This is a genomic window from Streptomyces sp. NPDC027189, assembly GCF_055566975.1.
Window position 1 is genome coordinate 113,370 of sequence record NZ_JBVHRI010000009.1, and the last position, 111,489, is coordinate 224,858.

The following is a 111,489-nucleotide window of genomic DNA, read 5'->3' on the forward strand; positions in this document are numbered from 1 at the left end:
GAGATGTACAGCTCGACCACGTTGGCCTGACCACCGAAGTCGTACGACCACACCCGGTCGAGTATCTGCGCCTTGCTGAGCACCCGGCGCGGATTGCGCATCAGGAAGCGCAGCAGCTCGAACTCGGTCGCGGTGAGGTGGATGTTCTCGCCGGCCCGCGACACCTCGTGGCTGTCCTCGTCAAGGGTGAGGTCCCCGACGACCAGCACGGAGTCGGAACGCCGGTCGGCGGCTCCGGAACGGCGGATCAGCCCGCGCAGCCGGGCCACGACCTCTTCGAGGCTGAACGGCTTGGTGACGTAGTCGTCACCGCCGGCCGTGAGCCCGGCGATCCGGTCCTCGACGGCATCCTTCGCGGTCAGGAACAGCACAGGAACGTCAGGCAGCTCACGACGCAGCCGGCCGAGGACGGCCAGCCCGTCCATGTCGGGCAGCATCATGTCGAGAACGACGGCGTCGGGCCGGAACTCGCGGGCGGTCTGCACCGCACCCTGTCCGTCACCCGCGCTGCGGATCTGCCAGCCTTCATAGCGAAGGGCCATGGACAGCAGCTCGGTGATCGACAGCTCGTCGTCCACCACAAGCACTCGGACGGGGCTCCCGTCCGGCCTCAGCAGTTCGGTGCGCCCCTGGGGCGAGGTCGTGGTCATAGCGGACACCTTTGTGGGCGCCGCTGAGAGCATCCTTTCGGGAACCTGTGTTTTTCCTGAGAAACACACAGGCGCCTCTCAGGGAACTCCTTGGAAGATCACGCGGGTGCGATGTCGGGAGCGGCCCCGGAAGCGATCTTGAAGAGGCGCGCGCCGTTCTCGTAGCAGACCGCCCGGAGCCAATCGTCCCCCAGCCCGAGCCGCTCCAGGGCATGCAGCTGGTGGACGTACGGGTACGGGATGTTCGGGAAGTCGGTGCCGAGGAGGACCCGGTCACCGAGGTCGGCGAGCCGGGGGAGCGCCGCGCGCGGGAACGGCGCGAGGCGCTCGCTGAAGTCCGTGAACGCCATCGTCGTATCGAGCCGCACCTCGCCGTACCGCTCGGCGAGGTCGAGGAAGTCCTCGTACTCGGGCATCCCCATGTGCGCGACCACGAGCCGCAGCCGGGGATGCCGGGCGAGTACGTGCGCGATCGGCCCGGGCCCGGTGTGCTTGCCCGGCGAGGGCCCGGACCCGCAGTGGATCACGACGGGGACCCCGGCCTCGGCGAGCAACCCCCACACCGGATCAAGGAGTTGATCCCCCGGGTCGTACGCCCCCACCTGCACATGCGCCTTGAAGACGCGCGCCCCCGAGTCCACCGCCTCCCGCACATACGTCTCGACGCCCGGCTCGGGGAAGAGGGTCGCGGTGTGCAGACAGTCGGGGGTCCGGCGGGCGAAGTCGACGGCCCAGGAGTTGAGCCACTGGGCCATGCCGGCCTTGTGCGGGTAGAGCATGGCCGTGAAGGCCCGCACCCCGAACCCCCTGATCACCGCGAGCCGTTCGTCCTCGTCCGCGCGATAGGCGATCGGCCACTCGACGCCGCCCGTCAGGGGGCCCAGCCCGTCGAAGTAGTCCCACACCTTGCGCAGCACGCGCTCGGGCATGAAGTGCGTGTGCACGTCGACGAGCCCGGGGAGCCCGAGCCGCTCCCAGACCCCCTGGACCTCCGCCGCCTCAGACACGTCCGCCCCGTTCACGTTCGAACCCGTGGCTGCGCTCGACCCTGGCGATGTGCAGGGTGTAGCGCTCATACCACTCGGCGCGACCGCGCTTCTGCGCCGCGCGGTGCTCGGCATGCGCGCTCCACTCCTTGATCGCGTCCTCGTCCCTGAAGTACCCGACTGTGATGGACAACCCGCCCGGCGTACGCGCGTGATCCATGCCCAGGTAGCCCGGGATGTCCTGCACCAGCTCCTCCATCCGCTCGGCGGTCTCGCCGTACCCGCCGTCGTCCTCGGTCCTCACGGAGGTGAACACGGCGGCGTAGTAGGGGGGTTCATGGGCTACGACGGGCGCGACAGGCGCATTGGGGTGATCACTCATGTCGCCACTCTCGGCTCGGGCGCACGAGTCCGTCCAGCCCCTTTCCGAACGGGATCCAAAAGGGATCGAAGTCTTGACCATCCTGGAGACGATTCCCCCTCACTCGGAAAACTCTTCAGAAGGGCTCCTCAGAAGAGCCCGTGCTGCACACCGCTGTCTCTCAACTCCCTTACTGGAACGGAGAGTCCTGGATCCCCGGCGCCGGCTGTGGCTGCGGTCAGCTCCCACCCGGTCATCAGCCGCGTATCGAGTACGACGACTCCACGTCCAGTGCGGAGATGGAGATCGGGCCCGGCGGCGGCGCACAGCTCCCCGCTCACCACGCCGCCGGCGACGAGTTCGCTCACGACGCCCACCGCGGGCGACAGCCCGGCGAGCCCGAACACCTCGGTGTGGTCGACGGGCTCGAACGGCTCACGCCGAAGCGACTCGGGCCAGGCCTCGAGCCGCCCGACACGCGCGTGCAGCTCCGCGATCTCGGCCACCCGCTCGCCGGGCCCCGGCAGGTCGGCCCGCGCGACCCGCTTGTCGGCGTACGGAATCCGGTCCGGCACCTTGAGCGCGGCCCGCAGCAACTCCTCGGCCCGCCGAGCGGCCATCAGCGGCCCCTGCCCCAGCCAGCCGAAGGTGACGGCACCCTGCTCCAGGAGCCGCGCGGACCCCCGCTCGACCGCGGTGATCCCGACCTTCACCATCCCGGGCCCGAACCACGCCAGATACACGTGGTACGGCCGCGGATCATCGGGCATCGTGTCGGCGGCCACGGAGTGCGCCCGGTCCAGCCGCGCGCACTCCTCGCACCGCGCGCCCGTACTCCGCCCCGACACAACGGCCCGCACGGCACACTCATGCCCCCGAGCCCCCACACATGTCCGCACACCCCCGTCCACGACACCGAACGCCACCTGTTTCCCCCAGGCCAGCGGGCTCCCTCGCCCGTCACCCCACACCAATACGGGGCCGTCGACCGACCACCGCAGCCCCGAACATCTCCAGACCCGCCGCACTCCTATGACATTAGGGGGTGGCACTGACAGAGCCTCCGACCAGCGATGTTGCACGCAGCGACCTCCGCTCCGGAAAATAGGCACACGGAAGGTCAACTCTGTGCGATAGCACGCATGTTCACCCGATAGGTGACAGAGGTATCGATTCCACCGCTGACGTGCCGCTGACGAGGAAGAGCGGGGACGAAGAACTCAGCCGACGGACTCGGTCACGGGCTCACCCGCGCCCGACTCGGCGGTCACGCGTACCGGAAGCTCCGCAGGCCGCCCCCGCCCCGCCAGCCGGCAGCCGAGGCACCCGGGGTGACCCTCCCGCGCGGCGAGGTCCTTGACCCGCATGCCCCACTGCCCGACAGGCCGGCGCCCAGGCGGCTTGCCCCAGCCGGCGAGGTGCAGCACCCAGGTGACCAGAGCGCTGATCACCACGACACCCAGCCCTCCCCACACCGCCAGGGCGTTCCCCGCGCAGACGCCAAGCCCGATCCCCGTCACTCCGACGGTGGCGATCCCGAACCCGGTCCACCCCGCGACGGTGTGCCCTTCGTCGTACAGGCTCATATACGGCCCCCTCCCGTGCTGGCGACTAGACTTCTCCCAACCCCTCACTACCTAAGAAATTAAGCACCGAAACCTCTCACGTACTAAGGGAAATCGATGCAGCAGGGCGGCCCACCACGCTCACGCCCCCACCCGCCCGCGACGCCGGCCCAGGTGATCTCCACCATGGACCATCTGATCGCGACGAACATGCGGGCCCAGCAGGAGATGGCTCAGCGGCTGAACCTGAACCTCACCGACCTCATGTGCTTCACCTGCGTCCTGAAGGCGGGCGACAACCTGCTCACCGCCGGGAACCTAGCGGAGCACGCGCGCGTCACGACCGGCGCCGTCACGGGAATCCTCAACCGCCTCGAACGCGCAGGCTACGTCACTCGCCGCCCCGACCCCTCGGACCGCCGCCGCGTCCGCATCGCCGCGCAACCCGCCGCGGTCGCCCGCGTCCTGGCCCTCTACGAGCCCTACTACGCCCGCCTGACCGAACTTTTGGCCGGCTACACCCCCGCCGAAGTCACCGTCCTGCAGGACTGGTTCACCCGCTCGGGCCGGCTGACGAGCGACTACTTGGAAGAGCTGCGCGAGAGAAACCAGGCCTCGGCGAAGACCACGTAGATCTTCACGTAGGCCCACCCGCAGGCCCATCCCCATGGCCTGATGGTCTCGCCTGCTGCCGTACTCCCCTACTGCACAACACGCAAGAGCCCCGTTCCGGAGATCGGAACGGGGCTCTTGACCGTGTGCACTCGGCAGGATTCGAACCTGCAACCTTCTGATCCGTAGTCAGATGCTCTATCCGTTAAGCTACGAGTGCTTGTTTTGTTTTTGTCCCGGTCCCGGGCTTTCGGCCCGCTCGCGGCGACAGGAAGAACATTACATGACTGCCGCCGCCATGTGAAATCCGTTTGCCGCACCCCTTGTGAGCTGGGCAAACGCGCTGAGGCGCCCCGAAACTCCGAAGCCCCGGTCCTAGTGGACCGGGGCTTCGGATCTTGGCGCGGAGGCGGAGGGATTTGAACCCTCGATGGGCTTTGAGGCCCAAACCGCATTAGCAGTGCGGCGCCATAGACCGGACTAGGCGACGCCTCCCGCACAGCCGCTCGCGCGAGCGCGAGTGGTGCGTGCAGATGATGACACAGCCGAGCGTGGTGTCACCAATCGCCCCCTACGGTACTAGGCAGGCGGGCCGCAGAGCAAAGTCCATTGCCGCATCGCAACCGTGCGGGGCGCGCGGCGTTAGTCAGGTCATGCTGCACCGTCTCGTTCTGACCGCCGCCGCGTCCGCCACGGCCGCCCTGTCCGCCGTACCGGCCGCGTCCGCCGCGCCCGCCGGCCCCGTGTCCGCCGTACCAGCCGCGTCCGCCGTACCAGCCGGCCCCGCCGTACCCGCCATCGCGTCGGCCACCGGGCTCGCCACCACCACCCCGTACGGCGAACCGGATCTCCGGAGCCTGACCCGGATGCCCCCACCGGCCTCCGGCGAGGACTCCGGGGACCGGCTGACCGTGACCGTCCACGGCGCGGGAGGCGGTGCGGACGGGACGTACAAACTGCGGTGTCATCCCGACGGCGGCAGTCACCCCGATGTGAGCGGGGCCTGCCAGAAGCTGGACCAGAGCACCACCTGGGGCAAGGACCCCTTCGCTCCGGTGCCACCGGGCACCATGTGCACGATGCTGTACGGCGGTCCGGCCACCGCGCATGTCACGGGGACCTGGGCGGGCCGGCCCGTGGACGCGAGGTTCGACCGCGCGAACGGGTGCGAGATCGCGCGGTGGGACGCGCTGGTGCCACTGCTGCCGGAAACCACGTATGGCGAAGACACGGTGCAGTCACGGCGACCTCATGGTTCCGGGTTGGATTCGAGGGGCGAAATGCACGGTCACAGGTTCTACGTCTCTTCTGCGTCCTTTCCGCGTCACTTCCGCGTGCGACCTCCCTCTCATCCGGCGTCGCGAGCGCAACCACTGCCCGTAGACTCCCTCGCGTGACACGCTGCGGACCGATTGGCAAGATGGCATCCGCGGTCGGCAAGGTGCGGTAACAGGGAGGAAGCGTCTCGTGAGCAGCAGGCCATCCCGAGGCGCTGCTCGCCTCGCAGCCATACTGGACGCGCTGCCCGATGCGTTGGTGCTGGTCAACGCCAATGGGACCGTCGTCAACGCCAACACCATCGCCCTGGAGGCCTTCGAGGCCCCGGGCACGGCTCTGGTGGGCCGGGGGCTGCTCGATCTGCTGCCGCAGTTCGACTCCCGGCTGATCCCCGGATCCATGCGGCGGCCCGACACCATCGACGAGCGCGGGCGGACCAAGCCGACCAGGATGATCGCGCGGCGGACCGACGGCACCGAGTTCCCGGTCGAAGTCACCAGTGCGAATCTGGAGAACGGCCAGCAGGCCTACGACAGCTATGGCCCCACCCCTGACGAGCTGCTCATGCTTGTCGTACGCGATCTGTCGGGCACCGTCGACACCGAGGCCGAACTCGCGCGTTCGCAACGACAGACCGAAATGATTCTGCGCGCCGCGGCCGAGGGCGTGGTCGGGACGGACACGGAGGGGCGGGTCGTCCTCGTCAATCCGGCGGCCGCTCAGATACTCGGTTACCGGGCCAGCGATCTCGGCGGCCAGGATCTGCACGCCCTCATCCTTCACTCGCGCGCGGACGGCGAGCCCTTCGCGTACGAGGAGTCGCCGCTCGCCGACACCCTGCGCTCCGGGCGCAAGCACCGGGTGCGCGGGCAGGTGCTGTGGTCGAAGGCCGGGAACAAGGTGCCGGTCGACCTCACGACCGCGCCGGTGCGGGACGGGGAACAGCTCGTCGGCGCCGTGATGACCTTCACCGACCGGCGGCCGTACGACACCCTCGCCGAGGAGAAGGACGCCGAGGCCACCCGGCATGCCGAGGAGCTCGTACGCATCGCCGACGAGCACGCCGGGGAACTCAAGACGCTGCGCGAGCGGCACGAGGCCGAGCTGGCCGAGCTGAGCGAGCGGCACGAGGAGGAACTCGCGTCCGGCGACGAGCGGTACGCGGCGCTCGGCGAGCGCGAGAAGGACCGGTACGAGGCGCTGACAGCGCGGCACGAGCAGCTGCTCGCCGTGCTCAGCCAGTCCCTGCGGGGGCCCCTCGACCAGCTGCGCGGCGAACTCTCCAAGCTCGCCGCCGACGACGCCGGTCAGCTGTGGCCCGAGGCCAACCAGGTGCTCCACCACCTCGCGGCCGGCTACTCGCGGATCACGACGCTCGTCGACAACGTCCTCGGCTATCAGCGGCTCGACTCCGGGGCCGAGGAGATCTCCCGTACGAAGGTGATGCTCGACGCGGTCGTCGCGGCCGGTGTCGACGGTGCCGTCGAGCTGATCGGGCCCGGACGCGTCCAGTTCGCCGTGCACGCGCCGCCGATCGAGGCCGAGGTCGACCCGGTTCGGCTCGCGAACGCCCTCGCGCATCTCATCGCGGACGTCGCCGGAGTCGACGCGACCGGCAACGCGCCGGTGTCGGCGGGCGGTTACATGGACAACACCGTCGTCGTGGCGGCGGCTCAGCGCGGTGAGGGCGTCCGTATCGAGGTGCGCGGGCCGTACGCCGGGGGAGACCCGGTGCACGAGCCGATCGTGCGCGGGATCGTGCGCGCGCACGGCGGTGTGCTGCAGACGCACGAGGTGCCGGGGATGAGCGGCAGCGCGTTCGTGCTCGAGGTGCCGATCGGGGGCGGGGCCGGGACGGTTCCCGCTCCCGAGAGCTCCCCCGGTACCGAGGTCGCCCTTCCCGAGCAGGCCTCGCACCAGGGCGGTGGCAGGCGGCGGGCCCGGCGGTCCTCCGTGGACGCCTTCCTGGAGAGCGAGGTGGCCGGGGAGTCCGACACCACGGCTGTCGAGACGGGCGGGGACGCTCCCACGGGGCGGCGCCGCCGCCGTGCGGGGGACGGCGAAGTGTCCGTTCCCGCCCAGGCGTCGGGAGTCGAGGGCCCCGGTGACGGCGGAGCCTCCGGTTCCGGAGGCACCGGGCGGCGGCGGGGACGGCCGAGTCCGGCCGAGGATACGGCCCCTGATGTGAGCGGCGGCGTCTCCGAAGGCGCGGTCGTCATGGCGGGCGAGCATGCGGCGGGGACCGCGGCCGTGGGTACGGGGCTCGGCGGGACGGTGCCTCCGCAAGGGGTGCCGGTGCCCTCCGGCCGGCGCGCGCGACGGGACGGCGAACAGCATGCGCTGCCGCCCGCGTTGCCCGCGGCGCCCAGTACGCCCGTCGCACCGGATGCACCGGACGCCAGTGGCTCCGCCGACGCGGGGCAGCCGACCGGGCGGCGCCGGCGTGCGCTGGCCGCCGCGGCCGAGCGTGCCGCCGCGCAGGAGGCGGGCGCCCGTACGGTGTTCGCGCTGCCGCCCGCGGACGCGGACCGCTCACCCCAGTACGCGCAGGCGCAGGGCCAGGTCCAGGTTCAGCAGGCCGACAGCGGTCTCGTCGGGCACGAGCAGGGCGACGACGGCCGCCATGACGCGATGCTGCACGACCCGGCCGACGATCACACTCCGCCGCAGCCGCACCCCGTTTCCACTCCGACGGGACGGCGGCGCGCTCGCCGTGCCCCGGGTACTCCGGGTCAGCCGGATGCCGTGGGGACGCCCGCACAGGGGGTTCCGGCGCAGTCGGTTCCGGCACCGGGGGTACCCGGCCAGACCGTGCCTGCGCAGGGTGTCCCCGCACAGGGCGTCCCGGGTACGGCCGTCGCCGGCCGGCCGGTTCCCGCGCAGACAGGGCAGGCGCCACAGACCACGCCAACACGGCAGACCGCTGCTGCCGCCCAGGCCACCCCGGCCGCCGGCACCCCGGCGCAGCCCCAGCCGCCCACCGCTGCCTCGGTGCCGGTCCCGGCTCCGGCGCCGCAGCCGTGGCCGAACGCGAACACCGCCACCAACGCCAACGACACGTCGGGCGCGGGAACTCCGACCCCCGTACCCCCCGCGGCGGCGTCCGCACAGCCCGGAGCCCCGGCACGGAGCACGGCCCCCGCCGCCGCTCAGCCGACCCCCGCCCCGGGTACCCCGCTCCCCCCTGAGCTCCCGGCGCAGCCGAGGGTCGCGCAGCCCCTGCCCGCCGAGGCCGCGGCCCCCGTCGACCCCAACTCGACGCAGGGACGGGCGATCAGCGTGCGGACGCTCGGCCAGGGCGTCCCGTTCGCCCGCCAGCCCGCTCCGGACCAGCCCGCTCCGCAGGCCCAGCCACAGCCCCAGGCCCCCACGCCTCCGCCGCACCAGACGAACGGCGGCGGCCGTCGCCGCAAGCTCGGTACGCCCCCCGAGCCCGCCGCCGAGCGTTCGGAGACGGCGGCCCGTCCGCACCCGCAGGCCGGACAGGCACCGACGGCCCCCGGGCCCCGGCTGCCCGGAGCCACCGAGGGCGCCGGACGGTCGTACGCCATAGGAGCACCGGACGAGGACGCCGCCGAGGGCCCCGAGCCGCTCGACGGTCCCGGCGGTGCCGTCGAGGTCGCCGACCAGCCGCAGCCGCGGCCCCTGGACGACGAGCTGCCCCCGGAGCCGCTGGACAACCCGCGGCGGCTGCTCGTCTGGCCCGCGCCGGACGTCACGACCCAGCAGGCGCTGAGCGACCGCGGCTACCGGCCCGTCATCGTGCACTCGCGCGAGGAGGTCGACGCACAGATCGCCGCCTTCCCGGCCGCGCTCTTCGTCGACCCGCTGACCGGGCCCATCACGCGCACGGCGCTCCAGTCGCTGCGCCAGGCCGCCGTCGCCGCCGAAGTGCCGGTCCTCGTGACGGCGGGACTCGGCCAGGCGACGCGCGAGGCGGCGTACGGCGCCGACCCCGCCGTACTCCTGAAGGCCCTGGCACCGCGGGACTCCGAGCAGCACCCGCCGCGCGTGCTGCTCATCGAGGAGCACGCGGAGATCGCGCTGGCGCTGACCGCGACACTGGAGCGGCGCGGAATGCAGGTGGCGCGGGCGTCGACCGACGCGGACGCCGTCACGCTGGCCTCGCAGATGCGGCCGAACCTGGTGGTGATGGATCTGATGCAGGTACGGCGCCGGCGCGCCGGCATCGTGGACTGGCTGCGCGCGCACGGCCAGTTGAACCGCACGCCGCTGGTCGTCTACACGGCCGCCGTCGACCACGCCGAACTGCCGCGCCTGGCCGCGGGGGAGACGGTACTGTTCCTCGCCGAGCGCTCGACCAGCGCCGAGGTGCAGGACCGGATCGTCGACCTGTTGGCGCGCATCGGTACGAACTAGTTGGCTTTCATCCGTACGAACTGGTCGACCCGCATCCGCACGAACCGGTCGGGACGCATCGGTACCAACCGGTCGGGACGCATCCGTACGAACTGGTCGACACGCATCCGTACGAACTGGTCGGCGCGCATCGGCGCCAACCAGCCGTACGTCACTACCGGCCTGCCGTACGTCACTTGGCGGTGAGGCGCCGTGCCGCCGCCATGACCGACGCCCGTACCCGCTTCCTGTCCGCGTCCTCGTTGCCGACCAGGATGCGGCGCATCTGCGGTACGACCGTGGACCAGCCCGCGAGCGCGAGCAGCATGAACAGCAGGTCGTTGGCGGGAATCTCGTCGCTGATGACGCCGCGGACCTGCGCGCCGGCGATGGCGGCGGCCTTGCGGGCGTAGTGCTCCTGGCGCTCGGCCTCGTCGGGGAGTTCGGCCGTGCCGTACTCGATGCCCTTTTTCGGCCTGACCGCGAGCGCGGTCGCGCCGCTCGCGGGCGGGTTCGTCGACCGGTTCGGCGCCGCCAAGGTCGTACGGTCCGCGTATCTGCTCGCGGCCGTGTCCGTACCGCTGTTCTGGCTCGGCGGGAGCACGCTGTGGACGCTGTGCGCCGCCGCGATCGTGGTCCACGCCGCCCTGGTGACCAGCCATGTCGCCAACCAGACCCTGGCGTTGACGACGACCTCGACCCCGGCGACCGCGAACACCGCCTATGTGGTCGCGGGTTTCGCGGGCGGCGCACTCGCCTCTGCACTGGCGGGGAGTTCCTTCGCGCAGTGGGGATGGGGTGGCGTGTGCGCGGTGGCCGGGGTGTGGCTGCTGCTGGGGTGGACCATGGCGTCCGTACGGCGGTCGTCGGCGTCCGGACGGCGATGACTTGGGTGCACGTCGGGCGGGGAGCCCTGGGGCGCCCCGCCCGGCGTACCTCTGTGCCGCTGTTGGTGACGGTGTCGGTGTCGGTGTCGGCGTCTGTGACGGTGTTGGCGTCGGTCAGAGCCTCGTCACGTCGAGCTCGCCCTCCGCGTACTGCCTGCGGAGCACCTTCTTGTCGAACTTGCCGACGCTCGTCTTCGGGACCGACTCGATGATCGTCCAGCGCTCGGGCAGCTGCCACTTGGCGATCTTGCCCTCGTCGGCGAGGAAGGCGCGCAGCGACTCGAAGTCGGCGGTGGAGCCCACCTTCAGGACGACGGTGGCCAGCGGCCGCTCGCCCCACTTCTCGTCGGGGACGGCCACGACGGCGGCCTCGGTGACGTCCGGGTGGGACATGAGGGCGTTCTCCAGGTCGACGGACGAGATCCACTCGCCGCCCGACTTGATGACGTCCTTGGCGCGGTCGGTGAGGGTCAGGAAGCCGTCGGCGCTGATCGTGCCGACGTCACCGGTCTTGAGCCAGCCGTCCTCGCTGAACTTGTCGGCGGGGCGCAGTGGTTCGGCGCCCTGGCCACCGTAGTAGGCGCCCGCGATCCAGGGGCCGCGGACTTCCAGCTCGCCCGCGGACTCGCCGTCCCAGGGGAGCCGCTCGCCACCAGGTCCGGTGAGGCGGGCCTCGACGCCGGCCGGGAAGCGGCCCTGCGTCAGCCGGTACCCGAACTCCTCGTCCGTGCCCACGGCATGGGCCGGCGGCCGGGCGATCGTGCCGAGCGGCGACGTCTCGGTCATGCCCCAGGCGTGACAGACCCGCATGCCCAGATCATCGAAGGCCGCCATGAGCGAGGGCGGGCAGGCCGAGCCGCCGATGGTGACCTGGGTGAGGGAGGAGACGTCACGCGGCTTGGCGTGCAGCTCGGCGAGCAGGCCCTGCCAGATGGTGGGGACGGCGGCGGCGTGCGTCGGGCGCTCGCTCTCGATCATCTCGGCGAGCGGCGCGGGCTGCAGGAAACGGTCCGGCATCAGCATGTTGATGCCGGACATGAAGGTCGCGTGCGGCAAACCCCAGGCGTTGACGTGGAACTGCGGGACCACCACGAGGGAGGTGTCGCGGTCGGTGAGTCCCATCGACTGGGCCATGTTGACCTGCATGGAGTGCAGGTAGATCGAACGGTGGGAGTACACCACGCCCTTGGGGTCGCCGGTGGTGCCGGAGGTGTAACACATGGCCGCGGCCTGACGCTCGTCGATCTCCGGCCAGTCGTACGTCGTCGGCTTCCCGGCGAGCAGTTCCTCGTACTCGTGCACCCGCACGGCCGCGCCGTCGAGCAGCGAACGGTCACCGGGGCCCGAGACCACCACGTGCTCCACGGTGGGCAGATGGGGGAGGAGCGGCGCGAGCAGCGGCAGCAACGAGCCGTTCACGATGACCACGCGGTCGGCGGCGTGGTTGACGATGAAGACGAGCTGCTCCGCGGGCAGGCGAAGGTTGAGCGTGTGCAGAACCGCACCCATGGAGGGGATCGCGAAGTACGCCTCCACATGCTCGGCGTTGTTCCACATCAGCGTCGCGACCCGCTCGTCGCCCGTCACACCGAGGTCGTCACGCAGGGCGTGGGCGAGCTGAACGGCGCGCACCCCGGCCTCCCGGAAACTGCGCCGCTGCGGCTCGCCCTCCCCGGTCCAGGTCGTGATCTGCGACGAACCGTGCACGAGCGCCCCGTGCACGAGAAGGCGGGTCACAGTCAGCGGTACGTCCTGCATCGTGCTCAGCACGGCGTCCTCCCGGGGCGACATTGCCTGCGCGGTAGTAATGGGCTGCGCTGATTCTGCGCACATACCACGCGGTATGTCACTAGGCACCGAGATGATCGATCAGCTCAGGAGGTCCCACGGGCTCCGGCCGGCACGGGAGCCGGGCGGGGGTTCGGTAGGAGCCGGGCAGATTTTGCGGTGCGTGGGGCGGGAGGGGCGTGAGCCAGACATGCGTGGAGCGGAAGGGGGCGTGAGCCAGACATGCATGGAGCGGGAGGGGGCGTGAGCCAGACATGCATGGAGCGGGAAGGGGCGTGAGCCAGACATGCATGGAGCGGGAAGGGGCGTGGGCCAGACATGCGTCGAGCGGGAGCCGGGCAGGAGGCGGTGCGACCTACCTCACAGGGATCAGCTCAGGATCCTCACGCAGCTTGCCCAGCGCACGCGAAACGGCCGATTTGACCGTCCCGACCGAGACCCCGAGCACCTCCGCCGTCTGAGCCTCACTCAGGTCCTCGTAATACCGCAGGACGACCATCGCCCGCTGCCGCGCCGGCAACTTCATGATCGCCCGCCACATCGCGTCGTGCAGCGCCTGCTGCTCGGCGGGGTCCGAGGAGGGCAGCCCCTCCGGCTCCGGCAGCTCATCGCACGCGAACTCGTCGACCTTGCGCTTGCGCCACTGCGACGTCCGCGTGTTCAGCAGCGCCCGGCGTACATAGCCGTCCAGCGCCCGGTGGTCCTCGATCCGGTCCCATGCGACATACGTCTTCGTCAGCGCGGTCTGCAGCAGGTCCTCGGCGTCGCTCGGGTTGGCGGTGAGCGACCGGGCGGTACGCAGCAGCACCGGCTGGCGGGCCTTCACGTACGACGCGAACGATGAGTACGGCGCGTACGGAAGGGTCCGCGTCGCGGCGTTCGAAGCGCTGGTGCAGACGGGTGTGGTCATGGCTCCACGCTAGGTTCGCCCCCTACTCTCGCGGATCGGCCGCAGGTCCCGAAGCGATGTCCCCCTCAGGTTGTAGGAGGGGGGTTGCCCCCACCTCCTGAGGGTGGATGAGCAGCGCCTGCACCCTGAGGGTTCATCCCTGAGGGACGACTACCGCGGCAGTACACAGGGGCAGTGGACGGGACCTCGGGACGGTGGGCCGGACCTCGGGACAGTGGGCTGCACCCCGGGCACACTCGGACGCCCTCACCCGTCCGTCCCGAGAATCAACCCCGAGGTAGGAACCCCGGTGCCCGCGGTGACGAGGACGCGGCCGGCCCCCGGTATCTGGTTCACGGACGTGCCCCGGAGCTGTCGTACCGCCTCCGCGATCCCGTTCATCCCGTGCAGATACGCCTCCCCGAGCTGTCCGCCATGTGTGTTGAGCGGAAGCCGCTCCTCGGCGACGAAGTCCGCGGCCTCCCCGGGCTTGCAGAACCCGAACTCCTCCAGCTGCATCAGCACGAACGGTGTGAAGTGGTCGTACAGAATCCCCACGTCGATCTCCGCCGGGGTCAGCCCGGCCGTCCGCCACAGCTGCCGGGCCACCACGCCCATCTCTGGAAGCCCGGTCAGATCATCCCGGTAGAAGCTGGTCATCTGCTCCTGTGCCCGGCCCGCGCCCTGGGCGGCGGCCGTGATCACCGCGGGGGAATGCGGGAGATCGCGGGCCCGCTCCACCGAGGTGACCACCAGCGCCTGGCCGCCGTCCGTCTCCTGACAGCAGTCCAGCAACCGCAGCGGCTCGACGATCCACCGCGAGGCCGCGTGCTCGGCGAGGGTGATCGGTCTGCCGTGGAAGTAGGCCGCAGGGTTCGTCGCCGCGTACTTCCGGTCCGCCACGGCGACATGGCCGAACGCCTCGGGCGTCAGTCCGTACGCGTGCAGATACCGCTGGGCCGCCATGGCCACCCAGGACGCGGGCGTGAGCAGCCCGAACGGCAATGACCAGCCCAGCGCCGCGCCCTCCGCCGACGGCTCCCGCTGCTGCACGCCCGAACCGAATCTCCTGCCCGACCGCTCGTTGAACGCCCGGTAGCAGACCACCACCTCGGCCACCCCGCTCGCCACCGCGAGTGCCGCCTGCTGGACGGTCGCGCAGGCCGCCCCGCCTCCGTAGTGGATCCGCGAGAAGAAGGACAGCTCTCCCATTCCGGCCGCCTGGGCGACGGTGATCTCCGGGCTGGTGTCCATCGTGAACGTGACCATCCCGTCCACGTCCCCCGGCGTCAGCCCGGCGTCGTCGAGCGCGGCCCGCACCGCCTCCACCGCCAGCCGGAGCTCACTGCGCCCGGAGTCCTTGGAGAACTCGGTGGCCCCGATCCCGACGACCGCCGCCCTTCCGCCGAGGCGGTCCCTCGTCCGTACGCTCATCGGGGACCCCCAGACGGAAGAGTGACCGTCACTGTCCCGGTCACATGTCTACCGATGCCGTTCGCCCCGACCACCCGCACCGTCGCCGTGTCGCCCGCGATCTCCTCCACCGAGCCGGTCAACACCATGGTGTCGCCCGGGTAGTTGGGCGCGCCGAGGCGTATGGCCACCTTGCGGAGCACCACGTCCGGTCCGAGGCAGTCGGTGATGTACCTCCCGACCAGGCCGTTGGTGGTCAGGATGTTCATGAAGATGTCGGGTGCACCCTTCTGCCGCGCCAGCTCCGCGTCGTGGTGCACGTCCTGGTAGTCCCGAGACGCGATCGCCCCGGCCACGATCAGCGTGCGCGTGACCTCGATCTGCAGCGGCGGCAGTGCGTCGCCGACCCTCATGTCTGCACCTCCCCGCCTACGATCAACTTCCCCAATTCCTGCAGCACTTCGCTCCCGCACCCCAGATGGGCGTCCAGCTGCCGCCCCCACAGGAAGTGCCGGTGAACGGGGTGCTCCAGGTCGGCCCCCGTCCCGCCGTGCAGATGCTGGCTCGTGTGCACCACTCGCTGTCCCGCCTCGGACGCCCACCACGCGGCGGTCAGGGCGTGCGTCGTGTACGCCAGCCCCTCGTCGCGGCGCCACGCCGCCTCGTATGTCGTCACCCGTATCGCCTCGGTGTCCATGTACGCGTCGGCGGCCCGGAGTTGAACCCCTTGCTTGGCGGCGAGCGGACGTCCGAACTGCTCCCGTGCGTTGGTGTGTTCCACGGCCCGCGCCAGCGACCCCGCACACACCCCGGCCTGCAGCCCCGCGAAGGCGGTGCGCGCGAGGGCGAGGACGTCCTCGTATGCATGCACGTCGTCGTACGCATCCACGGAGGGCTCTTCCCGCCCGACTGACGCACCCACGGAAGCCTCCTTCCACCCGGGCGACGTGCCCACGGGCGCCAGGGAAGCCGCAGGCTCCCGCACGGCCGACGCACCCAGCCGCTCGCCCGGCGTCCCGTCGAGCGTCAGCCGTCCCGCCGACCAGGGCGCCGTCAGCTCCACCGGCTCGCATCCCGCCTCGGCGGTCCGCACCAGCCAGAGCCGGCGCCGGTCGTCCGCGACGAGCACATGGGTGGCGTCCCGCAGCCAGGGCACCACAGGGACGACACCGCTCAGCCGCCCCGCCGCTTCCTCCCGCACAGCCCCCGGATCGGAGATGGCCCCGCTCACCACCACCGTGCCGTCCCCGATCCCCGGCAACAGCCGATCCCGCTGCTCCCGTGAACCGTGCGCGGCCACCGCCAGCAGCCCGTACACACAGCTCGCCGCGAAGGGCACCTGGGCCGTGGTGCGCCCCTGCTCCTCCAGGAGGAGCACCAGGCCGAGGAGTCCTATGTCCGCCACGGCCGCCACGAGTCCGGCCGCGCAGAGCTCCTTCCACAGCTCGGCGTCGCTGCCGGTTCCGGCCGCCGCAAGCCGCTCGTGCGTGGAGAGGTCGCCGAAGATCCGCGCGGCCAGATCGCGGGCAGCCGCCTGCTCCTCGGTCGGCGTGAAGTCCATCTCAGCTCCCCCCACCGTCGATCTCGCCGGCCCGGAAGACCGGCAGCACCAACTCCTCGTCGTACCGCTCGAATTGGAGCCGTACGGGCATCCCGATCCGCACCTTGTCGTACGGCACCCCGACCACATTGCTCACGATCCGCACGCCCTCCGCGAGCTCGATCAGCCCGACCGCGTAGGGAGGGTCGAAGGCCGGGAAGGGCGGGTGGTGCATGACGACGTACGAGTAGACCGCCCCCTCGCCGCTCGCCTCGACCGTGTCCCACTCCAGGCAGCCGCACGCGCCGCACCCCGGCAGCCAGGGAAACCGCAGGCTCCCGCATCCGCCGCACCGCTGGATGAGCAGCTTGTGCTGCCCGACGCCCTCCCAGAACCCGGAGTTGTCCCGGTTGACGACCGGCCGCGGCCGCCTGGCCTCCGGCTTCCTTCGTGCGGGCGCGTACTTGAGGATCCGGAACCGGTGCGTGCCGGCCAGCTCCCCTGCCGCGCGCACATCCATCCGCGTCGTGACGAAGTGGCCCGTCCCCAGCCTGGTCGTCTTGCGCTCGGAAACCGACTCGATCACCGCGTCGAAGGTGATCTCGTCCCCGGGGCGCAGAGGGCGTACGTACTCCTGCTCGCAGTCGGTGGCGACCACCGAGGTGTACCCGGCGTCGTCGAGCAGCCCCAGCAGCTCGTCGTACGCGTCGGAGCGGCCCGCGTGGCCGGAGAGACCGCCCATGGTCCACGCCTGGAGCATGGTGGGCGGCGCTATGGCCTCAGGCCCCGCGTACGCCGGATTCGTGTCGCCCATCGCCTCGCACCAGTGCCGGATCATCGGCTCGCTGACCGGGTCCTTGCCCACGCCCGCGACAGCCGCGGCCTGCCCCTCGTACGTCTTCAACCGCACCACCAGTTCGTCCAATTCGTCGCTCACCGCCGCCCCCTTTTCATCCCGAGCCGCATCGTCGCCACGATCTCCCGCTGCACCTCGCTCACCCCGCCCCCGAACGTGTTGATCTGTGCCGCCCTGTTCATCCGCTCCAGCTCGCCGTCCCCGAACATCCCCGGCGAACCGGAGCGCACCAGCGCGTCCGCTCCCACAATTTCCTGACACATTCGGTACACCGCGACCGCGGATTCGGTTCCCACGACTTTCACGCCGCTCGCGTCGCCCGGCGCCAGTCGACCGGCCCCCACATCGCCCACCAAACGCCAGTTGAGCAGGCGTGATGCCGCCAGCCGGGCATGCACTTCGGCCAGCCGGAATCGCACCCACGGCTCGTCAATCCGCCGCCGCCCAGTCACTGGATCGGGTGTACGCGCCGCCTCCAGCGCGGCCGCGTAGAAGTCCTCAGCCTGCATCCCGATCGCGGCGAGCGCGACCCGCTCGTGGTTGAGCTGGTTGGTGATGAGCCCCCAGCCGCCGTTCTCCTCGCCGACGAGGTTCGCGGCCGGGACGCGGATCCCGTCGTAATACGTGGCCGTGGTCGTCAGCCCGCCCACCGTCTCGATCGGCGTCCACGAGAAGCCGGGCGCGTCCGTGGGCACGAGAAGGATCGAGATGCCCTGGTGCTTGGGCGCATCCGGGTCGGTGCGGCAGGCGAGCCAGATCCAGTCGGCGTTCTGGGCGTTGGAAGTGAAGATCTTCTGCCCGTCGATGAGCCAATCGCCGTCACCCCGGCGATCGCCGTCCCGCACGGCGCGTGTCCGCAGGGAGGCGAGGGCCGTCCCCGCGGAGGGCTCCGAGTACCCGATGGCGAAGACGAGGTCCCCGCTCAGGATGCGCGGAAGGAAGAAGTCCTTCTGCTCCTGGCTCCCGAACTTCATGAGTGTCGGCCCGACGGTGTTCAGCGTGACCATGGACACCGGCGCGCCGGCCCGGTACGCCTCGTCGAAGAACACGAACTGCTCGTCCGCACCGCGCCCCTGGCCTCCGTACGCGACCGGCCAGCCGAGTCCGAGCAGCCCGTCGGCGCCGATGCGGCGCAGCAGGGCGCGCTGCCGTCCGTGGTCGTCTGCGGGCGGCGGGCCTTCGGGCATGAGGTCCCGGAAGTACGTACGGAGCTCGGCGCGCAGCCGCTGCTGGCGCTCGGTGGGGGCGAGGTGCACGGCGGCGGCCCTCCCGGACCTCGTACGAGCAAGGGTTTCTGACTGTCCGTCAGATATCGCGGACTGTCAAGGTCGTCGGAGGCGCCCCATGCCCCTTCACCGCAAGGGCGTCCGCCCGTCTCGCGGACACCCCACAGAGCACAACCCCGCACAGGGGTCTCCGGGCCGATGTGAGCGCATCGGCCCCCGGCTCACCAGAGGTTGGTGAAGTTGACGACGGTGTTCGACTGGTCGATGGCCGTGAAGGCGGAGCCGTTCACCTGGGCCGTGTTGTTCTGGTTCGAGGCACCGGAGCCGACCGCCTGCTGCTGAGTGGTGGAGGAGTTGCCGTAGTTGTCGTTGCCGACCCCGCTGCCGCTGATGGTCGCCACTCCCGCGTTCGATCCGTCGTCCGCGAAGGCGCCGTTGCCCGCCGCCGCGACACCCGTGAAGAGGGCGGCCGCGAGGGGCAGGGCTGCGACGGCGGCGAGAACGCGGGCGGTACGGATGCTTGCCATGTGAATTCCTCCATAACCGGTTGTACGCACCGGCAGTGAACCGGGATGTACGTGAAATACGGCTTGTTCCAAGGCAGTTGGCCGTCCGCCTCGGAGTTGTTCACGACGTCGCGAGTTCAGAGTTGCCCACCGAATCCCCGGCGAACCACCCCGGAAGCCGTGATTCGCCCTCAAGCGTGAGGACATGTCGATAAACCCCCTTCACGCCCACTTCGCTCCCACAAACCCCCTGCTCAGTCCCCGACAGGCGACTCAACCCAGGCGCCGCAAGGGCCGAAGCGTTCCGGCACATTTTCGGCCAATCTCACCTGCCGCCCACCCCGCGCCCTCGCGCGTCCGGTGAGCCCTTCCTTTTTTCGAACACTCGTACGAACATGGAGGCATGGCCACCATCGACCGGCAGGCCACGACCCTGGCCCTGGCCCACGCCCTGTCCGCAGCCGAGCGCGGACTGGCGGTGATCCCGCTGTCCCGAACGAAGCTCCCGGCCCTGCGCTCCCCCCACCGCGACGACCCCGATCCCTCCCCCTGCCACGGCGAATGCGGCCGCTTCGGACATGGTGTGTACGACGCCTCGACCGACCCCCGGCGCATCCGCGAACTCTTCGCCGCCGCCCCCTGGGCCACCGGTTACGGCATCGCCTGCGGACTGCATCCGCACCACCTCATCGGCATCGACCTCGACACCAAATCCGGTACGGACTCCTCGGCGGCCCTGCGCGAACTCGCGCTCCGCCACCTCTTCACGATCCCGGCCACGGTCGTCGTCACGACCCCCAGCGGCGGCCGCCACCTCTGGCTGAGCGGACCGCCGGACGTGGTCGTCCCCAACTCGGCGAGCCGCCTGGCCCCCGGCATCGACATCCGCGGCGCCGGCGGCTACCTCGTCGGCCCCGGCTCACGCACCGAACACGGTGTGTACGCCACGGCTCCCGGCACCGCGCATCTGGCACCGGCGCCCTGCCCGCGCGAACTGCTGCGCCTGCTCATGCCCCCGCCCCGTGCGCACCACCCCACGCCCCCCGCGACCGGCCAACACGGCCAGGGGCTGGTCCAGTTCGTGCTCGCCGCCCACGAGGGCCAGCGCAACACGCGCCTCTTCTGGGCCGCCTGCCGCGCCTACGAGAACGGCATCGGCCCCCAACTGACCGACCCCCTTGTCGAAGCCGCCGTCCAGACGGGCCTCACCGAACGCGAGGCCCGCTCGACGATCGCGTCGGCGGCGAGGATGACGGCCCCGTCGCCCCGCCACCGCGGCTGACCACCCAACGGCCGAGGCCGACGCGGCTCAGTGCCACGCCGGCCTCGGCCGGGACCGTACGTCCGCCCATGGGTCAGCCGGCGAACCGGTGGCCGAAGTTGCCTCCGCCGACGGGTCCGCCCAGGGTGCCCAGGTGGAGGCTGGTGGCACCGGTGCCGGTGACTCCGGCGGCGCCGGTCCTGAGCGTCCAGACCCGACCCTTGTAGTGGTCTTCGCCATTGCCGCCGACGTAGACCTCCGGACCGCCGGTCCGGCCCGCCGGCTTCGACAAGACGATCTACAAACGCAGGAACGAAGTGGAGCGGACGATCAACGCGTTGAAGAACTTCCGGGCCGTGGCCACACGTTTCGACAAACGCGCCTACGTCTTCCACGGGACCGTCACCCTCGCCTCGATCCGGCTCTGGCTCCGCCCATGATCAGCCGGGCAGGCCCTGGGCCTGCCCCGCGAGGGGATGCCTTCACGTCTCGGCGGAACTTACGGTTTGTGGGTTACCCAGAGCAGTTCCGCCGGCCAGCGGTGTGCCCAGTCGGGTGGGTCGGTTTCGTTGTAGCCGTTGGGTGTTCCGAGTTCGGGCCGCGGCTCAATGAGGTCGTCGATGATGAGACCCGCGCCGCGCAGGACCTTGACCCAGTCGCCGTAGGTGAGCTGATAGCTGGTCGCGCCGTCGTCTTCGGCGATGGTGTTCAGCCCGAAGTAATCCTGCTGCAGCGTCGTGGTCACGCGGCTGGCGGCTTCGTCGTAGCAAGCTTCGAACCATGGGCTGGCGACGTTGAACACCAGGCGCCCGCCTCGGCCCAAGACGCGTGCGGCCTGCGGGACGGCCAGGTGCGGGGGCGCCCAGCTGAGCCCACCGAAGTCGCAGAACACCAGGTCGAAGCTGTCGGCGGCGAAGGGGAGTTGTTCGGCGGCGCCTTGCACTAGCGGGTAGCGGGCCGCTCCCATCGCACGGGCCGCTGCGACGAGTTGGGCTTCGGACAGGTCGAGCCCGACCACGGTGGCGCCCTCGGCGGCGAGCGCCCTGGACCACTGGCCGGCGCCGCAGCCGAGTTCGAGGACGCGCTTGCCGGTGACGTCGCCCAGGGCGTGCAGGTGCGCGTCGGGGATGGAGTACATGCCCCACAGCCGGGGTGTGACGCCGATTTGCGGGTCGTGCTTGTGCTGGTAGGCGCTGCTGATCTGGTTCCAGAGCCGCCGGTTGGCGGGGATGCTGTCCACGTGCCGACTCCAGCACTGCCTGCCGGGGGCGGTCAACACGATTAGGGCACTGGCCGGCCCTCGCCTCGGTCCGGCCCTGGCTCGGCCCATGATCCGCCGGACGAGCCCTAGGCGTATGCGGAGGAAGACGAGGTCGGCAACGAGCAGCATCACGCCGATGACCAGCAAGAAGAAAAGTCCCTCGGTCACCGCTCCGATGGTGCCCAGCACGATCGCCACGATGATGAGCTGGAGAAAGAGGGCCATTTGTATCACCTCATATCGCGGCGTTCCTGGCCCGTCTGCGGGTCTTCCGTGGCGACCGGGCGTGTCCGGCCGGTGCCGGTGTCGATGAGGATCTGCTCGGCCGTGGCGGGCTCGGCGCTGACGGCCCGGGCCATCGCGGCGCGTGCCGCGTCGGGAGTCGTGTCCGGTGGGATCACCAGCAGGGAGAAGCGGTCTCGATCGCCTCGGGTGATCAGGACGGTGTCGTCACCGACCGGGAAGGAGTCGATGTGCACGACCCGGTCGTCGATGACCAGTCGTGTCGGTAGTTCTTCCCAGGCACTGGAGTCCAGGCCGACACGGTCGACGGGTCCGAGATGCTCGGTCAGCGCGGTGGTCAGGCTGGGCAGCTCGGCACCGATGTCGCGGGAACGCGGCCACCATGCACCGTCGAGAACTCCCTGACGCGCATATGTGGTCTCCAGCCGCAGGAGGACTGTTCCAGGTTTCACGGCATGGTGAATTGCGTCCGCAGAAGCTTCGCTTCACGCGGGGTGTCGGCGTCGGACATGGCGTGCTCACCCGTCTGCAGGGTTCGGTATGCGCTCGCCGATCGCCCGGGATGACGTCTGGGCGGCTGCCGGTTTCACCGTACTCCGTGTGCCCACGTCCAGGCTCACGCGCGCGCCGCCGATCCAGACCCGAGTTCCCGATGAAATGGCAGGTCACGCGCGGGTTCACCGGACGGTGCCCGGAGTACAGTAGAGAGTACTTCGCGCACCGGCTCCCACGCCGGTGTCGTTTTCGGCGAGCAACAACACCGGGACGTCGAAGACAAGCCCCGGGGACAGGTACGCGCCATGATCGCGACCATCGACCGTATGACTATCAGTGAGCGCGTGACCTCACCAGCGGCCCGCTTGTCTCTGACTCCGGCGGGGTCCGCCCCGGGTCTCCTGGACGGCGCCTGGTGGCCTCGCTCTCGCGATCTTTCCCGTGAACTCCCCGCCCTCATCGACGTGCTGGACGCGCGCTGGGGCCGGATTACGCGTGTCACGGTGAACCCGGCCCACTGGCCCATGATCCCTCACAAGGTGCCCGTGGCGGGGCACACGGTGCACGTGGGCTGGTTCGCCGACGAGCAGGACCCGCACAAGCTGATCCTGCTCTCCTACGCCGCGGGCCGCTGGGACCTGCTGGTGATCCCGCCGGAGACCGGCGCGGCTGCCGCCGCCCGACTGATGGCCGCCGCAGCCACCCCCAACGGGCTCGCCACCGCCAGCGCTCTGATGGCGAACGAGGACACCTCCCGTGAGGCGAAGGAGTTGCTGGACCGAGAAGAGGAGTGGGAGACCGAAGGCGGGCACGCCTCAGCGGCGGCCGAGAACCCGAACCCGCCCGGATCTATGAGCTCCGCCCGAGGGAGGTGAGGACGTGGAGATCGCCATCACCTCGCCGTGGACACCACGCACACGGCAGAATCGACGCGGTCCTGGCTGGCAGCCAGTCAGTCCTCCGTGCAGGACCTCACACAGACGGACGAAATCTGAGGCGAGGACCCTCGTCGGCGCCTGGCACGAGTGGGCGGCAATCATGGCAACACTCCACGAGCGGAAGCACTACCGCGAAGCGATCATGAAGACCCTGTACGAGGCCACCGAAGGTAATCGCCTCCTCGGCGTCACCGGGGCGAAGCTGCACGACGACCTCCAGGTCCCCGAGCAGGATCTGGCCGCCGCCTGCGCATATCTGGTCGGCGAGGGACTCATCACCGTCGACTGGGCCCAAGGAAACACACCCGCGATGGTCACACTGACACATCAGGGAATCCGGCTCATGGAGGCCGAGGAGGAGGAACTCGGCTGACACGGCGCGGGCCCCATCCGGTCAGGGACCGCATTGCAAAAGGGTCTCCTGGGATTGGTGACGGCTCTGGTTCCAATCCCCCGTCGTTTGAACAACCGGTCTGCGAGCGCAGGATTGAGTCCGCCCTTGTCATGTTTATTACCGGGATTTATATAGGCAAATAGGCGATGTCGCCATGTTGCATCCCGCCTCGGGAAAGGGAGTGACTGATGATGCTCATGCGAACCGACCCCTTCCGCGAGTTCGACCGACTCACCCAGCAGCTGCTGGGCGCCGCCGCGAGGCCGTCGGCAATGGCTATGGACGCCTTCCGGGAGGGTGACATCTTCGTGGTCGAACTGGACCTGCCCGGTGTGGACCCCGAGACGATCGACCTGGACGTCGAGCGGAACGTGCTGACGGTCAAGGCCGAACGCCGCCCCAGCGCGAGTGAGAACGCCGAAGTACTGATCGCGGAGCGGCCGACCGGCTCCTTCAGCCGCCAGTTCTTCCTCGGGGAGACCCTGGACACCGAACGCATCGACGCCGCCTACGACGCCGGAGTGCTTCGGCTGCGCATCCCGATCGCCGAACAGGCCAAGCCCCGCAAGATCGCCATCACCGGCGGAAACACCCCTAAGCAGATCCGCGGCTGAGCCCCACTGGGACGGGATTCCGCGTCGGCGATGGGCATTGGAATCTCCCGCGCCTTCGGTGCCGCGCGGGAACGCGTGCCCGGCACCACGAAGTCCGGCTCACGCGGGGTCAAGGTCGAGGTCGGCGAGGTGCAGACAGCCATCGATCTGGAGATCGTCATCGACTACGGCGTCTCGGTCGCGGATGTGGCGCGTGCCGTGCGGGAGAGCGTGATCTCCGCCGTCGAGTGGATGACGGACCTGGAAGTCGTCGAAGTCAACGTCGCGGTCAGCGACGTGAAGCTCCCGGACGAGGAGGAAGAAGAGGAAGAGCAGCCACGGCTGCGGTAACCGGTACTCCACGAGCGGAGGAACTACCGCGAAGCGATCATGAAGTCTCTGTACGAGACCCCGGAAGGCAACCGCCTCCTCGGCGTCACCGAGGCAAAACTGCGCCATGACCTCCACATCCCCGAGCAGGATCTGGCCGCCTGCGCATATCCCACCATGGGCTGCCCGACGGGGAAGCGGGTGCTCGGCGGCTTCACTGTGACCAACGGCAACTTCTTCGACGTTCGCGTGACCGAGAGCGGTCCCAAACCCGACGGGACTGGATGGGTGATCGGCGGGGGCAGCACCGGAGGAGCCCCCGTCGCCGGCGAGTTGTATGTCGTCTGCGCGAACGCGACTACCTGACTCCGTCGACGCCCCCAGCGCAGAGCCCTGGAGCCTGGGAGAGTTCTGGCCCACAGATGGCCCATACGCACTGGCCAAAGATGGGATACGAGCGAGTCAGGGTGAGACAGGCTGAACGCAGAAGGGGTGTCCCTCAGTGAGGGACACCCCTTCTGACCTGCAAGCGGTGGGTGTGGGATTTGAACCCACGGTGACTCGCGCCACGACGGTTTTCAAGAGCGTCGTGATGTCACCGCCCAACCCTTCTCTGACCTGCGCCTCTGGCTTGAGCGGTGTGCCCTTCTAGGGCGTCGGCCCACACATGGCCCATGGAGTCCCGAGTCGAGTGCGTGGCGAGGTTGGACGACCGTCTGCTTTTCGGCTCCGGCTCGGGCTCGCAAGGCACCAAGTCCGCAGTCCACCTCCTAGCCGCACCTGAGACGACAGAGGAGCAGTCGGCGGCGCAGAACTGACCGCCATCCATCCAGCAGCGGGCCGGGGAACAGGGAGTGTTCCCGCGCGTTCACCGACATGGAGCACGAGTGGGCGACGTGGCAGTCCACCGACCCGGACTCGCCGACCGGATCAACGCCTCCTGCATCCTCGTGTACGGCCTGATTCCCGAGGTCAACCAGGGCACCATCGTCCACGCCCCGCTCCCCACGGCCCCCTCAGCCGGGCGGCCGTACGGACAGCGCCGCGTCGGCGTACGGCCGCAGGATCGGCTAGCGGCCTGCCGATATTGGCCGGATTGTGGGAGCTTTTCGGTAGGGGAGCTCTCGGGAGGGAGAATGACGAGTTCTGGATCAGGGGGAGGTTCGACGAGTCCGCCAGCGCCACGGTCGAGGTGGAGGAACCGGATCCATTGGAAGAACGTCGGGACCACGATCGGTGTCCTCGGGATCATCGGCACCCTCGGCTTCACAGGCGTGGCCACGTACTTCCAAGCCCGCGTAGCCCAAGATCAACTACGGCAGGCGAGAAAAGAAAGCCAGGTCGAGGCTCGCCAGCAGGCATCAGAAGTCAGCTTCTGGTCAGCCCCAGAATCAGATAAGCCGAGCCTTCAGTTGTTACATGTGGCCAATAGATCGCCGGATCCGATCTATTCGGTGGAGCTTCGATTTCAGACGCCCGGAAACCCTCCTCGCGAGTGGGAGATGGATGTCGGGGACATCGGGCCGTGCATCGACTTCGTTTATAGATCGGACAGCTTGAAAGATGATGCGCAGGACGTCCCTGTGAAGCTGCCGGCTCGCGCGCTCCTGTCGGTCATGTATTACACGGATCGTGACGGTAGGCAGTGGCTACGCAGCACGAAGCAACTGATCGAGATGGAGCAAACCTGGCCGGAGTTTAGGGCTGTCCTGGAGAAGGCTGACCGGGAGCACGGTCTACCGGAAGCCGTCTCCGTGACAGCCAAGCTGCGCATAGTCGATCACGCGGCGACGTGTGGGTAGAGACGCCAACCACCTGATCAAGGTGCATCGTCCGCGCCCCGCTGCCACGAGTCCCGCAGCCGGGCGGGCAGCACGGCGGCTGGCTGGGCGGTGCAGCATCGGCGTACGGACGCGGCATCGGCTATGACCTGCCGCTATTGGGCCGGGGGGCTTTCGCCATTGGAACGCTGGGGAGGGGCAAATGGCGAGTTCTGGGTCTGGGGGAGGCTCAACGACTCCGCCAGCGGCACAACCAAGCTGGTGGGGCCGGATCAAGAGCGCGGTGACGGCGAACAGCGTCACGCTAACAATCGCAGTGGTTACTGCTGTTGGAGCGATCGTAGGGGTCTGGGCGCAGGCCGTCGCCACGTACTGGAGTCAGCAGACAGCGAAGGATCAGCTGCATCAGTCGCGAGAGGAATCTGAGCGAGAGCTACGCAGCCAAGCCGCGCAAGTCACCTACTGGCAGGACGACATCAGAAGCAACGACGCGGAGGCAGGGCCGATTCATATCGTGAATAGATCACTTGACGCGGTCACTGCCGTCGAGATGAAGGCGCATGGATACACAGGTGACTTCAGCGAAGCCGGAGGGTTTCTGACGGGCATAACGCTCCCGCCGTGTACAGAACTCGTCTTCGACCCGGACAAGTTGCTCTACGTCCACTGGAAAGCGGGCCGTTTCCCCAAGGACCACCTCGTTGGTTGGCGGGTGGATTTCGAGGAGTTCACGGACAGTAGCGGGATCTCGTGGAGGCGTGCCCCCACTAGGCTGCTGAAGATCGAGAAGCCCATTCAGCCCTCGCATCTGACAAGCGTCGGCTACGAGGGCAAACCGGTGTCGAAGCCAGCCGCGCACTGCGGTTCCTCGGAGTAGATGAGGCGCCGCTACGGGCTGATCTCGCGGCATGCAGCCCCTTGCCGACGGAGGGCCACATCAGGAGGCGCAGTGAGTATCCAGTACATCGGCTGTCGCGAGATGAACTCGTTCCCTGAGTAGTCGCCCTTGACGCACACCTCGCCTCGGGTGAGCCAGGAGATGTCGACCTCACCGTAGGCGACGTAGTCCATCTCCGTGCACTTCCTTCAGTAGGGCGGTCCGGCCAGGACGGCACGGGGCAGTCCTGGCCGGACCCGGTTCAGCGGTGCTCGACCCAGTAGACCGCCCACGCAACTAGTCCAGTCGTGGAGGCCTTCACGGCCAGGCGCACGAGTTCGTCACTCGCGGTGTCCAGCAGCCGGCGCGCCCTCATCCGGGCGGGGCTCAGCCGCCTGGTCTGCGGCTTCTCACCGAGAGGCGGGCCATCAAGGTGCTGGTCAGAGTTGCTTTGACAGTGGGAGCCCGTAGGCTCGTTCTCGGTGGGAATCGTGACCTCCTCAGGTCGTCGGTTCTTGCTGTCGAAGTCGGTGGCCTCCTGTTGTGAGCAGGGGGCCGCCGCCGCATTGGCGGCGGCGGCACCAAAAGGCCGCCAAGGAACATTCTGTGGTGCGGGACTGACACTTAGCGGGTCAGCTGGAGCCGTTCGCCTTCTCTGGCTTGTCATTTCTACGGCACACACCTGACAAATGAGATGCCCAACTCCGCTTGAGTGCAGGCAAGTTGCGCCCACGCGTCGTTTCACGTGAAACCTGCTCATCGTCAACCGCGCTGCCGAGAAGCTCAGTTCAGCCGCTCGGCTGAACTGATAGTGGCACGCTCACGGCCTAAGCCAAATCTGGCTGTCCACAGGGCCCTGGGCACAACCTCCGTGCCTCTGGGGATAGTTGACCTCCCGCTGTGAGCGGCAGAGCGAGGTCGCTCGATCGGTAGAGCCCGAGAGGAACAACCTTTTCGGGAACCGCGTGTTTCCTTCTGTCCGTCTGCTGCTGTACCCCATGGGTAGGAGCCCGCCCTCTACTCTCCTCACGAGCAACATCGGAGTTCCAGGTCATGAGCATCCCGCCAACCTCAGCACCCTCTTGGCCGTACTGCGCACACGGCGCGAACCCTGCCACCGACCCCGTCGGCTGTCGCGGTATCCACATCCCCGGCCACACCGCGTGCCTCGCTCACCTGGCCGACCCCGACCGCACCGCCTACCTGACGGGCCTGTCCCCCGGCGCCGACATCGACCATCGCGGTACCTCCTTCACCGAACCACTTCTCAACGCCCTCCTTGACGCCCTGCGGGACCCCACCACTGGAAAACCCCATCTTGGCCCCGCCAAGTTCGGCGGAGCGCACTTCTCCGGCCCCGCCAAGTTCGACGGGGCGCACTTCTCCGGCCCCGCCAAGTTCGGCAGGGCGCAGTTCTCTGGCCCCGCCAAGTTCGACGGGGCGCACTTCTCCGGCCTCGCCGTGTTCGACGGGGCGCAGTTCTCCCACGCCGCCGAGTTCGGCGGGGCGCAGTTCTCCCACGTTGCCAGATTCGACGGGGCGCAGTTCTCCTACGCCGCCTGGTTCGCCGGCGCGCAGTTCTCCGGCAACGCCTTGTTCGTCATGGTGCAGTTCTCCGGCCGCGCCGAGTTCAGCGTGGCGCGGTTCTCCGACGACGCCGTATTCGCCAAGGCGCAGTTCTCCGCCAACGCCGTATTCGACAAGGTGCAGTTCTCCGGCGACGCCTTGTTCTTCGGGGCGCAGTTCGGTGGCGCGTCATCGTTTGGGCCGGTGGTGTGTGCGGGGAGCGTCGTTCTGGCGGGGGCGGTGTTCGCGCTGCCGGTGACGCTGGAGATAGCAGCGCGGGAGGTGGCCTGTGAGCGAACCCAGTGGGACTCAACAGCGACCATCCGCCTGCGCTATGCGGCAGTGGACCTCAGCCACACAGTCCTGACCGCCCCTGTAGCGGTCATCGCCCACCCAACCCCCTTCAGCACCAGCAGCGGCACGCCGGTCGACGAAAGCCTGCTGACAGGACCGGCAGAGGTACGAGTGGCTTCGGTGCAGGGTGTCGACGCCGCCCACCTGGTCCTAACCGACACCGACCTGTCTGGCTGTCTGTTCTCCGGAGCGTTTCACCTCGACCAACTCCGCCTCGAAGGACGCGCCACCCTCGCCCGCACCCCCATCGGCTGGCACCACCGTGGCATATGGCCGGTTCGCTGGAGCCGCCGGCGCACCCTTGCCGAGGAACATCACTGGCGTGCCCAGACCACTGGCCAGCCCATCCTCCCCGCAGGCGCCGTACCGGGGCCCCGGCAGTGGCGTCCGGGCCCACATCACCCCGACCCCGCTCTTACCCCCGACCCCGAGGATGTCGCCGCGCTCTACCGGCAGCTCCGCAAAGCCTTCGAGGACGGCAAGAACGAACCCGGCGCAGCCGACTTCTACTACGGCGAGTGCGAGATGCGCCGCCACGACCGCACCGGCACTCCGAAGGGCGAACGCCGCCTGCTGTGGGCGTACTGGTTGCTATCCGGCTACGGCCTGCGCGCCTTCCGCGCCACCGGCTGGCTACTCGCCGCCATGACCGTAACCGTGCTGCTCCTGATGGGCTTTGGCCTGCCCACCCACGACCCCGACCCCGCCACGACCGGCACCCTTCACGGTCAAAGGATCAGCCTCGCTACCAGCACTCCTGATCCCGCCCTTCACGGCGGATGGCCCCAGCGCATGACCTGGGCGCGCGCGGACAAGGCCACCCGTGTCGCTGTGAACTCGGTGGTCTTCCGTTCATCCGAACAGAACCTCACAACCCGCGGGATCTATATCGAGATGGCCTCCCGTCTCCTCGAACCCACCCTTCTCGTCCTCGCCGCCCTCGCCGTACGCGGACGCATCAAACGCTGAACACTGCTCCGCACTTCAGGGTTCTCGCTCAAGGTTCGATGACATTCACTCAAGATTCGATGTCACAGGACACTCAGAGGTAGGTGGCCACTCGTACAGCTTCCTGGCCACCGGCCCCCTCGCGGTGGACTTGGCGCGGCGGCTGTCCCCTCTCGACGAAGCCGATCTCACCGAGCCCTGACCAGGGCGGCTGAAGCGCTCGAGCAGGTTGGTTCGGCCAGCTCTAGGTCGACCCCATACCGACCTCGAACGTCACAGTCCGGGAGTCTTTAAGTGTCCTCGTCGGCGCCCAAATCGGCCCGCATCGCCGTGTGTACGAGCTTCATGGCGTCGAGGTACTTCTGCATGCGCTCCCCGCCCTGAGTTTGGATGTTCGTGCCTTCAATGACCAGGTCTCGCAGATCCCGAGCGCGCTTGTCGAAGTCCCTCGCCAGTGCCAACACCGGCTGAGGGGCCAGCACTGCGAGCTCGTAACGCGGGGCGTAGCAGGCGGCGTACGCGGTGAACGCTCTGTACCCGCGCTCCTCATCAGTCAAGCCCGCGGCAACGGAGAGGACCCGCAGTTGGGTGCGGGTATCGGCGTGGGCAGCGAGGTAGCGCGCATACACCTCTTGCTTCGTCTTGCGGCGCTCACTGCGGTCTTCCCGGCGTTCTCGGCGTCGCTCGACGAGAAGTGCTGAGCCGAGAGCAATGGCAGCGCCCAGAAGAGTTCCTAAGAGAGGTAGCCACGTCATCTGAGGACGATAGGTGCTGGAGGTAGCGGCGCTCCGGCCTGCAGCTGCACCGGTCAAAGTTCGGCCAGATATCACTGGGCGGAATGGCCGCCCGACCTTGCCTATTGTCCGCTCGCCAGCAGGGTTCAGCCGCGACGAGCGGCACGCGCCCCGGAAGCCGACAACGCCAACGGCATGCGCTGATCCTGGCCCACAGATGGCCCATACGCACTGGTCAACGCTGGGATACGGGCGAGAAGGGGTGAGACAACCTGAACGCGAAAGGGGTGCTCCGGTTCTCGGAGCACCCCCTCTGACCAGCACCGACGCTGACCTGCAAGCGGTGGGTGTGGGATTTGAACCCACGGTGACTCGCGCCACGACGGTTTTCAAGACCGTTCCCTTAGGCCGCTCGGGCAACCCACCCCGCGCCGCCCACGATCGTCGGCGGCGCGGGGACAAGACTAACCGGTCAGCTGTCGCCCTTGCGCTCTCCCAGGGTGACGTCCACGGTGTGGGTCTTGCCGTCGCGCGTGTAGGTGAGCTTGACGGTGTCGCCCGGCTGGTGGGTCCAGATCTCGCCGATCAGGGTCGGGCCGCTGTCGATCACCTGGTCGTCGAGCTTGGTGATGACGTCGCCGGGCTTGAGGCCGGCCTTGTCCGCGGGCCCGTTCGGGGTGACCGCGTCCGAGCCGCTCGCGCCCTGCTCGGTGATCTTCGCGCCGCCGGTGCCCTCTTCGAGGGAGACCGACGCGCCGATCACCGGGTAGACCGGCTCGCCCGTCTTGATCAGCTGCTGGGCCACGTGCTTGGCCTGGTTGATCGGGATCGCGAAGCCGAGGCCGATGGAGCCGGACTGGCTGGTGCCGCCGAGGCCGCCGCTGCTCGACGACTGAATCGCCGAGTTAATGCCGATGACAGCGCCCTGCGCGTCAAGGAGCGGGCCACCGGAGTTGCCCGGGTTGATCGAGGCGTCCGTCTGCAGGGCGCTCATGTACGAGGCCTTGCTGCTGGCGCTGCCGTCGCTGGAGGCCACCGGGCGGTTCTTGGCGCTGATGATGCCCGTGGTCACCGTGTTGGAGAGACCGAAGGGCGCGCCGATCGCGATGGTGGAGTCACCGACGGCCACCTTGTCGGAGTCGCCGAGGGCCAGCGGCTTCAGATCCGACGGGGCGTTCTTGAGCTTGATGACCGCGACGTCGTAGCCCTGCGCGTGGCCGACCACCTCGGCGTTGTACTTCTTGCCGTTGGGGAAGGTAGCGGTGAGCTTGCCGCCGTCGACCGCGTCCGCCACGACGTGGTTGTTGGTGAGGATGTGGCCCTGGGTGTCGAACACGAAGCCGGTGCCGGTGCCGCCCTCGCCGTTGGTGCTCTCGGCCTCGATGGTGACCGTGCTCGGCAGCGCCTTGGCGGCCACGTTCGCGACCGTGCCCGAGGCGCGCTTCACGTCGCCGCTGCTGCTCGGGGCGGAAACCGTCGTCGAGTCGGTGGAGTTGTTGTCGTTGTTCTTGGCCAGCGAGTAGCCGATGCCGCCGCCGACACCACCCGCGACCAGCGCGGCCACCAGGATCGCGGCGACCAGGCCGCCGCGCCCCTTCTTCGGCTTCGGCGCGGGCTGCTGGTAGGAGGAACCCCAGCCGCCGGCCCCCGAGCCGCCGCCGTCCGCGTACGACGGAACGGCGGGCGGCGGAGGCGGCCAGCCCGCCTCCGCGGCGGAGCCGGGGGCTCCGGTGCCCTGTCCGTGCGGGTCGGCGCCCTGTCCGGCCCCGACGGACGCGTACGCCGGCTGCTCCGCGAGCGCCGGTGCCTGCCCCGGCGCGCCGGGGGCGCTCGGAGGCACCGCCGGGATCGGGGCGGTCGGTGCGCCCCCCTCGGGCGCAACGTTCTGCGCGGAAGCAGCGGGAGTGTCCACCGGCACAGGAGGTGCGGACGGGGCCGGGGGTACTGCAGTGCCCTCGTTCTCGGTGCTCACAGCTCTTCTCCTCGATCCACGGCTGTTGCTCTCGGTCGCACTCGGTCACGCTCACTCACGCTTGTCGACGGTCCGGCGCGATGCAGCTGTGCATGTGCTTTTGTACGCCGTCAGCTTTTCCCACCGGACGTCAGAGCACCATAAGCGGTGGCTGTGGGTCCAGGGCCATCCTTTATAACGGACGCTTCCGGCGAAACGGCCACATTCCTGGTGTCTCCGACCTCACGTCCGCCCCGCGACGGTGGCACCATGACGCGGTGACCCTCGCACGACAGCACCAGATTCAGGTCGTCGCCCACCGGGGTGCCTCCGAAGAGGCCCCCGAGCACACTCTGGCCGCGTACAAGAAGGCAATCGAGGACGGTGCGGACGCCCTCGAGTGCGATGTACGTCTGACCGCGGACGGCCATCTCGTCTGTGTTCACGACCGCCGTGTCAACCGTACGTCCAACGGCCGCGGAGCGGTCTCGGCCCTGGAGCTGGCCGAGCTCGCCGCGCTGGACTTCGGCTCCTGGAAGAACCGCGACGAGTCCCCCGACTGGGAGTACGGTCCCGGGGACCCGAAGGACACCTCGGTCCTCACCCTGGAGCGGCTGCTCGAACTCGTCGCCGATGCGGGGCGCCACGTCGAGCTGGCCATCGAGACGAAGCACCCGACCCGCTGGGCGGGCCAGGTCGAGGAGCGGCTGCTGCACCTGCTGAAGCGTTTCGGCCTGGACGCCCCGGAGTCCGCGTCCGAGTCGCCCGTACGCGTCATGAGCTTCTCGGCGCGCTCGCTGCACCGCGTCCGCGCCGCGTCCCCGACCTTGCCCACGGTCTATCTGCTGCAGTTCATCTCACCCCGGTTGCGCGACGGACGGCTGCCGGCGGGTGTCCGGATCGCGGGCCCGTCGATGCGGATCGTACGCAATCACCCCGCTTACATCGAACGGCTGAAACGAGCCGGACACCAGGTGCACGTCTGGACCGTGAACGAGCCCGAGGACGTCGATCTCTGCGTTGAGCTGGGCATCGACGCCATCATCACCAACCGCCCGCGCGCGGTGCTGCGCCAGCTGGGCCGCTGACTTCGGGAGCACCGCTTCCAGAGAGCCGCCTTCGGAACCCCGGAATCCGCCGCCGAATCCAGGCCACACAATTACAGGGAGTGCACCGGCGCGTCCGTTCCGTATTCGATCGTTACGAGTGCGTCAGCAGACGTGGATTGGCCGGTTTCCGGTCCAGTCCTAAGGGGCATCCACACCGTGGCGTGGGGCAAAGGAGGTCTCGGGGGTGGCGTTGGTGGTGGCACAGGAGGTGCCCACGTCGTCGAGCATGGCCGTGCCCCACGGCCCTGCGGGCGTGGGGAAAGCAAGACATCGGATGCGTGATCAGCTGCGCTCCGGTGGCGTGGCGGAATCGGTCATCGACGATGCCGTACTGATCCTTTCCGAACTGCTCAGCAACGCGTGCAGGCACGGCAGGCCCCTGGGCGACGCCCTGGCCGGCGACGGCGACGTGCGGGCCGCGTGGCGCGTCGATCCGTCCGGAAGACTCACCGTCGAGGTGACGGACGGCGGTGGTCCGACGCGCCCGGTTCCGGCCACGCCCTCGGTCACCGCGCACGGCGGCCGCGGGCTGAACATCATCACGGCACTGGCCAAGGACTGGGGCGTGCGGGACGACACCCGCGGCGAGGTCACGGTGTGGGTCGTCGTCCAGGAAGACATGGGCGACACGGCAGCCGCGCGTCGCCGTGACGATTTCGCTACGCGCGTCGCGTCACCGACCGTGTCGGCGATACCCGACCTGGACTTCGCGGACGCCTTCGACGACCTGGACTGAACCCGACCGCGCCGCACCGAGCGGGCTCGACTCGCCACGACACCGACCTCGACCGACGCGTCCGTTCCGGGACGACTCGGTGCGTTGTCCACAGGGTCCCGTCGGCTCCCGGATGAACGGCTAGGCTCGCGCCCGTACGAGACGAGCCGTGATCGGGAGACACCCACGATGGCCAAGAAGCGACCCCAGACGAAGGCCAAGCAGCCGCAGCTGACGGACGGCGGCGAGATCCCGGTTGTCGGCGCTCGCGAGCCCTGCCCCTGCGGCAGTGGCCGCCGCTACAAGGCCTGTCACGGCCGAGCGGCCGCGCACGCCGTGACCGAGCTGGTGCACCGCCCCTTCGAGGGCCTGCCCGGCGAGGGCGACTGGGTCGCGCTGCGCGAGCTGGTGCCCGCCGCGACCGTCGAGCTGAAGCTCAAGGAGAAGCTCCCCGAGGGCGTCCCCTCCGTCACACTCGCCACCGTCCTGCCGATGGCATGGCCCGCGCTGCGCCGCGACGACGGCTCGGTCCTGCTCGGCCTGCAGAACGACACGGCGTCCGGTGACATCAGCCGCGACCTGGCCGACACGCTCCAGCGCGCGCTCACCGCGCAGCCCGGCACTCCGGTCGAGGGCCGGCGCGCCCCGGCCGACGGTCCGCGGCTGCAGGACCTGCTCGACCCCGAAGGCGCGTTCGAGCCAGTTGTGCACGCGGGCTTCGAATTCTGGGTCCCGGACGCGGAGAACGCGACCCCGGAGGTGACCGCCTCCCTGGAGCGGGCCAACGCCGCCGCCATCCCGACCGTAAAGCTCTCCGGGGTCGACGCCGCCTACTGGTGCGAGACCCCCGACAAGAACCACCTCCGCTGGGTCATGCCCTACCCGGAGGAGCAGCTTCTGGACGCGCTGGCGCGGCTGCACGCGGCCGGTCGCTCGAGCCTCGGGGAGGACACCCGGCTGGTCGGCTCCTTCCGTGCGCACGGGCTCACGGTGCCGGTCTGGGACCTGCCGACGGGCGTCACGGCGGACGACATCGAGAAGCCGGCGGCCGAGTTCGCCGAGCGCCTCGCCACCGCTCTGGCCACGGACGCACCGCTCACCGCGGACGAGCGCCGCGCGCGCGGCGGCCTCACCAACCGACAGGTGACGCTCAGCTGACTCACAGACGGGGGGAACTGACCGGCCGGTCAGCCGGTCAGGACCTCACAAACGGGTGACTCCTGTCACAACTCCCCGTTGCGACAGGTAAATCCGTGTCCGAATAGCCGAGATCGAATTTGCGAACCGCCGATCTCTTGTTACCGTTCGAGTAGCCCGGTTGCTGGTGCATCCCCCGTCGCCAGCAACCGGGTCTTTCCATGTGCGCCATCCCCTGCGACGTCAACGGCCTTGCTACAGGCCCGAGTTGCTCCCCGAGCGCAGCAACAGTGGCCCGTGGGCCCCGGTGCCTTTCGCGAACTCCGAGACCGCCGTGTAGGCCCCCACATCGCCCGTCGTCCGCTCCCTGGGCGTCTCGCACACCCCGGGATCGTCCTCAGCCCCCACCGCACAGTTGATCTGCACCGTGCGGCCACCGGGTCCCATGAGGCTCAGTACGGACCTCAGCTCGTCGCCGGTCGCGTTGCGGTAGTAGGTGCGCGCCCAGGTCTCCTCACCCTGCGTGAGGACACAGGTCTGCGCCTCGATGCCGTCGGGCGAGGAGAGTTCGGGTCCGCACCCGGCGGCGGTGGCTAGGCCGAGACCGAGCAGCAGAGGGGAGCGCGCGGGTTCGGGAATCTGCGGTCGGTCATCGGCACGCGCGGACCTGCGTACGCCTCCGGGGTCCGCGTCGCCCACGGGGTCGGCGGACGCCACGGCCAGCGGCAGGGCGACGATGAACGCCACGACGCCTGCCAGCGCCACCAGGCGAACTCTTCGGGGGTCTGGGGGGCACCCCCTGGAATGACGCAGCATAGGGCGGACGATAACGAGCGGGAGCGGGCGTTCGGTTCGCCGCGCCCGACACCCCTACAACTCGGGTGCGCTCACACCCGTACGAGTGAGGGCCTCCACCACGGCGTCCACCACGGCCTCGACATCGGGCACCCAGGGGGCGGCCGAGCCGGGCAACGGAGCACGCTCCCAGCGGATCTGTCCCTGGCCGGTCTCGGACGGCGGCAGCGCGATGTAGCCGCCCTCGCCGTGGAAGCGGAGGGAACCGGGAACGAAGTCCTTGGCGTAGAGCAGCTCGCCGAGCTGCTCCATGGAGTAGGGCGCGACGAGGATCGACCAGCGCGTGGGGGACGCGACGACCGGGCCGAGGCGCATGCCCTTGCGGTCGAGGGCGTCGAGGGCGCGGGCCGCCGCGAGGGCGGGCAGGCTCACCGCGCAGGGGGCCCTGCCGCCGGTTGCCAGCACTACGGGTGCCGATGGTCGGTTGGTCCACCACCAGCGCACCATGCGCTCGTCTGTGGTGGCCGCGAGGAGACCGGGGTCGAAGGGATGGGCGCCGGGCACCGTGCACTCCGGGTCGGGGCATCCGCATCGGGCGCGCCCCTGCGGGTCCGCCGCCACGCCCGGGAGCACGGGCCACCGCCATTCGGCCGCGAAGGTCAGGGCCGCGCCGAGCACCTCAGGCCTCCCGTTGTTTCGCCTGGACAGGAGCCTGCGTCGCCTTCCGAGGATCTCGCGCATGAGCGCTCGTTCCTTTCCGTTGCACGCCTGGCAACACCGAGGACCACATCACACCATGTGTCGATCACTTCACTGTGCGTACCTGCTGGCGCATCACACCCCTGCTGGAGGCAAGGGGAACCCCTCTGGGTCGAGCGTTTGGCTGCGTCCGCGTCCATACTGCGTCTGTCTAAAGCATGGGCATGGCGTGGGGTGGCGGCGCCTGGCGTTTTACTGTCGCGCGTATTTCTTGCCGCCTCCGCCACGGGAGGATGGGGCACGGTCGTCGGTGGTTAAGACGCCCGGGTCCATTGCCAGGTTCCGGGCTGATCTCAACCACCCCTGGCCTTCTCCGAGTACGTACCCATCACGACCGCTGTGACGCTCCGTCGAACTAGGCCAGTCGACCTCAATAAGCCGTTGCCCGAGTCAGTTTTAAGCCAACTTTGCTTTCCCGCAAGGGTTACCGACGGTCTCACGGACACCAGGAATCCCAGCAGGACAATGCTGGACATCCCCTCACGAGTGCGTGTACATGTGGAGACACTGCTAGCGGCGCAGAACGACATGGGGGTTTGCGATGCTATTGAGCAATACGCACCGGTCGGAAAGCCGGACGCCATGAACGCCCCTCACCTTCCGAAAGTGGCTGGAATCGATTCAACGGTTCCCTCGCCAGCACACACTGTCGCGCCGACGCCTGCAGTCACGGGTGCCTGTTCGGCCACCTCTGCCACCGGCGCCGGAGCCGTTCTGCAAGATCGCCTCGCCGGCTGGGTCTCGGATCTCACCACACTCCACGAGCTCACCGAACGCCTGGCGCGCACCGCGACACTGAGCGACGCGCTGCAGGAACTGCTGCGCGCCGGAGCCGCCCTCGTCGGCGCCCGGCGCGGCCTCGTCGTCATGGAACCCGGCGACGGACTCGGCCCCGACACCACGATCGGCCTCGGCCTCGGCCGGGCGGATCTCGGCCACATCGAGACCGTGCCGCGCAGCTCCATGTCGTACGGGAAGATCCTGGACGGACTGCCGGGCGGCGAGGGCGAGATCGCCCAGCCGGATCTCTTCTCCGAGGACGGCCTCGACCCCCGCCACCGCGAGGTGGCCGCCCGGCTCGGCTACGCCGCGAGCTACGCACTCCCCCTGGCCACCGAGGCGGCCGGCCGACTGGGCGCCGCCGTTTGGCTCTACGACGAGCCCGCCGAACCGGTCGAGCGCCAGCGCCATCTCATCGGCCTCTACGCCCGGTACGCGACCGAGCACTTGGCACGGCTGGTGGAACTGGAGCGCACGCGCGCGTGCATGACGACGATCTCCGAGGAGCTGCTCCCCCCACGGCTTCCCCGGGTTTCCGGCGTCCAGCTCGCCGCACGGCACCGCACGGGGCCGCGCGGCGGCGGCGACTGGTACGACGCGCTGCCGCTGCCCGACGCCGCGCTCGGCCTCGCGGTCGGCTCGGTCACCGGGTCCGGGCCCAGCGCGGTCGCCGCGATGGGCCGGCTGAGGGCGTCCCTGAGGGCGTACGCCGTGATGGAGGGCGAGGACCCCGTCGCCGTCCTGTCCGATCTCGAACTGCTGCTTCGGCTGACCGAGCCCGCCCGCTCCGCGACCGCCCTCTTCGCGTACTGCGAGCCCGCGCTGCGCAAGCTCACGCTGGCCGGTGCCGGGCACAGCCCGCCGCTGGTGATCGGCGCGCGTCGCACGGAGTTCGTGGAGACCTCCCTGTCGGCCCCTCTGGGGATGCTCGCCTGCTGGGAGGCGCCGAGCGTCGAGCTGACCGCCGGGCCCGGCGAGACCGTGCTGCTCTACACCGACGGCCTGCTGCACCGCACCGGTGACCCCATGGACCGCGCCTTCGCCCGGCTGCACGCGGCGGCGGCGAGCGTCCCCCGGGCGCTGCGCGAGGACCCCGGCGCGATCGCCGATCACGTCCTTCGGAGTGTGCTGCCGGACGGGCTCGACGAGGCCGACAGCGAGGAGGACGTCGTACTCCTGGCGGCGCGATTCGAGTGAGCCGTACGTAACAGGTCTTCCGGCCCTGGGCCCCCTTCAGTGCGACCGTACGATGGTGGGGGTCCAGAGTCGTATCAAGGAGGCAGACCGTGTCGGAGGCGCTCAACCCGGAGACCCCGGAAGCCGTACTCGACGACGCCGCTGACGAAGCGGGCGAAGAGGAGCCGATCAAGCAGCGCAAGAACGGCCTGTACCCGGGCGTGTCCGACGAGCTGGCCGAGAACATGAAGTCCGGCTGGGCCGACACGGAGCTGCGCGGCCTGGAGCCGATCGCACAGGCCGAGTACACCGCCGCCCGCCGCGCCGCGCTCTCCGCGCGTTTCCCGGGCGAGCGCCTGGTGATCCCCGCGGGCAACCTGAAGACCCGCTCGAACGACACGGAGTACCCCTTCCGCGCCTCGGTCGAGTACGCGTACCTCACCGGCAACCTGACCGAGGACGGCGTCCTGGTCCTGGAGCCGACCACTTCCCCGGATGGGAATGGCAGCCACAAGGCGACGATCTACCTGCTGCCGCGCTCCGACCGCGAGAACGGCGAGTTCTGGCTGTCCGGCCAGGGTGAGCTGTGGGTCGGCCGCCGCCACTCCCTCGCCGAGGCCGAGCAGCTGTACGGCATCCCGGCCTCGGACGTGCGTGAGCTGGCCGACAAGCTGAAGGAAGCCACCGGTCCGGTGCGTGTCGTGCGCGGCTACGACGCCGGTATCGAGGCGGCCCTGACCGACAAGGTGACCGCCGAGCGCGACGAGGAGCTGCGGGTCTTCCTCTCCGAGGCGCGGCTGGTCAAGGACGAGTTCGAAGCCGGCGAACTGCAGAAGGCCGTCGACTCGACCGTGCGCGGCTTCGAGGACGTCGTACGCGTCCTCGACAAGGCCGAGGCGACCAGCGAGCGCTACATCGAGGGCACCTTCTTCCTGCGCGCACGGGTGGAGGGCAACGACATCGGCTACGGCTCGATCTGCGCCGCGGGGCCGCACGCCTGCACCCTGCACTGGGTGCGCAACGACGGCCCGGTCCGCTCCGGCGACCTGCTGCTGCTCGACGCGGGCGTCGAGACGCACACGCTCTACACCGCCGACGTCACGCGCACGCTGCCGATCAACGGCACGTACACGGAGATCCAGAAGAAGATCTACGACGCCGTGTACGAGGCCCAGGAGGCCGGTATCGCGGCCGTGCAGCCGGGCGCCAAGTACCGCGACTTCCACGACGCGGCGCAGCACGTGCTGGCCGAGAAGCTCGTCGAGTGGGGTCTGGTCGAGGGTCCGGTCGAGCGCGTCCTGGAGCTGGGCCTGCAGCGCCGCTGGACCCTGCACGGCACCGGCCACATGCTCGGCATGGACGTCCACGACTGCGCCGCCGCGCGGACCGAGACGTATGTCGAGGGCACACTGGAGCCGGGCATGTGCCTGACCGTCGAGCCGGGCCTGTACTTCCAGGCGGACGATCTGACGGTGCCGGAGGAGTACCGGGGCGTCGGCGTCCGCATCGAGGACGACATTCTGGTCACCGAGGACGGCAACCGGAACCTGTCGGCGGGGCTCCCGCGCCGCTCCGACGAGGTCGAGGCGTGGATGGCATCCCTGAAGGGCTGACATAGTGCCCCGCGAGGGCTGATACGAGACTGCTGGCCGGGTGCCCTTCTGGGTACCCGGCCATTGGTGTGTCCAGGGGGTTTCCGGTGGCCCCCGGGTTTTTGGTGTGCCTAGGGGGGCGGCTTTTCGTGGACGACTTCTGGTCCGGCGTCGGCGTGGACCTGCATCTGGAACCGGAGGCCGCGGCGGGGCGCAGGGCCGGGCTCGAGCGCGCCCTGCGGGACGCCGTGCGGGACGGACGGCTCGCTCCGGGCACCCGACTGCCCGCGACCCGGCGGCTCGCGGCCGAGCTGGGCGTCTCGCGCGGGACGGCGAAGGGGGCGTACGACCAGCTGATCGCCGAGGGGTATTTGACGGCGCGGCAGGGTTCGGGCACCGAGGTCGCCCGGTTGCCGGCCACTTCTTTGGAGGCGCCGGGCGGGCGGGCACGCACGCGTGCACCGCGTTTCGATCTGCGCCCCGGCAGCCCGGACGTCGGTACGTTCCCGGCGGCGGCCTGGCTGCGGTCCCTGCGCCGCGCGATCGCGACGGCACCCTCCCTGGCGTACGACTACGGGGATCCGCGCGGCCGGATCGAGCTGCGGACTGCCCTGTCGGGCTACCTGGGGCGGGCACGGGGGGTGATCGCGCCGCCCGAGCGGATCGTCATCACCTCGGGGTACGTACAGGGGCTCGCGCTCCTCACGCGGGTGCTGGACGGCGGGACGGTCGCCATGGAGGACCCGGGGCTGCCGTTCCACCGGGATGTGGTGCGCAAGAGCGGCGGAGCCGTGGTGCCGCTGCCGGTCGACGAACGCGGCGCCTGTGCGGGCGAGTTGGGTGCCGTTCACGCGGACGCGGTCGTCGTCACGCCGGCACACCAGTACCCGACCGGTGTGACCCTGCACCCCGAGCGGCGGCGGGCACTCACCGACTGGGCACGCGCGCGTGCCGGGCTGATCGTCGAGGACGACTACGACGGGGAGTTCCGCTACGACCGGCAGCCGGTCGGCGCCCTCCAGGGCATGGCGCCGGGCCATGTCGCGTACCTGGGCACGGCCTCCAAGACGCTCGGGCCTGCGCTGCGCCTCGGCTGGATGGTGCTGCCGCCGCACCTGGTCGACGCGGTCGCCGACATCAAACTGCACAGCGACCATCACACCGAGTCCATCGGCCAGTTGGCGCTCGCCGAGATGATCGGCAGCCACGCGTACGACCGCCATGTGCGCGCGTGCCGGCTGCGGTACCGGCGGCGCCGGGACCAGCTCCTGGGTCGGCTGGGGGCACGCAGGAGCATACGGGGGATCGCCGCCGGGCTGCACGCGTTGGTGGAGGTGGCGGACGAGGCGGAGGTACTGGCGCGGGCGGAGGAGGAGGGGCTCGCGGTCGGGCATCTCGGGGACCACTGGCACGCGCCCGGTGAGGGGCGGTCGCAGGGACTGGTCGTGGGGTACGGGACGCCTCGGGAGCGGCTGTATCCCGAGGCGTTGGAGGTGTTGGGGCGGGTGCTGGACGGGGTGTGAGCCCGGGCCGGAGCTGACGGATGTCATGGGACGACCATGAATTGGGCCATGAAAAGACGTGAGGAATGGGCCTGTTGAGCGATCCACCCGGCTCGTAGCGTCGGAGACATGACGAATCCGGCAGCACTTCCCACGTCGCGCCGCCTTGTTCCGCCCGCCGGCCCGCAGCGCGTCCTCGCCCTCGCTCAGCTGGGCAACTCGGTAGGGGACGGCGCCTATTACGTGACGTCCGCTCTGTACTTCACGCATGTCGTGGGGCTCGCCCCCGCGCGCGTGGGGCTCGGGCTGACCGTCGCGTGGGCGGTCGGCTCGCTGGTGGGGGTGCCGCTGGGCCGGCTCGCCGACCGGCACGGGCCGCGTGGCACGGCCGTGCTGCTGGCGCTGGCCACCGCGGCAGCGGTGGCGTCCTTCCTGATCGTCCGTGGCTTCGTCCCCTTCGTCCTCGCGGCGTGCGCGTACGCGTCCGCTCAGTCGGGACTCGCGGCGGCCCGGCAGGCACTGCTCGCGGGGCTGGTGCCGGCCGGGGAGCGGACCGGGCTGCTCGCCCATCTCCAGTCGACGCTCAACGCCGGTCTGGCGGTGGGCGCGGGCCTCGGCGGGCTCGCGCTGCACGCCGGGACGCGGGCCGCGTATCTCGGGGTGTTCGCGCTGGACGCGGTGAGCTTCCTGCTGTGCGCGACGCTGCTGTTGCGGCTGCCGTCGGTGCCGGCCGTCGTACCCGTGGCCGTCCACCGGGGGCAAGGACTCGGCGTCCTGCGCGACCGCCCGTACGTGCTGGTCACGTTCCTCAACACCGTTCTGCTGCTGCGGATGCCGCTGCTGAGCCTCGGCATCCCGCTCTGGATCACCGAGCGCACCGAGGCCCCCGCCTGGCTGGTCTCCGCGCTGTTCGTGCTCAACACGGGTGCGGTGATGGCCTTCCAGGTACGGATGGCCCGCGGTGTCACGGGCCTCGCGACCGCCACGCGCGCGATACGCCGATCCGGGCGCGTCATGCTGGCGTCCTGCGCGGTCTTCGCCCTGTCGTCCGGCGCCTCCCCGCTCGTCGCCGCCGGGATCCTCGTGGCGGGCGCGGTCCTCCAAGTCGTCGCCGAGATGCAGCAGTCCGCGGGCTCCTGGCAACTGGCCTTCGACCTCGCCCCGTCCGACCGCATGGGCGAATACCAGGGCTTCTTCGGCACCGGCGTCACCGTGGCCCGCACCATGGGCCCACTCGTCCTGACGACCCTGCTGGTGAGCTGGGGGACTCCGGGGTGGCTGCTGCTGGGAGGCTTGATGGTGGGGGCTTCGTATGGGATGGGCCCGGCGACGAGGTGGGCTGCCACGAAGCGCGTCGGCGAACGGTCGTACATAGCGGGGGGAAATAGTGCCGTTGGCACGGCAGCCCAACCCGTCGTCCCAGCCGCGGGCATGCGTGCCGCCAGGGGCGGCAACCCACCCGCTCCATCTGCCAGGTAATCGTGCGGCAAGAGACGGCAGCCCACCCGTCGTCCCAGCTGCGGGCAATCGTGCCGCTGGGGCGGCACGGGTGGGCGCAGCGGCACACTGTCAGCGCCGGCAAGCGCACCACCCCGAGCTCAGCACAGGCGCCGGGCTCCCCTCTCAGGCAGCCCGCACCGAAGAGTTGACCACCACCGGCAACGAGTCCACGAACAGCGCCCCGGCAAGAAGCGCCCCGCTCCCGCGCGGGCTCCACGCGCGCGCGTGGAGGTCGTCGTCAAAGGCGGACAGCGCTTCGCGACCCGCCTCCGAGAAGGTCCCGCCCGCTTCCAGCACCCCACGGGCACCCGCCTGGACATGGCGGAGCCCAAGGGGCCCGGCGGTGTACAGCAACTCCGTGTCCTGGAGGGTGGACATGACGGTGAGAAGGGCGTCGAGCCGCGCGTACGGTTCGGGCGCACCGGCCGTGCGGGCCGCGCTGAGCGCGTCCAACGCCCGCCGCACGTGGGGGAATCCCGCTCGCGCTTCCCCGCGCGCGCCCGCGGCACCGTACTTCGCCGACACGGACGACCCCCGGGAGGGCCGCCGCGGCGCCCGCCGGTCGGCGTGCGCCGCGATCCGCTTGGCGGCCGCGGCGACATCGTTCCCCCTGGCACGGGGGTTCAGGGCCGCGCCCGCGACCAGGAGCCCGAGGGCCCACAGCGCGCCGCGGTGGCCGCCGCCCGCCAGGGCCACCGAGTGCTCGGTGGACCGGCCGATCGCACCCAGCTCGGCACGGAGTTCGGGCGTGGGGTGACCGGTGCGGCGGGCGGCGGCCGCCATGGCCGCGAGGCCGGGCGCCAGCACCTTGGCCGACCAGCGCAGGGAGCAGTGGTCCTGGCGGGTGGTCCGGGCGCCGAGATCGCGCGGGTCGGGCAGTCCGGGCTTGGGGGCCAGCTCCAGCTGCCACGTCAGCGCGGCCACGGCGGCCTGCGCCAGCGTCTCGTCCTCGCGGCTGCTCATCGGCGTACCTTACGAGGACGCCGAGGCGGACGGGGAGGCAGTGTCGCTCGGGGCGTCGCTCGGCGGCGTACCGGTCGAGGCGCCGCTCGGAGCGCCGCTCGGCGGCGTGCCGCCACCGCCGCTGCCCGCGCCGGTGTTCTCCGCGTCCGGGTCGATGCCGAGGGTGATGAACCCCTTGTAGCCCTTGGACGGGTCCTTCTTGTGCACCGCCTTGAGCGCGAGCAGACCGCTGGCGGCGCCACCGTCGTCGTACACCATGTCGTCGGCGAGCCTGGTGTAGCTGCCGGTGTGCTGGGAGTAGGGCTCCAGCGCGAAGACCTCCTCGGCGATGTCGTCGTCGAAGAAGAGCTGGCCGGTGTAGTTGACCTTGCCGCCCTCGTAGGTGCCGTCCTCCTTCTCGCCGCCGGTGTGCACCTTGACGTGGATGTGGCAGGTGCGCGGGGTGTACCAGCCGGGGAAGATCGTCTCGAACTTGACGACCCCGTTGGCGTTGGCGATCTGGTAACCGCGCAGGTAGGTCTGGTCGTTGGCGGTGGAACCGTCCTCGCTCTCGGCGGGCGCGGAGCCGCCGGGGTTGGCGGTGGTGTAGCCGGAGTAGTAGCCCCAGGCGTCGCAGTGCCAGATCTCCACGGCGGCGCCGGGGACCGGGTCGCAGGAGTCGGTGGTGTCCTGAACGGTGATGCGCAGCGTCAGTGGAACGCCGCTCTTGCCCTCGGTGATGTCCTTCCGCACCAGGGCGCCGTCCAGGTAGTACGGCCCCTCGGTGACGCTGGACATCAGCACACAGGTGCCGCTGCCCGAGCTCGCCGAGGCGGTGGCCTCCGCGTCGGTCGTGGTCGTCTCGTCGGCGAACGCCGCCTGGTATCCGGCGACCGCGAGCCCTCCGGCGGCGACCGTGCCTCCGGTCACCGCGATGGCGCGGCGCCGGGTGATCGACTTGTCTTTGTGGCTTCCCGTCATGCCGGGAAAATTAGGAACGTCAGCCCTCAAAGAGATGGGGGTGCCCTGTGATTGACCTATGGACTCTGAGAAAGCTGAAGTAGGCGGGAGAGCGCTCGAGGGTCTGTTCTAGAACTCCAAGCCGTTCGACAGCAGCGGCAGATGACGTTCGTACAGCTCCGCGAGGTCCTCCGTGCCGCCGCCCTCGACCCAGTGCCGTACGAGGGTCGTGAAGACGGCGATGATCGCCGCGGCCGCGCACTTCACGTCGAGGTCCGAGGCGTTCCGGCCGCTGCGCTCCGCGATGATCGCGGCGATCTCCTGCTCGCTGCGCTCCTGTTCACCGACCGAGCGGGCCCGGATCGCGGGGTCCGTGAAGGTGATCCGGGTGCGCAGCAGCAGTTCCTCGCGGTCCTGGTCCAGCATCCGCCCCAGGGGGCCCCTCAGGGCCTGCAGGATCGCGTCGACGATCGGTTCGTCGGCCGGGCGGGCGCGCAGTGCCTCGGCGAGCGCGGGGTCGTACTCGTCCTGGATGACCACGTCCTCCTTGGTGGGGAAGTACCGGAAGAACGTGCTCGGGGAGATCTCGGCCGCCTCCGCGATCTGGTCGACCGTGGTCGCCTCGTACCCGTGTTCGGCGAACAGGCGGTACGCCTCGCGCCGGACGCGGTCGCGGGTCTTCTGCTTCTTGCGCTCCCGCAGACCGAGGGGCGCGGCCGAGGTCTCCTGCGTCGTCATGCCATGCTCTCCTGCTTCGTCATGCCATCGATTCTGCGTGCTCGGGCGCGGCCTCGGCCACCTTCCGGGACGCCGTCGACCGGCTCGGCAGATAGATCGCGGCGAGTACGGCGGCCAGCAGGGAGATGATCCCGCAGGCCGTCAGGACCAGGTTCATGCCATGTACGAAGGCCTCGTGGGCGCTGACCGCGAGACCTGTGTCGTGCAGTTGCCGGGCGACTTCATCCGCGCCGGACACCGAGTCGCGGGCCGCGTCGGCCGCGGGTGCCGGGAGGCCGTCGGTGGTGAGCCGGGCCAGGTAGCCGTAGCCGAGCAGGCTGCCGAGGCCGGCCACGCCGAGGACGCCGCCGAGCTGCTGGACGGTCTCCAGAAGGCTGGTCCCCTGCCCGGTGCTGCCGTGCGGCAGCGAGCCCATCACCAGGCTGGTGGCGGGCACGACTGCGAGGCCGAAGCCCAGTCCCGTGAGAGAGAGCCAGAGGGCGGTGAAGCCGTAACCGCTGGAAAGGTCCGTGGTCGCCCCGAGGAAGACGCCGCCCGCGAGGACGGCCATGCCGAGCGGGACGACGGTGCGGGCGCCGAGCCGGGGCACGAGCGCCTCACTCGCCGTGGCGGCGGCCATCAACCCGCCGATCAGGGGAAGTACGCGGATGCCGGTGCCGAAGGAGTCGTGGCCGAGCACGGCCTGCAGGTACTGCGGGACGACGAACAGGATGCCCATCACGGCGAAGTTGACGAAGACCGCGATCAACGTGCCCCACAGGAAGCGGCGGTCGGTGAACAGCCTCAGGTCGACGAGCGGGTGCGGGTGGCGCCGCTCGCGCACCACGAACCCGGCGAGCAGGGCGGCCGCGGCGACGAGGGTGGCGAGGACGGCCGGGTCGGTCCAGCCGTCGCGCGGGATCAGGATCGTTCCGTAGACGAGTGCGGTGATGCCGAGGGCGCTCAGTACGGTGCCGAGGGCGTCGAACGGTCCGGCGGCGCGCTCCCTGTCGGCGGGCACGACCCGGCGGTTGGCGCGTTCCTTGGTGACCGCCGCGTACTCCTCGTCGGCGTCCGCGTACTCGTTGTCGGCCGCCGCGCGCTTGTTGTCGGCCGCCGCGCGCTTGTTGTCGGCCGCGCGCTTGTTGTCGCTCGGCAGCAGCCACAGACCGGCGGCCAGGGCGAGGACCGTGACCGGCACGTTGAAGAGGAAGACCGAACCCCACCAGAAGTGGTCGAGCAGCCAGCCGCCGACGAGCGGGCCGACCGGCATGCCCAGGGCGGTGGCGGCGGTCCAGACGGCGATGGCCTTCGGCAGCTCCTCGTTGGCGAAGACGCGCGGCAGGATCGCCATCGACATCGGCATGATCGTGGCGGCGCCGAGGCCGAGGACCGCCCGGGCCGCGATGACCGTCCCGGTCGATCCGGCGAACGCGCCGCCCAGCGAAGCGAGTCCGAACAGCGCTGTTCCGGAGAGCAGCAGTCGTTTGTGGCCGAACCGGTCGCCGAGCAGCCCGACGGGAAGCATCGCCACGGACAGGGCCAGCAGATAGCCGCCGCCGATCCACTGCAACTGCGCGCTGTCGGCACGCAGATCACCGGCGAGGGTCGGCAGGGCGACATTGATGATCGTGCCGTCGAGCCCGACGATCAGCACGCTCAGCGTGAGGGCGGCCAGGGCCGGCCAACGGCGGCGCGACGCGGGAGCGAGCGAAGGCAGGGCAGGCAGTTCGGGAAAGGACATGCGGACCTCCAAGAGGAAGCAACCTGATGAGAGGCTACTGCCAAATGAGAGTCCACTACCAATATAAGGTTGGCTTCCATATTGGGCAGCGGCGCCAGTGGGGGTTCCACCGCTGCTCAGAGCCCTAGGCCGTCAGCAAAGAAGGGTCCTTCCTCCACTTGAGGATCTTGTCGAAGCTGACCACCGCACCGCCCCGCCCCGGCTCGTTGCCAATGTGGACATGGTCGGCGAGCTCCTGGATCAGACACAGTCCGCGCCCGTGCTCGGCATCGCCGCGCGCCGGACGCAGGGGGGTGCGGGCACGGCCGGACGGGAAACCGGGGCCGGAATCGACGACTTCGATGCGGCACTTCTCGCCGTCGAGGTAGGCGGTCACCCGGTAGGCCTCGGACGAGGCGCCGTGCGCCGCGTCCCCGCCGTGCTCGACGGCGTTCGCGCAGGCCTCGCTGAGGGCCACGGAGAGGTCGTAGGAGACGTCCGGGTCGACGCCCGCGCTCTCCATCGTGCCGAGCAGCAGGCGTCTGGCGAGCGGAACGCTCGCAGCCTCGCGCCGCAAATGGAGTGACCACCAGATGCTCATGCTCCAGCCTCCCGGCCGCGGCTCGACATACCGTTACGTATTGCCGCAAGCACCCGTGTGCAATCGCCCACTTGACGTGATACCGCCCATACGGCGGATGCGCGCGCGACAGAGATCGGTGTATGTGCGTTCGGCTTGCCCCAGATAGTGATCTTGTGGGTCGAACGTCACCTTGCGGACCTGCCGTAAGGAGCGGGCATGGCGAGTGGGATGATGAGCCCGCCATGACTGCCCCCCACCAGCGCGCGGCGCGCTCCGGACACGGCCTCCGGACGGTGCGCCCCGGATGCGATCTCCGGATTCTGCGGGCCGCGGTGTTCGCCGCGGTCTGCGTCGTGCTGGCCGCGGCCGGTCATGGGCTCGCCTCCTGTGCCACGGTTCCGCTGTGGACGCTGGGCGCCGGATTCCTCGCGGTCTTCGCCGTCGCCGCCGCGCTCGCGGGGCGTGAGCGTGCGCTGCCGGGCATCGTGGCGCTCCTCGCGGTCGGACAGACCGTGCTGCACACGCTCTTCGGACTCGGCCGGCACGCCGGTACGTCGTCCATGGGGTCCATGGCTTCGGGCATGCCGATGTCCGACGCATCGCTCGTCGAGCGGGCCGCACGCCTGGTGTGCGGCACGACCGCGGCGGCGATCAGCCCCGTGCAGGCCCAGAAGATCCTCGCCGACGCGCGGATCGACACGGCCATGACGCAGTCCATGCACCATCCCGCGGACGCCATGTCGGCCACCGCGGGCACCTCCATGTCGGTGCTGCCCTCCCTGCCGATGCTGCTCGCACACGTCGTCGCGGCCGTCGCCGCCGGCTGGGTGCTGCGCCGCGGGGACATGGCACTGCTGGGTCTCATGCGACTGTCCGCGCACGGGGTTGCGGAAGGGGCGCTCGTACGGTCCTTGCGCGCCGCGTTCGCTCTCGTACGCGCCCTGCGCACGGGACTTCCGGGTGCGCCCGACGTGGCACGCACCCCGCGCACGACGCTCCTCGCGCCCCCGAAGCCGCGCACCACCGCGCTTCAGCACACCGTCATCCGGCGTGGGCCGCCCTCCTCCACCGCACTCGTCCTCGCCGCCTGACACGACGCGCCACTCCACCGAGGGGCTGCCGTCGTGCGGCACGCGCGCGTGCCTGCCTTTTTCGGTGCCCCGCTCAAGGAGACGTTCTCGTACGCCCCAGAGGCACCGTTCCGCACGCGCACCCCTCTTTCTGACCGGACTCATCGCTCAAAGTGGAGTGTTCCCTGCCATGAAGGCTTCTCGTATCGCCGCCGCCGGTGCCGTCGCCGCCTCGGCCGTCCTCGTCCTGTCCGCCCCCGCCTTCGCGCACGTCTCCGTGCAGCCGGAGGGCACGGCCGCCAAGGGCGACTACGCGGTCATCGACTTCAAGGTCCCGAACGAGCGCGACAACGCCTCGACCACCAAGCTCGAGGTGAACTTCCCGACCGACCACCCGCTGGCCTCGGTGATGCCGCAGCCGATCAACGGCTGGACCGTCAAGGTCACCAAGTCCAAGCTGGACAAGCCGCTGGAGATGCACGGCGAGAAGATCTCCGAGGCCGTCACCAAGGTCACCTGGACCGCCGACGGCAAGGGCATCGAGCCCGGCTACTTCCAGAAGTTCCCGCTCTCCGTCGGCGCGCTGCCCGAGGACGCGGACGAACTCGTCTTCAAGGCGATCCAGACGTACTCCAACAAGGAGGTCGTGCGCTGGATCGAGCCGCAGAAGGAGGGCGCCGAGGAGCCCGAGAACCCGGCTCCGGTACTGACGCTGTCCGACGCCTCCGAGGGCGGCCACTCCCACGGCTCGTCGACCGCCGAGGACACCGCCGACGACTCCAAGGCGGCCGCCAAGGACACCACCGAGGCCGCGTCCTCCTCCGACAGCAGTGACACCACCGCGCGCGTGCTCGGCGTCGTGGGCATCGTCGTCGGCGTGGCGGGCGTGGCGTTCGGCGTCTTGGCCGGCCGCCGGCGTACCAACGCCTGAGGCCCTACCGCTTTCGGCGCGCACCGGGACGTCGTACGACATCTCCGCGACGAGGGCCTTACGACCTCGCCGTTCGGACGTCGTACGACCCCGGTGCGCACCGGAGTTCTCACATCTGGGACATTTTTCTATGCGCAAGAAGACGTATGCCGCGGCCGCCCTGTTCGCCGCGGCCGCTCTGACCCTCTCCGCCTGCGGCAGCGGCGACGACAGCAACAAGCCGATCGCCGACGTGTCCGCCGAGGCCGACTCGGGCAAGGCCGCGACGATCCTCGACAAGCCGTTCGAGAAGCCCGACCTCGTGCTCACCGACACGAGCGGCAAGAAGTACGACCTGCGCGCGCAGACCAAGGGCCGTCCGACGTTGATCTACTTCGGCTACACCCACTGCCCCGACGTCTGCCCGCTGACGATGAACAACCTCGCCGTGGCCAAGAAGCAGCTGCCCAAGGCCCAGCAGGACAAGCTCCGCGTCGTGTTCGTCACCACCGACCCGGGCCGTGACACGCCCTCCGCGCTCGGCAAGTGGCTCAAGGGCATCGACTCCGACTTCGTCGGCCTGACCGGGGACTTCGCCACGATCCAGGCCGGTGCCCGCACCCTGGGCATCTCGATCGAGCCGACGTCGAAGGACAAGAACGGCAAGCTCGTCTCCGTGCACGGCACCCAGGTCATCGCGTTCTCGCCGAAAACCGACGGGGGCTATCTGCTGTACGGCGAGGACGCCACCGTCGACGACTACACCAAGGACCTCCCCAAGATCATCAAGGGAGAGAACCCGTGAGGCGTCCCGGCCGTCCCTCGCGGTCTCTCGCCGGATGCGCGGTGGTCATAGCCGCGGCGGTGACGCTGGCGGGCTGTGGCGCGGGCGACAAGGACTCCTCGGCCAAGCCCGAACTGAAGGTCGCCGGCGCCTACATGCCCGCCCCGAGCATGGACTCCATGGCGGCCGGCTTCTTCACCGTCACCAACTCCGGTGGCGCCGACACCCTGACCTCGGTCACCAGCGACCTCTCGGACGACGTCACGCTGCACTCCACCATGGGCGGCGCGATGGAGGAGGAGAAGTCCTTCGCGATACCCGCGGACGGCAGGCTCGACTTCGCGAGCGGCGGCAACCATCTCATGTTCGAAAAGCTCACCCACAAGCCGAAGCAGGGCGAGAAGGTGTCCGTGGAGCTGCACTTCGCCAAGTCCGGCACGGTGAAGATCTCCATGCCGGTGAAGTCCGCGACGTACACCCCGAAGACCGGGCACTGAGGGAGGGATCACCTTGACGCAGACCATCGCCTCCCGCTCCCGGAACTTCCCGGGCCTCAGGAACTTCCGGACCCTCTTGCTGCTGTTCCTCGCCGTCACCGGCGCGCTCCTGGCCGGCGCGGCGCCCGCCTCCGCGCACGCCGCGCTGACCGGCAGCGACCCGAAGCAGGGGTCGGTGGTCGACAAGGCGCCCACCCAGATCTCGCTCACCTTCTCCGAGAAGGTCGCGATGAACGACGGCTCGCTCCGCGTGCTCGACCCCAAGGGCAAGCGGGTCGACACCGGCGGGGCGACCAACCTGAGCGGCACCACGTACGGCGTGAAGCTGCACTCGGGGCTGCCCGACGGCACGTTCACCGTCACCTACCAGGTGGTGTCGGCGGACAGCCACCCCGTCTCGGGCGCCTTCACCTTCTCCATCGGCGCGCCCTCGCAGACCTCCGTCGCGCTGTCCGACCAGGCCGTGGGCGGCGGAGTCGTCGGCGTGCTCTACGGGACCGCCCGCTATGTCTCGTACGCGGGATTCATCCTCCTCGTCGGCGGCGCGGCCTTCGTGCTGGCCTGCTGGCAGCGCGGCGCCGGGGTGCGGCCGGTGCAGCGGCTCGTGGTCACCGGGTGGCTCGGGCTGACCGGCGCCACGCTCGCGCTGCTGCTCCTGCGCGGTTCTTACGTCGGTTCAGGCAAGGTCGGCGACATCTTCGACCTGACGCTGCTCGGGCAGGTGCTGCAGACCAAGTCGGGCGCGGCTCTGGTGTCGAGGCTGCTGCTGCTCGCCGCGGCGGCGCTGTTCATCGCGGTGCTCTTCGGGGCGTATGTGAAGCGGGACGAGGCCTATACGTCCGACGGGTCCGATGGGTCCGACCGTTCCGACGGGTCCCACGAATCCGACGAGGACGCCGCCGAGGCCGCCGCCGCCGAGAAGAAAGACCTCACGTTCGGGCTCGCGATCGGCGGTGCCGTCGTCGCGGCGGGCCTTGCCGCGACCTGGGCGATGGCCGAGCACGCCTCGACGGGCCTTCAGCCGGGCATCGCGATGCCCGTCGACATCCTGCATCTGCTGGCCGTCGCGACCTGGCTGGGCGGTCTTTCGGCGCTGCTGACGGCCCTGTTCCGGGCGCCGGTCGAAGCGCAGATCGACGCGGCGGCCGTACGCCGGTTCTCGCGCCTGGCCTTCGGCAGCGTCCTCGCGCTGGTCGCGACCGGGATCTACCAGTCCTGGCGCCAGCTCGGCTCCTGGTCGGCGTTCACCGACACGACGTACGGGCAGCTGCTGCTCGTCAAGATCTGCCTGGTGGCGGTCCTGGTCGGCATCGCGTCGATCTCGCGCCGCTGGACCGCGCAGTTGTCGGAGGTCGCCGCTCCGGAGTCCGTGGCGGCGGCCGTGGTCGCGCGGCGCGAGAAGGCACGGACGACCGTTCCCCCGGACTCCCGGCGCGCCGCCCAGCTCGCCCGGCAGCAGGCCGCCGTGGCCACCACCCGCGAGAAGCGCATCCGCGACGCCGACCCGCACCGCGCGGGGCTGCGCCGCTCGGTGCTCGCCGAGGCGGGCGTTGCCATCGTCCTGCTGGCGGTCACGACCGCGCTGACGACCACCGAGCCGGGGCGTACGGAGGAGTCCGCCCAGCAGGCCACCGCGGCCGCCTCCCAGCGGTCCGGACCGCTGTCCCTGAAGATGCCGTTCGACACGGGCGGCGAGGACGGCAAGGGCACCGTGGAGCTCACCCTCGACCCGGCCCGCGTCGGCGGCAACGAGATGCACGTCTTCGTGGAGCGGCCGAACGGCAAGGCCTTCGACGTCCCCGAGGTGAAGGTCGCCTTCACGCTGGCCGCGAAGGAGATCGGCCCGCTGCCCGTCACCCCCGACCGCATCGCCACCGGACACTGGTCGGCGAGCGGGGTGCAGATCCCCATGGCGGGCGACTGGAAGATCGCGGTGACCGTGCGCACCTCCGACATCGACCAGACGACCGTGAACAAGAACGCGCAGATCGGCTGAACCTCACGATGGCTGACCACTCCACTCCGGAGGCGTCCTCTTCGGAAGCGTCTTCTCCGAGGACGTCTTCTCCGAAGGCGTCGTCCCGGGAGACCCCCTCTTCGGAGACGTCCTCTCGGAAGGACTCCTCTCGGGAGACCTCTCGCAAGGTGACCTCTCCCAGGGAGGCCGTTTCGGAAACCACCTCCCCCAGGGACGACGTTTCCCAGGGCTCCTCCCCTAAGGGCGTCTTTTCGCGTCGCCGACTGCTCGGCACCGCGGGGGCCACCGGTCTCGCCCTCGGCGCGGCCGGAGGTGCCGCGGGATACGCGGCGGCGCCCTCCGCCGAGAAGGCCACACCGCTGACCTCGCTCGGCGCGGACGCGGTGACGTTTCACGGGAAACATCAGCCCGGCATCACCACCGCTCTCCAGGCCCGCGGACACCTCGTCGCCTTCGACCTGGCGGCAGGCGCGGGCCGCAAGGAGGCCGCCGCGCTGCTGCGCCGCTGGTCGGCGACGGCCCAGCGGCTGATGGCGGGCGAGGCGGCCGCGCACGACGACACGGACGTCGCCCGCGACGCCGGCCCGTCGTCCCTGACGCTCACCTTCGGCTTCGGGCACAGCTTCTTCGCGCGTACGGGTCTGGAGAAGCAGCGCCCGGTCGCCCTGGACCCGCTGCCCGACTTCTCCTCCGACCACCTCGACAAGGCACGCAGCAATGGCGACCTGTGGGTGCAGATCGGCGCCAACGACGCCCTGGTCGCCTTCCACGCCCTGCGTGCGATCCAGAAGGACGCGGGCAGCGCGGCCCGCGTGCGCTGGCAGATGAACGGCTTCAACCGCTCGCCCGGCGCCACGGCGCAACCGATGACGGCCCGCAACCTGATGGGCCAGATCGACGGCACCCGCAATCCGAAGCCGACCGACTCCGACTTCGACAAGCGGATCTTCGTGCCCGCCTCGGGTTCGGCCGACCCGGCGTGGATGGCGAACGGCTCGTACGCCGTCGTACGCCGCGTCCGCATGCTCCTCGACGACTGGGAGAAGCTCTCGGTCAAGGCCCAGGAGGACGTCATCGGGCGGAAGAAGTCCACCGGGGCACCGCTGTCCGGCGGCACCGAGACGACCGCGATGAACCTGGACAAGACCGACGCCGACGGCAACCTGGTCGTCCCCATCAACGCGCACGCCCGGATCACCCGGCCCGACCAGAACGGCGGCGCCGCGATGCTGCGCCGCCCGTTCTCCTTCCACGACGGCATCGACACCGACGGGGTGCCCGACGCGGGCCTGCTCTTCATCTGCTGGCAGGCCGATCCGTTGCGCGGCTTCGTCACCGTCCAGCGCAAGCTCGACCGGGGCGACGCGCTGTCCTCGTTCATCCGCCACGAGTCGAGCGGGCTGTTCGCGGTGCCGGGCGGGGTGGCGGAGGGAGAGTACGTGGGGCAGCGGCTGCTGGAGGGCTGAGGTCACCCGCGGGGCCGGGGTTACCGGTCGCTCAGGGGGCACCCTGCGATGCAGCGGTTGCCGGTCGAGCGAGGGTCACCATTAGGAACCGCGGTTGCCGGTCGGGCGAGGGTCACCATTCGGGACCGCGGTTTCCACAGGCGTGCGCCGCGTTGCGGAAGGCCCATTAGGGTGAGGTCATGCCAGCCAGCTATGCGTATCTCGGTCCCGAAGGCACCTTCACCGAAGTCGCCCTGCGCACGCTTCCGGAGGCCGCGACCCGGGAGCTCGTCCCGATGGTGTCGGTCCCCGCAGCGCTGGACGCCGTCCGCAACGGCGAGGCGGAGGCCGCGTTCGTACCGATCGAGAACTCGGTGGAGGGCGGCATCACCACGACCCTCGACGAACTGGTCGCGGGCGCGCCGCTGATGATCTACCGCGAGGTGCTGCTGTCGATCACCTTCGCGCTGCTGGTCAGGCCCGGCACAAAGCTGTCCGAGATCAAGACGGTGACCGCGCACCCCGCCGCACAGCCACAGGTGCGCAACTGGCTGAGGAACAATCTGCCGGACGCGCTCTGGGAGTCCGCCGCCTCGAACGCGGACGGCGCACGGCTGGTGCAGGAGGGCCGGTACGACGCCGCCTTCGCGGGCGAGTTCGCGGCGGCCAAGTACGGTCTGCAGCCGCTGGAGACAGGCATCCACGACGCGGAGAACGCGCAGACGCGCTTCGTACTGGTGGGCCGGCCGGCCCGGCCGGCGGCGCCGACCGGCGCGGACAAGACGTCCGTGGTCATCTGGCAGCGCGACGACCACCCGGGTGCCCTGCTGGAGCTGCTCCAGGAGTTCGCGGTGCGCGGCGTCAACCTGATGCTGCTGCAGTCCCGGCCGACCGGCGAGGGCATCGGCAACTACTGCTTCGCCATTGACGCCGAGGGCCACATCTCGGACCGTCGCGTGGGCGAGGCGCTCATGGGGCTCAAGCGGGTCTGCCCGCAGGTGCGCTTCCTCGGCTCGTACCCCCGCGCGGAGGTCGACCCCAAGGACGTACGCGCGCCCCGGGCCGGCACCTCGGACAGCGAGTTCTCGGCCGCGTCGGACTGGCTGGCGCGCTGCCAGGACGGTCGGTTCTGAGCGGACGGCTTGCCCGAGTGGCTCAGTCGGCGCTGAGCAGGCGACTTGCCCGAGTGGCTCAGTCGGCGCTGAGCAGGTGGCTCGCCTGAATGACTCGGTGGACTCTGAGCAGGACGGCCTGTCCGAGCGGCACGGCCGGTTCTCAGCAGGTCTCACGTCACTGACGCGGCCGATTTCCACCAGTCCTACCTGCTGATTTTCGTCATCCACAGGCGTTATCCACAGGCGCGCTTCTCGACCTGGGGACAAGTCGACAATGAAGCACTACATCGTCGACAAATCGGCCTACAGGCCCCAACTTCGTCCACAGCTCCGCACGTCACCCCTCGTCCACCCTTTTCCCTTGATCAATCCTTTGGAGCGAAGCATTTCCACTCGAACGTGGGTGTAGGGATGGTTTGAACCGGGAATTCTTCGCCCCGCATGCGGCTTTCGGAACGATCACTTCCGCAGTCCACAGATCTTCCGCACAGCCTGTGGATAACTTTTCTGGGGCATGGATCCCTGTGGACAACCCGTCTCCAAGTCCGCCTCTCCACAAGGAAGTCCAGTCAACCGGTAGACTCCCCTCTGCCCCGTTTCAGGGAGTAGCGCCCTTTTTATTGACGCCTCTCGGTCGTCCATCGAGACCCCATTGGTGATCAAGGGATTCAGTCCGGCATTTCACTCATAACGTGACAGAAGCGATGGACCGGAATATCGAGTCGTTGGCCGGAACCGCGCACCGGTAGCCTTGAGGGGTGATTGACCTTCGCCTGCTCCGTGAGGACCCCGACCGTGTTCGCGCCTCCCAGCGCGCCCGTGGAGAGGACGTCGCCCTTGTCGACTCCCTCCTCTCCGCCGACGAGCGGCGCAGGTCGTCCGGCGTCCGCTTCGACGAGCTGCGTTCCGAGCAGAAGGCGCTCGGCAAGCTGATCCCCAAGGCCTCGGGTGACGAGAAGGCCGAGCTGCTGAAGAAGGCGGGCCAGCTGGCCGCCGACGTCAAAGCGGCCGACGCCGAGCAGCACGAGGCGGACGAGGAGACCAAGCGGCTCCTCCTCCAGCTCGGCAACCTCGTGCACCCCGACGTCCCGGTCGGCGGCGAAGAGGACTTCGTCGTCCTGGAGACGCACGGCACGATCCGCGACTTCGGCGCCGAGGGCTTCGAGCCCAAGGACCACCTGGAGCTCGGCGAGGCGCTCGGCGCCATCGACGTCGAGCGCGGCGCCAAGGTGTCCGGCTCACGCTTCTACTACCTGACGGGGGTCGGCGCGCTCCTGGAGCTCGCCCTCGTCAACGCAGCGATCGCGCAGGCCACCGAGGCCGGCTTCATCCCGATGCTGACCCCGGCGCTGGTCCGCCCGCGCGCCATGGAGGGCACCGGCTTCCTCGGCCAGGCCGCGGAGAACGTGTACCACCTGGAGAAGGACGACTACTACCTGGTCGGCACCTCCGAGGTCCCCCTCGCGGCGTACCACATGGACGAGATCCTCGACGCCGAGCAACTGCCGCTGCGCTACGCGGGCTTCTCCCCGTGCTTCCGCCGCGAGGCCGGCACGTACGGCAAGGACACCCGCGGCATCTTCCGCGTGCACCAGTTCGACAAGGTCGAGATGTTCTCGTACGTCACTCCCGAGGACGCGGAGAACGAGCACAAGCGGCTCCTGGAGTGGGAGAAGCAGTGGCTGACCGGCCTCGAGCTGCCCTTCCAGGTCATCGACGTGGCCTCCGGCGACCTCGGCGCCTCCGCGACCCGCAAGTTCGACTGCGAGGCGTGGATCCCGACCCAGGGCAAGTACCGCGAGCTGACCTCAGCCTCGAACTGCGACAGTTTCCAGGCCCGCCGCCTGTCCGTGCGCATGCGCGACGGCAAGAAGGTCCAGCCGCTCGCGACGCTGAACGGCACGCTGTGCGCCGTACCGCGCACGATCGTGGCGATCCTGGAGAACCACCAGCTGGCCGACGGCTCCGTGCGGGTGCCCGAAGTGCTGCGTCCGTATCTGGGCGGTCGTGAGGTCCTGGAGCCGATCTCCAAGTGACCGGCTCCACCGGGTCGGCCGGGGCAACCGCCTCGTTCCCCTACAAGCTCGTCGCGACCGATCTCGACGGAACGCTGCTGTGCTCCGACGAGACCGTCTCGGAGCGTACGCGCGAGGCGCTCGCCGCAGTCACTGCGGCGGGCGCGGCACACATCGTCGTGACGGGGCGCGCGGTGCCCTGGACCCGGCACATCCTCGACGACCTCGGCTATGAGGGCCTCGCGGTGTGCGGTCAGGGCGCGCAGGTGTACGACGCGGGGGAGCACCGGCTGCTCACCGCGGTGACGCTCGACCGGCAGCTGGCCGGTCTGGCGCTCGCCAAGATCGAGGCGGAGGTCGGCCCGCTGCTGCTCGCCGCGAGCCGCGCCGGGCTCGACGGCGAGGTGCTGGTCAGCCCCGGCTACCGAATGATGGACGGCCCGCTCCCGGTCGTACCGATCAGGGACGCGGCGGACCTCTGGTCGGCTCCTCTGAACAAGCTGTACGTCCAGCACCCGACGCTCTCCGCCGACGAACTCGCCGAGGCGGCCACGCGCGTCGCGGGCGGCCTCGTCGGCGTCACGATGGCGGGTGCGGACATAGTGGAACTCCTCCCCCTGGGCCTCACCAAGGCGACGGGGTTGTCCCTCGCCGCCCGCCGCCTGGGCGTGAAGGCCGCGGACACGATCGCCTTCGGCGACATGCCGAACGACATCCCGATGTTCGCGTGGGCCGCGCGCGGGGTGGCGATGGCCAACGCCCACGACGACCTCAAGGCGATCGCTGACGAGGTGACGTCTTCCAACGAGGAGGACGGGATCGCTGTGGTGCTGGAGCGGTTGCTGGGTTAGGCGCCTGAGCTACCGGCCTGCTGGGTGCGGCAACTCCGTCGTACCTGAGGTCCGGCAACTCGGTCGTACGTGTCTTGAGGAGGATGCGCGGATCGAACGCGCGCGGGGTTGACCCCCGACCTCGACTTGCTTTTGATCGAACACAGCGCAAGCCGGTGCCTTACCTCTCGGCCAATCCTCCGGGTGGGCGGCCCGCGCGAGATGCGCGCTCGAAGCGGCCGCCCCGGGCAGCCCCCCGTGCGGGCGGGTTCGACGGAGGGGTAACTACTCCGGAACCCGCTGCGGGCTGCCCTGTCGGGAGCTCGACGGACTGCTACTGATGGGCATCGTCGCGCTCCTCTCCCAGAATGTGGCGCCGGCTCGATGCGGCGGCGTGGACAGAACTACTGTGCCCGTACGCCGACTTGGGCGCCACTGATTAAAAGCCGCCCCCGCAGGAGTTCACCGGCGGCGCCACCTGCGCCGACGCCCCTTGCTGAAGAACCACCCCGCGGGCGGCTCGTCCGACCGCCAGGGCTGCGGATCGGGTCCACCCTCGCGCCAGCGGGCGGCGAGCATACGCGCACGTGCGGACGGCTCGGTCGTCTCCGCGGAGCGTATGAAGTTCTCGTCCAGTACGAGGTCGTCCCAGGCGTCCCCGACGTCCCCGGACTGCTCGCGACCGTCACCTCGTGGTTCCTCTGATGCCATCCCCGTTCCTCCTGGCCGTGCGTCCCCGTTTGCCCAGTGTGCCCCGACACACGTGAAGCCGCTGTCAAGAAAAAGGGGCTCCACGCGCGCGTGGCGACCACCGGCACGCGCGCGTGGAGCCCCCGCTCACTCCTCGCCCGCCAGCGTCAGCGATCGCAGCCGCTGCCCGGCGTACCAGGTGGCGAGCACGGTCACCGCGGCCAGCAGCACCGTCGCGGTGGGCAGGCCCACGTCCGAGGTGACGAGGTCGCCGCCGGTGACCTTGTGGCCCACGGCGAGCGCCCACTGCTGGACGCTGAGAGTGCGCGCGCCGGACACCAGGGACCCGAAGAGGGCCTCCCAGACCAGGGCGTAGACGAGCCCGAAGACCACGGCGTGCCGGGTCACGGTCCCCAGGAGCAGGAACAGCGCGGCGTAGGCGATCGAGGCGACCAGCGCGGCCACGGTGTAGGCGACGGCGATCTGCTGCCCGTTGCCGTTCAGGATCATGCCCGCGATGAACGTCGGCACCGCCGAGAACGCCATGGTGACGGCGACCGCGACGATCAGCTTGGTGAAGATGATCGTGGGCCGCTTCAGGGGCTTGGCCAGCAGATACACCACCGAGCCGTCGTCGATCTCGGGCCCGATCGCGCCCGTGCCGGCGATGACGCCGATGATCGGGACCATCGTGGCGAGCGCGAACCCGCCGAGCACGTCCGAGGCCACCTGGTCGTCGGCCCCCGAGAAGCCGCGTACGGCCGCGGAGATGACGATGAGCAGGACGGGCAGGGCGCCGAGGATGAGGGCCCGGCGGCGGCCGAGCAGGCCCCGATAGGTGAGCCGGGCGACTGTGGGGTCGTACATCTTGGGCCTCCTACGCCGCGACGAGATACGAGAAGACGGACTCGAGGGACTCGTCGGACGGCGAGACCGTGAGCAGCCGGATGCCGTGCTCGCGCGCGACGCGCGGCAGCAGGGCGGTGAAGCGGCCGAAGTCGACCGCCTGGATGCGCAACGCGCCTTCCGCCAGGTCCACTTCGATGCCGGACGTCGACGGGTCGGCGATCAGCGCGGCGGCCAGCGCCCGGTCGTCGCTGGAGCGGACGAGGTAGCGGTGCGGGCGGTCGGTCATCAGGCGGCGGATGCGCCGGAAGTCGCCGCTCGCCGCGTGCCGTCCGGCGACGATCACCTCGATGTGCGCGGCGAGTTGCTCGACCTCTTCGAGGATGTGGGACGAGAACAGCACCGTGCGGCCCTCGTCGCCCATCCGCCGCAGCAGATCCATGAGCTGCATGCGCTGGCGTGGGTCCATGCCGTTGAAGGGCTCGTCGAGCAGCAGCAGCGAGGGGTCGTGGACGAGCGCGGACGCCATCTTCACGCGCTGCCGCATGCCCTTGGAGTACGTCGAGATCTTGCGGTCCTGCGCGTACTCCATCTCGACCGTGGCGAGCGCCTTCTGGGCCGCCTTCTTGCCGAGGCCGTGCAACTCCGCGTTGGCCACGACGAATTCGCGGCCCGTGAGGAAGTCGTACATCGCTTCCCGCTCGGGGACGATGCCGATGTGCCGGTAGATCTGTTCGTTGCGCCAGACCTGCTGGCCGTCGAGGGTGACGGTGCCCGTGGAGGGAGCGAGGAAGCCGCCCATCATGTTGATCAGGGTGGACTTTCCGGCGCCGTTCGGGCCCAGCAGGCCGGTGACTCCGGGGCCGATCGTCATCGTGATGTCGTTGACCGCCACCACGTTGCCGAACCAGCGCGAGACGTGGTCGATGTTGAGCGTGGTCACAGCCCGACCTTTCGGTAGCGGCGCATCAGCAGGCCGTAGCAGCCCGCGATGAGACCCAGGACGACGATGAGGTAGACGACACCCTGCCCGGACGAGGGGCCTTCCCCTCCGGGGAAGGCGGAGGTGGCGCCGAGGAAGGCCGTCTGCACTCCGTCGATGAGCGTGATCGGCGAGAAGAGGCCGAGCCACGGGACGGCTCCCGTGCTGGACTGCTCGAAGGCGATGGCCTGGACGGTGGAGACCGCCCCGTAGGAGATGGTCAGGGCGGCGATGACGGCCGCGATGCCGAAGCCGCGGCGCGGCGTGACCGCCGAGATGACCAGGCCGATGCCCGCGAAGAGGAGCGACAGCAGCGCCACGGAGACCAGCCCCTGTCCCAATCCCTTCGTCTGGTCGGCGAAGTCGAGCTTGGCCAGCAGCGCCCCTACGTAGAGCACGATCAGCGGCGCGGCCGTGAGGATGAACAGCGCCGAGGCCAGCGCCGCGTACTTGGCGCGTACGTAGTCGACGGTCTCGATGGGGCGCGAGAAGTACAGCGGGACGGTCTTGAAGCGCAGGTCGCGCGAGACGGACTGCGGTCCCTGGGAGGCGACGTACAGGCCGATGACGGCCTGCATGATGATCGCGTAGCGCGTGTAGTCGACGGGCAGGTCCTTCGCCTTGGTGGCGACCGCGACGGCCACCATGATCAGCGCGGGGACGCACATCACTACGAAGAGCAGCATCGGCAGCACCTTGGACTTGACCGAGCGGCCGAGTCCGTAGGCGCCGCGCAGGGACTGCGAGTACAGCGAGCGGCGGGCGTAGGCGCGGCCCAGACGCGCGCCGTCGTAGTTGCGGTAGCCGATGTTGTGGATGCGGGTCTGCTCACCGGGCTGGGTGAGGGAGTGCTCAACCGCCATGACCGACCGCCTCCTTCCGCTGGTCGTCGCCCGTCATCTGTTCGTCTCGCGCCCGCTGTTCGTCGCTGTCCTTGAAGACCTCCGCGATGTGGTGCCTGCGCTGTTCCATCCGGACCAGACCGAGGCCGAGGTCGGCGACCACGTCGCGGACGAGGTCGTACGTCTCCTCGCCCTCGGCGGTGAGCAGCAGGATGTGTCCGGCGCCGGGCAGGCCGCTGCCGTCGTGGGTCTCGATCCCGCGCGCGTGGAGCACGTCGCGCAGCGCGCCGGTGCCGTCCGGGTGCTCGTCGGTGTCGGTGACCTCGATGGCGAGGGTCGTCGTGGTCTGGGTGAAGTCCGTGGTGGAGCTGGAGCGCAGCAGCTTGCCGCCGTCGATGACGACGACGTGGTCGCAGGTGCGCTCCAGTTCGCCCAGGAGGTGCGAGGTGACCAGGACCGAGATGCCGAAATCGGTGTGGATGCGGCGGATCAGGCCGAGCATCTCGTCGCGGCCGACCGGGTCGAGGCCGTTGGTCGGCTCGTCCAGGAAGACCAGCTGGGGGTCGTGGACCAGGGCCTGCGCGAGCTTCACGCGTTGCTTCATGCCCGTCGAGTAGCCGCCGATGGGGCGGTAGCGCTCCTCGTACAGGCCGACATGGCGCAGCGTGTCGGCGGTGCGCTCGCGGGCCGCGGCCGGCGGGAGTCCGGACATGCGCGCCATGTGGACGACGAACTCGGTGGCCGAGACGTCGGGCGGCAGGCAGTCGTGCTCCGGCATGTACCCGACGCGCTCGCGGATGGCGCCGCCCTCGGTGGCGACGTCGAGGCCGAGCACTTGTGCGCGGCCCTCGGTGGCGGGGGAGAGACCCAGCAGGATCTTGATCAGTGTGGACTTGCCGGCTCCGTTGGCTCCGACGAGTCCGGTCACACCAGGCCCGACGTCCACGGAGAGCCGGTCAAGAGCGGTCACCCTGGGGAACCGCTTGCTCAGGCTTTCGGTCGCGATCACAGTCACGCTTCGAAGGTAGTGGCGCACGCCACAGCGGTCGTCAGCCCACGGAGCTGGATCCGCATCAGACTCCAGTCGTACGGGCCCGTAGGGGTCCCCCTGAGGTCGAACAACCGGCGGTCGGTATCCACATCGGCTCGGTTGTCCACAGGCGTCCCGCAGGTCTATTGACGCAGCCTCTAACAACTGTCACATTCACCAGTGTCAAGTTACGAGCACGTACCGCAGTCAGCGTGGACACAGGGCGGTGGCATGACGACGGCAGTGACAGGCGAACTCTCCGCGGAACTGCGGGGGTTCAGGGAGGTGCAGCGTCTCGCGTACGAATGCGCGGAAGCCGTGGCCGCTCAGCTGAAGCCCGGCGTGACCGAGCGCGAGGCGGCACGCATGCAGCGCGAGTGGCTGCGCGAGCGCGGGGTGCGGGACTGGTTCCATCTGCCCTTCGCCTGGTTCGGGGACCGCACGGCGTTCGTGAACTTCCGGATCCCGTTGCAGTTCTTCCCCACCAACCGCCGCCTGGAGCCGGGGATGCCGTTCATCCTCGACATGGCCCCGGTCCACAAGGGCTTTACGGCGGACATCGGTTACTCGGGCTCGCTCGGGCTGAACCCCGTGCAGGACAAGCTGCTCGCCGACCTGGAGGCGCACCGCGAGCTGATCCTGCGCGAGGTGCGCGAGCGGCGGCCGCTGCGCGAGATCTACGAGGACGTGGACCGGCTCATGGTCCGCCAGGGCTATGCGAACCGGCACCGGGCGTATCCCTTCGGTGTGATCGCCCACAAGGTGGACCGCGTGAAGGAGCGCCCCTGGTCGCCGCATCTGTTCGGGTTCGGCACCCAGTCCCTGAAGGGGCTGGCGAGCGACGCGATCCACGGGCACCGCGACGGCTGGTCGCCGCTGTGGTCGCCGTACAGGTTCTCCGACCATCCGCCCCAGCCGGGGCTGTGGGCGGTCGAACCGCACCTCGGCTTCCGGGGGACGGGCGCGAAGTTCGAGGAGATCCTGGTCGTCACCGACTCCAAGGACCCTGAAGCGAGCGCGTTCTGGCTGGACGACGATCTGCCGCACGTGCGGCGCTGGGCGGAGGACAAGTGAGTCTCGAGGGCGCGCGCGAGCGCTGGGTACGGACGGGCGGAGTCGAGCTGTGCGTCGCGGAGTTGGGCGACGAATCGCAGCCCACGGTGGTACTCGTGCACGGCTATCCGGACTCCAAGGAGGTGTGGTCCGAGGTCGCGACGCGGCTCGCCGAGCGCTTCCATGTGGTGCTGTACGACGTACGAGGACACGGCAGGTCGACGGCGCCGAAGCCCCTGCGCGGCGGCTTCACTCTGGAGAAGCTGACCGACGACTTCCTGGCGGTCGTGGACGCGGTCAGCCCCGACAGGCCGGTGCATCTGGTGGGGCACGACTGGGGTTCGGTGCAGTCGTGGGAGTTCGTCACCGTCCAGCGCACCGAGGGCCGGATCGCGTCCTTCACGTCGATGTCCGGGCCGTCCCTGGACCACTTCGGGCACTGGATCAAGCAGCGTGTGAAGCGGCCGACCCCGCGCAAGGTCGGCCAGCTCCTCGGCCAGGGCGCCAAGTCCTGGTACGTGTACCTGCTGCACACGCCCGTCCTGCCCGAGCTGGCCTGGCGCGGCCCCCTCGGCAAGCAGTGGCCGAAGATCCTCCAGCGGGTCGAGAAGGTGCCCTCGGGCGACTACCCGACCCCGTCGCTGCCGACCGACGCGGCGCACGGCGCCTGGCTGTACCGCGACAACGTACGGGCCCGGCTGAACCGGCCGCGCGAGGACGCGTACGCACACGCGCCCGTGCAGCTCGTCACGCCCCTGGGGGACGCGTTTCTCTCCGAGCGGCTCTACGACGAGCTGGAGCAGTGGGCCCCGCAGCTGGTACGCCGTACGCTCCCGGCCAAGCACTGGATTCCGCGCACGCGCCCGGATCAGCTGGCCGCCTGGATCACGGAGTTCGTCCACGCCAACGAGGACGGGGTGCCCGTGCAGGACACCGTGGCCACCGGCAAGTACGCGGACCGCTTCGGCGGGCAGCTCGTACTGGTCACCGGCGCGGGCAGCGGCATCGGACGGGCCACCGCCTTCGCGTTCGCCGAGGCCGGCGCACGCGTGATCGCCGTGGACCGGGACACCGAGAGCGCGGCCCGCACGGCGGAGATGTCCCGGCTGATCGGCTCCCCCGAAGCCTGGGCCGAGACGGTCGACGTCTCCGACGAGCAGGCCATGGAGAAGCTCGCCGAGAAGGTCGCCACCGAGTACGGCGTGGTCGACGTACTGGTGAACAACGCCGGGATCGGCCTGTCGGGATCCTTCTTCGACACGACCGCCGAGGACTGGAGAAAGGTCCTCGACGTCAATCTGTGGGGCGTGATCCACGGCTGCCGGCTCTTCGGGAAGCAGATGGCCGAGCGCGGCCAGGGCGGCCACATCGTCAACACCGCGTCGGCGGCGGCGTACCAGCCGTCGAAGGCGCTGCCCGCCTACAGCACCTCCAAGGCGGCCGTCCTGATGCTCAGCGAGTGCCTGCGCGCGGAACTGGCGGGGCAGGGCATCGGCGTCTCGGCGATCTGCCCCGGCTTCGTCAACACGAACATCACCTCGACCGCCCGCTTCGCCGGGGTCGACGCCCTGGAGGAGAAGCGGCGCCAGAAGAAGTCGGCGCGGCTGTACGGGCTGCGCAACTACCCGCCGGAGAAGGTGGCCGACGCGATCCTGCGCGCGGTGGTCCGCAACCAGGCGGTCGTGCCGGTCACCCCGGAGGCGCGGGGCGCCCACCTCATGTCGCGCTTCACGCCGAAGGCGCTGCGCGCGATCGCGCGATTGGAGCCACCGCTGTGAGCGAGATGCCGAGCGACTCGACGGGCGACTCCGCCGGCGACGGCCACTACGCGATCACCCCGAGGCGGGTGTCCTTCGACTGGCAGGAGGGCTCACTGCGCAGGGCCGTGGAGTGTCTGGCGCAGTCGCCGGCGGCACGGTCTGCAGCGGGGGCGATCGGCCGCGCGGCGATCGCGTAGCGATGTCGCCCGGCTGCGGGAGGGCAGGAAGCGTGAACGACGAGTCGGTCGGTGTCACCTACCGCATCGAGGACCTGGCACACCACAGCGGTGCCACGGTCCGGACGATCCGCGCCTATCAGGACCGCGGGCTGCTCCCCCGCCCCGAGCGGCGCGGCCGCGCCAATGTGTACGCGGACGCCCATCTGGCCCGGCTGCGGCAGATCGCCGATCTCCTCGAACGCGGCTACACGCTGGCCTCCATCAAGGAGCTCCTGGAGGCCTGGGACGCGGGTCGGGGCCTCGGCGGGATCCTGGGCCTGGTCGCGGAGGTCGACGGGCCGTGGACCGACGAGGAGGCAGCCCGGATCTCGCGTGCCGAGCTCGACGAGCGGTTCGGCGGCAGTCCGGACGACGCCGCCGTGGCCGACGCCGTGGAGCTCGGCGTGCTGGAGCCGATTCCCGGCGACGAGGACTCCTTCCTCGTTCCCAGCCCTCAAGAGCTGGCCGTGGCGGTCGAGTTGCACGCGGCAGGCGTTCCGCTGTCCGCGATCTCCGGCCATCTGCGGGAGTTGAGGGGCCAGGTCGAGCACATCGCCTCCCGATTCCTGGAGTTCACGACCGAGCACGTCTTCGCGCGTTATCTGGGGGAGCACCCGCCGACCGACGCGGACGCGGCCGAGGCGGCCTCGCTCGTACGACGGCTGAGACCGCTCGCGCAGCAGACCGTGGACGCCGAACTGGCCCGTGCCATGCGGCTGTTCGCCAAGCGGTACCTGCATCAGCACCTTGCCGCGGGGCAGCCGGTGGAGCGCCGCGACGAGACGCACACTGTGGAGATCCCCCTGGACACAATGCGGACTGTGGAGCGGCTGGTTGGCGCGGAGCAGGTGGCGAGCTTCGTCACGGCCGCCGCTGAACGAGAGGTGCAGGCCCGTACCTTGGACCGTCTCACCTCAAACCACAGCAACAACAGCAAGGTTGACGAAACGCCTTAAAACACTTGTGAGTTGTCCACAGAATCGCCAATTCCCCTGTGGATAAGAGGACTTGGCTGTGGATCAAACCTCCGAATCAAAATCAAATGCGTGATCCGTCTCTCGCCAGGCACGCTGGAGAGATGAACGAACGGATGGATGAAAGACGCACCGTGAAGGTGTCGAAGTACCTCTCGAAGCATCTGCGGCACCAGCCCGAGCGGATCGGGCTCACGCTCGGCGAGGGCGGCTGGGTCGAGATCGAGACGCTGATGGCCGCGGCGGCCGCGCACGGCTTCCGGTTCACGCGCGAGGAGCTCGACCACGTCGTGGCCCACAATGACAAGCGGCGCTTCGCGATCGAGGGGAGCCGGATCCGCGCCAGCCAGGGCCACTCCGTCGAGGTCGACCTCGGACTGCCCCCGGCGACCCCGCCCGCGTACCTCTATCACGGGACCGTGGCCCGCAACCTGGACGCGATTCGCGCCGAGGGCCTGCGGCCCATGAACCGGCACGACGTGCACCTCTCGCCGGACCGGGAGACCGCGACCCGCGTCGGCGCCCGCCGCGGCCGGCCGGTCGTGCTCGCCGTGGACGCCGCCGCCATGCACCGCGACGGCCATGTCTTTCGCGTCAGCGCGAACGGAGTCTGGCTCACCCAGGCCGTGCCCCCGCAGTACCTGCGGTTTCCCTCGGGGCACTGACAGGCGGGCAGTGGGGTGATCACAGACAGGCAGTGCGGGTGATCATGCGGTGGCCGCGACCACTCCGCGATTCCCCTTACGCTCGATGCATGAGTCTGCGTCTGAGCACCGTGATCCTGCCGTACGTCCGCTGGCACGAGGGTGGGCGTTCCGCCTGGCAGCGCGCGGAGCAGCTCGGCTTCCACACCGCGTTCACGTACGACCATCTGTCGTGGCGGACCTTCCGCGACGGCCCGTGGTTCGGGGCCGTCCCGACGCTGACCGCCGCGGCCGCCGTCACCGAGCGCCTCCGCCTCGGCACGCTCGTGACCTCGCCGAACTTCCGGCATCCGGTGACCCTCGCCAAGGAACTGATCTCCCTCGACGACATCTCGAACGGCCGGATCACCCTGGGCATCGGCGCGGGCGGCACCGGCTTCGACGCCATGGCGCTCGGCCAGGACCCGTGGACCCCGCATGAGCGCGCCAACCGCTTCGGCGAGTTCGTTCCGCTGCTCGACCGGCTCCTCACCGAGGACTCCGTTTCGTACGGCGGTGACTACTACTCGGCGCACGAGGCACGGAACATCCCGGGCTGTGTCCAGCGCCCCCGGCTGCCGTTCGCGGTGGCCGCCACCGGTCCGCGCGGACTGAAGCTCGCCGCCCAGTACGGGCAGGCTTGGGTGACGACCGGCGACCCGAAGCTCTACGAAACGGGCACCCCCAACGAGTCGATTCAGGCCATTCGCAGGCAGGCCGACAAGTTGGCCGACGCTTGCGCCGCGATCGGCCGGGACGCGAACGAGCTCGACAAGATCCTGCTCACCGGCTTCACCCCGGACCGCGGCCGTCCGCTGGAGTCCCTGGACGCGTTCGTCGATTTCGCGGGCAGGCACGCGGAGCTGGGCTTCACCGACATCGTGATCCACTGGCCGATCCCCGACTCGGACTTCGCGGCCGACGTGAAGGTCTTCGAGCGGATCGCGATGGAGGCCCTGGCACAGCTGCCTTGAGCTCCGGCCCGGCTGTCCTGAGAGCCGGCCCGGCTGACCCGAGAGCCCGGCCGACCCGAGGGTCTGGCCCGGGCTGACTCGAAAGCCCGGCCCAGCTGTCTCTGGTTCGACGGGGCGTAACGGTGCTGGTGAGGACGGTAACCACTCAAGTGTGCGGACTGCCGCACGACCGTGCGCGCATATGCGGGAGAATGGGCGCGTGACCTCAGCGACTCGACGGCCCGAGACCCCGGCCTCCACCGTTCCGCCCCGGCTGATCGCCACGGATCTCGACGGCACCCTGTTGCGTGACGACAAGTCGCTGTCCGAGCGCACGATCGCCGCCCTCGCCGCCGCCGAGGAGGCGGGCATCGAGGTCTTCTTCGTCACCGGCCGCCCGGCCCGCTGGATGGACGTCGTCAGCGACCACGTCCATGGGCACGGCCTGGCGATCTGCGGCAACGGCGCCGCCGTGGTCGACCTGCACGGCGGCCCCGGCGCCCACCGCTTCGTGAAGATCCGTGAGTTGGCGCCGGACATCGCGCTCGACGTCATCCAGCTGCTGCGCTCGGCGGCGCCCGGCACCGTGTGCGCCGTCGAGCGGACGTACGGCCTCCACCTCGAACCGGGCTACCCCTTGCTGCACATGGAGCCCCCGGAGACGGTCGCGCCCGCCGAGAAGCTCCTCGCCGAGGATTCCCTGGACGCCGATCAGCCGGTGCTCAAGGTGCTCGCCTACCACCCCGAGATGGACCCGGACGGCTTCCTCACAGTCGCCCGCCTGGCCATCGGCGAACGGGCCGGCGTCACCCGCTCCAGCCCCAGCGCACTGCTTGAGATCAGCGGCCCCGGCGTCTCCAAGGCCAGCACCCTCGCGCTGTGCTGCGCCGAGCGCGGCATCTCCCACGAGGAGGTCGTCGCCTTCGGTGACATGCCGAACGACGTCGAGATGCTCACGTGGGCGGGCCAGTCCTACGCGATGGGCAACGCCCACCCCGAGGTGATCGCCGCGGCCTCCGGGCGCACGGTCGCCAACAACGACGACGGGGTGGCGGTCGTGATCGAGCGGATCCTCGCGGAGCGGTTGTAGGAGCGGGAGCGCGCCGCTCAGCGGGCACCCCGGCCCGCCGAGCGCTGGACGTCCACCCCGTGCTCCGCGAGCCATGGCACAGGGTCGATGGCCGACCCCGGCTCCGGCGTGACCCGCACCTCGAAGTGCAGATGCGGACCGGTCGAGTTGCCGCTCGTACCGGACTGCCCGATCCACTGCCCGATCGACACTCGCTCGCCCTGGTCCACGGTGACGGCGGCGAGGTGCGCGTACTGCGTGAAGTGGCCGCCGGGGTGCTGGATCACGATCTCGATGCCGAACGCGCCGCCGCAGGAGACATGCACCACCCGGCCCGCCCCGACGGCGCGGACCGGCGTGCCGATGGGCACCGCGAAGTCCTGCCCGGTGTGCCGGCTCGCCCAGTGCTCGCCGGTGCTGCCGAAGCCCGCGGAGAGTGCGTACGTCCGCACCGGCGCGACCCACGCGCGCGTGGACTCCTTCTTCGGCTGATCCAGGCGGACGGCGCCACGGCAGGAGCCCGCCGCCACCGAGGCGTCCGCCTGGCTCTGGAGCGTCGACCGTGCCTGTTCGAGCTTCGCCCGGAGGATCCGCTTCATCTCGGCGAGTTCACCGTTCCGCTGCTCCACCGCCTGCCACTCGGACCGGGCCTTCGCCTTGTCGGCGGCGAGCCGGGCTTCCGCGCGACGGCTCTTGGTCACGGCATTGCTGACGGCGAGATCCGCCCGCCACACGGCGCGCTGACCGCGCATCAGGTCATCAGGACCGCCCGCGATCAGAATCTGCGCGGTGTACGGGAGGCCGCCGCCCTGCCGGTACTGTTCTCGCGCGATCCGGCCCAGGTCATCATGCCGTGCGGCGACCTCACGCCGCTCACGCGCGAGGAGGCGCTCGGCCCGCCGCGCCTTGGTCCGCCACGCCTCGGCCTCCCGCCGTCCCGCCTCGTACTGCCGCCTCGCCACGGAGACGTCCCCGTACAGCCGCACCACCCGGGCGCTGATGCCGGGGTCCTCGCCATCGCCGTCGGCCGCCGTGGGCCAGGCCGCGAGAACCGCGAGCGCGCACAGCAGCGCCGACACGAGCAGCGGACGGCGGGGGAATGAGCGCATGGCAGCGATCGTGTCCCGCGCAGTCGGGCGCGGTCTTGTCCCCGTCGCACGCCTGGGGGACCGGTCGCCACGAATGGCTCACCCGGCTGGGCCGAACAGGTGCCTGGCCCCGGTGCGTTGGCCATGGCGCTCGGGGGACGAAGGGGACCCAGGGGAAACGAGGAGCCCGGGATACAAAGGGGGACCTGGGGGGAACGAGGGCCCGCGATCCATGGGGACCCGGGAGGCTCAGTGGGGCGCCTGCCACACCACCGTCGCGCCGCTGCCGTCGTCGCCGATCCCCGGCCCGTACCAGCTGTCGCCGCCCAGCGACTCGGCGCGCCGCTTGAGGTTCCGCAGACCGCTGCGTCGGCCGTCGGCGGGGATGCCGACGCCGTCGTCGGCGACGGTGAGCCGTACGGATTGCCGCCCGTCCCGCAGTTGGACGGTCGCGTCGACGACGACGTCGATGCGAGAGGCCCCGGAGTGCCGGAAGGCATTGGAGAGGGCCTCGCGCAGGGCGGCGATGAGGTTCTTGGCGGTGAGTTCGCCGACCACCGTGTCGATGGGCCCGATGAAGCGGTGGCCCGGCTTGAAGCCGAGGGGTACGGCGGCCATGTTGATCTCGCGCAGCACGCGGGTACGCAGCCCTGACGGCACTTCGGCGGGGCCCTGGCGGAGGGCGAAGATGGCGGTGCGGATCTCCTGGATGGTGACGTCGAGTTCGTCGACCGCCTTGCCGACGCCCTCCTGAACATCGGGCACGAGCGACCGCCGCTGCGCGCTCTCCAGCAGCATCCCCGTCGCGAACAGCCGCTGGATGACGAGGTCGTGCAGGTCACGGGCGATCCGGTCGCGGTCCTCGTACACCGCGAGCCGCTCCCGGTCCCGCTGGGCCTCGGCCATCATCAGCGCGAGCGCGGCCTGGGAGGCGAACTGCGCGGCCAGGGTGCGTTCGGTCTCCGTGAACGGGCGCTCTCCTTGAGCGCGCGGTGTGACGAGGGCCCCGAGCAGCCGGCCGTCGCTCTGCAGCGGCAGCATCATGACCGGCCCGTAATCGCGGGCGAGAGCGGGGAGCATGCGCGCGTCGGTGGTCGCGTCCTGGACGAACACCGGCTCCCCGTCGAGGAGTTCGGCGACGATCTCGCTCTCCGGCGGAATGACGAGGCCGAGCGCCTTCGACCGGCGCTCCGAGGCGACGGCGACGATCTCCAGGCCGCCCTCCTCCGCCGGGAGCAGCACGATCCCGGCCGCGGAGCCGGAGAGCCGACGGGCCTGTTCGGCGACGACCTGGAGGGCGTCCTCGACGTCGCTGCCCGACAAGATCGCCGTCGTGACGGCCACCGAGCCGTCGATCCAGCGCTCACGCTGGTGGGCGGCCTCGTACAGGCGGGCGTTGCCGATGGCGATGCCCGCCTCCGCGGCCAGCACCCGGACCATGTTGAGGTCGTCGTCGTTGAACGGGCCGCCACCGCGCTTCTCGCTCAGGTACAGATTCCCGAAGATCTCCCCGTGCACCCGGATCGGAACGCCGAGGAAGCTCCGCATCGGCGGATGGTGCTCGGGGAACCCGCAGGAGCGCGGATCGTCGGCCACGTTCGCGAGCCGCACCGGCTCCGGATCGTGGATGAGCGCCCCGAGCAGCCCCGTGTGTCCGTCGAGCAGCCGTCCGATCAGCCGGGCGGTCCCCTCGTCGACCCCGTAGCAGACCAGATCCGCGATGCCCTCGCCGTCCTCCGCCACGACCCCGATGGCCGCGTACCGCGCGTCCGCCAGCTCGGCCGCCGTCTCGCAGATCCGGTCCAGCGTGGAATGCAGCTCCAGACCCGACCCGACCGACCGCAGCGCCTCCAGCAGCTGCGGCACCCGCGCGGTCACCTCGGTGGACAGCCCCTGCAAGCGCTGTGGCGCCCGAGTCGCCGCGTCCGGGCCGCCGTCCGGGTCGGGCGAGGCGGGAGCTACTGACATGCCTCGAGCGTAGTTAGTCCTATTTGCAAGGGAAAGTCAGGGTTATGCGGCCTGGACCAGCAGATCCCCCGCGGCCTCCCGCTCCACCATCTCCCGCAGCGGACCCGCGACAGCCGCCAGCTCCGCGTACCGACCTCGCTGGACCACGCGCCCATCCGCGAGCACGATCACCTCGTCCACCGCGTCGAGCCCAGCCAGCCGGTGCGTGATCAGCAACGTCGTACGGCCCTCGGTCGCGACCAGCAGATCCGCGGTGAGCGCGTCGGCCGTCGGCAGGTCCAGGTGTTCCGCGGGCTCGTCGAGGACGAGGACGGGGAAGTCGGCGAGCAGCGCCCGGGCCAGGGCGAGCCGCTGGCGCTGGCCGCCGGACAGTCGGGCCCCGTGCTCCCCGATCAGTGTGTCGAGCCCGTCGGGCAGCCCGTCCGCCCAGTCGAGGAGCCGGGCCCGCGCGAGCGCGTCGCGCAGTTCGGCCTCGGTCGCCTCCTTCCGGGCCAGCAGCAGGTTCTCGCGGACCGTGCTGTCGAAGAGGTGGGCGTCCTGGGCACAGAGCCCGACCATGCGGCGTACGACGTCTGGGTCCATCGCGTACGCGTCCACACCGCCCAGCGTGTACCCCCCGGCACCCGCGTCCAGGAATCGCAGCAGTACCTGCGCGAGCGTGGTCTTGCCGGACCCCGAGGCGCCGACGACGGCGATCCTGCGGCCCTGCTCGAGGGTCAGGTCGAGCCCGGCGAGCGCGTCCCGGTCCTGTCCGGTGTGGCGGGCCCGGAGCCCTCGCACGCACAGCGGGAACGGCGACGCGGGGGCCGGCTGCGGATGCTCCGGTTCGCGTACGGGATCGGGGGCGTCCAGCACCTCGTACACGCGCTCCGCGCTCTTGCGCACCCGCTGCCGGTACTGGACGGCGAGCGGCAGCCCCATGACGGCCTCGAACGCGGCCAGCGGGGTGAGAACCACGACGGCCATCGCCACGCCGCCCAGCCGTCCCGCGGCGACCGCCTGGGCGCCCACGAGAGCGGTGGCCGCGACGGTCAGCCCGGACGCGAGTGCCGTGAGTCCGTCGCCGAGCGCGGTCGCGGTGGCGGCCCGGGAGGCGATGCGGGTGAGCACCGTGTCGGCCTGCCGTGTCTCGGCAGTACGGGCGGGCAGCGCGCCCGCGACGGTCAATTCGGCGGTTCCCGTGAGCAGGTCGGTCACGCGGGTCGCGAGAACGCCGCGCGCGGGAGCCAGCCGCCGCTCGGCGCGGCGCGCCACGGCGCCGGTGACGAGCGGGACGCCGACCCCGGCCGCCAGCAGTCCGACGGCGAGTGCGGCACCGGCCTCGGGCAGCAGCCAGGCGGTGAAGCCTACGGAGGCGGCGGACACCACGATCGCGGCACCCGCGGGCAGCAGCCAGCGCAGCCAGTAGTCCTGCATAGCGTCCACGTCGGCGACGAGCCGCGACAGCAGATCGCCGCGCCGGGTCGTCCGCAGCCCCGCGGGCGCGAGGCGTTCGAGGCGCCGGTACACGGCGACCCGGGTGTCGGCCAGCATCCGCAGCACCGCGTCGTGCGACACGAGCCGCTCCGCGTACCGGAAGACGGCCCGGCCGATCCCGAATGCCCGTGTGGCCGTGACAGCCACCATCAGATACAGCACGGGTGGCTGCTGGGACGCCCGCGAGATGAGCCACCCGGAGGTGGCCATCAGCCCGACGGCACTGCCGAGCGCGAGACTGCCGAGGAGCAGAGCGAGCGCGAGCGGCCCGCGCCGGGGAGCGGCCATGGCCCGGACTCGGGCGAGCACGCCGCCGCGCTGCCGCGGAGCCGGAGGAGGCTCGTCGCCCTCGGTCCGGGGCACGCTTTCCGGCTCGACCGGCCGGAGCGGCTGGGCGGGGCCGGATTCCGCGGGGCCGGACGCCTCGACGGGTGCCCCGGGCTCCAGTCGCACCACCCGGTCCGCCACTCCGAGCAACGCCGGCCGGTGCACCACCAGCAGCACCGTCCGCCCCACGGCGAGCCGTCGCACCGCCTCCACGACCTCCACCTCCGTCGCTCCGTCCAACGAGGCCGTCGGCTCGTCGAGAAGCAGCACGGGCCGGTCCGCGAGGAACGCCCGGGCGAGAGCGAGGCGTTGGCGCTGGCCTGCCGACAGCCCGGCGCCGTCCTCGCCGAGGACCGTGGCGACCCCGTCGGGCAGCGCGTCGACGAAGCCGGCCGCACCCGCGTCGACGAGCGCCCGCCGCAGCGCCGCGTCGTCCGCGTCGGGCCGCGCCAGCCGTACGTTCTCGGCGATGGACCCGGCGTAGAGATGGGGCCTCTGCGGCACCCAGGCCACCCGTGAGCGCCACTCCGCCAGATCGGCCTCGGCGAGATCGACTCCCCCGACCCGCACCCGACCCGTGGCGGGCTCCACAAACCCCAGCAGAACGTTCAGCAGCGTCGACTTGCCCACGCCGCTCGGCCCGACCAGAGCCACCGTCTCACCGGGCTCGACGGCGAAGGAGACGTCGGAGACGGCGTTGCTGGAGCGCCCGGGGTACCGCACGCTCACCCCCTCGAAACCGATCTCCTCCACCGGCACGTGCAGCGAGCCCGAGGCGGGCACCGGGGCTTCCAGCACCGAGAAGATCTCCTCGGCCGCCGCGAGCCCTTCGGCGGCGGCGTGGTACTGCGCCCCCACCTGCCGCAGCGGCAGATACGCCTCAGGCGCGAGGACGAGGATGACGAGCCCCACGTACAGATCCATCTCGCCGTGCACGAGCCGCATCCCGATGGTCACCGCGACCAGCGCGACCGAGATGGTGGCGAGCAGCTCCAGCGCGAAGGACGACAGGAAAGCGATCCGCAGCGTCCGCATGGTCGCCTGCCGGTACTCGCCGGTGATCTTCCGGATCGACTCGGCCTGCGCCTTGGCCCGGCCGAATACCTTGAGCGTGGGAAGTCCCGCGACGACATCCAGGAAGTGCCCCGAAAGGCGGGACAGCAGCCGCCACTGATGGTCCATCTGGGTCCGCGTGGCCCAGCCGATCAGAATCATGAAGAGCGGGATCAACGGCAGCGTGCCGACGATGATCGCCGCCGACACCCAGTCCTCGGTGACGATCCGGGCGAGGACGGCCACCGGAACCACCACCGCGAGCCCCAGCTGCGGCAGATAGCGCGAGAAGTAGTCGTCGAGTGCGTCAATGCCCCGCGTGGCGAGGGACACCAGCGATCCCGTCCGCTGCCCGCTCAGCCACCCGGGGCCGAGCAGCGCAGCCCGCTCCAGCAGACGCCCCCGCAACTCCGACTTGACCGCCGCGCTCGCCCGGTGCGCGGCGAGTTCGGTGAGCCAGGAGACGATCGCACGCCCGATGGCGACCACTGCCAACAGCACCAGCGGCGTGCGGAGCTCACCGGCTGAGAGACCGTGCTGGAAGGCGCCGACCACCACTTCGGCGATGAGCATCGCCTGAGCAATGACCAGGGCCGCTCCAGCAGCCCCCAGGCCAACGACGGCCGCGAGAAAAAGGCGAGTGGCGCGGGCGTACCGAAGCAGACGCGGATCGATCGGTTTCACGTGAAACACACCCTTGGCTCATCCGGCGTGTTTCACGTGAAACGACCGTTTCACGTGAAACATGCCCTGTGATTCAGCGGACCTCCGTGCGCAACACGCCCTTCAGCCCTGCGGACTCAGTGCGCCACATCCGGGGCGATGTGATGCGTACCGATCCGCTTGCGGAACACCCAGTACGTCCACGACTGGTAGAGCAGGACGATCGGCGTGGCGATCCCCGCGCACCAAGTCATGATCTTCAGGGTGTATGGGCTCGACGACGCGTTGGTGACCGTCAGGCTCCAGTCGTCGTTGAGCGAGGACGGCATGACGTTCGGGAAGAGCGTCAGGAAGAGCATCGCGACGGCAGCCACGATGGTGAGGCCCGACAGCGCGAACGCCCAGCCCTCACGGCCGCCGCCGACCGCCACGAGCGCCGCGACCAGCGCGACCACGGCGACGACCAGCGCGACCAGCGACGTGCCATCGCCGTTCTCGACCTGGGTCCAGAGCAGGAAGATCAGCGCCAGCACGGCTGTCGCCAGCCCGAGTTGCAGCGCCAGCTTCCGCGCCCGCTCCCGGATGTCCCCGACGGTCTTGAGCCCGACGAACACCGTCCCATGGAAGGTGAACAGCGTCAGCGTGACCAGACCGCCGAGGAGCGCGTACGGGTTGAGCAGGTCCCAGAAGTTGCCCACGTACTCGAAGTTCTGGTCGATCTTCACTCCGCGCACGATGTTGCCGAAGGCCACACCCCACAGGAACGCCGGGATCAGCGAAGTCCAGAAGATCGCGGTCTCCCAGTTGCGCTGCCAGTTCTCCTCGGGCCGCTTCGCCCGGTACTCGAAAGCGACACCGCGCACGATCAGGCAGACCAGGATGATCAGCAGTGGCAGATAGAAGCCGGAGAAGAGCGTGGCGTACCACTCGGGGAAAGCGGCGAAGGTCGCACCGCCCGCCGTGAGCAGCCACACCTCGTTGCCGTCCCAGACGGGACCGATCGTGTTGATCAGCACCCGCTTCTCCATGCGGTCCCGGGCCAGCATCTTGGTGAGGATGCCGACGCCGAAGTCGAAGCCCTCCAGGAAGAAGTAGCCGGTCCAGAGGACCGCGATGAGCACGAACCAGACGTCGTGAAGTTCCATGACTCAGCAGCTCCCTGGGCCTAGTAGGAGAAGGCCATCGGCTTGTCGGCGTCACGGGAGTCGCCGCCGATCCTGGTGGGCGGGTTGAGGTCGGCCTCGGTGAGCTCTGGCGGTCCGGCCTTGACGTACTTCACGAGCAGCTTCACCTCGATGACGGCGAGGATCGCGTAGAGCGACGTGAAGACGATCATCGACGTGAGGACCTCACCCTGCGAGACGCCGGGGGAGACCGCGTGCCGGGTCTGCAGCACGCCGTAGACGGCCCACGGCTGGCGGCCCATCTCGGTGAAGATCCAGCCCCAGGAGTTGGCGATCAGAGGGAAGCCCAGGGTCCAGATCGCGATGCGCCAGGACCACTTGGTGAGCGTCGTGCCGAGCGCCTTGTTCTTGAAGAGCACGAGATGCGGCACCTCGTCGTCGCCGACCCTCAAGTGCTGCGGCAGCATGAACTTCTTGCGGGTCAGCCAGAGTCCGGCCAGGCCGATGGCGAAGGACGCCATCCCGAAGCCGATCATCCAGCGGAACGCCCAGAAGGTGACCGGGATGATGGGCCGGTAGTCGCCGGGACCGTACTTCTCCTGTTCGGCCTTGTTGGTGTCGTTGATGCCAGGGACGTACGAGCTGAAGTCATCGTCGGCGAGGAACGACAGTATCCCCGGGATGGACAGCTCGACGGTGTTGTGTCCCTTGCTGACATCGCCGTACGCGAAGACCGAGAACGGCGCCGAGTCCTGGCCGTCCCACAGCGCCTCCGCGGCGGCCATCTTCATCGGCTGCTGCTTGAACATGACCTTGCCGAGGGTGTCACCGCTGATCGCGGTGAGCAGTCCGGCAATGGCGACGGTGACCAGACCGAGCCGCAGTGAGGTCTTCATCACCGAGACGTGCTTCTTGCGGAACAGATGGAAGGCGGCGATGCCGACCATGAAGGCGCCGCCTGTCAGGAAGGACGCCGTGAGCGTGTGGAACGCCTGGGCGAGCGCGGTGTTCTGAGTCAGCACGTGCCAGAAGTCGGTGAGTTCGGCACGCCCCCTCGCCTTATTGATCTTGTAGCCGACGGGGTGCTGCATCCATGAGTTGGCCGCGAGGATGAAGTACGCCGACAGGATCGTGCCGATCGAGACCATCCAGATGCAGGCCAGATGGATCTTCTTGGGCAGTTTGTCCCAGCCGAAGATCCACAGACCGATGAAGGTGGATTCGAAGAAGAAGGCGATCAGGGCCTCGAAGGCGAGCGGGGCACCGAAGATGTCACCGACGAATCGCGAGTAGTCGGACCAGTTCATGCCGAACTGGAACTCCTGCACGATGCCGGTGACCACGCCCATCGCGATGTTGATCAGGAAGAGCTTGCCCCAGAACTTGGTGGCCCTGAGGTACTTCTCCTTCTCCGTGCGTACCCAGGCCGTCTGCAGGCCGGCGGTCAGCCCGGCGAGCGAGATCGTCAGGGGGACGAAGAGGAAGTGGTAGACGGTGGTGATGCCGAACTGCCATCGCGCCAGAGTCTCCGGCGCCAAAGCCAATTCCACGTCGTCAGTCTCCTTACGTCGCCGTGGTACAGCGGCAGTCTGCCCCCTTTGTCACGTACATCAAGGGAGCAACCGGGACACGTTTGTGAACGCGTTCACATTCACAAGCAATTATGACGCATGGCCGTTCGAGGGTTGACGGGCGGGGGGTACCTAAGCGTGGCGGGCGGGGTCGCGAGCGCGATCACGTTCACAAGCGGCCCGGTCGAACCCCTTGGCAAGAACTTCAACATATTGTTGAATCCGCGCCATGCAGATACGGATCTCCTGGCCCGCGGGGCACCTCACCGCGACACTTGACGACACCCCGACCGCCCGGGCCCTCGCCAAGGCACTGCCACTCACCTCCACCGCCCGCACCTGGGGCGAGGAGGTCTACTTCGACACCGGCGTCTGCGTCGCCCGCGAGGAGAGCGCCCAACAGGTCGTCGAGCCCGGCACAGTGGCCTTCTGGACCGACGGCGACGCCCTCGCGCTCCCCTACGGCCCCACCCCGATCTCGCGAGGCTGGGGGTCCCCCCGAACGGAGTTTGGGGGAGAGTGCCGCCTCGCAAGCCCGTGCAACGTCCTCGGCCACCTTGACGGGGACCCGCGCCAACTGGTCACGGCGCGGGACGGCGACCCCGTACGCGTAGAACTCGTCGAGGACTAGGACCTGTCCGGCGGGTCATGTCGGAGACGCGGGACAAGCCCTGGAGCTCCCTACGCGCAGCACTCGCACCCGGGGCGGGACTAGAGCTCTTTGCGGAACGTCTCCGTCGCCTTCAGGAAGATGTCGTTCGCCTCGGTCTCGCCGATCGTCACTCGGACGCCCTCGCCGGCGAAGGGGCGTACGACGACACCGGCCTGTTCACAGTGCGCGGCGAAGTCGAGCGTGCGCTCCCCCAGTCGCAGCCACACGAAGTTGGCCTGCGTCTCGGGCACCGTCCAGCCCTGCCCGTGCAGCGCCTCGACCACGCGCTGGCGCTCGCAGACCAGCGAGCCGACCCTGCCGAGCAGTTCGTCCTCGGCGCGCAGGCTCGCCACCGCGGCGTCCTGGGCCAGCTGGCTCACGCCGAAGGGGACCGCCGTCTTGCGCAGCGCCGCGGCGACCGGCTCATGGGCGATCGCGAAGCCGACCCGGAGGCCGGCCAGCCCGTACGCCTTGGAGAAGGTGCGCAGCACGCAGACGTTGGGCCGGTCGCGGTAGATCGCCACGCCGTCCGGCACCTCGACGTCGCGGATGAACTCGCGGTAGGCCTCGTCCAGCACGACCAGCACATCGCTGGGCACCCGGTCGAGGAACCGCTCGAGCTCGGCCCGGCGCACCACGGTGCCGGTCGGGTTGTTGGGGTTGCAGACGAAGATCAGCCGGGTCCGGTCGGTGATCGCGTCCGCCATCGCGTCCAGGTCGTGCACCTCGCCCTGCGTCAGCGGCACCTTCACCGAGGTCGCCCCGCTGATCTGCGTGATGATCGGGTACGCCTCGAAGGACCGCCAGGCGTAGATGACCTCGTCGCCGGGGCCGCTCGTGGCCTGCAGCAGTTGCTGGGCAACCCCGACCGAGCCGGTGCCGGTCGCCAGGTGCGAGAGGGGGACGCCGAAACGGTCCGACAGCTCGCTCATCAGCCCGGTGCACGCCATGTCCGGGTAGCGGTTGAAGGACCCGGTCGCGGCGGTCACACTCTCGATCACACCGGGCAGCGGCGGGTACGGGTTCTCGTTGGAGGACAACTTGTACGCCACCGGACCGTCGGCCGCGGCGGGCTTGCCGGGCTTGTAGGTGGGGATACCCGCCAGCTCGGCACGCAGCTTGGGGTTCGTCTCGCTCACCGCAGTCCTCCTCGTGACCACCACCGGCTCATCACCACCACCGGCTACCAATGCTTCTCACCTTATGAGGATTCGGCGCCGCTGCGAATGGCCTGTGGACAACCGAACGGCAACCGGGCCACTGCCGGCCGCGCCCCGGCGATCACTCACGCGTGGCCCGGCGGTGATCCTCGTACGCCCCGGCGGTGATCCTCGTAACGCCCGCCGGTCATCCTCGTACGAAGGCGTACGAATCGGGGGGGCGCGCCATCCGGCCGCGCACGCGCCGGTGGCTCACTCCGTGGCGCGCATCCCCCGTAAAGGTGAGTTGAGACCTCTTCGAAACATGGCCCACTTGGCAGGCCCATGCGTGCCGACAAGTCACGTACTACCGTAGAATCCTTCAACTACCTTTATTTCAAAGGAAGTTGACTACCTTCGACCATGCAGAAACGTGCCTGTCAACGAGTGCATATGCGTCCGCACTACCCCACCGCATGAGCCCTACTATCGGCTCGCCATGACAGCAGCAGGGAAGCACCAGGTGAGCCGGGCGGAGACCTCCCGCCGAGGCGGTCGACCGGGCCGAGCGGGTATCAGAGACGTGGCTGCGGCCGCAGGGGTCTCCATCACGACTGTGTCCGATGCCCTCAACGGCAAGGGCCGGCTCCCGGAGGCCACCCGACGCCACGTCCGCGAGGTCGCCGACCGGCTGGGCTATCGCCCGTCGGCCGCGGCCCGAACCCTCCGTACCGGCAAGTCGGGCCTCATCGGCCTGACCGTGACGACGTACGGGGATGAGCCTTTCACCTTCACGGAGTTCGCGTACTTCGCGGAGATGGCCAGAGCCGCCACCTCGGCCGCGCTCGCCCGGGGCTACGCCCTGGTCATCCTCCCCGCGACCTCCCGCCACGACGTGTGGTCGAACGTCGCCCTGGACGGAACCGTGGTCATCGACCCGTCCGACCAGGACCCGGTCGTCAGTGAGCTGGTCCGGCAGGGATTACCGGTCGTCTCCGACGGCCGCCCGGCCGGCTCGCTCCCGGTCACCGCCTGGGTGGACAACGACCACGAGGCCGCGGTCCTTGGCATCCTCGACCACCTGGCCGAGGCCGGCGCCCGCCGGATCGGCCTCCTCACCGGAACCACCACCGACACGTACACCCACCTCTCCACCACCGCATACCTGCGCTGGTGCGAGCGCGTGGGCCAGGATGCGGTGTACGAGGCCTACCCCGCGCACGATCCGTGCGCGGGAGCCGTCGCCGCCGACCGGCTCCTCGCCCGGCCCGACCGCCCTGACGCCGTCTACGGCCTCTTCGACCCGAACGGCACCGACCTGCTCGCCGCGGCCCGGCGCTACGGCCTGCGCGTACCGGACGACCTGCTGCTGGTCTGCTGCAGCGAGTCCACCGTCTACGCCAACACCGAGCCGCCCATCACGACGCTCTCCCTCAAACCGCGCCGGATCGGCACGGCGGTGGTCCAGCTCCTCATCGATGCCATCGAGGGGGTCGAATCGGACCAACCGGTCGAGCAGGTGATACCGACGGAGCTGATCGTGCGGACGTCCTCCGAGCGCCGTCCGCCCCGTACGACAGTCAGTCCGCCCCGATCACACGAGGAGGGTTGACGCCCGGTGCAGAAAGGGCGGGGAAAGCCCCGCCCAATTCGGGCGAAAACCGCGGTGAACTGGGCTCCTACTCCGATTCACCACCCCTGGGTCATCACATGGCGCGATCCGCATTCCTATGATGGGCGGACGACACCGCGGGCCGCTGCGACCAGGCAGTCCGATCCGGTGCAGATGCGGCGCGATGGTGGTGGAGGGGTCGATGACTCAGGGGGCCGGTCAGGGACCCGAGGCGGTGCGGACGGCGACGTTGCGCGACTTCCGGGTGCCCGCGTACGTCCACGAGACCGGTCCGTACGCGCAGAGCACGCCCCCCGGTGGGAGCACCAGGCCCGCCGAGGAGTCCCGTGCCCACCCGGCGGACCACTCGGAGGCGTACACCCCCACCCGGCGCGATCTGCCCGTCATCAACCGGGGTGACACGCTTCAGGTCGCTGTTGACCCCGCCGCCGTGGCCGCCCCGCAGGCGACCGATGGGTCCGGTCCGCTGTACGTCGTCGGTGACGTGCACGGCTATCTCGACCAGCTGGTCGCCGCGCTCCGGGAGCAGGGCCTCATCGACGCCGCGGGCAACTGGTCCGCCGGGACCGCGCGCCTGTGGTTCCTCGGCGACTTCACCGACCGCGGCCCGGACGGCATCGGCGTGATCGACCTCGTGATGCGGCTGTCCGCCGAGGCGGCCGCGGCCGGCGGCTACTGCAAGGCGCTCATGGGCAACCACGAGCTGCTCCTGCTCGGCGCCAAGCGGTTCGGCGACACCCCCGTCAACTCCGGGGCGGGCACCGCCACCTTCCAGGCGGCCTGGCTGCTCAACGGCGGCCAGAAGACCGACATGGACCGTCTCCAGGACCACCACTTGCAGTGGATGGCCCGCCTCGACGCCATGGAGCAGGTCGACGGACACCTCCTGGTCCACTCCGACACCACGGCCTACCTCGACTACGGCGACTCCATCGAAGCGGTCAACGACACCGTCCGCGAGACGCTCACCCGCAACGACGCGGACGAGTGCTGGGACCTCTTCCGCAAGTTCACCAAGCGCTTCGCCTTCCGCGACGACGGGGGCGCCGAGGCCGTCCGCGAACTGCTGGGAGCGTACGGCGGCACGCGCATCGTCCATGGTCACAGCCCCATCCCGTACCTCCTGGGTGAGGTCGGCTCGGAGGACGGCGAGGACGGCGCGGGCCCGGTGGTCGAGGGACCGCATCTGTACGCCGACGGGTTGGCCATCGCCATGGACGGCGGCGTGACCATGGCCGGAAAGCTACTGGTCCAGCAATTGCCCCTGGATAGCTGAGCGTTCACCGGGCAGGCGTCCCCGCAGGAGGACTGCGCTGGCCAGGGGGCAATTTCTGGAAACCCCCTGTCACGGCGTGCCGTCACCGCTCTACCATCGGCTTATCCGTAGCAGGCTCCCCTCCGTTTCTGCCCGACGGCTCGTCAGCGTGCGAGCCACCAGCCCTACGGAGCATCGGGGGATGCACATGAACAGCGTTCCGCAGCACCTGCTGAGCGAGGACCGCCAGGATTACGAGCGGATCCTCGATGAGGCGCTGCGCTCCGCACCACACCGCCCGGAACTCGCCGCTGTCGGCCAGCGGCTCAACCCCGAACAACTGCGCACCATGGCGCTCAACGCCACCGCACTCATCACGGTGGCCGCGGCGACCGAATACCAGCATTACGTGAAGGTCCGCGAGGAACTGCGCCAGCCGGCGCCGTCCACCCGGGTCGTGAGCGAGAAAGCCGGCTCCGCGGAGCCGGGCGCGACCGCGATGGGACTCGCCGCCACCGTGGGGGAGGTGTCCGAGACTGCCGGGGCCGGCGCCATCGCCGTCGTCGCGGTGCTCGCCCCCGTCCTCGCCGGGACAGCAGCGGCGATCTTCCTGCTCGTGGGCTACCTCCTGAAGATGCTCGACCCCGAGCAGACGTTCGCCAAAACCCTCCTCACCACCGGATGGGTCTTCGGCGCGGTCACGGCGGCCGCGATTCTGGTCGCCGCGGTCGGACTGCTGCTGACCGCACTGCGCAACAGCTCGTCCTCGCTCCAGGCCGGAGCGCGCGGCGAGCTGAACGAGCAGGTGGCCCGGGCCAGGGAAGCCTGGCGCGAGGCCCTGCTGGAGCGCGGCATCCTGCCGTTTCTCCGGGAGGCCCTCGCCGACCCGGGCTCGGCGGCACTGGGCCGTCCGGCACCGACGCCCAGCCGCATCCCGCAACTCGGCTACAACCGGCCGGGGTTCAGCAGTCCCGACGGCGGACCCGCGGCCGGCCCGCGCCCTAGCTTCTCCAGCCCGGACTTCACGAGCCCGGACTTCGGAGGGCCGGAGCACCAGCCCGAGTGACGCCCGGGCCGACCGGGTGGCTCATGTCCGGGGTGACGGCCGGGTGCGGGGAGGAACCGGGGCCCGCGCTGATGGGGCGCGGGCCCGAACCGGTGGGTGACGTACGCCCATACGCTCTCCGGCAGGGCACGTCCGAACGCCCCCTGGCCGGGCGCCGTCCGCCGATGCCCGGCCCGGCAGGGCCTGGGGGGATGCCGCGCGACCCGGAAGGTTCGGTCAGATGATGCCGAGTTGCCGGGCCGCGGTCGTCCAGGCCGGGAACTCGGACAGCAGCCGGTCGTACAGCTCCGGGTCCGGGACGCTGCTGATGTCGTCGACGGCGAAGAATCCGACGTTGTCGACGCGGCGGCCCGGCAGCGTGTCGAACCGCTCCAGTACGCCGTAGTTGGACCGGCCCAGGCCCACGAACTGCCAGAAGATCGGCTCCTCGACCGCTTCCCGCAGCTCCTTCTCGATCTCCTTGTTGCGATAGACACCTCCGTCGGAGAAGAACAGCACCAGGGTGGGATCGGCGGCCGGGTGCTCACGCACATACGTCCGGACCTCGGCGATCACCTTCTGCTCCTCGTTCTGGATCCCGACCCCGCGCATGTCCACCTGCCCCGGCCGCAGCCCCTTCCGCGGCTTCTTGCTCCGTCGAAACAGGCTCAGCTCACCGACCCGGACATGGAGCTCCAGCCACTCGGGCAGTTCGCCCAGACCGAGATCCGGCAGCCGGGCCGCATGGGACGCGAACGTCCACGCCTGCATCACTCCGTCGTCGTCCAACTGCGCGGCCACCGCGGCCATCCGCTCCACCACGTCGGCCACGACACCCTTCGAGTACAGGAAGGACATCGACCCGGAGGCATCGAGCACCAGGACGACACGCGCCGTGACCCCCTCCGCCCCGCGCTTGCGCAGACTGACCGCCACCTGCTCCTTGCGCAGGGAGAGCCGCTTGCGCATGTCCACGGGCAACTGCTCCTCGCCCTTGGTGAGGCGAGGGACGGGCCCTGGGGGCGCCGACGGAACCTGCGCGGCGGGCGGGACCACAGGCGGCGCGACGGGCGGACCCGCGGACGGCACCACCGGTGGGCCCACGGCCGTCACCGCGGGCGGCACCGCCGACGCGGCACCGGTCCCGGACGCGGAGCCAGAGGCAGACGCAGAGCCCCCGGCCTCGTCGTCCACGCTGATCCCGAAGTCGGTGGCCAGGCCCGCGAGTCCGGATGCGTAGCCCTGTCCGACCGCCCGGAACTTCCACTGGCCGCCCCGCAGATACAACTCACCACCGATGAACGCCGTCTCCGTCGTGGCCTCCATCTCGAAGCGCGCGAGCTCCTGCAGCGTCCCGGCGTCGAGCAACGTGAGCGTCAGTCCGGACATCTCACCGAAGGTGCCGCCGTCGGCCGAGGCGCACAGGACGACCCGCTCGATGCCCAGCTCCAGGGCGCGCAGGTCCACTCCGACCGTGTCCGTCGTGGCTCCGCCGTCCCGCCGCTTCCCGAGGTGCCGTACGGCCCCGGAGGCATGCTGCGGCTGGTTGTAGAAGACGAAGTCCCCGTCGTCCCGCACCCGTCCACCCGCACCGAGCAGCAGCGCCGAGGCATCGGCGTCCGGCGCACCGGGCCCCCCGGACCAGCCGAGCACGGCCTGCACAGCCTCGGCTGCCACGGGAAGATTGGCGCCCTTGCTCATGGATGTCGCTGTCATGCGCCCAGTCTGCCGACAGAACCCGGCCCTGGAGCCGTCCGATGCACATACGCGAGCCCCGGACGGCTCCGGACACCACGCGGGCGTGCGCGCCTCAGTCCGCCAACGGCAGATAAACCCGGTTGCCCGCTGCCGCGAACTCCTTGGACTTCTGCGCCATGCCCTCCTCGATCTCCACCTGCGAACCGCCGTGCTCGCGCCGGATGTCCTGCGAGATCTTCATCGAGCAGAACTTCGGCCCACACATGGAGCAGAAGTGGGCCGTCTTGGCGGGCTCGGCCGGCAGTGTCTCGTCGTGGAACTCCCGAGCCGTGTCCGGGTCGAGGGCCAGGTTGAACTGGTCCTCCCACCGGAACTCGAAGCGGGCGTCGGACAGCGCGTCGTCCCACTCCTGCGCACCCGGGTGCCCCTTCGCGAGGTCGGCTGCGTGGGCGGCGATCTTGTAGGTGATGACGCCGGTCTTGACGTCGTCACGGTTGGGCAGGCCCAAGTGCTCCTTGGGCGTGACGTAGCAGAGCATGGCCGTGCCCCACCAGGCGATCATCGCGGCACCGATGCCGGAGGTGATGTGGTCGTACGCCGGCGCGACGTCCGTCGTCAGCGGGCCGAGCGTATAGAACGGAGCTTCATCGCAGATCTCCTGCTGAAGGTCGATGTTCTCCTTGATCTTGTGCATCGGGACATGTCCCGGGCCTTCGATCATGGTCTGTACGTTGAAACGCTTGGCGATCGTGTTGAGTTCCCCGAGCGTCCTCAACTCCGCGAACTGCGCGGCGTCGTTGGCGTCCGCGATGGAGCCGGGCCGCAGGCCGTCGCCGAGTGAGTACGTGACGTCGTACGCCGCGAGGATCTCGCAGAGCTCCTCGAAGTTCTCGTACAGGAACGACTCCTTGTGGTGCGCCAGGCACCAGGCCGCCATGATCGAGCCGCCGCGCGAGACGATGCCGGTCTTGCGGTTCGCGGTGAGCGGCACATACGGCAGGCGCACGCCCGCGTGGACCGTCATGTAGTCCACGCCCTGCTCGGCCTGTTCGATGACCGTGTCCTTGTAGATCTCCCAGGTCAGCTCCTCGGCGCGGCCGTCGACCTTCTCCAGCGCCTGGTACAGCGGGACTGTGCCGATGGGTACGGGGGAGTTGCGCAGCACCCACTCGCGGGTGGTGTGGATGTTGCGGCCGGTGGACAGGTCCATGACCGTGTCGGCGCCCCAGCGGGTCGCCCAGGTCATCTTCTCGACCTCCTCCTCGATGGAGGACGTCACGGCCGAGTTGCCGATGTTGGCGTTGACCTTCACCAGGAACCGCTTGCCGATGATCATCGGCTCGATCTCCGGGTGGTTGACGTTCGCGGGCAGCACCGCGCGACCCGCGGCGATCTCCTCGCGTACGACCTCGGGGTCGACGTTCTCGCGGACCGCCACGAACTCCATCTCAGGCGTGATCTCACCGCGGCGGGCGTACGCGAGCTGCGTCACCGCCTGTCCGGGGCGGCCCCGGCGCGGCTGGCGCGGCCGCCCCGGGAAGACCGCGTCGAGGTTGCGCAGCCCCCCGCGCGGCGAGGTGTGCTTGATCCCGTCGTCCTCGGGGCGGACCGGACGGCCCGCGTACTCCTCGGTGTCGCCACGGGCGATGATCCAGTTCTCGCGCAGCGGTGCCAGACCCCTGCGTACATCGGTGTCGACGGTCGGATCGGTGTACGGGCCGGAGGTGTCGTACAACGTGACGGACTGTCCGTTGGTGAGGTGGACCTGACGGACCGGCACGCGTAGATCGGGGCGTGAACCCCCGACATACGCCTTGTGCCAGCCGATGGACTTCCCGGCCTCGCCGTTCTTGGCCGGGGCGGATGCCCCACCGTTCTCGGCCGGAGCAAGCGCCCCGTCCGTCTGGCTGGAGGCAGGCGTGCGTACGTCCTTGTTGGTCATGAGACCTACTCCCTACGCCGGCATTACCCGGTAACAGGTTCGGCGGTCGACGCAGCGGCTTCCGTCCGTCGATGTTTCATGTGAAACATCGCTAAGACGAAGGTCAGCGCCCTCTCAGCCCGGTGCTCCGAGCTCCCGCGTGTGCAAAGGTGCCTCCACGCTAGCGTCATATCTGGCGTGCTGAACAGAGGGCCCCCTTCGTTCTTGCGATGATCGGTCGGTGACCACAATGCAGCAGCCCCCGTTTCCACCGTCCGAGCCGCCTCGCGGATCCGGCTCCGGTGACGGCCATGGACATGGCTCCGGCGACGGCCGCGGACCTGGACCGGGCGGTGGCGGACATGGCCCCGGACCCGGCGGCAGCCATGGCTCTGGCGGCGGGCACGGCCACTCACACAGTCACAGTCACAGCCACGGCCCCGCCGCGCCCGTCTCCAAGCACCTGCGCAAGGTCATCGCCGCGGTACTGATCCCCTTCGCGACGGCGGTCGTCGTGGGCCTCGTAGTGCTCTGGCCCGGCGGCGCCCCGTCCCATGAGCGCACCGGCGTCGGCTTCGACCGGCAGACCCAGCAGGCGACGGTCACCAAGGTCGACAAGGTGGACTGCAAGTCCGTGAACGCCTCGGGGGAGACCCCGACCGGTGACACCTCCACCGCCGAGGGCTCCTCCGCGCAGCAGCAGGCGACGGGCGACTGCAAGAAGGCGACGATCCGGATCGACACCGGCAAGGACAAGGGCCGTACGTTCACCGAGATCGTCCAGCCGGACCAGTCGCGGCAGTTGCACCAGGGCGAGAAGGTCGTGGTCGCGTACGAGCCCTCCGCGCCCAAGGACTTGCAGTACTCGGTCACCGACGTGAACCGGAAGTTCCCCCTGGCGCTGCTTGCGGGGATCTTCGCGCTGGTCGTCGTGGTGGTGGGCCGGATGCGCGGCGTCATGGCGCTCATCGCGCTGGCCATCAGCTTCCTGATCCTGAATTTCTTCATCCTGCCCGCGATCCTTCACGGCTCGGACCCGCTGATCGTGGCGGTCGTCGGGGCCAGCGCCATCATGCTGATCGCGCTCTACATGTGCCACGGCCTCTCGGCCCGCACGTCGGTGGCGGTCGTCGGCACGCTGCTCTCGCTGGTGCTGATCGGTGTGCTCGGCTCCGTCTTCATCGGCTGGGCGGCGCTGACCGGAAACACCGACGACAACACCGGCCTGATCCACGGTCTGTATCCGTCCATCGACATGAGCGGTCTGCTGCTCGCGGGCGTCATCATCGGTTCGCTCGGTGTGCTCGACGATGTGACGGTGACGCAGACATCCGCGGTCTGGGAGCTGCACGAGGCGAATCCGACGATGGGCTGGCGTGGCCTGTACCGGGCGGGCATCCGCATCGGCCGCGACCACATCGCGTCCGTCGTCAACACCCTTGTCCTGGCGTACGCGGGCGCCGCGCTGCCGCTGCTGCTGCTCTTCTCGATCGCGCAGAGCAGCGTGGGCACGGTCGCCAACAGCGAGCTGGTCGCCGAGGAGATCGTGCGCACCCTGATCGGCTCGATCGGCCTGGTCGCCTCGGTGCCGGTGACCACGGCGCTGGCCGCCCTGGTGGTCGCCGCGGACCGCACGGAGACCGCGGCCGGCCCTGTGGAGCCCCCGGAAGCCAGGACGCCGGTACGCAGCGGTAAGGGACGCCGCCGCAAGCGCTGAGAGAATCCGGCACCCGCGCCCCTTGTGAGGAAGCGTTACTCCCCTTGGGGGTGGTGGTGCGTCAGCCCGCGCTCTGCTCCTCCGCCAGAATGCGGTCCAGCGCCTCGTCGAGGTGCGTGTCGAAGTCGGCGAGGGAACGCTCCTGCCCCAGCGGCACCAGCTTGTCCGTGCGGTCGAGGAACGCCACGAGCGGCGCCGCCCCGGACCGGAACAGCGCGTGGTCGCCGCCCACCTGAAGCCGGATCAGCACCTCGCCGAACGCCTCCGGGTCGGCGGGCGCGATGTGCACATCGCCGTCACCGCACGGCCGGCCCACGCCGTCGATCAGCAACTCCCGCCCGAACGCCCAGGTCACAGGCGCGTCTCCGGGCAAATGGAAGGTCAGCCGCACGGCGTACGGATCACAGGTCTCGTATCGGAGCTCCACCGGAATGCGGAAGGACAGCTCCTCCGACACGAGAAAGCTCATCATGATCTCTGCCTGTACCGACTCGCGCATCGCCTACCCCGTCGTTTGCCGTCGACTGGCCAGGAATCGTCCCCCTGACACTGCTGGAATCTTGCTCAACGTGCACGAGAGATCACAAGGAGTGAGTTTTCAGATACTGATAGAGATCGCGAGTGTCCCTAGCGACCTGCCGATCTCGCTCTGCAATTGACGGGCGGCGGGCAGCAGTCGCTCGGCCTGATGAGAGGGCAGCGAAATGGCCATCGTCCCGGCAGTTGAGCCTGCCGTGATGGGGATCGCGGCGCAGACGGTGCCCAGCGCATATTCCTGGCGCTCGATGACGGGCTCCATCCGTCCCGTCCGATCCAGGCGCCGCAGCAGGCTGTCATTGTCACGCACCGTGTACGGAGTGATCGACTGCACCGGATAGCGGTCGAGGTGGTCCCGGCGGGCCTTCTCGTCCAGCTGGGACAGCAGGCACTGGCCGATCGCGTGCGCGTGCCCGGTCTCCCGGAAGTCGGCCCACTCCTCGACCGCGGGGTTGCCCGGAGTGTCCGCGATGCACATGACCTCGATCTCGCCGTCGCGATAGATCGCGTAGTACACGGGTACGCCGATCAAATCGCGCCAGTGCGCGAGCGCGTCGCTCATCGTGCTGCGACGTTTCTGCTGTGCTCCGCTGCTGCTCAGCCGCTCGGCGGCCTCACCCAAAAAGAACATCCCCTTGTCGCGGCGCAGATAGCCCTCGTGGACCAGGGTGCGCAGCAGGTGGTACGCAGTCGGCAGCGCGAGCCCGGCCTCCCGGGCGAGCTGCTTGGCGGGGGCGCCGTACTCGCGCGCAGCGACGGCCTCCAGAAGGCGCATCGCGCGCTGCACGGAGCCGATCAGGGTCGTGGCATGCGGTTCCAGGGGCGCGGCCTCCGCGGGAGGGGTGCGCGGGGCGCATGTCTCTCCGGGCGTGGAGCGCGGCTGGCTGGGCGGGACACATGATCCCGCGGGCACGCCCGATCGCTGGACGGGTGGAGTGGGGGAATCTGCGGGTGCGGTGTCAACCGTGGCCAAGGGGCACTCCCGAAGCGCGAGGGGGACCGCCCGTGCGGGGGAACACGGGAGGGGGCTGTGCGCTGCCCGCGGGGGGTCGACCCCGCGTCGAATTCCGGACTTTAACCGCCCGCCACCGCTCGCAGACGGCCTCGCCGGAAACTTCCCTCGCCCGAGGGAACCTCAGGTTCCCTTTACCGGCCTGCCCGTTACCGGTCGCTCACCCTCTCGCGCCTCACCCGTCACCCGTCACCCGTCACTCCGCCAAGCCTCACCAGTCGCTGCGCGACGACGAGCTCGACATGAACTTCCGCACGATGTAGATCAGTCCGCCGACCAGCGCGACGAAGACCAGGGCCTTGAAGAGAAGGCTGATGACCACACTGAGCACGCTGACTATCACCGTGCCGAACACAACCAGGGCGATGACCGGCACCGCGACCCACTTCACCCACCACGGCATACCGTTGAAGATCTCTCGCATCGCCCTCGTCCTTACCTCTCCGCCCGTTGCCCCAAGTCCGGGGCGCTGATTACGGGTTCTCAGATGTCCCGCATTGATGTCCTGCATTCGATGCTAGGGCCGAGAGGGGGCCTGGCGGGGGCCTCGCGCCCCTTGTCCTCCCCTGACCGTTCCCCTAGGGAACCCTGAGGCGGAGGTCAGCTCTCCGGCGGAGAGAAAACCACCAGAACCCTCAGGTCCTCGGTGATGTGGTGGAACTTGTGGGCCACCCCGGCGGGCACGTAGACGACGCTGCCGCGCGCCACCTGGGTGGTCTCCAGACCGACAGTGATCGATGCGCGCCCGCTCACCACGAAGTAGACCTCGTCCTGCTGGTGCGGCTTCTGCGGGTCGAGCGCGCCCGCGTCGAGTGCGTACAGGCCCACCGACATGTTCCGCTCGCGCAGAAACTGCAGGTAGGCGCCGTCGTTGGCGGCGCGTTCCGCCTCCAGTTCGTCCAGCCGGAATGCCTTCATCGCCCTCGTCCGCTCTCGTAGGCCGCAGGTTGTATCCACAGCCCGGTCCGCCAGTCGATCTCTTCTGCCACGATCAGACACATGAAGAATTTCGTAGTCAAGACGATCGCCAACGCGGGGGCCCTGGCCGTCGCCGTGTGGCTGCTCGACAAGATCACCCTGACAGGCGACAGCACCGGCAAGAAGGTCGGCACGCTGCTGATCGTGGCGCTGGTCTTCGGCCTGGTGAACTTCCTGGTCAAGCCGATCGTGAAGGTGCTGACCTTCCCGCTGTTCATTCTCACGCTCGGCCTGATCACCCTGGTGGTCAATGCCCTGATGCTGCTGCTCACCTCGTGGCTGGCCGACAAGCTCGACCTGAGCTTCCACGTCGAGGGCTTCTGGACCGCGGTCCTCGGCGGCCTGATCATTTCCATCGTGTCCTGGGCGCTCAACGTCGTGCTGCCCGACGGCAAGGACTGAGTGCCCGATGCCCTATCGAGTCTGCTTCGTCTGCACCGGCAACATCTGCCGCTCCCCAATGGCCGAGTCCGTCTTCCGGGCCCACATAGAAGAGGCCGGGCTCGACGGCCTGGTCGAGGTCGACAGCGCGGGCACGGGCGGCTGGCACGAGGGCGACGGCGCCGACTCCCGCACCGTCGCCGTACTGGAGGCGAGTGGCTACGAGAGCGACCACGCGGCCCGGCAGTTCCAGGTCTCGTGGTTCTCCCGCCTCGACCTCGTCATCGCCCTCGACTCCGGCCATCTGAAGGCGCTGCGCCGCCTCGCACCCACTCCGGAGGATGCGGCCAAGGTCCGGCTCCTGCGGTCGTACGACCCCGCCGCGGGCGACGATCTGGACGTCCCCGATCCGTATTACGGACATATGGACGGCTTCGAGGAATGTCTTGAGATGGTGGAAGCGGCGAGCCCCGGACTGCTCGCCGCAATACAGGAGCAAGTGGAGGGACGGGCGGCATGACGTCAGGGGATTTCGTCAGGGGAACAGGTGACGGCACGCGCGCGGTGCGGGCCGGACTGCCCGAACCCGTCAAGTACGAGCCGACGCTCCCGGGCCCGGTCTTCGCCGCGCACTTCCATCTGCCGGGCGAGCCCACCGGTCCGTACACCTACGGCCGTGACGAGAACCCGACGTGGACTCTCCTGGAGCGTGCCATCGGCGAGCTGGAGGCCCCCGGGCAGGAGGGGGTCGAGACGCTCGCCTTCCCTTCCGGCATGGCCGCGATCTCGGCGGTGCTCTTCTCCCAGCTGCGCGCCGGCGACATCGTGGTCCTACCCGACGACGGCTATCAGGTGCTGCCGCTGGTGCGCGAACAGCTGACCGCGTACGGCATCGAGGTGCGCACCGCCCCGACCGGCGGCGACGCCCAGCTGGAGGTGCTCGACGGCGCGAAGCTGCTGTGGATCGAGACCCCGTCGAACCCGGGCCTCGACGTGTGCGACCTGCGGCGGCTCGTCGCGGCGGCACACGCGCAGGGCACCCTCGTCGCGGTCGACAACACCCTGGCGACCCCGCTCGGCCAGCGCCCGCTGGAGCTGGGCGCCGACTTCTCCGTGGCCAGCGGCACCAAGATGCTCACCGGGCACGGCGACATCCTTCTGGGATACGTCACCGCGCTCGACGCTGCTCTGATGGCTCCGGTCCGGCGCTGGCGGAAGGTCGTCGGCGCGATCCCCGGCCCCATGGAGGCCTGGCTGGCACACCGATCGCTGGCCACGCTCCAGCTGCGCGCCGACCGGCAGACCGCCAACGCCCTGGCGATCGCCGTGGCGTTGCGGGAGCGGCCCGAGGTCACCGGACTGCGCTATCCGGGACTGACCGACGACCCCTCGTACAAGATCGCTTCGCAGCAGATGCGGCGATTCGGGTGTGTGGTGTCCTTCACTTTGCCCACGCGCGCGCGTGCCGACCGTTTCCTCGACGCGCTGCGCCTGGTGGACGACGCGACGAGCTTCGGTGGCGTGCGGTCCACGGCCGAGCGGCGCGGCCGGTGGGGCGGGGACGCGGTATCGGAAGGCTTCATCCGCTTCTCGGCCGGCGCCGAAGATCCTGAGGACCTGGTGGCGGACGTGCTGCGGGCACTCGACGAATCCGCGGAGTGAATGCCTGCTGAGCGACCGGTGAGTACGCGGCGGCGCGCGTCCGCGCCGCCGGTTTAGTACCCCACTACGTACAACGGACGGTCCGAGCCTCCCCCCTCGTGGCTCGGACCGTCCCGGTTCCGCGCGCGAAGAACCGCGCAGACAAGGCTAGTTGACTCTGTGTCAGTGTCCAATCACGGTAGCGACAGAGACCTATCGACTTATTTATAGTTGAGGCTCGCGCGGGGGTGCTGAGAGGGGAGGGGCACCATGGACTTGGCCTTGCTGCGCACTTTTGTGACTGTGCACCGGGCCGGTTCCTTCACCCGCGCCGCCGCGTTGCTCGGACTCTCGCAGCCCGCCGTCACCTCGCAGATCCGCACGCTGGAGCGGCAATTGGGGCGGCCCCTGTTTCTGCGCCAAGCCCGCGGGGTGACTCCGACCACCACCGGCGACGAGCTCGCCCACAAGGCCGCTCCGCATCTCGACGCCCTGGTGGAGATCGCCGAGGCCGGGCTCGACGAGGACTCGTCCTTACGCACCCTGCACCTCGCAGGGCCACCGGAGTTCACCGCCGAACGGGCCCTGCCCGCGCTGACGGAGCTGACGGGCGATGACGGCCAGGGCTTCGCACTGCGCGCCTCCTTCGGAAACGCCGAGGAGACGCTGGAGGGGCTGGCCGCCGGACATCATGATCTGGCCATTACGACGGCCCGCCCACGGGGTGCGCTGCTCACCGCGACTCCGCTCTGCGACGAAGAGCACGTCCTGGTCGCCGCCCCGCGCTGGGCCGCGACCGTCGGCCCGGGCAAGCTGCGCCGCAAGGGTGCGCACGCACTGGAGAACCTCCCCGTGGTCGAGGTGCACGAGACGCTGCCGCTCGTCGCCCGCTACTGGGCCTCTGTCTTCGACTGCCGCCCGGCCGCCTCGGGCACCGTCGTCGTCCCCGATCTGCGCGCGGTCCTCGCCTGCGCCACGGCGGGCGCCGGCCTCGCGGTGCTGCCCCGGTATCTGTGCAGCAACGCCCTGGAGCGCGGCGACGTCGTGGCGCTCCTCGACCCCGCGGTCCCTCCCCTGCGTACGTACTTCCTGGTGGTCCGCACCGGAACGCTGGCGATGCCGCATATCGCGCGGGCGCACGAGTGGCTGCTGAGGGCGGCCGCCGATTGGAGCTGAGGCGGCCCAGGCGTCCGCTGGAGCCAAGGACGGGAAGCGCTCGACCCGTACGGAGGCCCGTTCTGAAGCTCTTAGGGCTTTGCGATGTTTCACGTGGAACCAGCCGGGCCACATTTCTCCCATGACCGTCCGACCCGTGGTCAAGCGCACCGCCCGCGCCATCCTGCTCGATGGCGACGACCTGATCTTGATCAAGCGCACCAAACCCGGCGTCGATCCCTACTGGCTCACACCGGGTGGCGGGGTCGAACCGGAGGACACGACTGTCGTCGACGCACTCCACCGTGAAGTACACGAGGAGCTCGGCGCAAAGATCACCGATGTGGTGCCCTGCTTCGTCGACACCGTCGAGCACATTGGTGACGACGGCGGCGCGACCGGCGTGAAGGTGCAGCACTTCTTCGTCTGCCGCCTTGAGTCCATGGACCCGGCCCTGCGGCACGGTCCCGAGGTGGACCAGCCGTGCGGCGAGTACGAGATCGTACGCGTGCCGTTCACGCGGGTCGGGATCGCCTCCGTCCACCTCGTACCGCTGTCACTGCGGCACTACCTCGACGGGAACATCGAGGGCGTACGGGCAATGCATGCGCCCGACCTGGGCTGACCTGCGCGGCTGCGGCTTGTCCCGAGGGGCCAAGGTCCCGGCTCAGTCCCCGGCAGCGACGAGTTCCTCCACCGAATCGTGGCGTATGCGCTCCGACGGGATGCCAATGTCCCTCAGCGCGTCCACGCCGCTGCGGATCATCCCGGGCGGACCCGAGAGATACGCGTCGTACTCATTCCACGGCCCGTACTCGCGTACGACGTCCGGCAGCTGGAGATGGGCCTGCTGGTCGACGACCGGGCGCACCGCGAGCCACGGGTGGCTCTGCTGGAGCCGCAACATCGTGTCGATGTCGTACAGGTCATGACCGGTGCGAGCACCGTAGAAGACCTCGACCGGGCGGCGCTCCCCGTGCTCGGCGACATCCTCGACCAGGGCCTTGATGGGCGCTATGCCGGTGCCGCCGCCCAGACAGAGCAGTCCGCTGTCTGTGGTGTGGTCCACGGTCATCGAGCCGGCCGGCGGTCCGAGCCGGATGATGTCGCCGGGCCGGGCACGGTGCACCAGCGCGTTGGACACCCAACCCGCCGGAACCGCCTTCACGTGGAACGACAGCAGCCCGTCGGAGCGGGGCGCCGAGGCGAACGAGTAGTGCCGCCAGATCCGCGGCCACCACGGCGTCTCCAGGCTCGTGTACTGCCCGGCGAGGAAGGGGTACGGCTGGTCGGGGCGGACGGTGATGACCGCGACGTCCGGGGTCCTGAGATCGTGCGAGACCACCTCGGCGTACCACCAGGCCGGGGCGCGCAGTTCGTCGGCGGCCGCCGCGTCGATCATGACCTGGGAGATGGTCGTGTACGCCCGCACCCAGGCCGCCTCCATCTCGGCGTCCCAGATCGTCGAGGCGTACCGGCTGAGCGAGCCGATGAGGCACTCACCGACGGCCGGGTAGTGCTCGGGCCGCGTGCCGTACTTGCGGTGTCCACGACCGAGGTTCTGCAGATACGCGACGAGGACCTCGGTGTTGTCGATGTGCTCGGCGGCGGTCAGCAGCGCCTTGAGCAGCCGGTCCCGCTGGGTGTCCATAGCGACGGGGAACATTGGGCGCAGTTCCGGGTGGCGCACGAAGAGCAGCGCGTAGAAGTAGGAGGTGACCTTGTCGGCGACGGGGCCGACCTCGGCCATGGTCCGGCGGATCAGCACGGCGTCGGGGGACGCCTTTGGAGCGGGCCGTTGGGCGGGCACACGCGGCTGCGGGCCGGGATCAGGCTGCGGAGAGCCGTACGGGTGCCGCTCGGGACCCGACTGCAGTCGTTCGGCGTCGTGGGCGTCGTGGGCGGGCTCGGGTTCCGGATATCGCGCCTCGGGCTGTGGTGCCTGGTGGAGGCGCGCCTGCGTCGGCACGGGCCCGTGGGGCCGTATCTCCGTCGGCGCCGCCTCGGGGTGTCGCGTCCCAGGCGATGGCGCGTCGTGGGATGTCGGCGCCGGATCATGCGGGGTGGGTGGCGCTTCCACGGCCGGGGATATTCGTTCCTGCGCCGACGATCCCTGCTCCGGCGCTTCCTGCCCCGTGGCGGGCCGTCCGACCGGACGCATCGCGGCCAGGCGACGGCCGTCGGCCGACCCCTGATCCCCGACGGAAGGCGCCGGATCCTTGCGCGGCGTGAACCAGCCGCCCCCGCCGTTGCCGCCGGAAGTACCGCTGTCGGCCGACGTGGTGGTCGGAGCGTCCATGGTGTGCCTCGCCTCGAACATCTTTCGGTCGGTCTGCGCACTCCCGCTGTCGGAAAGTGCCTGCTTTCCCCCGCAGACGGCTTGCTTACCTTCCCCGTTCAGTCCCCGTCGGCCAATGCGGCCACATTGAACCCGGATTCCCGCTCCGTACGGACAAGTAAGGCGAGAATGTGACATTGACCGCAGTAGTCTCACCGCAGCATCCCACCTCGAGCCAACGCCTGACCGCATAACGGAAAATGCGGGTCTTCGATCTCTCCGTCCCGTTAGGCTGCATTGGCCTGCGTTCGTGTCCCCACGGGACATGCGCACATCTCGGCGGACACGAACCGGACTCGACCATACCGGCAGCGGCCGCACACACAAGTCCCCCCTCGCGTCACCACGAATTGGCGGGGCCGATACATCAATTGCCTCAATTACCGGGCGCGACGGACCAATTCATAGGCGCCCCACAGATCCCGCCCCACGTAGGCGTGGGTGGCGAGACCCTGCAGATGCCGATCCGCATTGACCGCGACGGATACCGGCACGGCACCGAACAGGTCCTTGTCCGACAATGAGTCGCCATAGGCGACGCAGTCGGCCCGGCTCACTTCGAACTCTTCACAGAGCCGGTCCGCGATCTGCACCTTGGCCGCACTGCTGAGAACCCCCGCCGGATCGACCGCCTCCGTGAATGGCACGAGGGGAAAGCGCGAGCCATGCGCCGCGTGCGCTCCCCACGCCGTCAGCCGTTCCACGAAGAAGGAGGGTGACAGCGAGATGACAGCGCAGTAGTCGCCGTTCCTCCGGATCTCCGCCCAGACGTCCTCGATGCCGGACATCCAGGGCGCCCCTCGAAAGCGGCCGCCACATGGGCCTCGGTGAGCTCCGCCCACAGGGCATGCACCCGCCTGGCGTACTCCGGCGGGTCTATGCGCCCCGCGGAGATCGCCTGATCGAGCGCGACGGTCTCGGCTTCCAATCCGAGCTGCCGCGAGATCTCCACCGGTGCGGTGCTCCCGTACAGCAACGTCCCGTCGAGATCGAAGAGATGAAGTCGTGCCATGTCCGCTGAGGCTAGCGGTGCCGGCTGTCCCTCCATCGAGGAGCCCAGCGGATAATCCACGCCGTTTCACGTGAAACATCTGTCCGCTCAGTGTGCGGTTGTGCACGACAGGGCCAAAAGCGCGTACGTGTGCCCGCAAACCGGTGGACGTCCGGGGTACGTGTCAGACAGCCTGACATGCGTGTCGACACCTTCCCCCGCCGCTCTGCCCATTCGCCGTCTGACGCTTCGCGATCTCACCGCCTGCGCCGACTTGTCCGAGAATCGGGGCTGGCCCCGTGAGGAACACAAGTGGGGTCTGCTCCTCGCGGCGGGAATCGGTTACGGGATCGATGATCCCGACGGAGGTCTCGTCACCGCCTGCGTCGTGACCGAGTACGGACCGCGGGAGCGCCCTGATCTGGGGGCGATCGGCATGGTGCTCGTCGCCGAGCGGCATGCCCGCCAGGGCATCGGCCGCCGGCTGATGCGCCATGTGGTCGCGGAGGCGGGGACCACCCCGCTGACCCTGCACGCGACTCCGAACGGCCGCCCGCTCTACGAGGAACTGGGCTTCAAGGTCACCGGCCGGGCCGAGATGGTCCGTGGCCACTTCGTCCCCGGCGGGGCGGAACACGAGGTCTTCACCCGCCCGGCCACCGCGGAAGACCTCACCGCCATTCTCCGCCTCGACGAGGAGATCTTCGGGGTCGACCGCACCCATATGATCACGCGGCTGCCCGCCTTCTCCGACCATCTGCGCGTCGCCGAGGAGAACGGCCGGATCATCGGATACGCGTCCGCCTGGCCCAACATGGACAACCATGTCGTCGGTCCGCTGATCGCCCGTGACACGGAGACCGCGAAGGCACTCATCACCTCGCTGGCCGCCCACACCGACCGCCTGCTGCGCACCGACATCGACGTACGACACGAAGAGCTGCTGTCCTGGCTGAAGGACCGCGGCCTGGCGTCCATCGCCTTCAACTCGGTCATGACGTACGGAATCTCGGAGCTGCCTGGAGACTGGACACGACGGTTCGCTCCGCTGACTGTAGCGGCGGGTTGAGACGGCTGTAGACGTACGTCGACTCCTGCACACGCCTCTAGCTCCTCTGGATGCCGTAGACGCCCGGTAAGCGCCTGTAGCGAAGCACCGGTCCCCCACAGAGGCCGGCGCTTCTCCACTGAGGTTCACTCAGGCGAGCGACTCCACGGCGGCGGCAGCGAAGCCGTGGTCCTGGTCCGGCGCACCGCCGCCGACGCCGATGGCTCCGATCAGGCGGCCGGCGCGGTGGACCGGCATGCCGCCCGCGATGAACAGCAGAGGCCGGTCGAGTGCGGTGGGCAGAGTGTGGAAGAGGCCGCCGGGCTGGACCGCGTCGACGAGGTCGGCGGTGGCGGAGTCCAGCTGGAGCGCCGTGTAGGCCTTGCGGGTGCTGGTCTCGCCCGAGATCAGCACGGCCTGGTCGTCGCGCCGGAAGGCGAGCAGGTGACCGCCCGCGTCGAGGACGGTGACGCTGACCCTGACTCCGGCGGCTTCGGCGGCGCGGCGGGCCGCGGTGACGAGAACTTCGGCGTCCTCGGTGGTCAGCGGGGCGATGGCGGTGGTGGTGCTCATGAGGGAGTTTCTCCTTGTGGGGCACGTGCTGAATCGGTTGCGGGTGGTGCCGAGTCGAGGCAGTGCGGGGACGGCCCTGGCCCCGCGCCGTCTCGACCCCGGTCAGTGGTGGACGGCCGTTCGCTGTTCCACGGGCGCACCGCCGACGACGACGGTGCTGGGGGTGTCCGCACGGCGCTCGAGGGCAGCAGAAAGGACAGCGAGGACGAGCGCGCTCGCGGCGAGGACGACGCCGACCCAGTTGGGGGCGGTGTAGCCCAGACCAGCCGCGATGACGATGCCGCCGAGCCAGGCCGAGAGGGCGTTGCCGAGGTTGAAGGCGCCGATGTTCACGGCCGACGCCAGTGTGGGGGCGCCGTGCGCCTGGTCGAGGACTCGCTTCTGCAGCGGCGGCACGGTGGCGAAGCCCAGAGCGCCGATGAGGGCGATCGTGACCGCCGCAAGGATCTTGTTGTGCGCGGTGACGGTGAACAGGGCGAGCACGACAGCGAGGCCGCCAAGGGCCACGTACAGCATCGGCATCAGCGCGCGGTCGGCGAACTTGCCTCCGATGAGGTTTCCGCCGACCATGCCGAGACCGAAGAGGACCAGCAGCCAGGTGACGGAGCCGTCGGCGAAGCCCGCGACGTGCGTCATCATCGGCGCGATGTAGGTGATGGCCGCGAAGACGCCGCCGAAGCCGAGCACGGTCATCGCCATGGCCAGCAGCACCTGGACGTTCTTGAAGGCGGCCAGCTCATGGCGGAGGTGTACGCCTTCGGGCTTCGGCAGCTCGGGTACCAGCTTGGCGATGCCCAGCAGACCGATCAGGCCGAGCGCGGCGACGCCCGCGAAGGTGACGCGCCAGCCCGCGGACTGCCCGATCAGCGTGCCCAGGGGGACTCCGACGACATTGGCGACGGTGAGCCCGCTGAACATCATGGCGATGGCACCGGCCTTCTTCTCGGGCGCGACCAGCTCGGCGGCGACCACCGAACCGATGCCGAAGAAGGCGCCGTGGGCGAGGGAGGCGACCACTCGGCCTGCCAGCATCAGCCCGAAGACCGGAGCGACGGCGGAGAGCAGATTGCCGAGGACGAACAGCCCCATCAGCAGCATCAGCATTCGCTTGCGGGACACCTTGGTGCCGAGTGCGGTCATGATCGGAGCACCGATCACCACGCCGAGGGCATAGCCGGTCACCAGCAGTCCGGCGGTGGGGATGGAGACACCGAAGTCACCGGCGACGTCGGGCAGCACACCCATGATCACGAACTCGGTGGTTCCGATTCCGAAGGCCCCGATCGCGAGGGCCAGAAGCGCGAGAGGCATGGTGGGGTACACCTTCCCAGACGATTGCAGGAGCGCTTTGCGTGCGTCCACAATAGTTGCACACGCGTGCTATACGCAACAGCGGGCTATTGCACCCGTGCTCTATCCTGGGTTTCAGCCGCTCCGGGACGGAGGAAAACGCCATGACAGCCACGGACCCCGCACTCACCGCCCTTGCTCAGGGCTGGTGCGCTCTCTCCCTTTTGCACGGGAGGATCGAGGCCCACATCGAGCGCGAGCTGCAGGCCAAGCACGGCCTGAGCGTGCGGGAGTACTCGCTGCTCGACGTGCTCAGCCGACAGCACGAGGGCGAAGGCGGTCATCTGCAGATGAAACAGGTCGCGGACGCGGTCGTCCTGAGCCAGAGCGCCACCACGCGTCTTGTCACCCGGCTCGAGGACCGCGGGCTGCTCGCCCGCTACCTATGCCCGACCGATCGCCGCGGCATTTACACGAACGTCAGCGAGGCGGGCCTCAAGCTCCTCGAAGCGGCACGGCCCACCAATGACGCTGCCCTGCGCGAGGCACTCGACGAAGCGGCCAAGAATCCGGAGCTGGCCCCGCTGGTCCGAGTCGTGGAGTCGGCGAGCGTGCCCGTATAGACCGTGCGCCCCATGAGCGTGCTCTCGTAGGGTGCGGTCATGGGAGATCTTGAAATACGAGCCGCTGTCGCCGAAGACGTGCCCGCCATCGTCGCAATGCTCGCGGACGATCCGCTGGGCGCCCAGCGGGAGTCGCAGGACGACCTGACCCCGTATCTCGCCGCCCTGGAGCGCTTGAGCGCCGACCCGAACCAGCACCTGGTCGTCGCCGTGCGCGAAGGCCGCGTCGTCGGCACCCTTCAGCTCACGGTGATTCCCGGGCTGTCCCGCAAGGGAGCGACTCGCTCCATCATCGAAGGCGTACGCATCCATGCCGACGAGCGTGGCAGCGGCCTAGGCACCCAGCTCATCGAGTGGGCAATCGACGAATCCCGGCGCCTGGACTGCCAGTTGGTCCAATTGACCTCCGACGTCACCCGCACCGACGCCCATCGCTTCTACGAGCGGCTCGGCTTCGCAGCCTCCCACGTGGGTTTCAAGTTGCCGCTCTGAGGCGTGCCCCCTGCATGGTGAGGGGCGGTGTGTTTCACGTGAAACACACCGCCCCTCACCCTGGCGCCGTCTACTGAATCCCTCGCCAGCCCTCGGGGTCCACCCCACCCGGCACGGGAGCCCCCTCGTCGTAGGGCTGCCGCGTGAAGACGAACGACCCGAGGTCGAGGTGACTCACGGAGCCACCCGGACGCCGTACCGCCCGCAGTAGCTCCCCCGCGTAGTAGCCGTCGAGCCCCGTCCATGTCCCGTCACTGTTCGCTTGGAACCGGGCGCGCCGACCGATGCCGGACAGCGGCTCCAACGCGACGTCCCCGCCGGCCACCAACCGCAACCCGAATGCCTGAGTCCCCCAATACCACTGCCCCACCAACTCCAGTACGGAGCTGTCGACTTCGGTCATGGGACGCCAGGGTTCGGGGATCCTCGGCTCGGCCTCCGCGACGATCCGTACGAGATCAGCGGCGACGGTCAGCGCGGGCGGGCCGGAGGTGCAGTTGGACAGCACGACCGCCGCCACGTCGTCCTCCACACCGATCACCAGGCCGGCCAGGAATCCCGGCAGGGAGCCGGAGTGTCCGACGAGCATCCGGCCGTCTCGGTGCAGGATTTGCATGCCGAGGCCGTAGGCGCCGCCGGCGGCCAGCTCCGCCGCCTCGGACGGCGCGGCAGGTGTACGCATCTCCCGTACGGACTCCGCGCTCAGCACCCGGTCGTCGCCCTGAGCCAGGAAGGCGGCGAAGCGCGCCAAGTCCGCCGTGGTGGACCACAGTTGTCCGGCTGGAGCCATCCGACCGAGATCCTGCGCGGGTTCGGACATCATCACATCCGCCCAGGGGTGGACGGCCCAGCCTCCCGCGTGCGGCGCCTGCGGACGACCGCTCGTACGGTGCAGTCCCAGCGGCTCGAGCACCTCGCGCCGCAGCGCCTCCTCCCAGGGAGCGCCCCTCAACTCCTCGACCAGCGCGCCCAAGAGCGTGTAGCCGGGGTTCGAGTAGTGGTGTCGGCGCGCTACCGGGTGCCGGAAGGGCTGCTCGCCCAGGACGTCGGACAGTTCGGGGCGGAGCGAGCCAGGCGTACGCTCCCACCAGGGTGCGGGCGACTCTGCGGCCAAACCGCTGGTGTGCGCGAGCAGTTCGGCGACGGTGGCCTCCCCCGCGCCGGTACCCGGCAGATGCTTCTCCAGCGGGTCACCGAGGTCCAGCGCGCCCTCGTCACGCAGCCGCAGTACGAGTACGGCGGTGAAGGTCTTGGTAATGGAACCGATCCGGTACTGAACGTTCTCGTCGGGGCCGTGCCCCTCCACCGAGGTCCTCGCCCCGTTCCACACCGTCTCCCCGCCCCGGACGACCGCCGCGACCAGTGACGGCGCCCGACCCTCGGTCTGTGCGACGGCGATACGGTGCAGCAGAGCCCGGCGCGTGGCGGGAAGCAGATCATCCTGAGGTGTCGTCATGACACCAGTCCACCCGGCCTGGCACCGCACGTCGAGCGCATTAACCCGCGACCGCCCCGAGTCGGACATGACGCCACGGCTGCCGAACGCCGACCTGCGGAAACGACCCCGGGGGCCCGGGGATCCCCGGGCCGGATAGCCGAGAGCGCCGACGGGGCGGCGTACGCCGACGCGGTGTCGGAGTACGCCGCCCTGGGGCGGGACGAGTTGCGGGAGGCGGCCCGCGCTGTCATGGCGGTTACTTCGGGTCGCGGTTGAACTTCGAGGTCGACCAGAAGTAGCCGAGCACCACGAGACCCAGGCACCAGACGATGGCGAGCCACCCGTTGTGGCCGATCTCGCTGCCGAGCAGCAGGCCCCGCAGGGTTTCGATGGCGGGCGTGAACGGCTGGTACTCGGCGATCGGCTGGAACCAGCCGGGCATGGAGTCGACCGGGGTGAAGGCGCTGGAGAGGAGCGGCAGCAGGATCAGCGGCATCGCGTTGTTGCTGGCGGCCTCGGCGTTCGGGCTGATCAGGCCCATGCCGACCGCGATCCAGGTGAGCGCCATGGCGAAGAGCACGAGCAGCCCGAACGCCGCCAGCCACTCCAGGGCGGTTGCGTCCGTGGACCGGAAGCCGATGGCCACGGCGACGGCGCCCACGAGGACCACGCTGATGATCGACTGCAGCACACTGCCGACGACGTGCCCGACGAGCACCGAAGGGCGGTGGATCGCCATCGTGCGGAAGCGGGCGATGATGCCCTCGGTCATGTCGTTGGAGACGGACACCGCGGTTCCGACCACGGTGCTGCCGATGGTCATCAGCAGCAAGCCCGGGACGACATACGCGATGTATGCGGAGCGGTCCGGACCGCCGCCGTCGATGCCCGAGCTCATCGTGTCGCCGAAGATGTAGACGAAGAGCAACAGCAACATGATCGGGGTGAGCAGCAGGTTCAGGGTGAGGGACGGATAGCGCCGCGCGTGCAGGAGGTTGCGGCGCAACATCGTGGACGAGTCGCGTAGGGCGAGGGAGAGGGAGCTCATCGGACAGCCTCCTTGGGCTGGCTGGGCAGGCTGGACTGGCCGGGCTGCGGGGCGGTGCCGGTCAGGGCGAAGAACACGTCGTCGAGGTCGGGGGTGTGCACGGTCAGCTCGTCGGCCTCGATGCCGGCCGCGTCCAGCCAGTCGAGGATGGAGCGCAGCTCGCGCTGGCTGCCGTCGCTGGGAATCTGCAGCGCGAGCGCCTCGTCGTCCCGGGTGACCTCGCGCAGGGCGAGGGCGGCGCTCCGGTACGCGGCCGGGTCGGCGAAGCGCAGCCGCACGTGTCCGCCGGGGATCAGCCGCTTCAGCTCCTCGACGGTGCCCTGGGCGGCGATCTTGCCGTCGTCGAGCACGGCGATACGGTCGGCGAGCTCATCTGCCTCCTCGAGGTACTGGGTGGTGAGGAAGACGGTGACGCCGTCGGAGACCAGCTCGCGGATGATCTGCCACATGTTGTGCCGGGCGCGCGGGTCGAGGCCGGTGGTCGGTTCGTCGAGGAAGATGATCCGCGGGTCGCCGACCAGCGTCATGGCGATGTCCAGGCGGCGCTTCATGCCGCCGGAGTAGGTGGAGGCGGGCTTCTTCGCCGCCTCGACCAGGTCGAAGCGCTCCAGCAGCTCGGCGGCGGTGCGCCGCCCCTCGCCGCGGGAGAGGTGGTGCAGGTCCGCCATGAGGAGCATGTTCTCCTCGCCGGTGATCAGGCCGTCGACGGCGGAGAACTGGCCGGTGACGCCGATCGCGGCGCGCACCGCCTGGGGGTCGGTGGCCAGGTTGTGGCCGCCGATGTTTATGTCGCCCGTGCCCGGGTCCGCGGAGATGAGCGTGGAGAGGATCTTCACCGCGGTGGTCTTGCCGGCGCCGTTCGGACCGAGCAGGGAGAAGATCGTTCCTTCGGGGACGGCCAGGTCGACGCCGTCGAGCACGACCTTGTCGCCGTAGGACTTGCGCAGCCCGTTCGCCGCGATGGCCAGGTTGGTCATGAGGGGTGCTCCTTAGAGACTGCGGGCGGTGATGTCGCCGTGGGCGGTGGTCGCGTGGATGTTCAGGTCGGCGGCGCCGTCGGTGTTCTTGAGCGCGTTGTGAATCCGGCCGAGGGTGGTGCCGGCGTCCAGGGAGGCGGAAACTCCGCGGGCGGCGCCGACCGACACGTCGCCTGACTCGGTGCGCAGCACGACCGTGCCGCGCACGGCCTCGGTGATGTGGATGTCGCCCCGTAGGGTGCTGATCTCCGCGGGGCCGTTGAGGCGGCCGACCGAGACGTCACCGCCGAGGGCGGTGAGGCGGACGCTCGCAGCCTCGTCGAGCTTGATCGCGTCGTGCGCGCCGTACGCGCCGTCGAAGGCGACGTCGCCGAGCCGTCCGACGCCCCGGAACTCGGCGCTGGCCGCCTTCGCCTCGATGCGGGAGCCGGCGGGCAGCTGGATGGTCACCTCGATCGATCCGGAGCTGCCGAGGATCCGGTTCTTCGCCGGTGCGGCCTCGATCCGCAGGACGCCGTCGCCGTATTCGACCGTGGTCTGCTCCGCCGCCTTCAGGTCGCGGCCCTTCGAGGCGTCCGCGGGCAGGACGTCGACCGTGGTGTCGGCCCGGTCGGCGGCGATGAACCGGATGCGTCCCGCGGGGATGTCGAGGACGGCGAAGACCGGGGTGGGGGTGTCGAACTTCTGCATCGCGCTCTCCTTCGGCTCGTTGTTTCTCATGATGAAAACGCTACGTTGCATTCACAGATGTGGCAACACAATCGTTGCGCAAAATCACCATCATGGCAGATGAGAGCTAGGAAATCGTTGCAATGACTTTAGTTCTAATGCAACAACAGTCCCCTTGTTCGTTGCAATGAATTAGGGGTGAACGCTACACTCGAGACACCAAGGACCACGAAGGAGACCGCGATGCCGGGAGGCAGACTCACCCAGCAGGAACGCCAGCAGATCGCGCTGGGACTGGCCGACGGCCACGCCTACGCGGAGATCGCCAGACGCCTCGACCGCCCCACCTCGACGATCACGCGCGAGGTGACGCGCAACGGCGGCCCCACCGCCTACCGCGCCGACCTGGCCCACCGCGCCACCGAACACCGCGCCCACCGGCGCAGGCAGGCCGCGCCCCGGGGGCCGGGGACGCCCCCGCAGGCCTACGGACGCGACGCCGAGGCCGTGCGCGAGTACGAGGAGACGTTCACGACCGTCTTCATGCAATCGGGCCTGCCCAAGATGACGTCCCGAGTGCTGGCGTCCCTCTACTCCACCGACGCGGGCAGCCTCACCGCGTCCGAACTCGTCCAGCGCCTCCAGGTGAGCCCGGCGTCTATCTCCAAAGCGATAACGCTCCTCGAAAGCATGGGCCTCATCCGCCGGGAACGGGACGAACGCCGCCGCGAGCGCTACGTCGTCGACGACGACGTCTGGTACCAGGGGATGGTCGCCAGCGCCCGGTCCCACGCCCAGCTCGCCGAGACCGCACGGCAGGGCGTCAGCATCCTCGGCCCCGGCACCCCGGCCGCCGTCCGCCTCGAGAACATCGCCCGCTTCGTCGACTTCGTCGGCGAGAGCATGATCCGCGCCGCGGAGCAGGCCCGCGAGGTCCTCTACACGAAACCCGAAACAACCTCAGACGGCACTGCCAAGCCAAGTTCAGATCGCGGATAGACAGCCGTCTTGGTGGTCACAGCCAGTGGTGCCCGCGCCGGATCCTTCAACCTGAGCCGACCCCATCGCCCGCCCTCCAGGCAGCCTCGTTCATGCAGGGGTCGGTGAGGTCGGCGGGACATCGGAAATGTGAGCCTGCAGGCGTGTAGGGTCTCGCCGCTCGTGACATGTCGATCTTGCGTGACCTGGGCGTTCTTGGCTGTCTCACGGCCTTGTCATCCATGATCAGTCTCAAATCCGTGGCATTTCCTCGCGAGGGCGAGGTCGAGATCAGGCGGCTTGTCCGAGTCGGCCGAGTACACCACGCTGAGCCCCGAGCACGAGGGCTACCGGCGAGCCCAGATCGCGCACCGATGAGTTTCCCGCGCCGCGCTGGTCTATACGCCGGACACCCACGAACGGAAGGCTGAGCCATGCGGAAACTGATCTACGGCATGAACCTGACCCTGGACGGCTACATCGCCGCGGCCGGCGACGACATCGGCTGGAGCGGACCGCCGAGCGACGAGCTGTTCCAGTGGTGGCTCGACCACGAGCAGGCGAGTGGCCTGTCGCTGTATGGGCGCAAGCTGTGGGAGACGATGAGCTCCTACTGGCCGACCGGCGACCAGCAGCCCAACGCCACCCCGGCGGAGATCGAGTTCGCGCGGAACTGGCGGGACACGCCGAAGGTGGTGTTCTCCTCGACGATCGACAAGGTCGACTGGAACACCCGTCTGGTCACCGGCGACGCGATCGCCGAGATCACCCGGCTCAAGGCCGAGGACGGCGGCCCAATGAACATCGGCGGCGCAACGCTCGCCGGGGCGGCCATGCGCGCCGGGCTGATCGACGAGTACGCGATCGCCGCCCATCCGGTCCTGGTGGGCAGCGGCACGCCGTTCTTCACCGCGCTGGACAGCTGGGTGAACCTGAACCTGGTGGAGACGCGGACGTTTCCCGGCGGCGTGGTCCTGACCAGGTACGAGACGAGGCGCTGAGCAGCAGCACCCACGCGCTAGTCTCAAGGTGATGTCGTATACGACATCGGTACGACACGGCCCGTGAGATTACGACATCAGCCGCGAGACCCTACAAGGCGTCGGATCAGGTCTGCGCCATGTCGACGAAGCGCGAGTAGTGGCCCTGGAAGGCCACCGTGATCGTGGCCGTCGGACCGTTACGGTGCTTGCCGACGATGATGTCCGCCTCGCCCGCGCGCGGTGACTCCTTCTCGTACGCATCCTCGCGGTGCAGCAGGATCACCATGTCCGCGTCCTGCTCGATCGATCCGGACTCACGCAGGTCGGAAACCATGGGCTTCTTGTCCGTACGCTGCTCGGGACCACGGTTGAGCTGCGACAGCGCGATCACCGGCAGCTCCAGCTCCTTCGCCAGCAGCTTCAGGTTTCGCGACATGTCGGAGACTTCCTGCTGGCGGCTCTCGGACCGCTTGCCGCCCGACTGCATCAGTTGCAGATAGTCGATGACCACGAGCTTCAGGTCGCTGCGCTGCTTGAGGCGACGGCACTTGGCGCGAATCTCCATCATCGACAGGTTCGGGGAGTCGTCGATGTAGAGCGGGGCCGCCGAGACGTCCGGCATACGGCGGGCGAGCCGGGTCCAGTCCTCGTCGGTCATCGTGCCGGACCTCATGTGGTGCAGGGCCACGCGGGCCTCGGCCGACAGCAGACGCATCGCGATCTCGTTGCGGCCCATTTCGAGCGAGAAGATCACGCTGGGCATGTTGTGCTTGATCGAGCAGGCCCGCGCGAAGTCCAGGGCCAGCGTCGACTTACCCATGGCGGGACGAGCCGCGATGATGATCATCTGGCCCGGGTGCAGACCGTTGGTGAGCGAGTCGAGATCGGTGAAGCCGGTCGGAACGCCGGTCATCTCCCCCGAACGCGAACCGATCGCCTCGATCTCGTCGAGAGCGCCCTCCATGATGTCGCCGAGCGGCAGATAGTCCTCGGTGGTGCGCTGCTCGGTGACCGCGTAGATCTCCGCCTGGGCGCTGTTGACGATCTCGTCGACGTCGCCGTCGGCCGCGTATCCCATCTGGGTGATGCGCGTACCCGCCTCGACCAGGCGGCGCAGGACCGCACGCTCGTGCACGATCTCCGCGTAGTACTCGGCGTTCGCCGCGGTCGGGACCGTCTGCACCAGGGTGTGGAGATACGGTGCGCCGCCGACCTTCGTGATCTCGCCGCGCTTGGTGAGCTCGGCCGCGACCGTGATCGGGTCGGCCGGCTCGCCCTTGGCGTAGAGGTCGAGGATCGCCCCGTAGATGGTCTCGTGCGCCGGCCGGTAGAAGTCGTGGCCCTTGAGGACCTCGACAACATCGGCGATGGCGTCCTTGGACAGGAGCATGCCGCCGAGGACGGACTGCTCGGCGTCCAGGTCCTGGGGCGGTACGCGCTCGAAGGACGAACCGCCGCCCTCCCACGAGCCACTGTCCCGGTCGCGGTCGTGCTGCTCGTCTCGGCCGCGGCCACCGTTGCTGTGCTGGCGGGAAGAGGGTAGACGATCACTGGGACCACTGTCGGCCCAGGGGTCGTCCAAGGGCTCGGAAATACTCACCGAGCCACCTCCTCCCGTCCGCCGAGCGGAC

At 69.6% G+C, this 111,489-nt stretch carries 99 protein-coding genes, 5 tRNA genes and 6 pseudogenes (1 of these 110 cut by a window edge); 52 read left to right on the forward strand and 58 right to left on the reverse strand.

Going from position 1 to position 111,489, the window contains the following annotated elements; all coding sequences use genetic code 11:
* From ACZ4RZ_RS23045 to ACZ4RZ_RS23065, 5 genes are all read right to left on the reverse strand, one after another.
* Window positions 1-650, reverse strand: the 5' portion of a protein-coding gene (locus tag ACZ4RZ_RS23045) for a response regulator transcription factor (RefSeq protein WP_179332490.1). 91 nt of this gene lie to the left of the window's left edge; only the first 650 of its 741 coding nucleotides appear in the window; it begins with the start codon at window positions 648-650; its stop codon lies off the left edge, out of view.
* Between the two features lie 98 nt (window positions 651-748).
* The gene (locus ACZ4RZ_RS23050; protein WP_467747109.1) at window positions 749-1,657 is read right to left on the reverse strand and encodes an amidohydrolase family protein; all 909 of its coding nucleotides are present in this window, start codon (window positions 1,655-1,657) and stop codon (window positions 749-751) included.
* Complete coding sequence (locus tag ACZ4RZ_RS23055; protein WP_467747110.1) at window positions 1,650-2,018, reverse strand: antibiotic biosynthesis monooxygenase family protein; 369 nt, start codon at window positions 2,016-2,018, stop codon at window positions 1,650-1,652. The genes ACZ4RZ_RS23050 and ACZ4RZ_RS23055 overlap by 8 nt, the downstream gene beginning before the upstream one ends.
* A gap of 128 nt (window positions 2,019-2,146) precedes the next feature.
* On the reverse strand, window positions 2,147-3,025 hold the full coding sequence (locus ACZ4RZ_RS23060) for a DUF2797 domain-containing protein (protein ID WP_467747111.1): 879 nt from the start codon (window positions 3,023-3,025) through the stop codon (window positions 2,147-2,149).
* A 192-nt stretch (window positions 3,026-3,217) separates the two neighbouring features.
* Window positions 3,218-3,583 (reverse strand): HGxxPAAW family protein, encoded by a 366-nt coding sequence (locus ACZ4RZ_RS23065; protein ID WP_467747113.1) that lies wholly within the window; start codon window positions 3,581-3,583, stop codon window positions 3,218-3,220.
* A 165-nt stretch (window positions 3,584-3,748) separates the two neighbouring features.
* On the opposite strand from ACZ4RZ_RS23065, the gene ACZ4RZ_RS23070 reads away from it, so the two are divergent.
* A complete protein-coding gene (locus ACZ4RZ_RS23070) occupies window positions 3,749-4,195 on the forward strand; it encodes a MarR family winged helix-turn-helix transcriptional regulator (protein WP_467747115.1) in 447 nt (148 codons plus the stop codon).
* A gap of 126 nt (window positions 4,196-4,321) precedes the next feature.
* Here the strand turns inward: ACZ4RZ_RS23070 and ACZ4RZ_RS23075 are convergent.
* Window positions 4,322-4,394: transfer RNA gene (locus ACZ4RZ_RS23075), tRNA-Arg, on the reverse strand.
* 184 nt (window positions 4,395-4,578) lie between these two features.
* Window positions 4,579-4,669, reverse strand: a tRNA-Ser gene (locus tag ACZ4RZ_RS23080).
* A 158-nt stretch (window positions 4,670-4,827) separates the two neighbouring features.
* Between ACZ4RZ_RS23080 and ACZ4RZ_RS23085 the strand changes: the two genes are divergently transcribed.
* The gene (locus ACZ4RZ_RS23085; protein ID WP_467747116.1) at window positions 4,828-5,571 is read left to right on the forward strand and encodes an SSI family serine proteinase inhibitor; all 744 of its coding nucleotides are present in this window, start codon (window positions 4,828-4,830) and stop codon (window positions 5,569-5,571) included.
* A gap of 70 nt (window positions 5,572-5,641) precedes the next feature.
* Window positions 5,642-9,832, forward strand: coding sequence for a response regulator (locus ACZ4RZ_RS23090; protein WP_467747118.1), 4,191 nt, complete (start codon window positions 5,642-5,644; stop codon window positions 9,830-9,832).
* Here ACZ4RZ_RS23090 and ACZ4RZ_RS23095 read toward each other — a convergent pair.
* Window positions 9,829-10,008 (reverse strand): hypothetical protein, encoded by a 180-nt coding sequence (locus ACZ4RZ_RS23095; protein WP_467747120.1) that lies wholly within the window; start codon window positions 10,006-10,008, stop codon window positions 9,829-9,831. The genes ACZ4RZ_RS23090 and ACZ4RZ_RS23095 overlap by 4 nt on opposite strands.
* Window positions 10,005-10,280 (reverse strand): annotated as a pseudogene (locus ACZ4RZ_RS23100) (TetR/AcrR family transcriptional regulator); the annotation flags it as partial. The gene ACZ4RZ_RS23095 and the pseudogene ACZ4RZ_RS23100, both read right to left, overlap by 4 nt.
* On the opposite strand from ACZ4RZ_RS23100, the pseudogene ACZ4RZ_RS23105 reads away from it, so the two are divergent.
* Window positions 10,279-10,698 (forward strand): annotated as a pseudogene (locus ACZ4RZ_RS23105) (MFS transporter); the annotation flags it as partial. The pseudogenes ACZ4RZ_RS23100 and ACZ4RZ_RS23105 sit on opposite strands and share 2 nt — an antisense overlap.
* Window positions 10,699-10,812: 114 nt before the next feature.
* On the opposite strand, the gene ACZ4RZ_RS23110 reads toward ACZ4RZ_RS23105, so the two are convergent.
* The 8 genes from ACZ4RZ_RS23110 to ACZ4RZ_RS23145 all read right to left on the reverse strand — a co-directional run bounded on the left by ACZ4RZ_RS23110 (window position 10,813) and on the right by ACZ4RZ_RS23145 (window position 18,937).
* The gene (locus tag ACZ4RZ_RS23110; RefSeq protein WP_467747122.1) at window positions 10,813-12,489 is read right to left on the reverse strand and encodes a long-chain fatty acid--CoA ligase; all 1,677 of its coding nucleotides are present in this window, start codon (window positions 12,487-12,489) and stop codon (window positions 10,813-10,815) included.
* A gap of 352 nt (window positions 12,490-12,841) precedes the next feature.
* Window positions 12,842-13,396, reverse strand: coding sequence for a SigE family RNA polymerase sigma factor (locus ACZ4RZ_RS23115; RefSeq protein ID WP_467747123.1), 555 nt, complete (start codon window positions 13,394-13,396; stop codon window positions 12,842-12,844).
* A gap of 246 nt (window positions 13,397-13,642) precedes the next feature.
* Window positions 13,643-14,809 (reverse strand): lipid-transfer protein, encoded by a 1,167-nt coding sequence (locus tag ACZ4RZ_RS23120; protein ID WP_467747125.1) that lies wholly within the window; start codon window positions 14,807-14,809, stop codon window positions 13,643-13,645.
* Complete coding sequence (locus ACZ4RZ_RS23125) at window positions 14,806-15,201, reverse strand: MaoC family dehydratase (protein WP_467747127.1); 396 nt, start codon at window positions 15,199-15,201, stop codon at window positions 14,806-14,808. Before ACZ4RZ_RS23125 ends, ACZ4RZ_RS23120 begins: the two co-directional genes overlap by 4 nt.
* On the reverse strand, window positions 15,198-16,349 hold the full coding sequence (locus ACZ4RZ_RS23130) for an acyl-CoA dehydrogenase family protein (RefSeq protein ID WP_467747129.1): 1,152 nt from the start codon (window positions 16,347-16,349) through the stop codon (window positions 15,198-15,200). Before ACZ4RZ_RS23130 ends, ACZ4RZ_RS23125 begins: the two co-directional genes overlap by 4 nt.
* A gap of 1 nt (window position 16,350) precedes the next feature.
* On the reverse strand, window positions 16,351-17,265 hold the full coding sequence (locus tag ACZ4RZ_RS23135; protein WP_467747131.1) for a bifunctional MaoC family dehydratase N-terminal/OB-fold nucleic acid binding domain-containing protein: 915 nt from the start codon (window positions 17,263-17,265) through the stop codon (window positions 16,351-16,353).
* Window positions 17,262-18,440, reverse strand: coding sequence for an acyl-CoA dehydrogenase family protein (locus ACZ4RZ_RS23140; protein WP_467747133.1), 1,179 nt, complete (start codon window positions 18,438-18,440; stop codon window positions 17,262-17,264). Before ACZ4RZ_RS23140 ends, ACZ4RZ_RS23135 begins: the two co-directional genes overlap by 4 nt.
* Before the next feature lie 191 nt (window positions 18,441-18,631).
* A complete protein-coding gene (locus ACZ4RZ_RS23145) occupies window positions 18,632-18,937 on the reverse strand; it encodes a hypothetical protein (RefSeq protein ID WP_467747134.1) in 306 nt (101 codons plus the stop codon).
* A 382-nt stretch (window positions 18,938-19,319) separates the two neighbouring features.
* Between ACZ4RZ_RS23145 and ACZ4RZ_RS23150 the strand changes: the two genes are divergently transcribed.
* On the forward strand, window positions 19,320-20,198 hold the full coding sequence (locus ACZ4RZ_RS23150; protein ID WP_467747136.1) for a bifunctional DNA primase/polymerase: 879 nt from the start codon (window positions 19,320-19,322) through the stop codon (window positions 20,196-20,198).
* A gap of 73 nt (window positions 20,199-20,271) precedes the next feature.
* On the opposite strand, the gene ACZ4RZ_RS23155 is transcribed toward ACZ4RZ_RS23150, so the two are convergent.
* On the reverse strand, window positions 20,272-20,469 hold the full coding sequence (locus tag ACZ4RZ_RS23155; RefSeq protein ID WP_467747138.1) for a hypothetical protein: 198 nt from the start codon (window positions 20,467-20,469) through the stop codon (window positions 20,272-20,274).
* On the opposite strand from ACZ4RZ_RS23155, the pseudogene ACZ4RZ_RS23160 reads away from it, so the two are divergent.
* Window positions 20,450-20,617, forward strand: a pseudogene (locus ACZ4RZ_RS23160) (IS5/IS1182 family transposase); the annotation flags it as partial. The gene ACZ4RZ_RS23155 and the pseudogene ACZ4RZ_RS23160 sit on opposite strands and share 20 nt — an antisense overlap.
* A gap of 59 nt (window positions 20,618-20,676) precedes the next feature.
* Here the strand turns inward: ACZ4RZ_RS23160 and ACZ4RZ_RS23165 are convergent.
* Both ACZ4RZ_RS23165 and ACZ4RZ_RS23170 read right to left on the reverse strand, forming a co-directional pair.
* Complete coding sequence (locus tag ACZ4RZ_RS23165) at window positions 20,677-21,417, reverse strand: class I SAM-dependent methyltransferase (protein WP_467747400.1); 741 nt, start codon at window positions 21,415-21,417, stop codon at window positions 20,677-20,679.
* A 251-nt stretch (window positions 21,418-21,668) separates the two neighbouring features.
* Window positions 21,669-22,192, reverse strand: a pseudogene (locus tag ACZ4RZ_RS23170) (DUF5994 family protein).
* 289 nt (window positions 22,193-22,481) lie between these two features.
* Here ACZ4RZ_RS23170 and ACZ4RZ_RS23175 point away from each other — a divergent pair.
* From ACZ4RZ_RS23175 to ACZ4RZ_RS23195, 5 genes and pseudogenes are all read left to right on the forward strand, one after another.
* The gene (locus ACZ4RZ_RS23175; RefSeq protein WP_467747140.1) at window positions 22,482-23,051 is read left to right on the forward strand and encodes a DUF5994 family protein; all 570 of its coding nucleotides are present in this window, start codon (window positions 22,482-22,484) and stop codon (window positions 23,049-23,051) included.
* 163 nt (window positions 23,052-23,214) lie between these two features.
* Complete coding sequence (locus ACZ4RZ_RS23180) at window positions 23,215-23,487, forward strand: hypothetical protein (protein WP_467747142.1); 273 nt, start codon at window positions 23,215-23,217, stop codon at window positions 23,485-23,487.
* Between the two features lie 209 nt (window positions 23,488-23,696).
* Window positions 23,697-24,122 (forward strand): Hsp20/alpha crystallin family protein, encoded by a 426-nt coding sequence (locus ACZ4RZ_RS23185; protein ID WP_467747143.1) that lies wholly within the window; start codon window positions 23,697-23,699, stop codon window positions 24,120-24,122.
* 27 nt (window positions 24,123-24,149) lie between these two features.
* Window positions 24,150-24,452 (forward strand): annotated as a pseudogene (locus tag ACZ4RZ_RS23190) (Asp23/Gls24 family envelope stress response protein); the annotation flags it as partial.
* A 39-nt stretch (window positions 24,453-24,491) separates the two neighbouring features.
* Entirely contained in the window at window positions 24,492-24,797 is a 306-nt protein-coding gene (locus ACZ4RZ_RS23195) for a hypothetical protein (RefSeq protein WP_467747145.1), read from the forward strand.
* Window positions 24,798-24,964: 167 nt separating this feature from the next.
* On the opposite strand, the gene ACZ4RZ_RS23200 is transcribed toward ACZ4RZ_RS23195, so the two are convergent.
* Window positions 24,965-25,040: transfer RNA gene (locus tag ACZ4RZ_RS23200), tRNA-OTHER, on the reverse strand.
* 665 nt (window positions 25,041-25,705) lie between these two features.
* Here ACZ4RZ_RS23200 and ACZ4RZ_RS23205 point away from each other — a divergent pair.
* From ACZ4RZ_RS23205 to ACZ4RZ_RS23215, 3 genes are all read left to right on the forward strand, one after another.
* A complete protein-coding gene (locus ACZ4RZ_RS23205) occupies window positions 25,706-26,233 on the forward strand; it encodes a hypothetical protein (RefSeq protein ID WP_467747147.1) in 528 nt (175 codons plus the stop codon).
* A gap of 262 nt (window positions 26,234-26,495) precedes the next feature.
* Window positions 26,496-27,089 (forward strand): hypothetical protein, encoded by a 594-nt coding sequence (locus ACZ4RZ_RS23210; protein ID WP_467747149.1) that lies wholly within the window; start codon window positions 26,496-26,498, stop codon window positions 27,087-27,089.
* Between the two features lie 1,053 nt (window positions 27,090-28,142).
* A complete protein-coding gene (locus tag ACZ4RZ_RS23215; protein ID WP_467747151.1) occupies window positions 28,143-29,978 on the forward strand; it encodes a pentapeptide repeat-containing protein in 1,836 nt (611 codons plus the stop codon).
* A gap of 269 nt (window positions 29,979-30,247) precedes the next feature.
* Here ACZ4RZ_RS23215 and ACZ4RZ_RS23220 read toward each other — a convergent pair whose 3' ends face one another.
* The 3 genes from ACZ4RZ_RS23220 to ACZ4RZ_RS23230 all read right to left on the reverse strand — a co-directional run bounded on the left by ACZ4RZ_RS23220 (window position 30,248) and on the right by ACZ4RZ_RS23230 (window position 32,663).
* Window positions 30,248-30,712 carry a hypothetical protein gene (locus tag ACZ4RZ_RS23220; RefSeq protein ID WP_467747152.1) on the reverse strand — a complete coding sequence of 155 codons (465 nt, stop codon included), beginning with the start codon at window positions 30,710-30,712 and terminating at the stop codon, window positions 30,248-30,250.
* 320 nt (window positions 30,713-31,032) lie between these two features.
* A tRNA-Ser gene (locus ACZ4RZ_RS23225) sits at window positions 31,033-31,117 on the reverse strand.
* Between the two features lie 46 nt (window positions 31,118-31,163).
* Window positions 31,164-32,663 (reverse strand): S1C family serine protease, encoded by a 1,500-nt coding sequence (locus tag ACZ4RZ_RS23230; protein ID WP_467747154.1) that lies wholly within the window; start codon window positions 32,661-32,663, stop codon window positions 31,164-31,166.
* Window positions 32,664-32,920: 257 nt separating this feature from the next.
* On the opposite strand from ACZ4RZ_RS23230, the gene ACZ4RZ_RS23235 reads away from it, so the two are divergent.
* From ACZ4RZ_RS23235 to ACZ4RZ_RS23245, 3 genes are all read left to right on the forward strand, one after another.
* Window positions 32,921-33,730, forward strand: coding sequence for a glycerophosphodiester phosphodiesterase (locus ACZ4RZ_RS23235; RefSeq protein ID WP_467747155.1), 810 nt, complete (start codon window positions 32,921-32,923; stop codon window positions 33,728-33,730).
* A gap of 247 nt (window positions 33,731-33,977) precedes the next feature.
* The gene (locus ACZ4RZ_RS23240; protein WP_467747401.1) at window positions 33,978-34,487 is read left to right on the forward strand and encodes an ATP-binding protein; all 510 of its coding nucleotides are present in this window, start codon (window positions 33,978-33,980) and stop codon (window positions 34,485-34,487) included.
* A gap of 168 nt (window positions 34,488-34,655) precedes the next feature.
* Entirely contained in the window at window positions 34,656-35,624 is a 969-nt protein-coding gene (locus ACZ4RZ_RS23245; protein WP_467747157.1) for a DUF5926 family protein, read from the forward strand.
* Window positions 35,625-35,858: 234 nt separating this feature from the next.
* Here ACZ4RZ_RS23245 and ACZ4RZ_RS23250 read toward each other — a convergent pair whose 3' ends face one another.
* Both ACZ4RZ_RS23250 and ACZ4RZ_RS23255 read right to left on the reverse strand, forming a co-directional pair.
* Window positions 35,859-36,419 (reverse strand): hypothetical protein, encoded by a 561-nt coding sequence (locus tag ACZ4RZ_RS23250; RefSeq protein WP_467747158.1) that lies wholly within the window; start codon window positions 36,417-36,419, stop codon window positions 35,859-35,861.
* Window positions 36,420-36,473: 54 nt separating this feature from the next.
* Entirely contained in the window at window positions 36,474-37,139 is a 666-nt protein-coding gene (locus ACZ4RZ_RS23255) for a bifunctional DNA primase/polymerase (protein ID WP_467747160.1), read from the reverse strand.
* 483 nt (window positions 37,140-37,622) lie between these two features.
* On the opposite strand from ACZ4RZ_RS23255, the gene ACZ4RZ_RS23260 reads away from it, so the two are divergent.
* The 4 genes from ACZ4RZ_RS23260 to ACZ4RZ_RS23275 all read left to right on the forward strand — a co-directional run bounded on the left by ACZ4RZ_RS23260 (window position 37,623) and on the right by ACZ4RZ_RS23275 (window position 43,686).
* On the forward strand, window positions 37,623-39,134 hold the full coding sequence (locus ACZ4RZ_RS23260) for a PP2C family protein-serine/threonine phosphatase (RefSeq protein WP_467747162.1): 1,512 nt from the start codon (window positions 37,623-37,625) through the stop codon (window positions 39,132-39,134).
* Window positions 39,135-39,223: 89 nt separating this feature from the next.
* Window positions 39,224-40,726 (forward strand): aminopeptidase P family protein, encoded by a 1,503-nt coding sequence (locus ACZ4RZ_RS23265; RefSeq protein ID WP_467747164.1) that lies wholly within the window; start codon window positions 39,224-39,226, stop codon window positions 40,724-40,726.
* Between the two features lie 128 nt (window positions 40,727-40,854).
* Window positions 40,855-42,228, forward strand: a complete 1,374-nt coding sequence (gene pdxR / locus ACZ4RZ_RS23270; protein ID WP_467747166.1) for a MocR-like pyridoxine biosynthesis transcription factor PdxR — start codon at window positions 40,855-40,857, stop codon at window positions 42,226-42,228.
* A 108-nt stretch (window positions 42,229-42,336) separates the two neighbouring features.
* On the forward strand, window positions 42,337-43,686 hold the full coding sequence (locus tag ACZ4RZ_RS23275) for an MFS transporter (protein ID WP_467747168.1): 1,350 nt from the start codon (window positions 42,337-42,339) through the stop codon (window positions 43,684-43,686).
* Between the two features lie 144 nt (window positions 43,687-43,830).
* On the opposite strand, the gene ACZ4RZ_RS23280 is transcribed toward ACZ4RZ_RS23275, so the two are convergent.
* The 5 genes from ACZ4RZ_RS23280 to ACZ4RZ_RS23300 form a co-directional block, all read right to left on the reverse strand.
* Window positions 43,831-44,670: a triphosphoribosyl-dephospho-CoA synthase gene (locus tag ACZ4RZ_RS23280; protein ID WP_467747170.1), complete on the reverse strand. Its 840-nt coding sequence runs from the start codon at window positions 44,668-44,670 to the stop codon at window positions 43,831-43,833.
* A 9-nt stretch (window positions 44,671-44,679) separates the two neighbouring features.
* A complete protein-coding gene (locus ACZ4RZ_RS23285) occupies window positions 44,680-45,630 on the reverse strand; it encodes an intradiol ring-cleavage dioxygenase (RefSeq protein ID WP_467747172.1) in 951 nt (316 codons plus the stop codon).
* 108 nt (window positions 45,631-45,738) lie between these two features.
* Window positions 45,739-46,347, reverse strand: coding sequence for an acyl-CoA-like ligand-binding transcription factor (locus ACZ4RZ_RS23290; protein WP_467747174.1), 609 nt, complete (start codon window positions 46,345-46,347; stop codon window positions 45,739-45,741).
* Window positions 46,348-46,366: 19 nt separating this feature from the next.
* The gene (locus ACZ4RZ_RS23295; RefSeq protein WP_467747176.1) at window positions 46,367-48,070 is read right to left on the reverse strand and encodes an MFS transporter; all 1,704 of its coding nucleotides are present in this window, start codon (window positions 48,068-48,070) and stop codon (window positions 46,367-46,369) included.
* A gap of 124 nt (window positions 48,071-48,194) precedes the next feature.
* Entirely contained in the window at window positions 48,195-48,650 is a 456-nt protein-coding gene (locus ACZ4RZ_RS23300) for an ATP-binding protein (RefSeq protein ID WP_467747178.1), read from the reverse strand.
* A 224-nt stretch (window positions 48,651-48,874) separates the two neighbouring features.
* Here ACZ4RZ_RS23300 and ACZ4RZ_RS23305 point away from each other — a divergent pair, with 224 nt between their 5' ends.
* The 9 genes from ACZ4RZ_RS23305 to ACZ4RZ_RS23345 all read left to right on the forward strand — a co-directional run bounded on the left by ACZ4RZ_RS23305 (window position 48,875) and on the right by ACZ4RZ_RS23345 (window position 59,297).
* The gene (locus ACZ4RZ_RS23305; RefSeq protein ID WP_467747179.1) at window positions 48,875-49,723 is read left to right on the forward strand and encodes a hypothetical protein; all 849 of its coding nucleotides are present in this window, start codon (window positions 48,875-48,877) and stop codon (window positions 49,721-49,723) included.
* Window positions 49,724-49,892: 169 nt separating this feature from the next.
* The gene (locus ACZ4RZ_RS23310; RefSeq protein WP_467747181.1) at window positions 49,893-50,633 is read left to right on the forward strand and encodes a YcnI family copper-binding membrane protein; all 741 of its coding nucleotides are present in this window, start codon (window positions 49,893-49,895) and stop codon (window positions 50,631-50,633) included.
* A gap of 130 nt (window positions 50,634-50,763) precedes the next feature.
* Entirely contained in the window at window positions 50,764-51,417 is a 654-nt protein-coding gene (locus tag ACZ4RZ_RS23315) for an SCO family protein (RefSeq protein WP_467747182.1), read from the forward strand.
* Complete coding sequence (locus ACZ4RZ_RS23320; protein WP_467747184.1) at window positions 51,414-51,893, forward strand: copper chaperone PCu(A)C; 480 nt, start codon at window positions 51,414-51,416, stop codon at window positions 51,891-51,893. Before ACZ4RZ_RS23315 ends, ACZ4RZ_RS23320 begins: the two co-directional genes overlap by 4 nt.
* A gap of 13 nt (window positions 51,894-51,906) precedes the next feature.
* Complete coding sequence (locus tag ACZ4RZ_RS23325) at window positions 51,907-53,889, forward strand: copper resistance CopC/CopD family protein (protein ID WP_467747186.1); 1,983 nt, start codon at window positions 51,907-51,909, stop codon at window positions 53,887-53,889.
* An 8-nt stretch (window positions 53,890-53,897) separates the two neighbouring features.
* Window positions 53,898-55,337, forward strand: coding sequence for an iron uptake transporter deferrochelatase/peroxidase subunit (gene efeB, locus ACZ4RZ_RS23330; RefSeq protein ID WP_467747187.1), 1,440 nt, complete (start codon window positions 53,898-53,900; stop codon window positions 55,335-55,337).
* 179 nt (window positions 55,338-55,516) lie between these two features.
* Entirely contained in the window at window positions 55,517-56,449 is a 933-nt protein-coding gene (gene pheA / locus ACZ4RZ_RS23335) for a prephenate dehydratase (RefSeq protein ID WP_467747189.1), read from the forward strand.
* A gap of 740 nt (window positions 56,450-57,189) precedes the next feature.
* Entirely contained in the window at window positions 57,190-58,467 is a 1,278-nt protein-coding gene (serS, locus tag ACZ4RZ_RS23340; RefSeq protein WP_467747190.1) for a serine--tRNA ligase, read from the forward strand.
* On the forward strand, window positions 58,464-59,297 hold the full coding sequence (locus ACZ4RZ_RS23345; protein WP_467747192.1) for an HAD family hydrolase: 834 nt from the start codon (window positions 58,464-58,466) through the stop codon (window positions 59,295-59,297). Before serS ends, ACZ4RZ_RS23345 begins: the two co-directional genes overlap by 4 nt.
* Before the next feature lie 77 nt (window positions 59,298-59,374).
* Here ACZ4RZ_RS23345 and ACZ4RZ_RS23350 read toward each other — a convergent pair.
* The 6 genes from ACZ4RZ_RS23350 to ACZ4RZ_RS23375 all read right to left on the reverse strand — a co-directional run bounded on the left by ACZ4RZ_RS23350 (window position 59,375) and on the right by ACZ4RZ_RS23375 (window position 63,645).
* Window positions 59,375-59,478, reverse strand: a tRNA-OTHER gene (locus tag ACZ4RZ_RS23350).
* A gap of 260 nt (window positions 59,479-59,738) precedes the next feature.
* Window positions 59,739-59,987 (reverse strand): SGM_3592 family protein, encoded by a 249-nt coding sequence (locus tag ACZ4RZ_RS23355; RefSeq protein WP_467747194.1) that lies wholly within the window; start codon window positions 59,985-59,987, stop codon window positions 59,739-59,741.
* 126 nt (window positions 59,988-60,113) lie between these two features.
* A complete protein-coding gene (locus tag ACZ4RZ_RS23360; protein ID WP_467747195.1) occupies window positions 60,114-60,833 on the reverse strand; it encodes an ABC transporter permease in 720 nt (239 codons plus the stop codon).
* A 10-nt stretch (window positions 60,834-60,843) separates the two neighbouring features.
* Complete coding sequence (locus ACZ4RZ_RS23365; protein WP_467747197.1) at window positions 60,844-61,755, reverse strand: ABC transporter ATP-binding protein; 912 nt, start codon at window positions 61,753-61,755, stop codon at window positions 60,844-60,846.
* Window positions 61,752-62,657 (reverse strand): ABC transporter permease subunit, encoded by a 906-nt coding sequence (locus tag ACZ4RZ_RS23370; protein WP_467747199.1) that lies wholly within the window; start codon window positions 62,655-62,657, stop codon window positions 61,752-61,754. The genes ACZ4RZ_RS23365 and ACZ4RZ_RS23370 overlap by 4 nt, the downstream gene beginning before the upstream one ends.
* The gene (locus ACZ4RZ_RS23375) at window positions 62,647-63,645 is read right to left on the reverse strand and encodes an ABC transporter ATP-binding protein (RefSeq protein WP_467747402.1); all 999 of its coding nucleotides are present in this window, start codon (window positions 63,643-63,645) and stop codon (window positions 62,647-62,649) included. The genes ACZ4RZ_RS23370 and ACZ4RZ_RS23375 overlap by 11 nt, the downstream gene beginning before the upstream one ends.
* 252 nt (window positions 63,646-63,897) lie before the next feature.
* On the opposite strand from ACZ4RZ_RS23375, the gene ACZ4RZ_RS23380 reads away from it, so the two are divergent.
* The 7 genes from ACZ4RZ_RS23380 (at window position 63,898) to ACZ4RZ_RS23410 (ending at window position 70,397) form a co-directional block, all read left to right on the forward strand.
* Window positions 63,898-64,740, forward strand: coding sequence for a M24 family metallopeptidase (locus tag ACZ4RZ_RS23380; protein WP_467747201.1), 843 nt, complete (start codon window positions 63,898-63,900; stop codon window positions 64,738-64,740).
* On the forward strand, window positions 64,737-66,497 hold the full coding sequence (locus tag ACZ4RZ_RS23385) for an SDR family oxidoreductase (protein ID WP_467747202.1): 1,761 nt from the start codon (window positions 64,737-64,739) through the stop codon (window positions 66,495-66,497). The genes ACZ4RZ_RS23380 and ACZ4RZ_RS23385 overlap by 4 nt, the downstream gene beginning before the upstream one ends.
* Window positions 66,494-66,676 (forward strand): hypothetical protein, encoded by a 183-nt coding sequence (locus ACZ4RZ_RS23390; RefSeq protein WP_467747204.1) that lies wholly within the window; start codon window positions 66,494-66,496, stop codon window positions 66,674-66,676. Before ACZ4RZ_RS23385 ends, ACZ4RZ_RS23390 begins: the two co-directional genes overlap by 4 nt.
* 2 nt (window positions 66,677-66,678) lie before the next feature.
* Window positions 66,679-67,653, forward strand: a complete 975-nt coding sequence (locus tag ACZ4RZ_RS23395) for a MerR family transcriptional regulator (protein ID WP_467747206.1) — start codon at window positions 66,679-66,681, stop codon at window positions 67,651-67,653.
* A gap of 134 nt (window positions 67,654-67,787) precedes the next feature.
* Complete coding sequence (locus ACZ4RZ_RS23400) at window positions 67,788-68,336, forward strand: RNA 2'-phosphotransferase (protein WP_467747403.1); 549 nt, start codon at window positions 67,788-67,790, stop codon at window positions 68,334-68,336.
* An 89-nt stretch (window positions 68,337-68,425) separates the two neighbouring features.
* Window positions 68,426-69,328 carry an LLM class flavin-dependent oxidoreductase gene (locus ACZ4RZ_RS23405; RefSeq protein ID WP_467747207.1) on the forward strand — a complete coding sequence of 301 codons (903 nt, stop codon included), beginning with the start codon at window positions 68,426-68,428 and terminating at the stop codon, window positions 69,326-69,328.
* A 181-nt stretch (window positions 69,329-69,509) separates the two neighbouring features.
* The gene (locus tag ACZ4RZ_RS23410; RefSeq protein ID WP_467747209.1) at window positions 69,510-70,397 is read left to right on the forward strand and encodes an HAD-IIB family hydrolase; all 888 of its coding nucleotides are present in this window, start codon (window positions 69,510-69,512) and stop codon (window positions 70,395-70,397) included.
* 17 nt (window positions 70,398-70,414) lie between these two features.
* Here the strand turns inward: ACZ4RZ_RS23410 and ACZ4RZ_RS23415 are convergent, their stop codons facing one another.
* The 5 genes from ACZ4RZ_RS23415 to ACZ4RZ_RS23435 all read right to left on the reverse strand — a co-directional run bounded on the left by ACZ4RZ_RS23415 (window position 70,415) and on the right by ACZ4RZ_RS23435 (window position 79,625).
* Complete coding sequence (locus ACZ4RZ_RS23415; protein WP_467747210.1) at window positions 70,415-71,485, reverse strand: M23 family metallopeptidase; 1,071 nt, start codon at window positions 71,483-71,485, stop codon at window positions 70,415-70,417.
* 228 nt (window positions 71,486-71,713) lie between these two features.
* Window positions 71,714-73,432: a sensor histidine kinase gene (locus ACZ4RZ_RS23420; protein WP_467747212.1), complete on the reverse strand. Its 1,719-nt coding sequence runs from the start codon at window positions 73,430-73,432 to the stop codon at window positions 71,714-71,716.
* Window positions 73,433-73,474: 42 nt separating this feature from the next.
* Window positions 73,475-76,972 carry a thiol reductant ABC exporter subunit CydD gene (gene cydD, locus ACZ4RZ_RS23425; protein WP_467747213.1) on the reverse strand — a complete coding sequence of 1,166 codons (3,498 nt, stop codon included), beginning with the start codon at window positions 76,970-76,972 and terminating at the stop codon, window positions 73,475-73,477.
* A 116-nt stretch (window positions 76,973-77,088) separates the two neighbouring features.
* On the reverse strand, window positions 77,089-78,096 hold the full coding sequence (gene cydB / locus ACZ4RZ_RS23430; RefSeq protein ID WP_467747215.1) for a cytochrome d ubiquinol oxidase subunit II: 1,008 nt from the start codon (window positions 78,094-78,096) through the stop codon (window positions 77,089-77,091).
* Between the two features lie 20 nt (window positions 78,097-78,116).
* Window positions 78,117-79,625 (reverse strand): cytochrome ubiquinol oxidase subunit I, encoded by a 1,509-nt coding sequence (locus tag ACZ4RZ_RS23435; RefSeq protein WP_467747217.1) that lies wholly within the window; start codon window positions 79,623-79,625, stop codon window positions 78,117-78,119.
* A gap of 250 nt (window positions 79,626-79,875) precedes the next feature.
* Here ACZ4RZ_RS23435 and ACZ4RZ_RS23440 point away from each other — a divergent pair, with 250 nt between their 5' ends.
* Window positions 79,876-80,277 carry a cyclophilin-like fold protein gene (locus ACZ4RZ_RS23440; RefSeq protein WP_467747219.1) on the forward strand — a complete coding sequence of 134 codons (402 nt, stop codon included), beginning with the start codon at window positions 79,876-79,878 and terminating at the stop codon, window positions 80,275-80,277.
* Between the two features lie 80 nt (window positions 80,278-80,357).
* On the opposite strand, the gene hisC is transcribed toward ACZ4RZ_RS23440, so the two are convergent.
* Window positions 80,358-81,437 carry a histidinol-phosphate transaminase gene (gene hisC, locus ACZ4RZ_RS23445; RefSeq protein ID WP_467747220.1) on the reverse strand — a complete coding sequence of 360 codons (1,080 nt, stop codon included), beginning with the start codon at window positions 81,435-81,437 and terminating at the stop codon, window positions 80,358-80,360.
* Window positions 81,438-81,936: 499 nt separating this feature from the next.
* Between hisC and ACZ4RZ_RS23450 the strand changes: the two genes are divergently transcribed.
* The 3 genes from ACZ4RZ_RS23450 to ACZ4RZ_RS23460 all read left to right on the forward strand — a co-directional run bounded on the left by ACZ4RZ_RS23450 (window position 81,937) and on the right by ACZ4RZ_RS23460 (window position 85,391).
* A complete protein-coding gene (locus ACZ4RZ_RS23450) occupies window positions 81,937-83,049 on the forward strand; it encodes a LacI family DNA-binding transcriptional regulator (protein ID WP_467747222.1) in 1,113 nt (370 codons plus the stop codon).
* Window positions 83,050-83,251: 202 nt separating this feature from the next.
* Complete coding sequence (locus ACZ4RZ_RS23455) at window positions 83,252-84,346, forward strand: metallophosphoesterase (protein ID WP_467747224.1); 1,095 nt, start codon at window positions 83,252-83,254, stop codon at window positions 84,344-84,346.
* Between the two features lie 181 nt (window positions 84,347-84,527).
* Entirely contained in the window at window positions 84,528-85,391 is an 864-nt protein-coding gene (locus ACZ4RZ_RS23460) for a hypothetical protein (RefSeq protein WP_467747225.1), read from the forward strand.
* Window positions 85,392-85,607: 216 nt separating this feature from the next.
* On the opposite strand, the gene ACZ4RZ_RS23465 is transcribed toward ACZ4RZ_RS23460, so the two are convergent.
* On the reverse strand, window positions 85,608-87,086 hold the full coding sequence (locus ACZ4RZ_RS23465) for a VWA domain-containing protein (RefSeq protein WP_467747227.1): 1,479 nt from the start codon (window positions 87,084-87,086) through the stop codon (window positions 85,608-85,610).
* Between the two features lie 94 nt (window positions 87,087-87,180).
* Window positions 87,181-89,010 (reverse strand): phosphomethylpyrimidine synthase ThiC, encoded by a 1,830-nt coding sequence (gene thiC, locus ACZ4RZ_RS23470; RefSeq protein ID WP_467747228.1) that lies wholly within the window; start codon window positions 89,008-89,010, stop codon window positions 87,181-87,183.
* Window positions 89,011-89,230: 220 nt separating this feature from the next.
* On the opposite strand from thiC, the gene ACZ4RZ_RS23475 reads away from it, so the two are divergent.
* On the forward strand, window positions 89,231-90,706 hold the full coding sequence (locus tag ACZ4RZ_RS23475) for a YibE/F family protein (protein ID WP_467747230.1): 1,476 nt from the start codon (window positions 89,231-89,233) through the stop codon (window positions 90,704-90,706).
* A 61-nt stretch (window positions 90,707-90,767) separates the two neighbouring features.
* On the opposite strand, the gene ACZ4RZ_RS23480 is transcribed toward ACZ4RZ_RS23475, so the two are convergent.
* The 4 genes from ACZ4RZ_RS23480 to ACZ4RZ_RS23495 form a co-directional block, all read right to left on the reverse strand.
* On the reverse strand, window positions 90,768-91,205 hold the full coding sequence (locus ACZ4RZ_RS23480; protein WP_467747231.1) for an SsgA family sporulation/cell division regulator: 438 nt from the start codon (window positions 91,203-91,205) through the stop codon (window positions 90,768-90,770).
* Between the two features lie 99 nt (window positions 91,206-91,304).
* A complete protein-coding gene (locus ACZ4RZ_RS23485; protein WP_467747233.1) occupies window positions 91,305-92,030 on the reverse strand; it encodes an IclR family transcriptional regulator in 726 nt (241 codons plus the stop codon).
* 436 nt (window positions 92,031-92,466) lie between these two features.
* A complete protein-coding gene (locus ACZ4RZ_RS23490; RefSeq protein ID WP_189187169.1) occupies window positions 92,467-92,679 on the reverse strand; it encodes a DUF5326 family protein in 213 nt (70 codons plus the stop codon).
* 176 nt (window positions 92,680-92,855) lie between these two features.
* Window positions 92,856-93,173 carry a cupin domain-containing protein gene (locus ACZ4RZ_RS23495; RefSeq protein ID WP_189187168.1) on the reverse strand — a complete coding sequence of 106 codons (318 nt, stop codon included), beginning with the start codon at window positions 93,171-93,173 and terminating at the stop codon, window positions 92,856-92,858.
* Window positions 93,174-93,254: 81 nt separating this feature from the next.
* On the opposite strand from ACZ4RZ_RS23495, the gene ACZ4RZ_RS23500 reads away from it, so the two are divergent.
* The 5 genes from ACZ4RZ_RS23500 to ACZ4RZ_RS23520 all read left to right on the forward strand — a co-directional run bounded on the left by ACZ4RZ_RS23500 (window position 93,255) and on the right by ACZ4RZ_RS23520 (window position 97,035).
* On the forward strand, window positions 93,255-93,635 hold the full coding sequence (locus ACZ4RZ_RS23500; protein ID WP_467747234.1) for a phage holin family protein: 381 nt from the start codon (window positions 93,255-93,257) through the stop codon (window positions 93,633-93,635).
* Between the two features lie 7 nt (window positions 93,636-93,642).
* Complete coding sequence (locus ACZ4RZ_RS23505; RefSeq protein WP_467747236.1) at window positions 93,643-94,134, forward strand: low molecular weight protein-tyrosine-phosphatase; 492 nt, start codon at window positions 93,643-93,645, stop codon at window positions 94,132-94,134.
* Window positions 94,131-95,276, forward strand: a complete 1,146-nt coding sequence (locus ACZ4RZ_RS23510; RefSeq protein ID WP_467747238.1) for a cystathionine gamma-lyase — start codon at window positions 94,131-94,133, stop codon at window positions 95,274-95,276. The genes ACZ4RZ_RS23505 and ACZ4RZ_RS23510 overlap by 4 nt, the downstream gene beginning before the upstream one ends.
* A 249-nt stretch (window positions 95,277-95,525) precedes the next feature.
* Entirely contained in the window at window positions 95,526-96,431 is a 906-nt protein-coding gene (locus tag ACZ4RZ_RS23515) for a LysR family transcriptional regulator (RefSeq protein WP_467747240.1), read from the forward strand.
* Between the two features lie 121 nt (window positions 96,432-96,552).
* The gene (locus tag ACZ4RZ_RS23520) at window positions 96,553-97,035 is read left to right on the forward strand and encodes an NUDIX domain-containing protein (protein WP_467747242.1); all 483 of its coding nucleotides are present in this window, start codon (window positions 96,553-96,555) and stop codon (window positions 97,033-97,035) included.
* A gap of 42 nt (window positions 97,036-97,077) precedes the next feature.
* Here the strand turns inward: ACZ4RZ_RS23520 and ACZ4RZ_RS23525 are convergent, their stop codons facing one another.
* A complete protein-coding gene (locus ACZ4RZ_RS23525; protein WP_467747244.1) occupies window positions 97,078-98,709 on the reverse strand; it encodes a globin domain-containing protein in 1,632 nt (543 codons plus the stop codon).
* 419 nt (window positions 98,710-99,128) lie between these two features.
* Window positions 99,129-99,760 (reverse strand): annotated as a pseudogene (locus ACZ4RZ_RS23530) (HAD family hydrolase).
* A 181-nt stretch (window positions 99,761-99,941) separates the two neighbouring features.
* Here ACZ4RZ_RS23530 and ACZ4RZ_RS23535 point away from each other — a divergent pair.
* Window positions 99,942-100,808 (forward strand): GNAT family N-acetyltransferase, encoded by an 867-nt coding sequence (locus tag ACZ4RZ_RS23535; protein WP_467747246.1) that lies wholly within the window; start codon window positions 99,942-99,944, stop codon window positions 100,806-100,808.
* Window positions 100,809-100,937: 129 nt separating this feature from the next.
* On the opposite strand, the gene ACZ4RZ_RS23540 is transcribed toward ACZ4RZ_RS23535, so the two are convergent.
* A complete protein-coding gene (locus ACZ4RZ_RS23540; RefSeq protein WP_467747248.1) occupies window positions 100,938-101,360 on the reverse strand; it encodes a GlcG/HbpS family heme-binding protein in 423 nt (140 codons plus the stop codon).
* A 102-nt stretch (window positions 101,361-101,462) separates the two neighbouring features.
* The gene (locus ACZ4RZ_RS23545) at window positions 101,463-102,671 is read right to left on the reverse strand and encodes an MFS transporter (RefSeq protein ID WP_467747250.1); all 1,209 of its coding nucleotides are present in this window, start codon (window positions 102,669-102,671) and stop codon (window positions 101,463-101,465) included.
* Between the two features lie 143 nt (window positions 102,672-102,814).
* On the opposite strand from ACZ4RZ_RS23545, the gene ACZ4RZ_RS23550 reads away from it, so the two are divergent.
* Together ACZ4RZ_RS23550 and ACZ4RZ_RS23555 are read left to right on the forward strand one after the other, a co-directional pair.
* On the forward strand, window positions 102,815-103,273 hold the full coding sequence (locus tag ACZ4RZ_RS23550; RefSeq protein WP_467747252.1) for a MarR family winged helix-turn-helix transcriptional regulator: 459 nt from the start codon (window positions 102,815-102,817) through the stop codon (window positions 103,271-103,273).
* Window positions 103,274-103,312: 39 nt separating this feature from the next.
* Window positions 103,313-103,765 (forward strand): GNAT family N-acetyltransferase, encoded by a 453-nt coding sequence (locus ACZ4RZ_RS23555; protein ID WP_467747253.1) that lies wholly within the window; start codon window positions 103,313-103,315, stop codon window positions 103,763-103,765.
* A 70-nt stretch (window positions 103,766-103,835) separates the two neighbouring features.
* On the opposite strand, the gene ACZ4RZ_RS23560 is transcribed toward ACZ4RZ_RS23555, so the two are convergent.
* From ACZ4RZ_RS23560 to ACZ4RZ_RS23575, 4 genes are all read right to left on the reverse strand, one after another.
* A complete protein-coding gene (locus tag ACZ4RZ_RS23560; protein WP_467747255.1) occupies window positions 103,836-105,221 on the reverse strand; it encodes a serine hydrolase domain-containing protein in 1,386 nt (461 codons plus the stop codon).
* A gap of 238 nt (window positions 105,222-105,459) precedes the next feature.
* A complete protein-coding gene (locus ACZ4RZ_RS23565; RefSeq protein ID WP_467747257.1) occupies window positions 105,460-106,251 on the reverse strand; it encodes an ABC transporter permease in 792 nt (263 codons plus the stop codon).
* On the reverse strand, window positions 106,248-107,228 hold the full coding sequence (locus tag ACZ4RZ_RS23570) for an ATP-binding cassette domain-containing protein (protein WP_467747259.1): 981 nt from the start codon (window positions 107,226-107,228) through the stop codon (window positions 106,248-106,250). Before ACZ4RZ_RS23570 ends, ACZ4RZ_RS23565 begins: the two co-directional genes overlap by 4 nt.
* 12 nt (window positions 107,229-107,240) lie before the next feature.
* On the reverse strand, window positions 107,241-107,918 hold the full coding sequence (locus ACZ4RZ_RS23575; protein WP_467747405.1) for a DUF4097 family beta strand repeat-containing protein: 678 nt from the start codon (window positions 107,916-107,918) through the stop codon (window positions 107,241-107,243).
* Between the two features lie 222 nt (window positions 107,919-108,140).
* On the opposite strand from ACZ4RZ_RS23575, the gene ACZ4RZ_RS23580 reads away from it, so the two are divergent.
* Together ACZ4RZ_RS23580 and ACZ4RZ_RS23585 are read left to right on the forward strand one after the other, a co-directional pair.
* Window positions 108,141-108,896: a GbsR/MarR family transcriptional regulator gene (locus tag ACZ4RZ_RS23580; RefSeq protein WP_467747261.1), complete on the forward strand. Its 756-nt coding sequence runs from the start codon at window positions 108,141-108,143 to the stop codon at window positions 108,894-108,896.
* A gap of 413 nt (window positions 108,897-109,309) precedes the next feature.
* Complete coding sequence (locus ACZ4RZ_RS23585) at window positions 109,310-109,876, forward strand: dihydrofolate reductase family protein (protein WP_403856740.1); 567 nt, start codon at window positions 109,310-109,312, stop codon at window positions 109,874-109,876.
* A gap of 106 nt (window positions 109,877-109,982) precedes the next feature.
* Here the strand turns inward: ACZ4RZ_RS23585 and dnaB are convergent, their stop codons facing one another.
* On the reverse strand, window positions 109,983-111,458 hold the full coding sequence (gene dnaB / locus ACZ4RZ_RS23590) for a replicative DNA helicase (protein ID WP_467747263.1): 1,476 nt from the start codon (window positions 111,456-111,458) through the stop codon (window positions 109,983-109,985).
* Window positions 111,459-111,489 lie beyond the last annotated feature (31 nt).

What these genes read in the sequence shown, in the direction of transcription:
- ACZ4RZ_RS23310 (WP_467747181.1), top strand. Translation starts at nt 49,893, where the DNA reads ATGAAGGCTTCTCGTATCGCCGCCGCCGGTGCCGTCGCCGCCTCGGCC.
- ACZ4RZ_RS23290 (WP_467747174.1), bottom strand. Translation starts at nt 46,347, where the DNA reads ATGACGACGCAGGAGACCTCGGCCGCGCCCCTCGGTCTGCGGGAGCGC.
- ACZ4RZ_RS23555 (WP_467747253.1), top strand. Translation starts at nt 103,313, where the DNA reads ATGGGAGATCTTGAAATACGAGCCGCTGTCGCCGAAGACGTGCCCGCC.
- ACZ4RZ_RS23465 (WP_467747227.1), bottom strand. Translation starts at nt 87,086, where the DNA reads ATGACAGCGACATCCATGAGCAAGGGCGCCAATCTTCCCGTGGCAGCC.
- ACZ4RZ_RS23565 (WP_467747257.1), bottom strand. Translation starts at nt 106,251, where the DNA reads ATGAGCTCCCTCTCCCTCGCCCTACGCGACTCGTCCACGATGTTGCGC.
- ACZ4RZ_RS23150 (WP_467747136.1), top strand. Translation starts at nt 19,320, where the DNA reads ATGGCCACCATCGACCGGCAGGCCACGACCCTGGCCCTGGCCCACGCC.
- ACZ4RZ_RS23285 (WP_467747172.1), bottom strand. Translation starts at nt 45,630, where the DNA reads ATGACGGGAAGCCACAAAGACAAGTCGATCACCCGGCGCCGCGCCATC.
- ACZ4RZ_RS23240 (WP_467747401.1), top strand. Translation starts at nt 33,978, where the DNA reads ATGGCCGTGCCCCACGGCCCTGCGGGCGTGGGGAAAGCAAGACATCGG.
- ACZ4RZ_RS23450 (WP_467747222.1), top strand. Translation starts at nt 81,937, where the DNA reads ATGACAGCAGCAGGGAAGCACCAGGTGAGCCGGGCGGAGACCTCCCGC.
- ACZ4RZ_RS23055 (WP_467747110.1), bottom strand. Translation starts at nt 2,018, where the DNA reads ATGAGTGATCACCCCAATGCGCCTGTCGCGCCCGTCGTAGCCCATGAA.
- ACZ4RZ_RS23405 (WP_467747207.1), top strand. Translation starts at nt 68,426, where the DNA reads ATGAGTCTGCGTCTGAGCACCGTGATCCTGCCGTACGTCCGCTGGCAC.
- ACZ4RZ_RS23120 (WP_467747125.1), bottom strand. Translation starts at nt 14,809, where the DNA reads ATGAGCGTACGGACGAGGGACCGCCTCGGCGGAAGGGCGGCGGTCGTC.
- ACZ4RZ_RS23455 (WP_467747224.1), top strand. Translation starts at nt 83,252, where the DNA reads ATGACTCAGGGGGCCGGTCAGGGACCCGAGGCGGTGCGGACGGCGACG.
- ACZ4RZ_RS23070 (WP_467747115.1), top strand. Translation starts at nt 3,749, where the DNA reads ATGGACCATCTGATCGCGACGAACATGCGGGCCCAGCAGGAGATGGCT.
- ACZ4RZ_RS23515 (WP_467747240.1), top strand. Translation starts at nt 95,526, where the DNA reads ATGGACTTGGCCTTGCTGCGCACTTTTGTGACTGTGCACCGGGCCGGT.
- ACZ4RZ_RS23115 (WP_467747123.1), bottom strand. Translation starts at nt 13,396, where the DNA reads ATGACCACACCCGTCTGCACCAGCGCTTCGAACGCCGCGACGCGGACC.
- ACZ4RZ_RS23175 (WP_467747140.1), top strand. Translation starts at nt 22,482, where the DNA reads ATGATCGCGACCATCGACCGTATGACTATCAGTGAGCGCGTGACCTCA.
- ACZ4RZ_RS23495 (WP_189187168.1), bottom strand. Translation starts at nt 93,173, where the DNA reads ATGAAGGCATTCCGGCTGGACGAACTGGAGGCGGAACGCGCCGCCAAC.
- ACZ4RZ_RS23580 (WP_467747261.1), top strand. Translation starts at nt 108,141, where the DNA reads ATGCCGGGAGGCAGACTCACCCAGCAGGAACGCCAGCAGATCGCGCTG.
- ACZ4RZ_RS23085 (WP_467747116.1), top strand. Translation starts at nt 4,828, where the DNA reads ATGCTGCACCGTCTCGTTCTGACCGCCGCCGCGTCCGCCACGGCCGCC.
- ACZ4RZ_RS23110 (WP_467747122.1), bottom strand. Translation starts at nt 12,489, where the DNA reads ATGTCGCCCCGGGAGGACGCCGTGCTGAGCACGATGCAGGACGTACCG.
- ACZ4RZ_RS23180 (WP_467747142.1), top strand. Translation starts at nt 23,215, where the DNA reads ATGGCAACACTCCACGAGCGGAAGCACTACCGCGAAGCGATCATGAAG.
- ACZ4RZ_RS23215 (WP_467747151.1), top strand. Translation starts at nt 28,143, where the DNA reads ATGAGCATCCCGCCAACCTCAGCACCCTCTTGGCCGTACTGCGCACAC.
- ACZ4RZ_RS23145 (WP_467747134.1), bottom strand. Translation starts at nt 18,937, where the DNA reads ATGGCAAGCATCCGTACCGCCCGCGTTCTCGCCGCCGTCGCAGCCCTG.
- ACZ4RZ_RS23480 (WP_467747231.1), bottom strand. Translation starts at nt 91,205, where the DNA reads ATGCGCGAGTCGGTACAGGCAGAGATCATGATGAGCTTTCTCGTGTCG.
- ACZ4RZ_RS23220 (WP_467747152.1), bottom strand. Translation starts at nt 30,712, where the DNA reads ATGACGTGGCTACCTCTCTTAGGAACTCTTCTGGGCGCTGCCATTGCT.
- ACZ4RZ_RS23525 (WP_467747244.1), bottom strand. Translation starts at nt 98,709, where the DNA reads ATGGACGCTCCGACCACCACGTCGGCCGACAGCGGTACTTCCGGCGGC.
- cydB (WP_467747215.1), bottom strand. Translation starts at nt 78,096, where the DNA reads ATGGAACTTCACGACGTCTGGTTCGTGCTCATCGCGGTCCTCTGGACC.
- ACZ4RZ_RS23275 (WP_467747168.1), top strand. Translation starts at nt 42,337, where the DNA reads ATGACGAATCCGGCAGCACTTCCCACGTCGCGCCGCCTTGTTCCGCCC.
- ACZ4RZ_RS23395 (WP_467747206.1), top strand. Translation starts at nt 66,679, where the DNA reads ATGTCGCCCGGCTGCGGGAGGGCAGGAAGCGTGAACGACGAGTCGGTC.
- ACZ4RZ_RS23305 (WP_467747179.1), top strand. Translation starts at nt 48,875, where the DNA reads ATGACTGCCCCCCACCAGCGCGCGGCGCGCTCCGGACACGGCCTCCGG.
- ACZ4RZ_RS23250 (WP_467747158.1), bottom strand. Translation starts at nt 36,419, where the DNA reads ATGCTGCGTCATTCCAGGGGGTGCCCCCCAGACCCCCGAAGAGTTCGC.
- ACZ4RZ_RS23550 (WP_467747252.1), top strand. Translation starts at nt 102,815, where the DNA reads ATGACAGCCACGGACCCCGCACTCACCGCCCTTGCTCAGGGCTGGTGC.
- ACZ4RZ_RS23490 (WP_189187169.1), bottom strand. Translation starts at nt 92,679, where the DNA reads ATGCGAGAGATCTTCAACGGTATGCCGTGGTGGGTGAAGTGGGTCGCG.
- ACZ4RZ_RS23585 (WP_403856740.1), top strand. Translation starts at nt 109,310, where the DNA reads ATGCGGAAACTGATCTACGGCATGAACCTGACCCTGGACGGCTACATC.
- efeB (WP_467747187.1), top strand. Translation starts at nt 53,898, where the DNA reads ATGGCTGACCACTCCACTCCGGAGGCGTCCTCTTCGGAAGCGTCTTCT.
- ACZ4RZ_RS23415 (WP_467747210.1), bottom strand. Translation starts at nt 71,485, where the DNA reads ATGCGCTCATTCCCCCGCCGTCCGCTGCTCGTGTCGGCGCTGCTGTGC.
- ACZ4RZ_RS23315 (WP_467747182.1), top strand. Translation starts at nt 50,764, where the DNA reads ATGCGCAAGAAGACGTATGCCGCGGCCGCCCTGTTCGCCGCGGCCGCT.
- ACZ4RZ_RS23125 (WP_467747127.1), bottom strand. Translation starts at nt 15,201, where the DNA reads ATGAGGGTCGGCGACGCACTGCCGCCGCTGCAGATCGAGGTCACGCGC.
- pheA (WP_467747189.1), top strand. Translation starts at nt 55,517, where the DNA reads ATGCCAGCCAGCTATGCGTATCTCGGTCCCGAAGGCACCTTCACCGAA.
- ACZ4RZ_RS23575 (WP_467747405.1), bottom strand. Translation starts at nt 107,918, where the DNA reads ATGCAGAAGTTCGACACCCCCACCCCGGTCTTCGCCGTCCTCGACATC.
- ACZ4RZ_RS23360 (WP_467747195.1), bottom strand. Translation starts at nt 60,833, where the DNA reads ATGTACGACCCCACAGTCGCCCGGCTCACCTATCGGGGCCTGCTCGGC.
- ACZ4RZ_RS23255 (WP_467747160.1), bottom strand. Translation starts at nt 37,139, where the DNA reads ATGCGCGAGATCCTCGGAAGGCGACGCAGGCTCCTGTCCAGGCGAAAC.
- ACZ4RZ_RS23545 (WP_467747250.1), bottom strand. Translation starts at nt 102,671, where the DNA reads ATGCCTCTCGCGCTTCTGGCCCTCGCGATCGGGGCCTTCGGAATCGGA.
- ACZ4RZ_RS23195 (WP_467747145.1), top strand. Translation starts at nt 24,492, where the DNA reads ATGAAGTCTCTGTACGAGACCCCGGAAGGCAACCGCCTCCTCGGCGTC.
- ACZ4RZ_RS23295 (WP_467747176.1), bottom strand. Translation starts at nt 48,070, where the DNA reads ATGTCCTTTCCCGAACTGCCTGCCCTGCCTTCGCTCGCTCCCGCGTCG.
- ACZ4RZ_RS23560 (WP_467747255.1), bottom strand. Translation starts at nt 105,221, where the DNA reads ATGACGACACCTCAGGATGATCTGCTTCCCGCCACGCGCCGGGCTCTG.
- ACZ4RZ_RS23370 (WP_467747199.1), bottom strand. Translation starts at nt 62,657, where the DNA reads ATGGCGGTTGAGCACTCCCTCACCCAGCCCGGTGAGCAGACCCGCATC.
- ACZ4RZ_RS23460 (WP_467747225.1), top strand. Translation starts at nt 84,528, where the DNA reads ATGCACATGAACAGCGTTCCGCAGCACCTGCTGAGCGAGGACCGCCAG.
- ACZ4RZ_RS23510 (WP_467747238.1), top strand. Translation starts at nt 94,131, where the DNA reads ATGACGTCAGGGGATTTCGTCAGGGGAACAGGTGACGGCACGCGCGCG.
- ACZ4RZ_RS23500 (WP_467747234.1), top strand. Translation starts at nt 93,255, where the DNA reads ATGAAGAATTTCGTAGTCAAGACGATCGCCAACGCGGGGGCCCTGGCC.
- ACZ4RZ_RS23505 (WP_467747236.1), top strand. Translation starts at nt 93,643, where the DNA reads ATGCCCTATCGAGTCTGCTTCGTCTGCACCGGCAACATCTGCCGCTCC.
- ACZ4RZ_RS23065 (WP_467747113.1), bottom strand. Translation starts at nt 3,583, where the DNA reads ATGAGCCTGTACGACGAAGGGCACACCGTCGCGGGGTGGACCGGGTTC.
- ACZ4RZ_RS23185 (WP_467747143.1), top strand. Translation starts at nt 23,697, where the DNA reads ATGATGCTCATGCGAACCGACCCCTTCCGCGAGTTCGACCGACTCACC.
- ACZ4RZ_RS23400 (WP_467747403.1), top strand. Translation starts at nt 67,788, where the DNA reads ATGGATGAAAGACGCACCGTGAAGGTGTCGAAGTACCTCTCGAAGCAT.
- ACZ4RZ_RS23540 (WP_467747248.1), bottom strand. Translation starts at nt 101,360, where the DNA reads ATGAGCACCACCACCGCCATCGCCCCGCTGACCACCGAGGACGCCGAA.
- ACZ4RZ_RS23570 (WP_467747259.1), bottom strand. Translation starts at nt 107,228, where the DNA reads ATGACCAACCTGGCCATCGCGGCGAACGGGCTGCGCAAGTCCTACGGC.
- ACZ4RZ_RS23520 (WP_467747242.1), top strand. Translation starts at nt 96,553, where the DNA reads ATGACCGTCCGACCCGTGGTCAAGCGCACCGCCCGCGCCATCCTGCTC.
- ACZ4RZ_RS23440 (WP_467747219.1), top strand. Translation starts at nt 79,876, where the DNA reads ATGCAGATACGGATCTCCTGGCCCGCGGGGCACCTCACCGCGACACTT.
- ACZ4RZ_RS23380 (WP_467747201.1), top strand. Translation starts at nt 63,898, where the DNA reads ATGACGACGGCAGTGACAGGCGAACTCTCCGCGGAACTGCGGGGGTTC.
- thiC (WP_467747228.1), bottom strand. Translation starts at nt 89,010, where the DNA reads ATGACCAACAAGGACGTACGCACGCCTGCCTCCAGCCAGACGGACGGG.
- ACZ4RZ_RS23280 (WP_467747170.1), bottom strand. Translation starts at nt 44,670, where the DNA reads ATGAGCAGCCGCGAGGACGAGACGCTGGCGCAGGCCGCCGTGGCCGCG.
- ACZ4RZ_RS23245 (WP_467747157.1), top strand. Translation starts at nt 34,656, where the DNA reads ATGGCCAAGAAGCGACCCCAGACGAAGGCCAAGCAGCCGCAGCTGACG.
- ACZ4RZ_RS23355 (WP_467747194.1), bottom strand. Translation starts at nt 59,987, where the DNA reads ATGGCATCAGAGGAACCACGAGGTGACGGTCGCGAGCAGTCCGGGGAC.
- ACZ4RZ_RS23420 (WP_467747212.1), bottom strand. Translation starts at nt 73,432, where the DNA reads ATGTCAGTAGCTCCCGCCTCGCCCGACCCGGACGGCGGCCCGGACGCG.
- ACZ4RZ_RS23130 (WP_467747129.1), bottom strand. Translation starts at nt 16,349, where the DNA reads ATGGACTTCACGCCGACCGAGGAGCAGGCGGCTGCCCGCGATCTGGCC.
- ACZ4RZ_RS23300 (WP_467747178.1), bottom strand. Translation starts at nt 48,650, where the DNA reads ATGAGCATCTGGTGGTCACTCCATTTGCGGCGCGAGGCTGCGAGCGTT.
- ACZ4RZ_RS23260 (WP_467747162.1), top strand. Translation starts at nt 37,623, where the DNA reads ATGCTGGACATCCCCTCACGAGTGCGTGTACATGTGGAGACACTGCTA.
- ACZ4RZ_RS23410 (WP_467747209.1), top strand. Translation starts at nt 69,510, where the DNA reads ATGCGGGAGAATGGGCGCGTGACCTCAGCGACTCGACGGCCCGAGACC.